Genomic DNA, 114,751 nt, shown 5'->3' on the forward strand with positions numbered 1-114,751 from the left:
GGGCATTGATCCCAATGATGCCTTCGCTTCGCTGAAACTTGCAGTTACCGACCTTCAGGGCGACCCTGGACGGCTTCTGGACGAGGTGAATGCCATCGGCCTCTTCGGTGGCGAAAAGCTCGTCTGGGTCAAGGGTGCGGCCAATGAGAAGCCACTGGTCGATGCGCTTCAGGTGCTGGCTGATAATCCGCCGGAAACCAGCTTTCTCATCATCGAGGCGGGCGATCTGAAAAAGGGCACCGGCCTGCGCAAGATCGCCGAGCCGTCCAGGTCCATTGCTGCCATCCCCTGTTATGCGGATGATGCGAGATCGCTGAACACGCTGATCGACCATGAGCTTGCCGATGAAAACTTGAGAATAACGCCAGCTGCGCGCCAGCGACTGATCGAATCGCTCGGTGGCGATCGCATTGCCTCGCGCAACGAGGTGAAGAAGCTGGCGCTCTATTGCCGTGGCCGGGATGTGATCGAGGAAGACGATGTCGCCGCGATTATCGGTGATGCCAGTGCCGTGTCTGCCGACGATGCCGTCGATGCGATCCTGAGGGGCGATCGCAATGGCTTCTTCCATGCCACGCAGAAGATCATCTCGTCAAAGACGCCGATCTTCCTGGTGCTGCAAGGGTGCCTCCGCCAGTTCCAGATGCTCGACCAGATGCGGGCCGAGATGGACGAGAAGAAGCTGCAGGCCGGCCAGGTGATGCAGACGCTTGGGCGCGGCATCCATTTTCGCCGCAAGCCGGTGATTGAGCGCGCGCTGCGCACATGGCAGCCAGCGGCGATTGCCAGAGAGATGAACCGATTGCAGTCGGCCATCCTGCAGAGCCGCCAGCGCCAAAGCCTGGAGGAAAGCGTGGCACTTCTGACGCTGCTTGCCACCACACTGCAGGCGGGCAGGGGCAGCTGAGTCATTCCATCGATCGATAGGCATGAAAAAGCCTCCGCGGCAGATGCCGGGAGGCTTTTTAAAATCTCGAAGCGGCGAGCTGTTCAGTCGCCCTTGCCGGGTTCGGCGGAGAAATAGAGGTCGAGCTTGCCTTCGACGCCGTCCATCTCCTTGGCTTCCGGAAGCGGATCGCGCTTGACGGTGATGTTCGGCCAGATGGCAGCGTATTCGGCGTTGATCTTCAGCCACTTGTCGAGGCCCGGCTCGGTATCCGGCTTGATCGCCTCGGCGGGACATTCCGGCTCGCACACGCCGCAATCGATGCATTCGTCGGGATTGATGGCGAGGAAGTTTTCGCCTTCGTAGAAGCAATCCACGGGGCAGACTTCGACACAGTCGGTGTATTTGCAGCGAATGCAATTGTCGGTCACGACATACGTCATGAAGAACTCCAGAATATGCAGGCCGGGTTGGTGGCTTTCGAACACAAGCCTTCGCCCGGAATTCAGACAGGGCATTTTCGCAAGTGAGGTAATGCCTTTATGACAAGATGGCAAGGACAAAGGATGCTGAAAAAAGGCGACGACGTAGTCGTTTATTCTAATCCTCTGGGTTCTCGGCATCGGAGATGAACCTGTCCAGCGCCCGGCGTTCCTTCTTGGTCGGGCGGCCGCTGCCTGGCAGGCGCACGGCCTGCTCAAGCAGGGTCATGCGATCCTTGGGTTCGCGGGGCGGGGTCTGATCGTCATAGAGAAGTTTTGCCTCTTCGTAAGGCCCGCGGCGCTCGCCGGGTGCCTTGACGATGAGAATACGGTCCATTCGCTCGATCGCGATGTCCAGCCTGTCACCGGTTTTCACCATGTGGCTGGATTGGCGCACCGGCGCGCCGTTGACCTTGATATTGCCCGACTGGATGTAGCTCTGGGCTACCGAGCGGGATTTTGCCATACGGGCGAAGAACAGCCACTTGTCGAGGCGCTGACGCCCGGCTTCCTGTGGCTGTTCCTTAGCACCCATAGGCTTACTTCTTCAGCTGCTCCTTGAGAGCAGCGAGCTTGGCGAAAGGCGAATCCGGATCCATCGGCTTTTCCTTGCGCGGTGGCTTGGCCTCGAAACGCTGCTGACCCTGCGGCTTGCCGCCGCGATCATTGCGCTCCGGACGGTCCTTGCGCTCGGGACGATCGCCACGGTTGTTGTTGCCGCGTGCCTTGTTGTCAGGACGTCCGCCTTCGCGCTTGCGATCACCCTCACGGTTGCCGTCGCGATTGGCGTTCTGGCGGTTGCCGGGACGACCTTCGCCGCCTTCGCGACGCTCGCCTTCACCACGGTTGCCGGCATTGCGATTGCCCGGACGGCGGTTGTCGCTGCGCTGGTTGTCGTTGCGGCCACCGGGGCGCCACAAGAGAACCGGCTTCGGCTCGGCGTTTTCAGCCGCTGCCTCTTCAGACTTTGCTTCCTGAGCCGTGGCTTCCTCAGCCGTAGCTTCCTCGGACTTCGGCTCTTCAGCCTTCACCTCTGCTGGCGTTTCTGTCGCAGCTTCGGCAGAAGCTTCCTGTTCGGATGCATCGGAAGCGTCGGCATCGTCACTTGCAGCCTCTTCAGCTGGTGCCGCTTCCGTCGCGCCTACCTTCGCAGCACCACCGCTCTGGGCGGCGAGGAAGGTTGCTGCTTCTTCTGCAGAGACCTGGTCGGCGCGGTAGCCGAGACCCTTGAGGATTTCTTCCATGTCGTCCAGCGTCGCACCCAGGATCGACAGCATCGCCGTCGTGGTGGTGAAGCGGCGACCGTCATAGGCACCCTCAGGGCGCGGCTGCTGGCCTGGCTTCCACTGCAGCAGCGGACGGATGAGGTCGGCCAGACGCTCGAGAATATCGATGCGCACAGCGCGTTTGCCAAGGAAACGGAAGCCGGCGAGCTTGTAGAACATGCGCTCGAAACCGGGATCGGTCACCACAGATGTGCGGCCAGCTGCCAGAACCGGGATGAGATCGCCATAGCCCGGCTTGCCGAGACCGTCATTCTTCAGGGCCCAGAGCAGCGTCACAAGCTCGGCGGGCGCCGGCTTGAGAAGCGCTGGGAGAAAGACGTGGTAGGCGCCAAAACGGATGCCGTAACGACGCATGGAGGCGCGAGCGTCCTGATCCAGCGTCTTGACCTCATCGGCCACGTCGCGGCGGAACAGGATGCCGAGGTTTTCGACCAGCTGGAAGGCCAGACCCTTGGCGAGGCCCTGCAGATCTTCGGCGCGCGAAATATCGTCGAGCGGCTTCAGAACTGTTGCGATCTGGTGATTGACGAAGCGCTCGATGCGGGCGAGCGCGTGGTCACGCGCATTGCCGCTCAGCTGCTCGTCGGCCAGAAGGATGACGCGCGGCTTCATGATGTTGTCGCCGGCTGCCAGACGCGCCACGGGCTCACCGAGCCAGCGGACGAGACCGTCCGAGCTCATCGCCAGATCGCCATTACCACTGGCATGGAGACGGGCGGCGCGCGCCTCATACTCCAATGCGAGCGCCTTTTGCGCTGCCGCCTGGACGGCCTTGGCATCTGGACCTTCGGTTCCCGAAACCGGGGTGAACCGGAATCCCGCCAATTGACCGACATGATGTCCTTCTACGAAGACATCACCATTCACACTGATTTCAGCTTCAAGCATCGCATTCTCTCTTAGGCGCCTCATGAGCACAGATGTCCTGCGATCAACAAAGCGTTTCGTCAACCTTTCATGTAGAGCATCGGACAATCGATCTTCGATTTCCCGTGTCTTTTCTTGCCAGTGTGTCGGATCGGCAAGCCATCCTGGGCGGTTGGATACATACGTCCATGTTCTGATCTGCGCAATCCTGGCGGAGAGCGTGTCGATTTCACCATCCGTCCGGTCGGCGCGGCGCACCTGTTCGGCCATGAAATTCTCATTGACCGTACCGCGTTTGACGAGATCGAAATAGAGAGTCGAAATCAGATCGGCATGTTGTGCAGGCGCGATGCGGCGATAATCCGGCAAAGCGCAGGCTTCCCACAATCTTTCGACACGCTCCGCAGTGGTCGTGACGTCGATGATCTCCGGGTAGCGCCCGAGATATTCGAGTGCCTGCTGATCGATGGCAGGCAAGGCGCGCGACAGACCCTGCACCGTGGGTGCCGCATCGAGGCTCGCCTGGAGATTTCTGATGGACGAGAAATCGAAATTCTTTGTGCGCCATTGCAGCACTTTGACCGGATCGAACTCATGCGATTCGATCCGTTCCACCAACTCATCGTCCAGCGGATCGACGCGACCCGTCACGCCAAAGGTGCCATCACGCAGATGCCGTCCGGCACGACCGGCGATCTGGCCCATTTCAGCCGGGTTGAGATTGCGGAACTGATAGCCGTCGAACTTGCGGTCCTGGGCAAAGGCCACATGGTCGACATCGAGGTTCAGACCCATTCCGATGGCATCGGTCGCCACCAGATATTCCACGTCGCCGTTCTGGTAGAGGCCAACCTGCGCGTTGCGGGTACGGGGCGACAGCGCGCCGAGAACGACCGCAGCGCCACCGCGCTGACGGCGCACCAGTTCGGCGATCGCGTAGACTTCATCGGCCGAGAAGGCGACGATTGCCGTGCGCTGAGGCAGGCGGGTGATCTTCTTCGATCCCGCATAGAAAAGTTGCGAGAGGCGAGGGCGCTCGACCATGACGATGCCGGGCAGCAGCTTTTCGAGGATCGGCCGCATCGTGCCGGCACCCAGAAGCAGCGTTTCTTCCTTGCCGCGCAAATTCAGGATGCGGTCGGTGAAGATATGGCCGCGTTCCAGGTCGCCCGCGAGCTGGACTTCGTCGATGGCGACAAAGGCGGCATTGGTTTCGCGCGGCATCGCCTCCACGGTGCAGACGGAATATTTGGCGCGGGGTGGGGAAATCTTCTCTTCGCCGGTGATCAGCGCAACATTGTTGGCGCCCACCTTTTCCACCAGCCGCGTATAGACCTCGCGTGCCAGAAGGCGCAGCGGCAGGCCGATGACGCCACTTCCATGCGCCACCATTCTCTCGATGGCATAATGGGTCTTGCCGGTATTTGTCGGTCCAAGAACGGCCGTTACACCGCGGCCGCTCAAGATCATGGGGCGAAAATTCAACGTACTATCCGCGAAAACGACGATGCTGCTACTCTTCGGACACGGCGTGAGGGCGCCCGCATTTCAGTCTTCCCACACATGGCAATCAGCAAGGCCAAACGCAAGGACGAAAGCGGTTATCATCAGCGTCGCCCTTGAATTGACCGCCAATTCGGCACGCCAAAACCGCTTTTTTGCTGAGAAACGCCAAAGGCGCAAGATTCGGAACAGGTTGAGAACGAATCAGAGACGAATCGCTGACTCTGTCAGATTCAGTCTTTGTTCACGGCAAGATGTGGCTTCCGCTTTACCGAAAGCCACCAGATGCTGAATCAGATGATGCTAAAGGACGATGCCGGCTACAGAGGTTGTCCCGCCAGCAATCTCGGTCCATTGCGGTCCGCCGTTCCGGCAGCCTGGCCGATGAAGTAGGATTTCAATGCGGGAATCCGATCAACGAGGCCCAGCCCGAAATCGCGCGCAACGCGGATTGGCCCGAGATCATTTGAGAACAGACGGTTCAACACATCGGTGGTCACACCCATGCGCACCGTGTCGAAGCGGCGCCAGGACTGGTAGCGCTCCAGCACATTGAGTGAGCCGATATCGAGCCCGATGCGATCGGCCTCGACAACGGTCTCGGCCAGTGCCGCCACATCCTTGAAGCCGAGATTGAGGCCCTGGCCGGATATCGGGTGAATCCCGTGGGCGGCGTCGCCGGCAAGCGCAATGCGTGGCGCGACAAAAGCGCGGGCAAGCGTGAGGCCAAGCGGGAAGGCGCGGCGCGGACCAACGGGGCGGATCGGCCCAAGCTTGTGGCCGAAGCGACGCTCAAGCTCTTCTTCGAAGATGAGATCGTCGGACGCGACGAGGCTGTCGGCATCTGCCGTGCGCTCGGTCCACACCAGCGACGAGCGGTTGCCCTTGAGTGGCAGGATGGCAAAGGGACCGGAAGGCAGAAAATGTTCTTCCGCGCAGCCATTGTGCGGCCGCTCATGCTCGACAGTCGTGACGATGCCCGACTGATCGTAAGCCCAATGAACGGCCTTGATGCCGGCCATGTCGCGCAGCGCCGATTTCACGCCATCGCAAGCAACCAGCAGACGCGTTTCCAGCGAGGAGCCGTCGGAAAGCGAAATGTGATTGCTTTGCGGGCCCGCGGAAAAACCGGTGACGCTGAGCCCGTGGCGGATCTCGATACCGAGCCGCTCGCACACTCCCCGCAGAGCACCGACCATGGCGACATTCGGGACCATATGCGCAAAGGGCTGGCCTTCCGCCACGTCGCCGTCGAAGGTGAGGAAGACCGGGCGAACAGGATCTGCCGTGCGCGAATCCGTTACGATCATCTTGTTGATCGGCTGGGCTTCCGGCTCCAGTTCCTGCCAGATGCCGAAGACATCCAGCATGCGGCTTGCGGCGGCGATGATCGCGGAGGCGCGGACGTCCTTCTTCCAGACGTCTTCAGGGGCGGCCTCGATGACCTGCACGCCAAGATGCGGCGCTGCCTGCTTGATGGCGACGGCAACGCTTAAGCCCACATATCCGCCCCCGGCAATCACGACATCAAGCATTGCGTCTTCTCCTGCGCCTTGCGTTCTTGTGCATATTCTTCTGCCATTATAGACCATCCCATCACGTCTTCATACAGCCGGAGCATGCCGAAATGTCGCATCCTTCTCATTCATCAAGCCCGATGGAAAATCTTCTCGCCACGCTTGATCTTGAAAAGCTTGAAGAAAATCTTTTCCGCGGCACCAGCCCACAGGTTGGATGGCAGCGCGTCTTCGGTGGTCAGGTCATTGCGCAGGCACTGATGGCGGCACAGCGAACGGTGGATGCGGACCGTTTTATCCATTCGCTCCACGCCTATTTCATGCGGCCGGGCGATCCCCTCGTGCCGATCATCTATCAGGTCGATCGCATTCGGGACGGTGCAAGCTTCGCCACACGGCGCATCGTTGCCATCCAGCACGGTCATGCGATCTTTGCCATGTCGGCATCGTTCCAGATCGAGGAGGGCGGCTTCGATCACCAGAGCCCGATCCCGAACGTGCCGCAACCTGAAAGCCTGATGAGCGAGGCGCAGTTGCAGGAGGCGTTTCTTGCCAATGCGCCACCTGCGATCCGCAAATACTGGGAGAACAAGCGGCCGATCGAAATCCGCCCCGTCTCGCTGACGCATTACATCTCGCGCGAAAAGCTGGAGCCGAAGCAGGATATCTGGGTGCGCGCCGTCGGTGCCGTGCCGGATGACAGGCATTATCAGGCAGCGGTTCTCGCCTATCTTTCCGACATGACGCTGCTCGATACATCACTCTATGCCCACGGAACGACCATCTTCGATCCGACCATCCAGGTGGCGAGCCTCGATCACGCCATGTGGTTTCATCGCCCGTGCAAGTTGGAAGACTGGCTGCTCTACACGCAGGACAGCCCCAGTGCATCCGGTGCCCGCGGATTGACCAGAGGCAACCTCTTTACCCGCGATGGCGTGCTTATCGCCTCGATGGCGCAAGAGGGCCTGATTCGCAAACGGGCAAATGACTAAAAAACGATCATTTTTTAAAAATCGCCTATAAATTGTTCGCCTAAAGCGCGAACAATTGCCCGTTTTGCGGCCTTATCTTTTATAGTCGTTACTTTTCAATAACTTATTCCCTGCATGCCGAAACTGGCACGCCCTTTGAATATAGAGTGTCAGTCGCTGTTACTGATCTGCCAGCGGCAAGGAGAGTCGGCTCCATGCCGAGCACAAACAAAGGATGGGAAACCAGATGAAAATTGTGATGGCCATTATCAAGCCGTTCAAGCTGGATGAGGTGCGCGAGGCTCTCACCGCGCTCGGCATTCAGGGCCTGACCGTAACCGAAGTGAAGGGTTACGGACGTCAGAAGGGACATACCGAGATTTATCGCGGTACCGAATATGCGGTCAGCTTTCTTCCGAAGCTGAAGATCGAGATCGCGGTGGCGTCCGACGTGGTGGAAAAGGCAGTCGATGCAATCGCATCCGCGGCCAAGACGGGGCAGATCGGCGACGGCAAGATTTTCGTCTACTCGATTGAACAGGCAGTGCGCATCCGCACCGGCGAAACGAACACAGAAGCGCTTTGAGCTCGGCTGACAGGGGAGTCCTCAGATTATGAACTTCAAGAAAATTTCCACACTCAGCGCCTTGAGCGCCGGTGCGGCAGCCCTCCTGGCGCCGGTCATATCCTTTGCGCAGGACGCTGCTGCCCCCGCAGCAGCAGCCGTTGCCGCCGTTCCGGACAAGGGCGACACTGCCTTCATGTTCCTGTCCACCATCCTGGTCCTCTTCATGGCCGTTCCGGGTCTTGGCCTGTTCTACGGCGGTCTCGTTCGCGCCAAGAACATGCTGTCGGTTCTGATGCAGTGCACGGTCATTGCCGCCACCGTCATGATTGCCTGGGTCGTCTACGGTTACTCCTTCGCCTTCGGTGGTTCTGAAAGCCCGTTCTTCGGCGGTTTCGCCAAGCTCTTCCTCGCGGGTGTGACCAAGGACACGACCGCTGCGACCTTCTCGCAGGGCGTCGTCATTCCGGAATACATCTTCGTGATGTTCCAGATGACCTTCGCGGCCATCACGCCGGCACTGATCATCGGCGCCTTCGCGGAACGCATCAAGTTCTCGGCTTCGGTTCTCTTCTGCCTGCTTTGGGTTACCTTCGTCTACTTCCCGATTGCCCATATGGTCTGGGATGCCAAGGGTTACCTCTTCGGTCTCGGTGCCCTTGACTTCGCTGGCGGCACGGTCGTTCACATCAATGCCGGTGTTGCCGGTCTCATTGGTGCGATCATGGTCGGCAAGCGTACGGGCTACGGCAAGGACATGATGGCTCCGCACTCCATGACGCTGACCTATGTCGGCGCTGCCATGCTGTGGGTCGGCTGGTTCGGCTTCAACGCCGGCTCCAACCTGGAAGCCTCCGGCGGTGCAATGCTCGCAACCGTCAACACCTTCATCGCCACCGCTGCCGCCATTCTCTCCTGGTGCGTGGTTGAAAGCTTCACGCGTGGCAAGGCTTCCATGCTGGGTGCTGCTTCCGGCATGATCGCTGGTCTCGTTGCCATCACGCCTGCTGCCGGTATCGTCGGCCCGATGGGCGCGATCGTCATGGGCGTGATCGTTTCGCCGCTCTGCTACTTCTTCGTCTCCGTGGTGAAGAACAAGTTCGGTTACGACGACACCGCGGACGTCTTCGGCGTTCACGGCATTGGCGGCATGTTCGGCGCTCTGGCGACCGGCATCTTCGCAAGCGCCTCGCTTGGCGGCGTCGGCTATGCCGGCGAGCAGACCATGGGTGGTCAGTTGATGGTTCAGATTCAGGCCGTCGTCATCACCATCCTGTGGACGGGTATCGGCTCTGCGATCCTCTACAAGATCGTGGACATCATCGTCGGTCTGCGTGTGCCGGTCGAAGCCGAACGCGAAGGTCTCGACCTCGCATCTCACGGCGAAGCTGCCTACCACAACTAAGATCGGTCGGTGCTATTTACGCACTCGAACCTCATCATCGAAGCCCGGCGATCGTCTCGCCGGGCTTCTTTGTTTTCGGTGGGCCAGGCTTGGTAAACGAGTTTTCCCGTGGTTAATGCCACATTAACCACCATGTCGCTATTTTGCCCTGTCATCCCTGCTTCGGTCACGAAGCTCCGGAAAAACTAAGGACGACAGGTTCAACATATGGGCAGAGTGAATTCTCCGACATTCGAGGGCCGCGACAATCGCTTCGTGCTGACGGCATTCGTCGTGCGACAGATCATGGCGCTGTGTGGTTTTGCCGTTCTGGCGGCCTTGGCGCTGGGCGTGACCGCACTTGCGACCTGGAACGTGGCCGATCCGAGCCTCTCCTACGCGACCTCCAACGAGCCCACCAATCTGCTCGGACATAGCGGCGCGATCTTTGCCGATATCATGATGCAGTTTCTCGGGCTGTCGTCGCTGATTGCCATGTTGCCCATTTTGTCCTGGGCCTTCGTCTTGATTTCCGGCCGCAAACTCACCCGCATGCCGACCCGCCTGATGGCCTGGATTGGGGGCGCCTTCATTGCCTCTGCCTCGCTTGGATGTTTCCCGGCACCGCAGACCTGGCCGCTGCCCAACGGCATTGGCGGCGTGATCGGCGACATGATCCTGCGCTTTCCCGCGCTCTTCCTCGGCGCCTATCCGACCGGCACTGCTGCGACCGTTCTGGGCGCAATCCTGGCTGTGCCTGCGGCCTGGCTGATGCTGGTCGCTTCAGGTCTTCTCGGCGCATTCGATCAGGATGCAGAGGAGCCCTTCGCGCCACAGGCTGCCGTCAACAGCAAGGCCCGCAAGGTTCAGGAGATCGAAGAGGATGATGAGGATGACGGCGAGGGATTCTTCGCCAACTTCCTCGCTTTTGGCGCGCTGACCCATTACTGGTACACGACCCAGGCACGGCTTCGGCGTATCTTCGGTTTGAAGCCCAAGTCGCTCACTAACGAGTTCGAGCAGCCCTACGACTTCAACGATTACGAATTCGGCACACTGAACGAGCCGTCACGACTGAAGACCGCGATCAACCGTCTGGAGAGGGCAGAGCCTTCCTTCGAGGAACGGGCGGAAGCGCGTGCACGCCGACAGGCACCCTCCGTCAACGACGATCTCGACGAGCCGCCATTCGACGACGAAGAGAGCTTGCCGGACGGTGTTCTCTCCGGCGACGCGCCCTTTGCTCCACGCCCGGCACCGGGAAGCCCGACACGCATTACGGCACCACCGTCGCGGCCGAAGCCGAGCGAGCGGGTTGCACGCGAAGCGCAAACCTCATTCATTTCGCCAGATGGCTTCCAGGTTCCATCGATCCATCTGCTGGCCGAGCCAAAGAATGTCGTCAAGGACAACACGCTGAACGCAGATGTTCTGGAGCAGAATGCCCGGCGGCTCGAAGGCGTGCTGGAAGACTTCGGCGTCAAGGGCGAGATCATCCATGTGCGTCCTGGCCCCGTCGTGACGCTTTATGAGCTTGAACCGGCGCCCGGCATCAAGTCGTCGCGCGTCATAGGTCTGGCGGACGATATCGCCCGCTCGATGAGCGCGATTGCCGCGCGCGTCGCCGTCGTTCCTGGCCGCAATGCCATCGGTATCGAGCTTCCCAACCGCACGCGCGAAACGGTGTTCCTGCGCGAGCTTGTCGGATCTCGCGATTTTGAAAGCAGCAAGGCCAAGCTGCCGATGGCACTCGGCAAGACGATCGGTGGCGAAGCCGTGATCGCCGATCTGGCCAAGATGCCGCATCTTCTCGTGGCTGGTACTACGGGCTCTGGTAAGTCGGTCGCGATCAACACCATGATCCTTTCGCTCGTCTATCGCATGACGCCGGAACAGTGCCGCCTGATCATGATCGATCCGAAGATGCTCGAACTGTCGATCTATGACGGCATTCCGCATCTGCTCTCGCCTGTCGTCACCGATCCCAAGAAGGCCGTCGTCGCGCTGAAATGGACCGTGCGGGAGATGGAAGAGCGCTACAAGAAGATGTCGAAGATCGGTGTTCGTAACATCGATGGCTTCAACACCCGCGTTCAGCAGGCACTCGACAAGGGCGAAGTCCTGACGAGAACCGTACAGACCGGCTTTGACCGCCAGACGGGCGAGGCCATGTATGAGACGGAAGAATTCGATCTGAAGCCGCTGCCCTATATCGTCGTCATCATCGACGAAATGGCCGACCTGATGATGGTCGCGGGCAAGGATATCGAGGGTGCCGTGCAGCGTCTGGCGCAGATGGCACGTGCCGCCGGCATTCATGTCATCATGGCCACTCAGCGCCCGTCCGTTGACGTCATCACCGGCACGATCAAGGCGAACTTCCCGACGCGCATTTCCTTCCAGGTTACCTCCAAGATCGATAGCCGTACCATCCTTGGCGAGCAGGGCGCAGAGCAGCTGCTCGGCATGGGCGACATGCTCTATATGGCAGGTGGCGGGCGCATCCAGCGCGTCCACGGTCCCTTCGTTTCGGACAATGAAGTGGAAGAGATCGTATCCTACCTCAAGACCCAGGGCTCGCCCGATTATCTCGAAGCGGTCACCGAAGAGGATGAGGACGAGGATGGTGGCGGCCCTGCCGGCACCGGCAATATGGCAGAGTCCGACGACCCTTATGACCAGGCCGTCGCCGTCGTTCTGCGCGATGGCAAGGCCTCGACCTCCTACGTCCAGCGCAGGCTCGGCATCGGTTACAACCGCGCTGCGTCGCTGATCGAACGGATGGAACAGGAAGGCATTATCGGCCCTGCAAACCATGCCGGAAAGCGCGAAATTCTCGTGCCGACGGAGAATGATTAAGCCACAATCGTCTAACGCTCGACCGCCAGTTGGTCTTTGATACCAGTTGCTTGCGTGCAGGTTCGATAGCCGCAACCAGGCGTGTGCTTTCAGCGTTATAGCCGTCGCTCCATGTCATGAAGCCGCCGTGTTTTTTCGGCACATGGGATGCGATGAAGGAGAACAGAATGAAGAATACCCGCTCGGTCGTTTCCGCTCAGCATCCCGGCCTTGAGAGCAGCATGACGCGGCGAGGCGTGATGACGCTGTTTTCGGCAGCGGCAGCCTCTGTAGCGCTCTCGCCCATTGCAGCTTTAGCGCAGGGCGCAGGAGACGGCGTGACGGCGCAGAAGATCGCCAACCACTTCTCGTCGGTCAAGACGATGATGGGCGAGTTCGTTCAGTTCGGTCCGCGCGGTGAACAGACAGGCGGCAAGTTCTATATTTCGCGTCCCGGCAAGCTTCGCTTCAACTACGAAGACCCGTCGCCCATGCGCGTGATTGCGGACGGCCGCAACGTGGTCATCGGCAACATGAAGCTGAAGACCTGGGACATCTATCCGCTGTCCAAGACACCGCTCAGCCTGCTTCTTGCCGACAAGATCGACCTCAGCAATCAGAAGGTTCGCAGCGTCAAGGAAGAGTCCGATCTGATCACCATCGTTCTCGGTGACAAGAGCATCTTCGGCGATTCGACAATCACACTGATGTTCGATCCGAAAACCTTCGATCTGCGTCAGTGGACGACGACAGATGCGCAGAACAAGGACACGACCGTGATGATCTTCAACGTCCAGACGGGCGTGAACCTCGACGACAAGGTCTTCAACATCAACTACGAAGAGGTCCGCAAACGCGGTTGACCTTGAGACAGCAGAAAGCGTTTCCAGTTTTCTGCCCTCTTGTTATAAGCCTGCCTCTACAGCATCGGCCCGATGCATAGTTCAGGGTAAAGCGTCGTTTGTGCGTCCAATAGGACGGACGGCGCGTTAGCTGCATAAGACGGAGCGTGAGGCATGACTTTCTCGATAACCACCTGGAACATCAACTCGGTGCGGCTGCGCATGCCGATCGTCGAGCAGTTTCTGGTGCGTTACAAGCCAGACGTTCTGTGCCTGCAGGAGACCAAGTGCCCGAATGGCGAGTTTCCTCTGAAGCCCCTGCGGGCGCTCGGCTATGAGCACATCATCATTCATGGACAGAAGGGCTATCACGGCGTTGCCATCGCCTCGAGGCTGCCGCTGACGGAAGATCACCGTCAGGATTATTGCAAGGTCGGGGACGCCCGCCATATCTCCGCTCTGGTGCAGGTCGGCAGCCGCCGCATCCGCCTTCATAACTTCTATGTTCCGGCAGGTGGCGACGAGCCGGACCGGTCGATCAATCCGAAGTTCGGCCACAAGCTCGATTTCGTCGAGGAGATGAAGGTGCTGAGCGCCGACGCCACACCAGGAGCATCGTCAATCCTCGTTGGTGACCTCAACATAGCGCCGCTCGAAAACGACGTCTGGTCGCACAAGCAACTGCTGAAGATCGTCAGCCATACGCCTGTCGAGACAGAAGGTCTGCTGGAGGTGATGAAGCGCGGGAATTGGCTCGACCTGATGCGGCTCAACGTGCCGGAAACGGAAAAGATCTACACTTGGTGGAGCTACCGCGCCAAGGATTGGGAAGCTGCCAATCGCGGCCGCCGTCTGGACCATATCTGGTCATCGCAGGATCTTGGTCCCTCGCTCGATCGGATCGAAATCCTGAAGGAAGCGCGCGGCTGGAACAGACCCTCCGACCACGTTCCGGTGACGGCCCACTTTAAGTTCTAAGCATGCCGCGCAAAAGTGTGCAGCGGTTTTGCGATAACGACATGCGACAAAACAAGGACTTAAAGCGTAGGGAGCGAATCTGAAGGATCGCGACACGCTTTAATAGTAAAGCGGTTACAGAAACCGGTTCTGCATCGCAGCCGCACTTGTGGCAAGTGCGGCGATGTTGCCACGGATGCGCTCGGACACCACCGCGGCAACATCCGGGAATTCCTCGATCATGCGATGGAAGAGGATGCGTGTGATACGGATCACCTCTGAATCCTCGCGCGCGACCGCGGTGAACTTGCGTTCGCAGAGCGTGAAAAGCGCCAGTTCGGAAAGAAGACAGCCGCTACCGACGGTGGCCTTAACCTCTCTTTTGCCGTCACGCTCTTCGGTCCAGAGATCGAAGCGTCCATTGCAGATGACGAAGGCGCACTCGGCGGGAGAGTACTGGCGAAACAGCATGTGCCCCGCGGCAATGCGCCGCCGCTCGGCGCCGAAGGCGATCAGGCGCAGCTGGTCTTCGCTGAAGCCCTGGAACAGCGGCACCTGCGCGAAAAGCTTGATATCGTCGTTCAACGCCATGGGCTGATCCACCTGGGAAATGCAAGTCGGATGCCGCGCCGCTCAGATTTGAGGTAGCGCGGTTCAACCCGTTTTCGACCAATGCGGACTCCAAGACAAGAGCGGATCAAGAAAATCGCCCTTTAAGCGCTGCGCGTCCAAGAGGACGGAGCAAACAGCGCCCTTATGGGACGATCTTGTAGCCGCCGTTTTCGGTCACGAGAATTTCGGCATTGGAGGGGTCGCGCTCGATCTTCTGGCGAAGGCGATAGACGTGGGTTTCCAGCGTATGGGTGGTGACGCCGGAATTGTAGCCCCAGACCTCCTCCAGCAGCACGTCACGCGTCACGACAGCGCTGCCAGCGCGGTAAAGGTAACGGATGATGGCCGCTTCCTTTTCCGTCAGACGGATCTTCTTTCCATCTTCTGTCGTCAACAGCTTCTGGCTCGGCTTGAACTGGTAGGGACCGACGGTAAAGACCGCGTCTTCGCTCTGCTCATATTGGCGCAGCTGCGCGCGGACGCGGGCAAGCAGCACGGCAAAGCGGAAGGGCTTCGTCACATAGTCATTCGCACCGGCCTCAAGACCAAGGATCGTGTCGGAATCCGTGTCGTGACCGGTCAGCATGATGATGGGAGACTTGAAGCCGTTCTTGCGCATCAGCTTTACCGCTTCGCGCCCGTCCATGTCCGGCAGACCCACATCCATGATCAAGAGATCGACCTGAGTGGATTTGACCGTCTGGATGGCAGCATTGGCGTTCGCACCCGTCAGAAGCGAGAACTCTTCATAGGGAGAAAGTTGTTCGGCAAGGGTGTCGCGCAGATCGTCGTCGTCATCAACAAGAAGCAATGTACGGGCCGTCATAGAGTACCTTCGCCTTTCTCTTTTAATTTTCAAACCAATTCAGCGGTTTGCGCGCTTCGCGTCAACCCTTGTGCAGCAATAACGGCGTGCTATGACGTTCGGGTGAAGCATCTTCAAAGCAAAATCTCGTGAAAAAGAGTGATGACCAGAAAGATTGAATTCCGAACGTTACCACCCAAGCTTCTCGTCCGCCCGTCACCATTGAACCCAAGTCGAGCGATCGTTCAGCTTGGTCATTTAACGTTTCAGGCTGCGATTGGTCGCAATGGACGCTCTGTTTTCAAGCGAGAAGGTGACGGCAAAACGCCGATCGCTCAGATGCCGCTGCTCTACGGCTTCATCCGGGGCGAACGCTTCCGCGCCGTCCAGACGAGTTTGACGTTGCGTCGCGCAGTGAAGTCGATGTTGTGGTGCGATGCGCCAAGCGATCCGAACTACAATCGGCTGGTCAGAGCGCCATTCAAGCCAAGCCACGAAGACCTCTGCCGGGAAGACGGGCTCTATAATGTCTGTCTGGTGCTCAACTGGAACGTCAGATCCAGGCAGCGCAATCGCGGCTCGGCCATCTTCATGCACATGATCCGCCCGGGCTACGAGCCGACCGCCGGCTGCGTTGCACTGCACCCCAGAGACATGCGCCGTCTTCTGCCCCATCTTCGCCCGGGACAGATTATCCAGGTTCTATAAGCGCTTGCGTGAAGAGTGATGTGCCGAGAGGTCCTCAACACAGAATGGCCATCTTTGCGAAAGAAACAAAAAACCCGCCACGAGGCGGGCGGGTTTTTTGACATTCTGTAGGTGAAAAGCCTTACGCGGCTTCTTCTTCCGGTGCATCGTCTTCTTCGACGGCCTTGCCGCGCTTGGGGCCCTTGTTGAGATTGACTTCAACGAGGCGAACAGCTTCGGTTTCGGACATCTTGTTCACGGCTGCGATTTCGCGAGCCATGCGATCGAGAGCTGCTTCGTAAAGCTGACGCTCGGAGTAGGACTGCTCAGGCTGGTTCTCGGCGCGATAGAGATCGCGAACCACTTCTGCGATGGCGATCAGATCGCCGGAATTGATCTTTGCGTCATACTCCTGCGCGCGACGCGACCACATGGTCCGCTTGACGCGCGCCTTGCCCTGAACAACCTTCAGCGCACGCTCGACGAAATCCCCTTCGGACAGCTTGCGCATGCCGATGCTGACAGCCTTGGCGACAGGCACCTTGAGGCGCATCTTGTCTTTCTCGAAATCGATGACGAAAAGTTCGAGCTTCATGCCCGCGACTTCCTGTTCTTCGATTGCCGAAATGGTACCGACACCGTGAGCGGGATAAACGATCGCTTCTCCGGTTTTAAAACCGTGGCGCGCTGGAGATTTCTTCTGCTGGGTCGTCATTCGTTTTTTAAACTCCCTGTTACATACACCCGGGGGTTTCCGGGGTCGGGTCGGTCAGGCCCGGATGAGACGGGGGCAAGCCGTCAGGTGACTCCGCACTGGTCCAGCCGAGCACGCAAAAAGAAACCATCTTGCAATCCGGGGATCGACAACACAAAAGTAGGATATGTCACGGAAACCGCGTGCAATTGATGACTTGCTTTCGAGGTGTTTTAGGGCACGATAGTGCCGCGCTGTGGATCAGTTTTTCCTGTCTACCACAAAAATAGGTGGAAATCAATAATTTGCTTGCACCGTGGCGACGGAGTCACAACCTGCTTTACCGAGGCGTTAACAAAATCACCTCGGTAAACGCCTGATTACCAGCGCTGATCCATCCCGAATCGATTAAATTCTTCGCGCCCCGCCAATTTGTCGATTGCCACTTAAACTATTCATAATTCCGCGCCAATATCCGATTCGAATTTGGGAAAAATCACGATTTTTCTCCCTTTTATCGCCGAAACGCGGATATTTTTGGAAGAAAGAAGGCAAAATGGGCTACCGGAACAACCCAAAACGCGACAAACAGCTCGAAAAAGCCAAAAAACTGGCAGAGGCCACCGGCAAGCCTTTCCTCGATCCCAATACACTTTTTAGTCGTGCCAGCACGGACGACGTCGAGCACTATTCGCCTGAGATGTTGGCGCTGGCTGCAAGCCATGCCTTGAGCGAACTTTCTCATTGGAAAGCTGATCGCCCCTATATCGGCATCGCCCAGGTTGATGGGGTCGCGCCGCGTAACGTGCCGGTCTCCATCCTGACGATTGTGGGGCGCAACATGCCCTTCCTCTATGACTCCGTCATGGGCGAGGTGACCAGCAGCTATCGCAGCCTCTACCTTGCGGTTCACCCCATCATGGTGGCGGATGCCAAGGCGACCGGCGGCTACAGGCTGGCCGATCCGGAAACAGACGCGCCGCAAGACAATATCAGCCTGATCCAGCTGCACATCGCCCCTGTCGCGCCGCAAGCGGCCGAGGCGCTGAAGGAACGGCTTCGCTTCGTTCTCGCCCAGGTCCAGTCCGCCTATAGCGACTGGAAGCCGATGCTTGCCAAGCTTGATGAGGCGCTGAACGAGTTGAAAGAGCGCGGATCCTCGCGCCGCAAGGCCGATCGCGCAGAGGCCGCCGAGTTTCTCGAATGGCTGCGCAAGGACAATTTCACCTTCCTCGGCATGCGCGACTACAGCTATCCCGGCAAGGGAAGCTCCGCCAAGATCGAGCGCGGCGATGGCGTCGGTCTCGGGATGTTGAGCGATCCGGATGTGCGGGTGCTTAGGCTTGGCAAGGATGCGGTGATGACGACGCCGGAAATTCTGGCGTTTCTGGATGGTCCGGACTTCCTCATCGTCACCAAGGCCAACGTCAAGTCGCTTGTCCATCGCCGCGCCTATATGGATTATATCGGGATCAAGCGCTTCGATGCCGATGGCAATGTCGTCGGCGAGCTGCGCATTGTCGGTCTCTTCACCGCCACGGCCTATACCCGCTCGGTCCATGAAATCCCGCTTCTGCGGGCCAAGGCCTTGGAGGTCGAAGAGCATTTCGGCTTTGACCCCAACAGCCACTCGGGACGCATTCTGCACAATACGCTCGAAGCCTATCCGCGCGACGATCTCTTCCAGATCGAAACCGATCTTCTGGTCCGCTACACCGAGCAGATCATGGAGCTCGCCGACCGCCCGCGGGTGAGAGTGCTTGCCCGTATCGATCGCTTCGACCGCTTCGTCTCCGTCGTCATCTATGTGCCGCGCGAGGAGTATAATTCCTATGTGCGCGAGAAGATCGGCGATTATCTCGCACGCGTCTACGATGGCCACATCTCGGCCTATTACCCCGCTTTCCCGGAAGGCGCTCTTGCCCGCGTCCACTTCATTGTCGGGCGCAGCAACGGCAAGACGCCGCGCATCGCGCAGGACCGGCTGGAAGATGCCGTTAGCGATATCGCTGCGCGCTGGATCGATCATTTTACCGCGCTTTCAGAGCCTGGCGCTCCGCTTCTCGATGTCGATCAGGCTTATCAGGAAGCCTTTACGCCGGAAGAGGCGATCGGCGACATGCCCGATATCGTCGCGACCGCCAAGGGCGAGCCGGTCCGCATCGAGTTTTACCGGACAGCTGAGCAGGCGGAGAATATTCTGTCGCTGAAAATCTTCCACCGCGACGGCCATCTGCCGCTGTCGCGCCGCGTGCCGCTTCTCGAAAATCTCGGTTTCAGCGTCATCAGCGAACGGACGTTCGACATCGGTGTCGTCTCCGGTGAAAACACTGATCTCATTGTCCTTCACGACATGGAGCTTCGGGTCCAGCCAGGCGTCACGCTCGATCTTGCCGTCATTGGGCCAAGGCTTGAAGAGGCGTTTCTCGCCGCTTTCAATGGCACCGTCGACAATGACAATTTCAACCGCCTGATCGTTGCCGCCGGACTGACGGTGCGCGAGGTTTCCGTGCTTCGCGCCTATGCGCGCTATCTGCGCCAGACGGGCATCGTCTACTCGCAGGAGCATATTTCCGAAACACTGTTCAAATACCCGGTGATCGCACGCAGAATTTTCGATCTTTTCGCCCATGGCTTCGATCCGAAGCTTGGCGAGAAACCGCGCCTGCGCAAGCTTTCCGATCTGCACAAGGCGATCGAGGCTGATCTTTCCGGCGTACCCAATCTCGATGAGGACCGCACACTTCGCCGTTACGTCAACGCCGTCGATTCCACGCTGCGCACCAACTATTTCCAGCGCAACGAGGACGGTTCGCCAAAGGCGATGCTGGCCTTCAAGTTCGATCCGAAGCTTCTCGATGGTCTTCCCGATCCGCGCCCCTTCCGCGAAATCTTTGTGTATGGCACGGAAGTGGAAGGCGTCCATCTGCGCTTCGGAAAGGTGGCGCGTGGCGGGCTTCGCTGGTCGGATCGCGGCCAGGATTATCGCACCGAAGTGCTCGGCCTCGTCAAAGCCCAGCAGGTGAAGAACGCCGTCATCGTACCGGTCGGCGCCAAGGGTGGCTTCTATCCGAAGATGCTGCCCGTCGGTGGCAACCGCGATGAGATCTTCAATGCCGGCAAGGAGGCTTACAAGACCTATATCCGCACGCTGCTTTCCATCACCGACAATATCGTTGGCGATGATATTATTGCGCCTGCGGATACCATGCGTCTCGATGGCGACGATCCCTATTTCGTCGTCGCGGCCGACAAGGGAACGGCAACCTTCTCCGATACCGCCAACGGACTTGCGCGCGAAGCGGGCTTCTGGCTCGACGATGCTTTTGCCTCTGGTGGCTCTGCCGGTTACGACCACAAGAAGATGGGCATCACCGCCCGAGGCACCTGGGAAACCGTCAAGCGCCACTTCCGTGAAATGGATACCGATATCCAGACGACACCCTTCAAGGTGGTCGGTGTGGGCGATATGTCCGGCGACGTCTTCGGCAATGGTATGCTGCTGTCGGAAAAGATCGAACTGATCGCAGCCTTCGATCACCGCGATATCTTCATCGATCCGACGCCGGACACCGCCGTGTCTTTCGCTGAGAGAAAGCGTCTCTTCGAACTGCCGCGTTCCAGCTGGCAGGATTACGACCGCTCGACACTCTCCAAGGGCGCGATGATCATTTCGCGTGCGGAGAAATCCGTGACCCTGACGGCGGAAGCTGTTGCCGCAATCGGCATCGACAAGACGGTGGCAACACCCTTCGAGATCATGACGGCGATCCTCAAAGCCCCCGCCGATCTCCTATGGTTTGGCGGTATCGGTACCTATGTGAAGGCTGCGGTAGAAACCAATGCCGAGGTGGGGGACCGCGCCAACGATCCGATCCGCATCAACGCCACGGAAGTGCGCGCCAAGGTTATCGGCGAGGGGGCCAATCTCGGCATCACCCAGAAGGGCCGTATTGCCTATGCGCTGTCCGGCGGGCGCTGCAACTCGGATGCCATCGACAATTCCGCCGGCGTCAATTCCTCGGACGTCGAGGTCAATATCAAGATTGCGCTGGCATCCGCTGTGAATGACGGTCGCCTGACATTGCCGAAGCGCAATCAGTTGCTGGCCTCCATGACATCGGAAGTGGCGCAACTGGTGCTGCGCAACAATTACCTCCAGTCTTTGGCAATCTCGCTTGTCGAGCGCAGGGGGACCGGCAACCGCGAAGAGTTGGGCCGCCTGATGGCAGCACTGGAATCCTCCGGTCAGTTGAACCGCAAGGTGGAAACGCTGCCGAACGATGCGGAATTCAACGAACGCTATGCCGCCGGCAAGGCGTTGACCCGGCCTGAAATCGGCGTCCTGCTGTCCTATGCGAAGCTGACGCTGTTCGACACGCTGGTGGCCAGCACCCTGCCGGATGAGCCCTATCTGCAGCATCTGCTGACGGATTACTTCCCGAGCAAGATGCAGAAGACCTATGCGGGGGATATTGCAAGCCATCGCCTGCACCGCGAAATCGTCGCCACGGCGCTGGCCAACCAGGTGGTCAATCGTGGCGGTCCGGGCTTCGTGCAGAAGCTGGTGGATGCGAGCGGCCTGCTTGCTCCAGCCGTCGTCAAGGCAGCGATGATCGTCGAGGATGGTTTCGGCCTGAAGCGGCTTTGGAGCGAGATCGATGCGCTCGACGGGCAGATTTCGGGCGAGGTGCAGAACGATCTCTATGCCAGGGTCATGCAGATCTTCGGCGATGCGACGCGGCTCTATCTTCAGACGGCAGGTACCCTCACCGGCGCCATGCAGGATGAGATCGAGCGGTTGAAGAGCGCCATCAAGACGCTTTCTCCGGCAGCGGCCAAGTATCAGGAGGAGATCGGTCTTCCTGAGATCGACGGCGTTTCTCACGCGCTGATCAAGGAACTGGAGACGTTGCGCCTGCTGGTCTATGTGCCGGAAATCATGCTGATTGCCGATCAGGCCGGCACGACGCTGGCGCGCGCGGCGGAAAGCTATGCGGCCGTTTCCACCACCTTCCGCGTCGCCCGGCTTCTCGATGCCAGCCAGCGGGTCAGCCCGGCTGATCATTATGAGAACCTCGCGCTGCTGCGCAGCCAGGACCAGATCGCCTCGTCCCGCCGCCGCATCGTGGTTTCGGCGCTGACGGATTACGCAAAAGAGAAGAACCCGGTGCAAGCCTGGTACGCAGCCGATCGGGTGCGCGTCAATCGCATCGTCTCCGAACTTGCTGCACTCAGCGATAGTGGCGAGACGAATCTGGCGCGCCTCACCGTTGCCGCCGGTCTGCTTTCGGATATAGTCCAGACCAGAAGCGTCTAAGGTTCAACAGCGAAATGACCCGGCTGTAAAAGCCGGGTCGCCTGCATGCGGAAAGGCAATCCATTGAGTTCTTCTTTCCGTGTGACAGAATCGGTCGAGTCCACGGCCGATGCGCCAAAAACGGACGCTAAGGGGATCTGGGGTTGGATGCTGTTCGATTGGGCAGCGCAACCCTTCTTCACCGTCGTCACCACCTTCATCTTCGGACCTTACTTCGTCGCCCGGCTGACGGACGATCCAGTTTCGGCGCAGACGCTATGGAGCAATGTCGCGACCATCTCCTCCGTTGTCATCGCGATCTTCTCGCCGATCCTCGGATCGATTGCCGATCAGTCCGGGTCGCGAAAACCCTGGATCGCGTTTTTTGCCGTCATCAAGATCGCCTGTCTTGCGATGTTGTGGTTTGCCGCGCCCGGATCACCGGTGCTGTGGCCGGCCCTCTTCATGATCTTTGCCTCGATTGCGGCCGAGTTCTCCATCGTCTTCAACGATTCCATGATGCCTCGTCTGACGACACCTGAGAATGTCGGGCGGATTTCCAATACCGCCTGGGGGCTTGGTTATCTTGGCGGCATGATCGTACTGATCTTCATCGTGCTGTTCATGGCGGCCAGCCCACAGACGGGCCTTACCATCATCGGTCTGCCACCGCTTTTCGGTCTGAACCCGGCAACGGGAGAGGACGCCCGCATCACCGGACCGATCGCCGCGATCTGGTACTTCATCTTTATCCTGCCGATGTTCTTCTTCACGCCGGATGTGAAAAAGGGGCTGCCGCTTGGGCGGGCCGTGCGCTCGGGCCTGTCGGAGTTGAAATCGACGCTGAGGGAGTTGCGCCACCGCCCGCTCATCACGCGTTTCCTGATCGCGCGCATGCTCTATCAGGATGGCGTCAACGGGCTGCTCATCCTGGGTGGTGCGTTCGCCGCCGGCATGTTCGGCTGGGCGACAATGGAGATCGGCATCTACGGCATCATTCTCAACATCGTTGCCATTGGCGGCTGCTTTGCTGCCGGCCGGCTCGATCAGCGGCTCGGCTCGCGCACGATGATCATCATCAGTCTCGTGCTTTTGCTTCTCGCGACCCTCGGAATCATCTCGACGGAAAAAACATCGACGCTCTTCGGGTTGCTGCAATTCTCGACCGAGGGAACCCACGGTCTCTTCAGCAGCGGAGCGGAAAAGGCCTATATCGTCTACGGCGTGCTGATCGGTCTTGCCTTCGGCCCGGTGCAGGCCTCGTCACGCTCCTATCTGGCGCGCAACGTCACGATTGCCGAAGCGGGCCGCTATTTCGGCATCTATGCTCTCTCCGGTCGCGCCACCAGCTTCATGGCAACGCTGATGTTCTCCATCGCAACCTATGCGACCGGCTCCGCCCATATCGGTATGGCGACACTGATCCTCTTTTTGGGAGCCGGATTGATCCTGCTGCTCCGAGTTCCGAAGACCCTATAGCTGATCAAGCTTGGTCTGAAGGTTGCGCAGCTGCGCCTTCAGCTCGTCGATCTCCGAGGCGTCGGGCTTGCGCTGCTCCTTCGGCGTCGATGCCGGGGCGGAAAAGGGCGTGAACATCTGCATCGTCTGCTTGAAAAGTTCGGTGTTGCGCTTGATCTGCTCTTCCATCAGCTGGAAGGGAGCCGAGAAGTTCTTCGTCAGCGACGGGTCGCCGAAGGCCTTGCTCATATGTTCCTGCATATGGCTCTGCTGTTCGGAGAAGGTCTTCATCGAGTGCTCGAGAAAGGTCGGCACGACCATCTGCATCTGATCGCCGTAATAGGAGATCAACTGTCGAAGAAAGGCGGTTGGCAGAAGCGTGTTGCCGGTCTTGGCTTCCTGCTCGACGATGATCTGCGTCAGAACGGCATGGGTGATGTCTTCCGATGTCTTGGCGTCCTGAACCTTGAATTCTTCGCCGCGCTTGACCATCTTCGCCAGGTCTTCCAGCGTCACATAGGTGCTGGTCCCGGTGTTATAAAGCCGCCTGTTGGCGTATTTCTTGATAATGGTCTCGCCGCCATGTCTTCCCATCCTCGCCTCCTCGCGATGCCGGTCTTTTTTGTTTTCTTGGTGTTTTTGCTCTTCCCATTCAAAAGAGTATGCTGAAACAAAGGCGTCTGACAAATGGTTTGTGCGATGCAGCAGTCACTTTCTTGCGCAGCATTCTTGCAGCATGCGGGTGCTGCTGTGCGGGGTTCTTTCAAATCCTTTTGGCTAAATTGACTTGCGCCCCAAGCTTTGACAGTCTCGCGCCAAAATTCGGGAGAAACATCCATGCCTTCATCCTCCATTGTGATTGCGAGTGCCGCACGCACGCCGGTCGGTTCGTTCAACGGCAGCTTTGCCAATACGCCGGCGCATGAACTTGGCGCATCCGTCATCACTGCTGTTCTGGAACGGGCAGGCGTTGCCGCCGCCGACGTCGATGAGGCGATCCTGGGGCAAGTGCTGACCGCTGGCGAGGGGCAGAACCCGGCGCGTCAGGCCGCAATGAAGGCCGGCATTCCGCAGGAAGCAACCGCCTTCGGCATCAACCAGCTTTGTGGTTCCGGCCTGCGCGCCGTTGCACTCGGTGCCCAACAGATCGCCCTTGGTGACGCGTCCATTGTCGTCGCGGGCGGTCAGGAATCCATGTCGATGGCTCCCCACGCGGCGCATTTGCGCGGCGGCGTGAAGATGGGTGATTTCAAGATGGTCGATACCATGTTGAAGGATGGCCTGATCGATGCCTTTCATGGCTATCACATGGGCATCACCGCGGAGAATATCGCCCGCCAGTGGCAGTTGTCCCGTGAAGAGCAGGACGAATATGCGGTGCGTTCGCAAAACCGCGCCGAGGCGGCACAGGCGGCCGGGCGCTTTGACGATGAGATCGCGCCCTTCGTCATCAAGGGCCGCAAGGGCGATGTAACGATCGCCGCCGACGAATATATCCGGGCGGGCGCCTCGTTGGAGGCGCTGACGAAGCTTCGCCCCGCCTTCGACAAGGATGGCAGCGTCACGGCTGGCAACGCCTCCGGCCTTAACGACGGTGCCGCCGCCGTGTTGCTGATGACGGAAGAAGAGGCCGCAAAGCGCAATATCCAGCCTCTGGCGCGCATCGCCTCCTGGGCAACGGCCGGTGTCGATCCGCAGATTATGGGAACCGGCCCGATCCCCGCCTCGCGCAAGGCGCTGGCAAAGGCCGGCTGGTCGGTCGGCGATCTCGATCTGGTCGAGGCCAATGAGGCCTTTGCCGCGCAATCCTGCGCCGTGGTTCGCGATCTCGGTCTCGACCCAGAGATCGTCAACGTCAATGGCGGTGCGATTGCGATCGGCCACCCGATCGGCGCATCCGGTGCACGCGTCTTGAACACGCTCGTTTTCGAGATGAGACGGCGACAGGCCCGCAAGGGTCTCGTGACGCTTTGCATCGGCGGCGGCATGGGCATTGCCATGTGCCTCGAAGGGCTGTGATCGGCCCAAATCATTGAAATGCCACGTTGGCCCCTCTAAAGGGCTAAGCTTTGAAAGTGAGGGCCTTGAAGATGAGCCGGGTGGCATTGGTAACAGGTGGGACAAGCGGCATCGGCGCTGCGATCGCAAAAGCGTTTCATGCAGCCGGTTATAAGGTCGCGGTCAACTACGTCTTCACAGAGGACCGCGCCGAGGCTTTTCGGCGGACGACTGGAATACCCGCCTATCAATGGGATGTGCGGGATTACGATGCCTGCGTGGCCGGTGTCGCCGAGGTGGAGCGAACGCTCGGACCGATCGACATCCTCGTCAACAATGCCGGCATTACCCGCGATGCCATGTTCCACAAGATGACGCCGCAGCAGTGGCGTGAGGTGGTCGATACCAATCTCAACGGCGTCTTCAATATGACGCATCCGGTCTGGCCCGGCATGCGTGAGCGGGGCTTCGGTCGCATCATCACCATCTCGTCGATCAACGGCCAGAAAGGCCAGGCGGGTCAGGCGAATTATTCTGCGTCCAAGGCCGGCGATATCGGCTTGACTAAGGCGCTGGCGCAGGAGGGTGCCTCACGCAACATCACCGTCAACGCCATATGCCCTGGCTATATCGGCACGGAGATGGTCCGTGCCATCCCCGAAACCGTTTTGAACGAGCGCATCCTGCCGCATATTCCAGTCGGTCGATTGGGTGAGCCGGAAGAGATCGCCCGATGCGCACTGTTTCTGGCGTCGGATGAGGCAGGCTTCATCACCGGCTCGACGCTGACGGCCAATGGCGGGCAATATTTCGCCTGATCGCATCGCTTTTACCATCACGAATCCGTGATCGACGGCGTGGTGACGCGCTCGGTCCACAGACGCTCATTCGCGATGCTCTGTTAAAGATTCCGCTAAAGCAATGAAAATACGAAGCTTTTCGTCCAGTTTAGAAGCTGTCTAAACATATCACATGTCAAAAGCGCGTGGTTGTTTTTCTTGACATCGAATGTCCTGTTTTGGTTTAACAGAAAAAACAACGTGTTGCGTCACGCAGGCAATGGATCATGCTGGTTTGTAGCTGCAATTACATCACCGACAACGACATTCGCGATGTCATCAACGAGCTTCTTGATGAAGACTGTTGGCAGCTCATCGTCCCAGCGAAAGTCTATCATGCCATGCAGAAGCGTGGCCGTTGCTGTGGCTGTTTCCCGACTGTCGTCGACCTGATCATCAAAACGACGGAAGAATATCATGCACGTCGGCACTCGACTGAGGCCGAAGTTTTTGATTTTATGTCCCGCCTAAAACAATTACATGAAGACCACAGGAGAGCGGACATTGAAAGGCGACAAAAGAGTCATCGAGCAGCTTAACGAGGCACTGTTCCTCGAACTCGGTGCAGTGAACCAGTACTGGCTTCACTACCGGCTGTTGAACGACTGGGGCTACACAAAGCTCGCCAAGAAAGAGCGCGCCGAATCGATCGAAGAGATGCAGCACGCTGACAAGATCATCGATCGCATCATTTTCCTCGAAGGCCATCCGAACCTCCAGACCGTTGCACCTTTGCGCATCGGCCAGAACGTCAAGGAAGTGCTGGAAGCCGATCTCGCCGGCGAATACGACGCTCGCACGGCCTACAAGAAGTCACGCGACATCTGTCACGATGCTGGCGACTATGTCTCGATGAAGCTGTTCGAACAGCTCCTCATCGACGAAGAAGGCCACATCGACTTCCTCGAAACGCAGCTCGATCTTCTCAACAAGATCGGCGAAGCCAAGTACGGTCAGCTCAATGCCGACTCGGCCGATTCTGCGGAATCCGAGTGATCCTTTTGGCAATGAATTGAAAAAGGCGGCAGAGATGCCGCCTTTTTTTGTTCTTACGGTTTCATTGCTCTTATGGGGCCAGATGGCGGAATTGCTCGACCACCTGTTCGTAGACCGATCGTTTGAAGGGTACGATCAGCTCGGGCAGGCTTTCCATCGGCTTCCAGTCCCAGGCGTCGAACTCCGCCTCGTTGCTGCCCGGCGGCGGGTTGATCTGGATTTCGCTCTCATCGCCATCGAAGCGGAAGGCAAACCATTTCTGTGCCTGGCCGCGATATTTGCCGCGTAGTCCGATGCCGATCAGCTGTGGCGGCAAATCGTAATGGATCCAGTCACGTGCTTCGGCCAGCAGGGTGACCGTCTTCATGCCGGTTTCTTCATAGAGTTCGCGGATGGCGGCAGCGAGCGGCGCCTCGCCCTCATCTATACCGCCCTGCGGCATCTGCCAGAGCTGTGGTGAGCCATCGAACTCCGAATTGCCTTGAGAGATACGGCGCCCGGCCCAGACGAGGCCCTTATCGTTCAGAACCATGATACCGGCGCAGGGGCGGTAGGGCAGATCGTCTGCTTTGATCGACATTCTTGAACCTGGATGTTGATTGTTGGTGGAGCAGACTTACTGTTTGCCGTCTTGCGAGACAAGCGCGGAAACGCCGACGATCTCGATGCCACGCGCTGCCGCTTCGACCGACCATTTGGAGATGGCGGCAACGCTCTCATCGAAGGCAGAGGCAACACCGATGGCGGAACCGTTGCGCCGCGCAATCCGCTCCAGATCGTCCAGCTTGCGCAGGATGGCGGCGTCATTCACCTGATCGTCCAGTTGCAGATCGGCAAAGCCGATGGGCGTGGACACGGCCTTGGCGATGATGCCGGTGCGCGATTGCGCGGACGATCCGTCATCCAGAAACAGCAGGCCACGCTGGCCGACATCGCGCAGCACCGGCTCAAGCGCCTTGTTGTCCGCCATGAAGCGCGCGCCGAGATAGTTCATCACGCCGGTATAGTTGGTGATCTTCGCCATCGAGCGGTGAAGCCGTTCCAGATTGATCTTGGCTGGATCGGAAACCAGCAGAGTGTCGGGGCCTGGATCGGTGCCGGGATAGCCGAAGGGCTCGAAGGGGATCTGCAGCAGGACCTCATGGCCCTCACGACGGCCTTCCTGCATCCAGCGCTGCAGGCTGTTGCCAGTTGCGGCAAATCCAAGTGTCACTTCCGGCGGAAGCTCTTTGATCGCCTTCTGCGTGCCCGTCTGGCTAAGCCCCAGCCCGCCGACCACGATGGCGATGCGGGTGCCGCGTGCCCCGGACCAGGGCCTTGCATACTGATCCATCGGCTTCAGGCCGTCGGCGCTGATGATGGGAAGCCTGCCGAACGGGCTCTCCTCCAGCAGTTCGTCATTCGGTCGCATCGCCACACGCGGGTCCTGGCCAACCGTCTGGCCGGTCATCAGCACGGGCGCGTTGTCAGTGCGGTCTTTCGGCGAGAAGACGGAGACGACATTGCCGTCCGACATGGTGTTGCGCTGGACATTGGCGCCGGAACGTCCGCTTTGCAGGTCGACGGCACTATCCCCGTTTGTCGATGCTGCCTGATCCGGCGGCGCTCCTGCCGGTCCCAGCGCCACATCCGGTGCGGTGGAGCTTTTAGCCAGATTGCCGGCAGAAAGCGCCGTATAGAGGGATAGCCCGGCCACACCGCCGCCTGCGAGAACCGCAAGCAGCGTCAACACAGAAAAGCGCCGGACGAACCCGACGCTCTGTTTACGCTTCCGACCCATGAGCGGTTTACGCAGGTCTGATGACAATGGTGTTTCCGTGGCTGATGCGTGATTGACGTCTGACCGGACAGGGAAAGGCACCGGCCTTGGACCGGTGCCTTTGATGTCTTACTGCTTGTTGACGACTGCCTTTTCCGGGTTTGGCGGGAAGGACGCGTCGGTCTTGGTGCCATGCAGCAGGTCCAGCGCATAGTTCAGCTGGATGTCGTCCTTGGCTTCCGGCGGAACGTAAGCTGCAGAGCCCGAACCTTCTTCCGTTTCGCTCTGGCCCTGGATGTGACCGCGCAGGCTGGATTCGCCCTCGGCGCGAATACGACCCTGAAGCTCCGGCGGCAGAGGCTGCTCCACCTTGATATCCGGCGTAATGCCGGTGCCCTGGATGGATTTGCCGGACGGCGTGTAATAGAGCGCCGTCGTCAGGCGCAGAGCGCCGGTTTCGCCAAGCGGAATGATTGTCTGAACCGAACCCTTGCCGAAGGAACGCGTGCCGACAACCGTCGCACGACGCAGATCCTGCAAGGCACCTGCGACAATCTCGGACGCAGAGGCGGAGCCACCGTTGATCAGGACGATCACTGGCTTGCCGTCGGTCAGGTCGCCAGCCGTGGCGTTGAATCTCCGGGTTTCATCCGGATTGCGGCCACGGGTGGAGACCACTTCGCCACGCTCAAGGAAGGCGTCGGACACGTTGATCGCCTGGTCGAGCAGACCGCCCGGGTTCAAGCGCAGATCGAGCACGTAGCCCTTGAGCTTGTCGGCCGGAACGTCCTGCTTGATCTTCTTGATCGCCTTTTCGAGATCGTCATAGGTCTTCTCGGTAAAGGAGATGACGCGCAGATAACCGACATCTCCACCTTCGACGCGCGACTTGACGGCGCGGACTGCGATGATGTCACGCATGACGGTGATGTCGAGCGGCTTGTCGGCGCCCTGGCGGATGATGGTGAGCTTGATCGGCGTCTTGACGGCGCCGCGCATCTTCTCGACCGCGTCCTCCAGCTTCAGGCCGCGAACAGGCTGTCCGTCGATTTCGGAAATGAAGTCGCCGGCAAGAATGCCAGCCTTGGCAGCGGGCGTATCGTCCATCGGCGAGATGACCTTGACCAGCTCGTTTTCCATGGTCACTTCGATGCCGAGGCCGCCGAACTCACCCTTGGTCTGGGTGCGCATGTCGTTGGCATCTTCGGCATTCATGAAGCTCGAATGCGGATCGAGCGAGCTCAGCATGCCGTTGATGGCGTTTTCAACCAGCTTCTTGTCATCCGGCGGCGTTACATATTGCGCGCGCACCCGCTCGAAGACATCGCCGAAAATCGAGAGCTCCTTGTAGGTGGAAGGGCCTGCTGCCTGCGCCGGCAGGCTGGCAGAATAGATAACGCTCATCGCTGTGGCGCCCATGAGCCCACCGATGAGAAGAAGCGAAGCCTTACGAATCATTACGCGCCCTTCCGGTATTTTTTGCGGACCACCAGGGTTGAGAATCAACCGGCACTCCGTCTTTTCTAAATTCAATGTAAAGCGTTGGCTTGTCAGTTTCCAGCGCCAAAGCCGCCGCACTCGCCACTCTTTTTACGCCCATGGAGGCAATCGGCTCACCGGAGAAAACGAACATGCCCTGCCGCGTTCTCACATTGTCCATGCCCGTCAGTACCAAATGATAACCGTCGCCAGCGTTGAGGATGATCATGCGGCCGTAGCTGCGAAATTCTCCAGCAAAAACCACAAAGCCATCGGCTGGCGCTGTTACCAGTGCTTCCGGGCCGGTCGCCACGACGATTCCCTTGGAGAAATGCCCTGTTCCGTCGGCATCGCCGAAGCGTCTCAGCACTTCTCCGGAAACCGGCATTGCCAGCTTACCCTTCAAGCTCGAAAACGGATATGCTGGCGCAATGCGGTTTTTATCGGGCACCCCGGCCTCGGTTTGCGCCTCCAATTTGTCCCGCTCGGCAGGCGGAAGACGGGCGATTCGCTCCTCTTCCAGACGTGCCTTTTCCTTGGCATCGCGCACCGAGGAAATCTCGTTTTCAAGCGATGAGACAAGGCCCTCCAGGCTGGTCGCCTTGCTTGCAAGTTCTTCTGATCGCTTGCGTTCTGCCTCAAGATCGGCGGTCGTCTGGCTGCTCTTCTTGTCGTTTTCGGCACGCAGCAGATCTAGCCGCTTTTCCTCTTCCAGGCTTGCCGTCATCATGCCGGTCAACTGTTCACGCTCTCCAGCAATCGCCTGGCGCAGGTCAGTCAATTCTTTGAGAGCGGAGACAAGCTTGTCGGTCTCGGCGCGAATGCCGGGAACGACGGCGCCGAGCAGGATCGCGCTTCTAACGGAGGCGAGTGCATCTTCGGGAGAGACCAGAAGGGCAGGTGGCGGATTGCGGCCCATGCGCTGCAGCGCGGCCAGCACCTCCGCCAGGACACCGCGGCGCTCGCGAAGCGAGGCTTTCACATCGTCCTCGCGCACGCTCAGTTTCGCCAGACGGTCCTCGCCATCGCTGATCTTGGCTTCCAGATCCTTGCGGCGCTGTGCCGAGGCGATCAGTTCTTCCTTGATCCGGGCCGTGTCCTGATTGAGCGCTGCAATGCTCTCTTCAAGCTGCCTCGCCTTGTCTTCCGACAATCCAATGCTGTCCACCAGTTCCTGCAGATCCTGGCGGTTCTGGTCACGGCGTGTTTCCAGTTCCCGCAATTCGCTCGGTGATTCTGCCGGTGGAGTGGCAGTGGCAGTGGTCGCGGTCGGTGCGGCATCCTGAGCAGAGGCGCGCGACATGGTCAAACACGTCAGTCCGATGAAAAGCGCGACACTTGCCTTCAGTGCAAGCCGACCCGCTGGGGACACAAGCCGGAATGTGTCGCGTGCTGGACCCATGATGTTGTCTTTTACCTGCTCGATAAGATTGGCGACCATACGCTGCTTCGCCGCTTTGCGCCAATAGGTCTTGATGAGGGTGCGAGATAGACCTGCATTTGCGACAAAACCGTGTCGGGTTCAGACCCGGTGGTAAGGGTGACCGGACAGGATGGTAACGGCGCGGTAAAGCTGTTCGGAAATCAGGAAGCGGACGATCTGGTGCGGCCAGGTCAGCTTGCCAAGGCAGAGTGTGGCGGTTGCCTTCTCGCTCAGCGAAGGGTCGAGACCGTCCGCGCCGCCGATCGCAATCACCACATCGCGCTTGCCGTTGTCGCGCATGGTGGCGAAAAGCTCGGCGAAAGCGGGACTGTCCAGCGCCTTGCCGCGCTCGTCCAGAAGGATCAGTGCAGCACCGTCGGCGAGATGCTTTTCCAGCATCGCCGCTTCTTCGCGTTTGCGCGTCTCAGGGTTGGAGGCACGGCTTTCCTGTACCTCGATCATCTTGGCGAATTCCAGCCCAATCGCCGGACCTGCCTTGGCGAAGCGATCCAGATAGCGAGACGCAAGCTCTTTCTCAGGGCCGGATTTCAGCCGTCCCACTGCAAAAATTGAAATCCGCATTCACATATCAGCCTGTTCGCAACCCTGTCGGGTTGCGCTTTTAGCAGGATTGGCTGAGGATTTCCATGCGACCGAAAAAGCCTTCGGCCTAAAGCGTGTCGCGATTTCTCAGATTCGCGCTTACGCTTTATTCCCTTGCTTTATCGCATGGCGTTATCGCAAAACCGCTGCACACTTCTGCACGGCATGCTCTAACCCGCGATCAATGCAGTGTTTCTTCCTCGATGTCCGGGGTCGCCCACATCTTTTCGATGTTGTAGAACGCCCGCACTTCAGGACGGAACACGTGGATGATGACATCGCCTGCGTCGATCAGCACCCAGTCGCCGGCCTCAAGGCCTTCGACACGCGCGCCGCCGAAACCCTCATCCTTCATATCGGTGATGAGATGTTCGCAGATCGCCGTCACATGCCTGTTCGACCGCCCGGACACGACCACCATGTAGTCTGCCAGCGCCGATTTTCCGGCAATGTTCAGGGAAACGATATCTTCTGCTTTGGAGTCCTCGACACTCGCAAGGACGGTTTCCAGGGCACGACGGGCGGCATCGACGCCACTCTCCTGGCCCTTTGGGATAGCGCTGTAAGCTCTTCCCTTAGCGTGTACTGTTGTCAGAGGTTTTCCTTTCCGAAATGACAAAACAGATACTGCGCGCCGCGATTCTCGACGACGCATAATAAAAGTGGCACCATTGGATTCACTTTTCAAGATGTGGGGAGGCAAGCCAGCGCTCACACTTCATTTATGGTGCGGGCTGTTGCCGTTGCGCAAAGCCGTCGAGCTCAACGTCGAGCGCGGTCCATGGATGAAGACCCAGGCCGGTGCCTGCTTCTTCCACAAGACACCGGCATCATCCTCATCAATGCGGGCATGGCTGAAGGCCTGCGCCATGGTGGAGGAAAGATAGGCAAGCGTTGCACCCGGGCGATCAATGACGGCAATCGGAAAGGTCTCGGCGATCAGCCGCCATTTTTGCCAGTGATGAAAGGTTCTGAGATTATCCGCCCCCATGACCCAGATGAAATGGGCATGTGGGTTGCGCGCCTTTACCTTTGCCAGCGTATTGGCCGTATAGCTGACACCGAGTGTCTGCTCGAAGGCGGTGATCTTGATGCGCGGGTCGGTGACGAGATTTTCGCAGGCGGCGATACGGTCGGCAAGCGGGGCCAGTTCTGTTCGGTTCTTTAACGGATTGCCAGGCGTCACCATCCACCAGAGTTGATCGAGCCCGAGGCGCCGCATGGCAATTTCCGCCACCAGCGCATGGCCGTCATGGGGCGGATTGAAGGACCCGCCGAACAGACCGATCACCATGCCGCGCTCGGTGTGCGGCATGGTCAGGTAACGTTGGTCAAGTGCCCGATCAGCCGCCAAAAATCAAATCCGCGTCTGGCCGGTGCCATGCACGCGGTATTTGAAGGACGTCAGCTGTTCGACGCCGACGGGCCCACGCGCATGCATCTTGCCGGTGGCAATGCCGATTTCCGCTCCCATGCCGAACTCGCCACCATCGGCAAATTGTGTGGAGGCATTGTGTAGCAGAATGGCGCTGTCGATCTCGTTGAAGAAGCGGGCAACGACCTCCGCGTCTTCGGCGATTACCGCTTCTGTATGGTTTGAGGAATAGGTGCCGATATGCTGTATCGCACCGTCGATACCATCCACCAGGGTCACCGAGATGATGGCGTCGAGATATTCCGTGCGCCAGTCCTCCTCATTCGCCAGCGTCACGCCTGCAACGGCGTTTTGCACCTCATCCGAACCGCGTACTTCGCAGCCTGCCTCCAGCAGGATTTTTACCAGGGGCTCAAGGTGGGTTGCTGCCACGGCGCGATCGACCAGCAGGGTTTCGGCAGAGCCGCAAATACCGGTGCGGCGCATCTTGGCGTTCAGAACGATCTTCTTTGCCATGTCGAGGTCGGCGGATTTGTCGACATAGACGTGGCAGATGCCTTCCAGGTGCGCAAAGACGGGCACACGGGCTTCTGTCTGCACACGCCCGACCAGGCTTTTTCCGCCACGCGGCACGATGACATCGACGGTGCCACCAAGGCCGCCAAGTAGCAGGCCGACGGCGGCGCGATCGGTCACCGGCACGAGTTGGATCGCATGCTCTGGAAGGCCAGCTATCTTTAGCCCTTCCACCAGGCAGGCATGGATAGCGCGCGATGAATATTGCGAATCCGATCCGCCGCGCAGGATCACGGCGTTACCGGCCTTGAGGCACAGCGCACCGGCATCTGCCGTCACATTGGGGCGGCTCTCATAGATGACGCCAATGACGCCGAGAGGTGTGCGAACACGCTCGATCTTCAGGCCGTTGGGACGATCCCAGGCCGCGATCACCTCACCGACGGGATCGGCAAGATTGGCAATCGCCCGGATACCTTCGGAAATGCCGGCGATGCGCGACGGGTCGAGTTTCAGGCGATCGATGAAGGAGCCGGCCACGCCCGCCTGTTCCGCTGCCGCGACATCCTGTCTATTGGCATCGAGAATGCGGTCCACAGATGCATCGATGGCCGATGCCATGGCGAGAAGCGCGCGGTTCTTCTTTGCGGTCGAAGCGATGGACAACGGTCGTGAAGCAGCTTTCGCCTGAGCGCCGATATTCATCATCAGCGCATCGACAGACTGGCTTTGCTTCACGGCCTGGTCAGGCATCGACTTCATCCTTCTTTGCTTTTTTGATTTTCACGGCAGCGCCGGTCATCACCAGATCGTCGCGGTGGATCATGGCGGAGCGCCCGACATAACCGAGGATCGTTTCGATCTCGTTGGACTTGTGACCATTGATGCGGCGTGCCTCGTCGGCATCGTAGCCGGCAAGTCCGCGCGCGATCTCGCGACCTTGCGCGCCGATAATGGCAACGGCATCGCCGCGGCCGAAATTGCCCTTCACCAGTTTGACACCGGCAGGCAGCAGGCTCTTGCCCTGATGAAGCGCCTTTTCGGCACCCTCATCCACATGCATTTCGCCCGCCGGCTGAAGCTGGCCTGCGATCCAGGTCTTGCGGGCTGTCACGGGCGTGCCGGAAGGCGCAAACCACGAGGAGCGCGCGCCATTCTCGATGGCTTTCAGCGGATGCAGCGTCTTGCCCGATGCGATGATCATGGCGCAACCGGCAGCAGTGGCGATCTTGCCCGCGTCGATCTTGGTGCGCATGCCGCCACGCGACAGTTCCGACGCGGCACCTCCGGCCATGGCCTCAATTTCGGGCGTGATGTCCGCGATGGTTTCAAGAAACCTGGCGTCCGGGTCGAGATGCGGAGGGGCTGTGTAGAGGCCGTCAATGTCAGAGAGCAGAACGAGCAGATCCGCACCGGTCATGGTCGCGACGCGAGCGGCCAGCCGATCATTGTCGCCGTAGCGGATTTCGGTCGTCGCCACCGTATCGTTTTCATTGATGATCGGTGTCGCACCGATCTTCAGCAACTGGTTGATCGTCGCGCGCGCATTGAGATAGCGGCGGCGTTCTTCCGTGTCGGAAAGCGTCAGCAGGATCTGTCCCGCGACGATGTCATGCTTGGAAAGACTTTCCGACCATGCGCGTGCCAGTGCGATCTGCCCGACGGCTGCTGCTGCCTGGCTTTCCTCCAGCTTCAGCGTGCCGGTTGGAAGATTGAGAACCGTTCGGCCAAGCGCGATCGCGCCGGAAGAAACGACCTGCACATCGGCGCCGTTCTTCTTCAGCGCCGCGATATCATCGCAGATCGCGTCAAGCCAGTCCTTCTTCAGCCCCGTCTTGCGGTCCACCAGAAGCGCGGAGCCGATCTTGATGACGATGCGATGATGGCTGCCAAGCGGTTTTCTGGCAGATGTCATAGACGGTCGTCTCCGTCCTCTAGCTCTTCGATCGGCATGGAGCGGTCGGGAAGGGCGGTCTCGCCGCCTTCGCTGGCATCGACGATCACATCGCGCAGTGCGCGCAAGGCTTCCGTCATGCCGATATGGGCGGCAGCCGAAAGAAGAAGCGGAGGACGGCCACAGGCCTTTTCCAGTTCCTTGGCCTTCTTCTTCAGTTCCTTCTCGTCCAGCACGTCGATCTGCGACAGGGCGACGATCTCGCGCTTGTCGGTCAGGCCGCCGCCGTAGGCGTTCAGTTCCGCCTTGACGGTCTTGTAAGCCTGGCCAACCTTTTCTTCCTGCGCGGACACCAGATGAAGCAGCACGCGGGTGCGCTCCACATGGCCGAGGAAGCGGTCGCCGATACCCACACCTTCATGCGCGCCTTCGATCAAGCCCGGAATATCGGCCAGAATGAATTCGCGACCGTCAATCGTGGCAACGCCGAGATTGGGGTGGAGCGTGGTGAAGGGATAGTTGGCGATCTTCGGACGCGCGCGCGTTACCGTTGCCAGGAAGGTGGACTTGCCGGCATTGGGCAGACCGACGAGACCAGCATCGGCAATCAGCTTCAGGCGAAGCCAGATGGTCTTTTCTTCACCTGCGAGGCCCGGATTGGCATGCGTCGGCGCCTGATTGGTGGAGGATTTGAAATAGGCGTTACCGAAGCCGCCATTGCCGCCTGCGGCAAGGCGAAAGCGCTGGCCTTCCTTGGTCAGGTCGATGATCAGCGTCTCGTTGTCTTCTTCGAAGATCTGGGTTCCGACAGGTACCTTCAGCACCACATCCGATCCCTTGGCGCCAGTGCGGGTCTTGCCCATGCCGTGCTGGCCGATCGAGGCCTTGAAATGCTGCTGGAAACGGAAGTCGATCAGGGTGTTGAGGCCATTGACGACCTCGACCCACACGTCACCACCGCGTCCGCCATCGCCGCCATCCGGGCCGCCGAACTCGATGAACTTTTCGCGCCGGAAGGAGACGGCGCCTGCGCCGCCATCGCCGGACTTGATATAGACTTTTGCTTCATCGAGAAATTTCATCGGACTGCCGTTCTGTCAGCTTGCATGCGGTCATGGCCTTGCCATCCGCGTCAAAAAGGTTCTGTCGCCTGGAATATAGCCGCTTGCCCTGAAGGTCAAAGATTATCATGGGCAAGCGCCTATGGAACAAGGCCGGTTTGCGACAAAACCGGCCTTGTCCATCGCGTTGTACGTTACGGTCGGACGAAGCCTTCCGCCGTCAGCTCGGTGTCAATATGCGCGACCATGGTGGCACGCGCGACCGCATAGACCTCACTGCAGCCGGTAATGCGGAAGCCGAGCTTCTCCTGCACGTTGAGCGAGGCCGGGTTATCGGCGAAGACGCCCGAGTGCAAAACCTCGTTCGGCATGCGCCGGAAGAAGCGCTCGACGACGGCGCCAACGGCCTCCGTCATGTAGCCCTTGCCCCAGTAGAAGCGGTTCAGCCAGTAGCCGAGGTGCCATTGACCGTGACGGCGCTCTACCGACACCACGCCGATCAGGGTGTCATCACCGGTGGTGATGGCGAAATCCCAGTCGGGCAGGGTGCCTGACGTCCGCAGGATCAGCCATTCCAGTGCATCCTGCTTGTAGTAGGGCGCTGGAACACGGGCCAACATGCGGGTCACTTGGAAATCGGCAAGCGTGTCCGCAATCGAGCCCGCATCGGTGAGCCGCTGGGGCCGGAGCACCAGCCGTTCGGTTTCGATCGTCGGGCAAGGGCCGGGCGGCGGGGTCGTTTCGACGCTGCGAGGGCGCATCAGCTGAGCCGTACTCATCGCATGTCTCCCCAGCTTCTCAATGATACCCATGTCTTGCGATCCAGCCTGTACCATTCGACCGGGACCATGGCGCCCAACGCCAGCGATCCGACCATGCCGGAACCCTGAAGCTGAAACCCGCACTTTTGTATGACACGGCGAGAGCCGATATTTGTGACCCGGCACCGCGCATCGATCTGGTCGATCTCGCGGGTACGGAAGGCCATGTCGATCAGCGCATGGGCCGCTTCGGTGGTGTAACCCCTGTTCCAATAGGGTTCGCCAAGCCAGTAGCCCATTTCAAGGGTCTTTTCGTCTTCCTGCGGCTCCAGTCCGCAGCACCCCATGAACTCGCCATTGTCCATGCGCGTAATCGCATAGACGCACTTGCCAATCTCGCCATTTGCTGCACGGCGCACAAAATCCGCGGCGTCTTTCGCCGTGTAAGGGTGCGGCATGCGCGACACCATGGTCGCGATGTTGGCGTTGTTGGCAAGATGGGCAAGGGCGTCGATGTCTTCTTCGTGGGGTTTGCGCAAGACAAGTCTTTGCGACAACAAGACGGGGCAATCGCTCCTTGACCGTTCAGGTCTTATCCGTTCTTCGGGTGACCGTGATTGGTCGACCCTCAACAATTCAGCTTGCATGGTTCAGTCCTCCGTGGAGTTAAAGAAAAAAGGGGAGTTGGGTGGTGCCCCAACTCCCCTTTTTTGTGACTGAACCTGTTACGTCTCAGCCGGGTCATTGGGACACCGGCTGCATATGACGCTTACCGGCTTATTCTGCGGCTTCCGCTTTCGGCGCTACGGACACGAATACGCGACCATTGGCCTTCGTGCGGAAGTTAACGTTGCCTGCCGTGAGTGCAAAAAGCGTATGATCTTTGCCCATGCCGACATTGGCGTCGGGATGCCACTGCGTGCCACGCTGACGAACGATAATGTTGCCTGGAATGACGGCTTCGCCACCGAACTTCTTCACGCCAAGGCGCTTGGAGTTGGAATCGCGACCGTTACGCGAAGAACCGCCAGCTTTTTTGTGTGCCATTGGATTGCTCCTTTAAACCTAGTTTCCCGTGTCGCGCCGATTAGGCAGCAACGATGTCCGTGATACGGACGACAGTGTGATGCTGACGATGGCCGCGCGTACGCTTGGAGTTCTGACGACGACGCTTCTTGAAGGCGATGACCTTCTTGCCGCGGTTGTGCTCGACAACTTCAGCCTTGACCGTTGCGCCTGCAACGAAAGGTGCGCCGAACTTTGCATCAGCGCCAACGCCGACAACGAGAACTTCAGTGAATTCTACAGTTGCGCCTGCGTCTGCTTCCAGCTTTTCGATGGTCAGCACGTCGTTGGCGCTTACGCGGTACTGCTTACCGCCGGTCTTGATGACTGCGAACATTTTTTATCCTTTCATGTTCGTTCCGGCTCTGCGCTTTTGGCACTGGCCGTCTTTTTATCAGTCGGAGTAGCGGAAATTCGTCGAGGCAAATGCCCTTGGAAACTCTGCCGGTGGACCGCTTTTTTCAAAGCGGAGTAAACGGAAGGCGCAATACGCCATCAATTTGGCTGCGAATTACGCGAGCGAGGCCTTTATGTCAAGGTTCAAAACGGCCTAAAAACGACGGCTGCGCCTAGAAAATCAGGCCTTTTGCGCGGTTGTTGCAAACAGGTCTCGAATTTTATGTCGCAAGGGTTTATATCAGCCCCACAGCAAGGAGCAGAAATGGCCCGCATAGACAGTACCGACGATTGGCGGGATCGCCACGCGCCGACAATATCAGCGTTTGAATCGCTTGCCATTGAGGCATATGGCCACCTGCCGGAAGAATTTCGTGCGCTGACGAAAGATCTGATCATCGAGATCTCGGAGTTTCCGACCGACGATGTGTTCGAGGACATGGCGCTCGAAACGCCGTTCGACCTGCTCGGCCTTTTCGAGGGCCGCGGCATTTCGGAGCGTTTCACCATGGAAACCGGCGAGATGGTCAACCGCATCACGCTCTATCGCCGCCCGATCCTGGATTACTGGGCCGAGAACGAAGAGACGCTTGGCGACATCATCACCCACGTCCTCATCCACGAAATCGGCCATCACTTCGGCCTGTCGGACGACGACATGGAGCGGATCGAGGAAAGCGCGGACGACGCGGCGGCAGATCGCGGGTGAGTGACTTAACTTGCGTGCGCGTGTGCGACAAAGCCGCAACGCCCGCTTTTTGTCGTCCTCGCCCTTGAGGCGAGGATCCATAAGCCATTGACGCTATTGGTAAAGATGGATCCTCGGGTCAAGCCCGAGGATGACGGTAGAGGAGGCGTCGACCGTCACAACCGCTCTTACTGCTCACCCAGCTTCATATCAGGATGATAGTTCTTGCCCTCGACGGTCTTCGTCACCGCCTGGCCGCAATGCATGATGCCGGCTGCGGCGTTGAAGGCGTAGCTTGGAGAGCCTGCAAGTTCCCAGCCCTTGTTGAGCGCATCAGTGACGCGGTGACAGAATTTGGCGTCGTCCGGGCCCGTGATGAAACGATAGACCTTCATGTGTTTCCTGCCTTTCTTGCGGCGATGATCTCGGCGATGGCGACGAGGCGTTCTGCGCCGGCGACATGCAGCCGTTCGATCATCCGTCCGTTGATGTTGATGACGTTCAATCCCATAGATTCGGGCTTTGCGAAAGCCGCGATCGTCTCGCGCGCCTCTACAAGTGCCGCTTCATCCGGAGTGAAGGCGATGTTTGCCGCCTCGATCTGCGTCGGGTGGATCAGCATCTTGCCATCAAAGCCCATGTCGCGGCCCTGCTCGCATTCCATGGCGAAGGCAGCCAGATCGCGAAAATCGTTGGAAACGCTGTCGATCACATCGAGACCGTAGGCACGGGCCGCAAGCACCACCTGCATCAGCCATGGGACGAGATAGGTGCGCCCCGGTCTTGCCGGAACGCGGGTATCCTTGCGCAGATCGTTCAGTCCCACCACGAGGGCGCTAAGCCTTGCGGCTTTGGTGTGCGCGGCTTCGGCAATCGCTGCGGCATTCAGGACGCCGCGCGGTGTCTCGATCATCGCCCAGATCTGCATCTCTTCCGGAGCGTCGGCTTCGTCCAGAAGGTCGGCAAGTTCATGAATGTCGGAGGGCTGCTCGACCTTTGGCAAGAGTAAGGCTTGGGGGCCGCAGGTCAGCGCAGCCTCCACATCCTTGAGCCCGGTCTGCGTGGAAAGCGGATTGATGCGGATGATCGCTTCGCGGTTTGCAAGCGGCGTCTCGCGGAAGAAGGACAGGAGATTGCTGCGCGCCTCATCCTTCATGTCGGGAGCAACCGAATCTTCCAGGTCGAAGATCGCGCCATCGCAGTCAAGAGAGCTTAGCTTTTGGAGGGCGCGCAGGTTGATTGCAGGCACAGACAGCAGCGAACGGCGCGGGCGTGCAGTATTATCGACAAAAAATTCGGCCATGCCCCACTTGTGTCAATCTTTTGTTACATCTGCAAGGTCGATGACGGTGTGAAACCTCTTGCAAGCGTCAAGAAGAAGGCCCACATTCGTCTGGACAGAAAGGTTTGGACCATGCAGGGCATTCGTACATTCTTCATCGCAGCCTCCAGCATCGCAGTTCTGGCTCTCGCCGCGCTCTTCACCGCATCTCTGACGATCGCATTCGTCGGAACGCTTGCGGTTCTCAGCATCGCCAAGATGTTCTCCTCCCGCCTCAAGCCTGAGCCCATCCGCGTGAAGACGCAGGATCGCCGCCAGCAGAACATGCGCGTGTGGAATGACGGTCGCGGCACGATTATCGATCTCTGATCGGTTCGACTGACGCTTTGGCATTGTAATCCAATTATTGGCGGCGTACCGCAATGGCGTGCTTTGATCTTCAAAAGCGCGCCTTTTTGCTTTAATGGCCTTGGTTGAACGGCTGAGTGCCGGCCAGAATTTCGGAGTGAGAGATGGATAAGTTCACCAAGCTGACGGGTGTTGCCGCCCCCATGCCGGTCGTCAATGTCGACACGGACATGATCATTCCCAAGGACTACCTGAAGACCATCAAGCGCACCGGGCTTGGCAAGGGCCTGTTTGCCGAATCGCGCTACCTGGAAGACGGCTCGCCAAACCCCGATTTCGTGCTGAACAAGCCTGCCTATCAGAATGCGCAAATCCTGGTGGCTGGCGACAACTTCGGTTGCGGCTCCTCGCGCGAGCACGCACCCTGGGCGCTTCTCGATTTCGGCATTCGCTGCGTCATTTCCACCAGCTTCGCCGACATCTTCTACAGCAACTGTTTCAAGAACGGCATTCTGCCCATCGTTGTCAGCCCTGAAAACCTCGAAAAGCTCCTCGACGATGCTTCGCGCGGCTCCAACGCCGTGTTGACGATCGACCTGGAAAACCAGGAAATCAGCGGCCCCGATGGCGGGCGGATCACCTTCGAGATCGATGCCTTCAAGCGTCACTGCCTGCTGAACGGTCTGGATGATATCGGCCTGACGCTGGAACATGCAGGCGCAATCGATAGCTTCGAAAAGACCAACGCCTCTGCCCGGCCCTGGGCCTGATCAATCCTTCTGACTAAGCGCGGACACCTCTCCGTCGTCATCCTCGGCCTAGAGCCGAGGATCCACGTCTTTCAATAGCGCCAATGGGTTATGGATCCTCGGGTCAGGCCCGAGGATGACGAGGAGGAGAGCTTTGACCTCCAAGAGCCTTGTGTCGAAGACCCCCTCCAACCTCCAACCTCCAACCACGCAGTCGATGCCTGATACATCGTCGTGTCATGTATTTTGGAGCATGAGATGAAACTGAGATGATGTGACAGCCGGTTTGCTGCGTCACCCGTACCGAATAGGCTTTTGCTTTGCTTGAAATGCTGCGGGTCGAGCGTTAAGAAGCCCGCATCTTGCAGCCTTTCGGCGTTGCAACCCATGTTTTGACGTGCGCTTCTTTCCAAGCGCCCAAGGAGGATTTCATGACTGTGCGCTCGCTCTTCCTGTTGCCTGGCGACGGTATCGGCCCGGAGGCGATGACCGAGGTCCGTAAGCTGATCGATTACATGAACAGCGAGAAGAATGCCGGCTTCACGGTTGAGGAAGGCCTTGTTGGCGGTTGCGCTTACGACGCGCATGGCGTGGCGATTTCCGATGCGGATATGGAAAAGGCGCTGGCAGCTGACGCCATTCTGTTCGGTGCAGTCGGCGGACCGAAATGGGATGGCGTGCCTTATGAAGTTCGTCCGGAAGCGGGTCTGCTGCGCCTGCGCAAGGATCTCGAGCTTTTCGCGAACCTCCGCCCAGCGATTTGCTACCCGGCGCTGGCCTCTGCCTCGTCGCTGAAGCCAGAGCTCGTCGAAGGTCTCGATATTCTCATCGTTCGCGAACTGACGGGCGGCGTCTATTTCGGCGAGCCGAAGCAGATCATCGATCTCGGTAATGGCCAGAAGCGCGGGATCGACACGCAGATCTACGATACCTTCGAAATCGAGCGTATCGCCAGCGTCGCCTTTGAACTGGCGCGCACCCGCGGCAACCGCGTCTGCTCCATGGAAAAGCGCAACGTCATGAAGTCCGGCGTTCTGTGGAACCAGGTCGTCACCGAAACCCATGCGGCGAAGTACAAGGATGTGCAACTGGAGCATATGCTGGCCGATGCCGGTGGCATGCAGCTGGTGCGCAAGCCCAAGCAGTTCGACGTCATCGTCACCGACAATCTCTTCGGCGACATGCTCTCCGACGTCGCCGCCATGTTGACGGGCTCGCTCGGCATGCTGCCATCCGCGTCTCTCGGTGCGCCGGATGCCAAGACCGGCAAGCGCAAGGCCATGTACGAGCCAGTTCACGGTTCCGCTCCCGATATCGCCGGCCAGGGCATTGCCAACCCGATCGCAATGATCGCCTCCTTCGCCATGTGCCTGCGCTACTCCTTCAACATGGTTGATGACGCCACCAAGCTGGAAACGGCGATCGCCAATGTGCTGGAAAAGGGCATCCGCACCGCCGACATCATGGCCGCCGGCGCGCGCCAGGTCAGCACGTCGGAAATGGGCGATGCGGTTCTGGCGGAATTCAAGGCTCTGTAGATACGTCTTTATTGTTCTGTCGCGCCCGAGCTTTGCTTGGGCGCCACGACAGCATCGGCCCGAAAATCGACATCGATTTTCGGACCGATGCGTCTATTCAAAAAGGTGTTGCAAGCACGGGCGGACCTTGCGCTAACCGATCCGGTATGCGCATCGTCTCGCACCCTGTAGCAGGTGCTCGGTCCTTTCCACCGGTGCGCCCAGCACGGCTCTGAAAATATCGATCTCCGAACGGCAAAAGCCACGGCAGGCGGTTGCGGCGGCGCATATCGGACAATGGTTTTCGACGAGGATGAAGTGTCCATCCTCTTCCTGCCACCAGCTTGCCATATAGCCCTCGGCCACCCGCAAGGCTGAGAGCCGCGCGACACGCTCGTCCAGCGTAGGGGCGTCGAGAAGTGCCGCGCTGTACATCGCCGCTGTCTTGCGCTCCCGGGCTGCAATGATCGTTTCCAGCGCATCCTCACCAAGCTCGCTGCCGATCGCTTCTATGAGGGATACCGCGACGTCAGCATGACCATCTGGAAATTCGCGATGGCCGGCGCTGGTCAGGCGCCAGCTTTGACGCGGCCGCCCCCGCCCGATTGCGGGTTGCGCGATGCTTTCCACCAACCCTTCATCGGCGAGTTTGGCAAGCTGCTGGCGCGCCGCTTCGCCCGTCAGGCCAAGAACTTCGCTGAGCTCTGACGTGGCCTTCGGGCCTTCGGTCTTCAACAGAAAGAGGAGCCTGTCACGGGGAGAAGGGCGCATTTTGTCTGTCCTGCCACTTGCTTAATTTATCTGCGGGTATAATTTCCAAGATATAACTTGGATAATTCCATGCCGCCGACTTTGCAACGGCCTTTTATCGGAAATTCGATCATGTCTTCTCCCGGCGCCCCTTCGTCAACCAGTCTTTGGACCCTGTTTTCCGCCCGGCATCTGGGAGCAAGCCTGATGCTCTCAGGTGGCATCGCGCTCTATGCGATCGAGACCTATGTGACGGCCACGATCATGCCGTCTGTCGTGCGTGATATTGGTGGCCTGCCCCTCTTCGCCTGGGTGACGACGCTCTACGTCACGGCCTCTGTGCTGGGGTCGGTATTTATCGCCATCCGTCCACGTGGCCTTAGCCTCAATCGGACCTATAGTGTCGGTGCAGTCCTCTTTCTCCTTGGTTCGGCGATCTGCGCTGTGGCGCCAACCATGGAGATCGTCCTTGCCGGGCGAGCCGTGCAGGGCTTCGGGGCCGGCACGTTGGCAACGCTGGGCTATGCGTTCATCCGCTATGTCTACCCAGAATCTCTGTGGAACAAGGCGACGACGCTTTATGCTGCGATCTGGGGTATCTCGACCTTCATCGGACCGACGCTCGGTGGCTTCTTCGCCGAGGGCAGCGCATGGCGACATGCTTTCGCGATCATCGTCCCCTTCGCACTCATCATGGGACTTCTGGCGCCGTGGCTGCTGCCGGTGGGCGTGGATGACCGGACCGAGACCAAGGCGCCGCTAAAGCAGATGATCCTGCTGTCCGCTTCGCTTTTGCTGGTCAGCTTTGCGAGCACCGCCGAAGAGATTGGCGCCCGCACCTGGCTTGTGGTTTGCGCCCTCACCGCCATTGCAGCACTTCTGCTTGTCGAACGACGGGCGACGTTGCGCATTCTGCCGCGCGGCGGCACTCTTCTATCGATGCCGATCGCGCGTGTTTATGCTGCGATGTTCATGCTTCTGGCGGCCCTGACCTGCGACATTTACATCCCCTATTTCCTCCAGAACCTGCACAATGTGCCGCCGTTGATCTCGGGCTATATCGTCGCCCTTGTGGCGCTCGGCTGGACGGTAGCCGCCTTCATATGCAGCGATTTCACCGGCAGGGCGATGCGCCGCTCCATTCTTGTCGGCGCCATTCTGGAAGCTGTTTGCATCGGCATGCTGGCCGTAACGCTGGCACGGCTCAATCCCAGTGGGGACGTGCTTCTGGTCAGCGCAGCCGCTTTTCTGATCTTCGGCATGGGCTTCGGCGTTGGGCTCGGTTGGGCGCATCTCGTGACCCATATTCTGCATCTCGCCGAGCCTGATGAGAAAGACAAGGCATCCGCCGGTATCACCACCGTCCAGTCTCTCGGCAGCGCTTTTGGTGCGGCTCTTTCCGGCGTGATCGTCAACAGCACCGGGTTTGTGAGCCCCGGCGGCGTCGAGGGGGCAGCATCTGCCGCGACGTGGCTCTTCATGCTCTTTGCCCTACCAGCGGTTCTGGCAGCGTTCGCGGCCTTCTCATTGCCAGAGCCACGTTACGGAGCGCATGTGGGTGACAATGATTGATCGATGCCGGGCCTAAGTCCTCGAAGTGATTGAGGCGGCTTAATTTTTTGCTGCGTCTCCGGGCTTCGCGGAGATCGCGTGGACGGTCGGATCTTCCGGGCGTCCGATGTTCTCGCCCTTGGCAAGCAGCGGTTCGTAGCGCTTGTCGGTCAGCGTCTTGAGGAAAGCCACGATGGCATCGACGCGCTTGTCGTCGAGTGCCGGGGCGGACGTCAGTTCTTCCATGGCGATGTTGTCCGGAACCTCCGGCGCATCCCATTTCTCGCCGGTTTCCGGGTTGATCTGCCGGCTCGGCTTCTTGCTCTTGTACTTCACATAGAACAGCACGACGGTGCGCAGGTCCTTGAAGACGCCGTTGTGCATGTAAGGGCCTGTCACCGCGATATTGCGGAGCGACGGCACCTTGAACTTGCCGCGCTGTGCCGGATCGTCGCCGACGGCTGGATTTTGCGCCAGGCCGAGATCGACAGCATCCGGCTTCGACCCATTGGCTGCGCGGGCTAGTCTGTTGGCCGGGACGCCGATGTTGAAGTATTTGTGGTTGGTGAAGACGCCGTCCGAGAGGCCGTGCTCACCCTTGATCGTGTGGCAGGTGTTGCAGTTGGTGAACTGCGTGGACGACATCAGCACGCGGCCGAGTTCTTCCTGATCCGTCAGCTTTTCCTCGCCGCGCAGGAAGCGGTCATATTTCGAATCGAAGGTGGAAAGCGCATCGGATCGCTCGTAAGCGGCCAGCGCCTTGCCCATGGCGGCGAAGGCTTGCTCGTCGTTCTCGAATACGTTCGGCCCGAAATGGCTTGCAAAGGCAGTGACGTAGTCAGGATTTTCCTTCAGCCGCTTCACCACGCTCGACTTGTCGGCCATCCCCATTTCGATTGGGTTCAGCGGCGGACCGCCGGCCTGATCTTCCAGCGTGGCGGCGCGTCCATCCCAGAACTGGCCGCCAATATAGTTTCCGTCGGCGTCCTTGCCGAAGGGCGGGGAGAATTTGGCGTAAGTTGCCGTCGGCGCGTTGCGATCTCCCAGCGACTTGCCATCATCGCCAAGCGAAACCGCATGGCCTGCCTTTTCCGTATCGCGGATGTCGGTGAAGCCGTTGGCAGAGGTGTGACATGTGGAACAGGACATCGTCCGGTTCATCGACAGATTGGCGTCGTGAAACAGCGCTTCGCCGAGCTTTTCGACGGTTGGGTAGTCGGTGCCGCCATGGGCAGCTCCGCCAAGACCCATCGCTACGGGAAGGAGGATGAGTGCCGAAGCGGCAAGAAAATGAGAGAAGTGCCTGACCATGTCAGAGCCGCCGAAAATGATGAAACCGGTGGCTCTATACCATCTTCTTTACGCCGCGCACAGAAACTTTCTTCAAGGTCTCCACTTTGTCGCAGGCGCTTATTTCGACCTCAGACGTCGAAGTAATCCTCGAAGGATTCGGGGAAGCTCTGGCGCGCCACGCGCTCGTCGATCACGAGCATCGCCTCATAGGAAAGCGGATCAAAATTCTTCTCGGCGGGGAGAACTTCACGCCCGAAGAGCAGGCTGAGGCGGGCGGCATCGAGATTGCCCCGCTCGAAAGGCTCTGCGCCGAAATGGTGCCAGAGGGCATGCAGGAAGGCCGCATCGATACGATGTTCCGGCGTGCCGGGACGTGCCTTGCGCGGCAGTTGCTTGATGGGGGTGACGCCGCGCGGATTGGCGCGGCGTATGGTAAACTGGACGCCTGTGCCCGGCATGCCGGATGGAAAACCACGGTGTTTGGTCATGTCGGGCAGGTTCGCCATTTCGTCTATCCTTCAGCTCTTGCCGATCTTGTCCTGCGTCTTGGTGTCGAAATCGGACGCGTCGTGACGTTCATGTAGCTGTTCTGAGGGATCACCGGAAGCCTTGTTGACCATGCGGCCGCGTTTGACGGCAGGACGCTCGGCAATTTCATCGGCCCAGCGCTTCACATTCTTGTAGCTTGCTGCTTCCAGGAACACTTCCGCCTTCGGATAGGATTGTCCGCGCGCCAGGTTGCCATACCAGGGCCAGATGGCGATATCGGCGATCGAATATTCATCGCCTGCCATGTAGCGGTTTTCGGCCAAGTGACGATCGAGCACGTCCATCTGGCGCTTCGCCTCCATGGCAAAACGGTCGATGGCGTATTTGATGTGGATGGGCGCATAGGCGTAGAAGTGGCCGAAGCCGCCGCCGAAGAAGGGGGCAGAACCCATCTGCCAGAACAGCCAGTTCAGCGCTTCGGTGCGGGCCTTGTGCCCCTTCGGCAGGAAGGCGCCGAATTTTTCCGCGAGATAAAGCAGAATCGAACCGCTTTCGAAAACGCGCGTCGGTTCCGGTGTGGAATGATCGACCATGACCGGGATCTTCGAATTCGGATTGGCAGCAACGAAGCCGGAACCGAACTGGTCGCCATCGCCGATCTTGATCAGCCAGGCATCATATTCCGCGCCGGAATGGCCGGCGGCCAGAAGCTCTTCCAGCAGAATGCCGACCTTCTGACCGTTCGGTGTCGCCAGCGAGTAGAGCTGCAGCGGATGCTTTCCAACCGGCAGTTCTTTCTCATGGGTTGGCCCGGCAATCGGTCGGTTGATATTGGCAAACGCGCCGCCATTGCCCTTTTCCCACTGCCAGACCTCTGGCGGCTGATAGCCTGCGGGAAAGTTGTTTTCGGGAGACTTTTCGGTCATGAAGATCCGTCCTTATTCCAGATGTGGTTCCAGGTGGGGATGCTGTGTTTCAGCAATATAGGAAATGCAAAGCCGTTCCTCCACTCCCGCGACAGACGGAACACCAGCCTCCGGAAAAAGAACCTGCTAAGCCTTTGCGATCGCGTGGAAAAATGTTCCGCTGACAAGGCCGCGCCTTCCGCCGGATAGCCCGAGCGGCTTGCCGAGACCATCGGCAATTTCAGCGAAGGGCTGATCGGTGCCGGCGTCGATGACGCTGGCATAATGGAACTCGTGTCCGCGCAAAACATCGCCAGCCTGGCCGAGCGGGCCGGTCTCGGCAATCCTGGCCTGACGGTAGCCAAGGTTCATCTTTCGCTTGGCAAAGCTGGTGACGTGCGAGAGTAGCCCGGTCATGGCGTGCGTCACGCCGTTCGCGTCTTCCAGCGCTTCCCCCAGCACCATATAGCCTCCGCATTCCCCATGCACCGGCTTCGTCTGCGAAAAATGGGCAAGCGACGCCTTGAAGCGCGATGCGACGGCCAACTGTCCGGCGAAAAGCTCAGGATAACCGCCGGGCAACCAGCAGATATCGCAGGACGCGTCCGGGGCTTCATCGGCAAGCGGGGAGAAGGGCAGGATCTCGGCGCCAGCCTCCCGCCATTGCCGCTTCAGATGCGGATAGAGGAAGGTGAAGGCGGCGTCTTCGGCCAGTGCGATGCGCTGTCCGGGCGGGGCAATTCCCGCTTCGACCGACCCTTCGGCCAAATCGATGGGCGTTGCCAGGGCCAGGAGCTCATCGAGATCGATGGCACGCTCCATCGTATCGGCCAGTCTTTCGATATGGGCGTCGATCTCCGGGTGTTCGCTCGCCTGCACCAGACCGAGATGCCGTTCGGGCAGGGTCAGCGATGGATCGCGCATGACGCAGCCCGCCACGGGAAGGCCGATCTTTTCGATCGCCTCGGTGCAGAGCGTGCGGTGGCGTTCGCTGCCCGCACGGTTCAAAACGACGGCTGCCATCTTCACCGCCGGATCATAATGGGCAAAACCATGCGCCATGGCTGCCGCCGTTTGCGACTGGCCCGAGACATCGAGGACCAGGAGGACGGAGATGTGAAAGAGCCGCGCCAGATCAGCGGCCGAGCCGGTGCGGTTGTTGGAGACGGCAATACCATCGAAGAGGCCCATGGCGCTTTCGATCAGCAAGAGGTCTGCACCGTCGGCCTGTTGGGTCAGAAGATGACGCAGCAGATCCGGCTGCATCGCCCAGCTGTCCAGGTTGAGGCCGGGCGTACCGGTTGCGACCGCATGAAAGCCGGGATCGATGTAATCCGGTCCGGTCTTGATGCCGCGCACCTTGATGCCGCGGCGGGCAAAGGCGCGCAGCAGCCCGATGGTGACGCTGGTCTTGCCGGAGCCGGAGCGGGGCGCGCCGATGATGATGGCTTTTGCGGTCATGGCAGAATTCTAAACTCCGGGGCGCGCTTTTGATCGTGCAGTTGGTCTGTTGTTTACCGATGACGGCTCACGCTGCAAGGTCTATAGGACATTCATGGAAACGGATGGCAAAAACCTTCGGCGTGGCTGGACCACCGGCACCTGCGCTGCTGCAGCGACGAAGGCCGCCTGTCAGGCGCTTTTGACCGGGTCCTTCCCTGATCTTGTCGATGTCGAACTCCCCAACGGGTCTCGACCGGCCTTCGTTCTCGCAACGGAGGAAAAGGGCGACGGGTTCGCCCGCGCGGGCGTCGTCAAGGATGCCGGCGACGATCCGGATGTGACTCATGGCGCGCTGATCGAGAGCACGCTGCGCAGGACGGAGACGGGAAGCGGCATCAGCTTCAAGGCGGGCAAGGGCGTGGGGATTGTCACCCGCCCCGGTCTGCCGCTTTCGGTGGGAGAGCCCGCGATCAATCCCGTCCCGCGCCAGATGATGCTTGCTGCGATCCATGAGGTGGCAGGGACTGACGCCGATTTCGAAGTCGAAATCTCCGTGCGTGACGGGGAGACGCTGGCGGAAAAGACTTTGAATGGCCGTCTCGGCATTGTTGGCGGCCTCTCCATCCTCGGCACGACCGGTATCGTCATTCCCTTTTCCTGTTCGGCCTGGATCCACTCGATCTGGCGCGGGATCGATGTGGCACGGGCAGAAGGGCTTCCCCATCTGCTAGGCGCAACGGGCAATGCGTCGGAAAAGGCGGGGCAGGCCTTTTACGGGCTGCCCGAGACCGCGCTGATCGACATGGGCGACTTCATTGGCGGCATGCTCAAATATCTGAAGAGCCATCCTGTCCCCAGAGTGACGGTGGCGGGCGGAGTCGCCAAGATGACCAAGCTGGCGCAGGGCATGCTGGACGTCCATTCCAAGCGTGGGCTGGCGGATCTGGAAGCCTTGGCAAAACTTGCCGAAGAAGCGGGCGCGACGAGCGAACTTCTGACCGCCATCCGCCACGCCAATATGGTGGCGCATGCCTTTCAGCTGGCCGAGGCGGCCAGGATAGATCTCGGAAATATTGTGGCGCAGCAAGCCTGGGTTACGGCTGCGGCGGCGCTTGGCCGGGACGATATCGCGCTCGATATCCTGGTCTTCGATCGTGATGGCAATCTTAAAGGGCGCACAGCGCCGACGCCATCAAATCGAGCGGCCCCCATTTCCGAGGGGCCGATCGGCTAAGTCTCGTTAAGGCACGAGGCCGAAGATAACCGCTGCGACGAAGGCAAAGCAGATGCCGACGAGCGCTGTATGGATCGATGCCTGCCAGCCGCGATGCGGCGCGGTTGACGGCGTGAAATCTCTTGCTTTTCCTGCTTTGGAATAAGACATCGCACCCTCCTGTTCGTCCAAAAATCGGTACCGCCGATCTGCGGGATAGTGACACTGAGAATATCGCTATTCTCTCGTGTTCCAGTAGAGATAAATTTCCATAAGATTGGGCTTGCGGGGAAAATACTGGTCGTGACTTGCCTCCCAACAAGGTCCGATCTACCGCATTCACGATTCCTTAACGTCCGAGCGGTGTTTCGGTTCAGTGGGTAGAAGGTGGGAAAGACGCGTGGCGGATATCGATGCGATCATCATAGGGGCGGGTGTCATTGGCCTTGCGGTCGGGAGGGCGCTCGCGCTTCAGGGCCGGTCCGTTATCGTATTGGAAAAGGAAGCCGAATTCGGCAGTGCGACCTCCTCTCGTAATAGCGAGGTGATTCATGCCGGGCTCTATTATCCGCAAGGCAGCCTGAAGGCGCGGCTTTGCGTGGAGGGGCGACAGCGGCTCTATGACTATTGCGAAAGTCATGGCGTTGCGCATCGCCGGTGCGGCAAGCTGATCGTGGCGACCACAGAGAGCGAAATTCCTCTGATCGAGGACCTGCAGCGGCGAGGTCTCGACAATGGCTGCGAGGCGCTGGATCTGATCAGCGCGTCCGAGGCCCGGCGTCTCGAACCGGCACTCTCCTGCAAGGCGGCACTGTCGTCACCCATGACCGGCATTATCGATAGCCATGGCTACATGCTGGCGCTGCTTGGCGATATGGAAGATGTGGGCGGCAGCTTGGCCTACAGGGCGCCGTTCCTGCGCGCGGTCGTGGAGGAGGATGGCTTCCGGGTCTTCGTCGGCGGGAGCGAGCCGGTGGAATTGACCTGCCGGACGCTCATCAACGCGGGAGGGCTGGTTGCGCCGCAGATTGCTGGCGCCATCGATGGACTGCCGGCGGCACATGTTCCTGAAGCCTTTTATGCCAAGGGCTCCTATTTCTCGCTGAAAGGCAGAGCGCCATTTTCACGACTCATCTATCCGGCACCCCATGCCCATGGGCTTGGCGTGCATCTGACGCTCGATATTGCCGGACAGGCGCGCTTCGGTCCGGATATCGAATGGATCGACCGTATCGATTACGCCGTCGATCCGAAACGGTCAGCGGGCTTTGACGAGGCGATCCGCCGATACTGGCCAGGTCTGCCGGATGACGCGCTCCAGCCTGCCTATTCCGGTATCAGGCCCAAGATTTCCGGACCTTCAGAGCCTGCGATGGATTTCCGCATCGACGGACCGGAGCGGCATGGCGTTTCCGGCCTCGTCAATCTTTTCGGTATCGAGAGTCCGGGGCTGACGGCATCGCTGGCAATTGCGGATGAGGTGGTTTCAAGACTGGCCGAATAGCGCGTCTCAAACCGCCACGGTAGAGTGCCGTGGGTCCGTTCGGCCGACGCTTTAGTCGCCGGTATATTGGGCATCCGTGACATGCTCCATCCAGTCCACGGCCTTGCCGTCCTTCACTTCCTGGATGGCGATATGGGTCATGGCGGTTTGTGGCGATGCGCCGTGCCAGTGCTTCTCACCAGGTGAGAACCAGACGACATCGCCAGGAGCGATCTTTTCGATCGGGCCACCTTCCCGCTGCACCAGGCCCGATCCGGAGGTGACGATCAATGTCTGACCGAGCGGATGGGTATGCAAGGAGGTGCGGGCGCCGGGTTCGAACGTCACCTGCGCGCCTTGCACGCGCTCTGCATGATGCGGATTGAACAGTGGATCGATGCGGACCGTTCCGGTGAAATAGTCGGCAGGGCCTTTGCCCGATGGTTTCGTGCCAGCGCGGGTGATTTCCATGATCATGTTCCTCGTCTTGTTGAACGCTTGAAGATCAGGCGTATTTCGACAGCGCGTCCGCCATGATGGCGCTATCGACATTGCCGCCGGATGCCACGGCGATCACGGAATCGGTTTCAAGCTCATCACCATGGAAAAGGGCGGCTGCCAGTGCCACGGCACCGCCCGGTTCCACCACGATCTTCAGGCGCTGGAAGGCAAGCACCATGGCTCGCAGCGCTTCTTCTTCGGTCACGGCTATGCCAGCACCGCAAAGGCGCTTGAGGATCGGAAAGGTGATGTTGCCGGGCTGCGGCGTGATGATCGCGTCGCAGATGGAGCCACTGAGGGCTGCGTTTCTCTCGATCTTCCCTGAGGCGAGCGAGCGCGCCACATCGTCGAAATGCTCCGGTTCTGCGGTGCGAACCTTCAGGCCCGAAGCCTTGGCTTCCAAGGCAAGCGCGACACCCGATGTCAGCCCGCCGCCACCACAGCAAACCAGCACCTCTGCTTTCTCGATGCCAGCCTCCTGCGCCTGTTCGGCAATCTCCAGGCCCACCGTTCCCTGGCCGGCAATCACCAGCGGTTCGTCATAGGGGCGAATCAAGGTCAGGCCGCGTTCTTCGGACAGCGTCGCGCCGATCGCGTCACGGTCTTCATTGGCGCGATCGTAGAGCACGACCTCGGCGCCGTAGGCTTTGGTGTTTTCGATTTTGATCTTCGGTGCATCGCGCGGCATGATGATGACGGCGGGCACGCCGTGCAGGCTTGCCGCCAGTGCGACGCCCTGGGCGTGGTTGCCGGAGGAAAAGGCGATGACGCCACGCTTTCGCACCTCTGGTTCCAGTGCCGAGACCGCCGACCAGCCGCCACGAAACTTGAAAGAGCCGGTCCGCTGCAGGCATTCCGGCTTGATCAGGACCTTGCGGCCAGCAATCTCGTCAAGAAAGGGAGAAGACATCAAGGGGGTGCGGATTGCCTCGCCGTTCATACGCTGGCGGGCGGCTTCGATCATCGCAATATCGGTCATCATCGTCTCACGTCATTCCAGATGGTGCCTACCATAGGGCCAAATGCAGCGACGTGAAGCCAAAAAAATCCCCGGTCGAAGCCGGGGATTTTCGTCTCTGCCTGTTGATTAGGCCAGCGTGTAGGCCGTCTTCACCGTGGTGAAGAATTCGTTGGCGTACTTGCCCTGCTCGCGCGGGCCGAAGGAGGATGCCTTGCGGCCACCAAACGGCACGTGGAAGTCGACGCCTGCGGTCGGCAGGTTGACCATGACCATGCCGGCTTCGGCGTTGCGCTTGAAGTGCGTGGCGTGCTTCAGGCTGGTGGTGGCGATGCCGGAGGACAGGCCGAAGGGCGTGTCATTGGCAACGGCCAGAGCCTCGTCGTAATCCTTGACGCGGATGACGGAGGCGACCGGTCCGAAGATTTCCTCGCGCGAGATGCGCATGTCATTGGTGGCTTCGGTGAACAGCGTCGGCTGCAGGAAGAAGCCGGGGGTTTCGCGCTTCAGCACTTCGCCACCGAAGGCGAGCTTGGCGCCCTCCTTCTTTCCGATTTCGATATAGTCGCAATCCTGCTTCAACTGCTTTTCATCGACGACCGGTCCGACATGGGTGTCTTTCGACATCGCATTGCCGACATTGATCTTGGCCAGACGCTCGGAAAGCGCTGCCACGAACTTGTCGTGGATGCCTTCGGTGACGATGATCCGTGACGACGCGGTGCAGCGCTGTCCGGTGGAGTAGAAGCCGGAATTTGCAGCCGCTTCGACAGCAACGCCAAGGTCTGCATCATCAAGAACGACGAAGGGGTTCTTGCCGCCCATTTCCAGCTGGAACTTGCGGTTGAATGGCAGCGACGAAGCGGCAACTCGTTGGCCGGTGCCGGTGGAGCCTGTAAACGTGATGCCAGCGAGATCCGGGCTGTCGAGCATTGCCTGACCGACGACGGAACCGCGACCCATGACGAGGTTCAGAACGCCCTTCGGCAGGCCTGCGCGGTGCAGGATATCGACGATCGCCCAGGCGCAACCGGGAACGAGGTCGGCCGGCTTGAAGACGATGGTGTTGCCGTAGCAAAGCGCTGGTGCAATCTTCCAGGCCGGAATGGCAATCGGGAAGTTCCAGGGCGTGATGATGCCGATGACGCCAAGCGGTTCGCGGGTCACTTCAACGCCGATGTTCGGGCGGGCGGATGGAATGACTTCGCCTGCCAGGCGCAGTGCTTCGCCGGCAAAGAAATCGAAAATCTGGGCGGCGCGGATGGTCTCGCCGATGCCTTCGGCCAGAACCTTGCCTTCTTCGCGGGCGAGGAGCGCGCCGAGCTCTTCCTTGCGGGCGAGGATTTCATCGGCGGTCTTCTTCAGGATGGCGTGACGCTCGAGAATGCCGGAGCGCGACCAGGCCGGGAAAGCGGCCTTGGCAGCGGCAATCGCCTGCTTGGCGTCTTCAGCGGAAGCCTGTGCGTATAGGCCGACGACTTCGTTGGTGTCAGAAGGATTGATGTTCTTCGACGTTTCGGATCCGATCCATTCGCCGCCGATAAGGTTTTGGTGAATTGTCATTGGTGCACTCCCTGTAATCGCTTTAATTTTCAGTGCTCGGGCAGCGTGGGGCGAAGCCCCGCTCCTTCGCGTTGTCCGCCGCGGCAGAGCGCGCGACGAGGTCGGCGGTGACCCTATGTCATGTCATGCCATCGCGAAAGACATTCGGGCGTCTAATTGTATGATTTTTTAAGTCAGTCTTGGTGCTCGCGTTTGTTCAGTCTTTCCAGATGCAGCAATAAGCCGCTGTGGTCGATATCGGCGCCGCCATCGCCGACAAAGGCATCGAAAGCGCGGGTCACTTCTTCCGTCAGCGGCAGCGCCAGATCAAGATCCTTGGCGGTGGCAAGAACGCCGTTCAGATCCTTCAACTGGAATTTGGAGGGACCGCCGGGCACGAAGTTGCGGTTCACCATGCGCTCGCCATGCAGCTCGAGAATGCGGCTTTCGGCAAAGCCGCCACGGATGGCGTTGCGGAAACCTTCGCGTGATGCGCCACCGGCTTCGACCAGCATCATCGCTTCCGCCACCGCGCCGATGGTGATGGCGACGATCTGCTGGTTGGCGAGCTTGCACAGCTGGCCTGCACCGGATGGTCCCACATAGGTCAGGCGACCCATGGCGGAAAAGACATCGCCGAGACTTGTCACCGTTGCCTCATCGCCACCGGCCATGATTGCCAGCGTCCCGGCAGTTGCGCCAGGCACGCCGCCGGAGACCGGTGCGTCCACATGGGCAATACCAAGCGCTTTCAGCTTTTGCGAATGGTCGCGGGCGATTGGCGGGGCAATGGAACTGCTGTCGATGACGATGGCGCCTTTTTCCAGCGCCTCGGCAACACCCATGTCGAACAGCACATTGCCGACGGCATTACCATCGCTGAGCATGGTGATGACGACATCGGCCCCTTTCGCCCCGTCAGCAGGGGAAGCGGCGAGGACCGCCCCATGCTCCACCAGCGCCCGCGCTTTCTCCACACTGCGGTTCCAGACGCGCACCGTAAAGCCGGCTTTCAACAGGTTGCGGGCCATGGGCCCGCCCATCAGGCCGGTGCCGATAAAGGCGATGATGCGCGCTTGTTTGCCCGACTCCGTCATTTCAGCGAACCTCCCAGCTCGTCTTCGATATGGACCTTGATGATCTCTTCAAAATTCGTCTCGGCTGTAAAGCCCAATTCGCGGGCGCGGGTAGCCTCGAAGCCGGGTGCCCAGCCTTCGCACATGCGCATGATCATCTCATTCGGCTCGCGACGGATGAGGCTGACGGCCTTTTCGCCCGCGATCTTGCGCAGTGCCTCGATCTGCTCGCCCACCGTGGCGCTCAGTCCCGGCATGGAGAGGTTGCGGCGTGGACCAACCTTGTCGGTATCGATCGTTGCGCCGTGCAGCAGGAAGCCGACAGCCGAACGGGGCGAAGCATGCCAGTGGCGGATGGTCTCCGGCACCGGCAACACGGCTTCCTGGCCGACCAGAGGTTCACGCAAAATGTTGGAGAAGAAACCGGAGGCGGCGGCATTCGGCTTTCCGGGGCGGATGCAGATCGTCGGCAGGCGAATGCCGATGCCTTCGAAGAAACCGCGTCTCGTATAGTCGGACAGAAGCAGCTCCGAGATTGCCTTCTGCGTGCCGTAGCTGGTCAGCGGCGTGGTGTGGAAATCATCGGGGATCGGGTAAGGCAGCGGGGCGCCGAAAACGGCGATGGACGAGGTGAAGACCACCCGCGGCTTGTAGCCATCCTCACCATTGGCGATGCGGATCGCATCGAAGAGATAGCGCGTGCCATCCAGATTGATGCGATAGCCCTTGTCGAAATCGAGCTCTGCTTCGCCAGAGACGATGGCCGCGAGATGGAAGATCACGTCCGGTCTTGTGGAGACCAGCTTTTCGGCCTCGCCTGGGGCGGAAAGATCGGCGGCGCGTGCATCGACCTTACCTTTGAAGCCGGCCGGCGATTCGGGCTGAAACACATCGATTAAGGTGAATGTCTCGATGTCCCTACCGTTCAGGTTTCCTTCGCGAACGAGCCTTTCGGTCAGCTTGCGTCCTACCATTCCGGCTGCGCCGATAATCGCTACATGCATCTGGTTTCTCCTCCACCGCATTACAAAATTTGACTTGTAAGGTTGTCTGATAACCTTATATGACTGGCTTGAAAACAGTATTTTGAAAAACCGAAAAATTTAAGAGCGGAGACGCCAAAGAAGCGTCACCGCCTGGGTGGAGGCGAGGGGGCATATGCTCAAGGTTCATGCGCAATCACGCGAGGAGCTGCAGGCTTCTTTGAAGGCCGGTCTTGGCGAGGGGCTGGTTCTGACGGACGCGGCAGAAATGGTCCGCTACTGCCGCGACTGGCATGGCGATGTCTCAAGCAGTGCCGTTGCCGTCATTCGCCCACGCAATGTGGAAGACGTTGCCGCGACCGTGCGGCTCTGCGCAGAGCTTGGCCTCGCCATTGTCCCCCAGGGCGGCAATACCGGTCTCGTTCTTGGTGGCGTGCCCGATGCGCCGGATCACCAGATCGTTCTCAGCCTTGAGCGCATGAATGCGATCCGCGCCATCGATACGGATGATTTTTCCGCCGTGGTGGAGGCTGGCTGCATCCTGTCGGAATTCAAGGATGCGGTGCAGGAAAAGGGCATGTTCTTTCCGCTGTCTCTCGGCGCGCAAGGATCCTGCCGCATCGGCGGCAACGTTTCGACCAATGCCGGCGGCATCAATGTGCTGCGCTATGGGATGACGCGCGAGTTGGTGCTCGGTCTCGAAGTCGTTCTTGCGGATGGTACCATCTGGAACGGGCTGTCGACGCTTCGCAAGGACAATCGCGGCATCGATCTCAAGCAGCTTTTCATCGGCGCGGAAGGAACGCTTGGCATCATCACCGCCGTCTCGGTCAAGCTCTATCCCAACCCCGAGCATGTCGAAACCGCGCTTCTCGGATTGAACTCGCTCGATGATGCGATCAAGCTTTATCGCCGCGCGCGTCGTGAGTGCTGCGATCTGATGTCGGCTTTCGAGTTCATGCCGCCGGTCGCGTTCACGCTTGCCATGGAAGCCATTCCGGATCTGAAAATGCCGATCGCCGGCGATTATGCCGCCTATGTGCTGATGGAGATTTCAGGCTCTGGTCTGGTCGATACCAGCGATCTGATGAGCCGCTTTCTCGAAGGTGTGATGGAAGACGGGCTGGTGCTCGATGGCGTCATCGCCTCTTCGCGCGCTCAGGCGCAGTCACTCTGGATGTTCCGCGAAGGTATGAATGAAGGCCAGGCGCTGCGCGGCGCCCATATGCGCACCGATATTTCCGTGCCGCTGTCGCGTCTTGCCGAATTCGTTGCAGAAGCGGAGGCGGCACTGGCCAAGGAACTGCCGGAATGCCTGGCGGTGTCCTACGGTCATGTGGGAGACGGCAATGTGCATCTTAACGTCCTTCCGCCCAACGGCAGCACGCGTGAGGAGCGGGATCACTACATTTACAAGGCCAAGGTCATCGTCAATGCGGTGCTGGACCGTTACGCTGGCAGCATCAGTGCCGAGCACGGGATCGGCCGCTTGAAGCGCGGGGATTTCGAAAGCCGTCTCGGCCCCGTCCAGCGGGAGATGATCGAGCGGCTGAAAGCCGCCTTCGATCCGGAGCTTCGCATGAATCCCGGTTGCCAGCTTGCCCTACAAGCGGCTAGCTAGAAGAATGAAAGTGCGCCGTCCTTCGGCGTTCATGTCCACCAGGAGCCATCATGACGCTGGAGTTCAGCCAGATTCACCGCACCGATCATCTTCCTGGCCGGATCGCCGCGGAGATCGCGCGTGAGATCAATGATGGAAAGCTGAAAGCCGGCGACAAGTTGCCGACCGAGCATGCGCTGTCCAAGACGTTCGGCGTCAGCCGTTCGGTCGTGCGAGAGGCCATCGCCCAGCTTCGCAATGAGGGCGCGGTCGAAACACGTCAGGGCGTCGGGGCCTTCGTCAGCGATCCGCGTCATCGCGTATCGATCCGTATCGAGCGCTCCAAGCTGACCGATCCCGACAAATTCCGCGATCTCTTCCAGTTGCGTCTGCCGTTGGAAATCGAGGCCGCCGGTCTTGCCGCCGTCAACCGCACGCCGGAGCAGTTGAGCCGGCTGGAGGCCGCCCTCAACAATATGCGCAATGCGCCGGATTGGGACAAGGACGGTATTCCTGCCGATCTCGATTTCCATCGCACCTTGGCAGAGGCGACGCAGAACGATTATTTCTCGATGTTTCTCGGCTTTATCGCCGAGCGGATCAGCTCGGCGATAAAGGTCGCCTTTTCACGCGCAGTCTTCGGCGAAATCCTGGAAACCACCATCCAAGAGCATGTGCCAATCTATGAGGCCATTGCTGCGTCCGATGCGGCAGCCGCACGCGCCGCCATGCGCGCCCATCTGGTGGGTGCTGCAAAACGCTTGAATCTCGAGATGGAAATCTACGAATAGGCCTTTCGCGCCGGCGCGATTGGTCCTGCCCGCCACGGGCTGTGAATTTCATCGAAAATTCGGCGTCTGGCAGGCTGGACTAAGGCCTTTTCTCATACTAAGAAGATTGACGTATTCAGGTTGTCAGACATCCAGACAATATAATTGCTGTGGAGGCAGTGGTCGGATGGGCTGAAAGTGGGAGGGATCAAGCTTGGTCGAAATCAGGACTGTCGATGCTGCTGCAATTTTGCCGGAAGATCATCGGGATGCGATCCTGATCGGTCGCGTCTGGTCCAAGAGCGAAGACGGCCCATGTCCGGTCCTGTTGAAGGATGGCGTTCTCTACGATCTCTCCAGGCTTGCGCCGACCGTCTCGGAACTGCTCGAAAAGCACGATCTCGTCGAGCGTCTTTCCGACACGCTGCAGTTTGCAGCGCTCGGTGCCTTTGAAGCCTTTCTTGATGGTTCCGCCGGACAATTGCTTTCGCCAAACGATATTCAGGCCGTCAAGGCGGCCGGCGTCACCTTCGCCGACAGCATGCTGGAGCGCGTCATCGAAGAACAGGCCAAGGGCGATCCGCAGCGTGCGCAGGACATCCGCGGCCGTCTGGCTCCAGTGCTTGGCGATAGCCTCAAGGGTGTCGAGGCCGGCTCCGAAAAGGCTGCGGAGGTCAAGCGCCTGCTGCAGGAAATGGGCCTCTGGTCGCAATATCTGGAGGTCGGGATCGGCCCGGATGCGGAGATTTTCTCCAAGGCGCAACCCATGTCGTCCGTCGGCTGCGGCTCGCTGATTGGCGTTCATCCCAAGTCGCAGTGGAACAATCCTGAACCGGAAGTGGTGCTTGCCGTCACCTCCGATGGCCGCATCGTCGGCGCCGCCCTTGGCAATGACGTCAACCTGCGCGATTTCGAAGGGCGCTCCGCCCTGCTGCTGAGCAAGGCAAAGGATAACAACGCGTCCTGCTCCATCGGCCCGTTCATCCGTATTTTCGACGGCAAGTTTACACTGGACGACGTGAAGCAGGCACAGATTTCGCTGCTCGTTGAAGGCGAAGACGGGTTTACAATGACGGGCGTCAGCCCGATGCAGGCAATCAGCCGCACGCCGGAAAATCTCGTGTCGCAGCTTTTGAACCGCGATCACCAGTATCCGGATGGTGCCGTCTTCTTCCTGGGCACGATGTTTGCTCCGGTCAAGGATCGTCATGGTCCAGGTCTCGGCTTCACCCATGCCAAGGGTGACCGCGTCGAGATATCAAGCCCGCGATTGGGCAAGCTGATCAACTGGGTGGCCAGCACATCCGATTGTCCGGAATGGACCTTCGGCACGACGGCATTGATGCGCAATCTCGCAAAGCGCGGGCTTCTATAACGTCCGTCGCGGGCGAGCGATCTCGCTGACGCGACACGCATATCCACAGGCTTAAAACGTTGCGCGCGCGCCTCTTTGTGTTCGCGCCGCTTCGGATCATTCTCGGGAGGGGAAAGATGCAGAAAGTCATCAATCTTTTTTACCGCATCCTCGAGACCATTCTCGTCGCGCTTCTTGCAGGCATGGCAATCATGGTCTTCGTCAATGTGGTCATGCGCTACACCATGAATTCCGGCATCAACGTCTCGGAAGAACTGGCGCGCTATTTCTTCGTCTGGATCACCTTCATCGGTGCGGTCGTCACCTTCCGTGAAAACAGCCATATGGGCATCGAAACGCTGGTGATGTTCCTGTCGCGGCGCTGGCGCATTTTCTGCATGATCCTGTCCAACATCATCATTCTTCTATGCTCGGCGATCTTCTTCTGGGGAACGTGGAAGCAGTCCGCCATCAATGCCAGCATGCATGCGCCGGTCACCGGCCTGTCGATGATCTGGGTCTATGGTGTTGGCATGTTCACCGGCGGAATCATGTTCATCATCGCGCTCGAGCGCCTGTACCGCTTTCTGACCGGCAAGGTCCGCGAAGACGAGATTGCCGCCTTTGCCGGTGAAAATCTCACCATCGAACAGCTTTCGGAGCGCTGACACATGACACTTCTGGTTTTTGTCGGCTCGCTCCTCGGCGCCATGGCAATCGGCGTTCCCGTTGCCTTCTCGCTGATGTTCTGCGGCGTCGTGCTGATGTGGTACATGGGCATGTTCAATACGGCGATCATCGCCCAGAACATGATCTCCGGCGCCGATACCTTCACGCTGCTCGCCATTCCCTTCTTCATCCTGGCCGGTGAATTGATGAATTCCGGCGGTCTGTCGCGCCGCATCATCGACTTTGCGATTGCGCTGGTCGGCCATATTCGCGGCGGTCTCGGCATCGTTGCCATCGTTGCCGCCATCATCATGGCGTCGATCTCCGGTTCGGCGGCGGCGGATACCGCCGCACTCGCGGCGATCCTCATCCCGATGATGGCGAAGGCCGGTTACGACATTCCGCGTTCCGGCGGTCTGATCGCTGCCGGCGGCATCATCGCCCCCGTCATTCCGCCGTCGATGGCCTTCATCGTCTTTGGCGTTGCGGCAAACGTGTCGATCACCCAGCTCTTCCTCGCTGGTATCGTGCCCGGCATCCTGATGGGCGCATCCTTGATCATCGCCTGGCTGATTGTCGTGCGCAAGGACAACGTCCAGCCGCTGCCGAAGACGACGGCAAAGGAACGCCTGGTCGCAACGGGCCGTGCGGGCTGGGCGCTCGGCATGCCGGTCATCATTCTCGGCGGCATCAAGGCCGGTATCATGACGCCGACGGAAGCCGCCGTCATTGCTGCGGCCTACGCACTCTTCGTCGGCATGGTCATCTACCGCGAATTGAAGCCTGCCGATCTGTGGCATGTGCTGCTTCGCGCTGCCAAGAGCACATCGATCATCATGTTCCTGGTTGCCGCAGCACTGGTTTCTGCCTGGCTGATCACCGCTGCCAATATCCCAGCGGAGGTTGCCGGCTTCATCGAACCGCTGATCGACCGTCCAATGCTCTTGATGGCCGTGATCATGGTGCTGGTCTTCATCGTCGGCACTGCGCTCGACCTGACACCCACCATCCTGATCCTGACGCCTGTCCTGATGCCGATCGTCAAGCAGGCGGGCATCGATCCGGTCTATTTCGGCGTGCTCTTCATCATCAACAATGCCATCGGCCTCATCACGCCGCCGGTCGGTGTTGTCCTCAATGTGGTTTCGGGTGTCGGGCGCATTCCGCTCGGCAAGGTGACGGTCGGCGTCTGGCCGTTCCTGGTCGCCGAAACCATCGTTCTGGCCCTTCTGGTGATCTTTCCGCAGATCGTCATGGTGCCGCTGCAATATCTGCGTTGACCGAACGACTCGGTTTGTTTCCAAGGGAGGAAAACATGAGAAAGCTACTTCTACTCACGACAGCCATCGCCTTCACCGCCGGTGCCGCCGCACCCGCTTTTGCCGAATACAACAGCCGGATGATCCGCGTGTCGAACGGCATCAACCAGGATCACCCGGTCGGCAACGGCATCAAGGCCATGCAGGCCTGCCTCGACGAGAAGACCGGCGGCAAGCTGAAGATGACCGCATTCTGGGGCGGCGCTCTCGGTGGTGACTTGCAGGCCACCCAGGCTCTGCGTTCTGGCGTTCAGGAAGCGGTCGTCACATCGTCCTCACCACTCGTCGGCCTGATTCCGGCGCTTGGCGTGTTCGACCTGCCTTTCCTTTTCTCCAACACGAAGGAAGTCGATGCCGTTCTGGACGGCGAGTTCGGCGACATGATGAATAAGAAGCTGGAAGAGCAGGGCCTCGTCAATCTGGCCTATTGGGAAAACGGCTTCCGCAATCTCTCCAACTCCAAGCGCGCGGTCGACAAGTGGGAAGACTTCTCCGGCTTGAAGGTGCGCGTGATGCAGAACAACATCTTCCTCGACACCTTCCAGAACCTTGGCGCCAATGCCACGCCGATGGCGTTTGGCGAAGTGTTCTCCGCACTTGAGACCAATGCGATCGACGCACAGGAAAACCCCTATGTGACGATCGACACCTCGAAGTTCTACGAAGTGCAGAAATTCGTCACCGAGACGAACCACGCTTACACGCCGTTCCTATTCCTCTTCTCCAAGCCGATCTTCGACAGCTACACGCCCGAAGAGCAGACCGCCCTTCGTGAATGCGCGATTGTCGGCCGCGACGAAGAGCGCAAGGTCATTCGTGCGCTGAACCAGAAGTCGCTCGACAAGATCAAGGAAGCCGGTCTCAAGGTGAACGTTCTGTCTGCGGAAGAGCAGGCGCGTATCCGCGAAAAGTCCGCGGTCGTCTACGAAAAGCACAAAGCTGAAATTGGTGCAGATATCGTTGACGGCATTCAGGCCAAGCTCAAGGAAGTTCGCGCTCAGTAATTTGCGCTAAGGTTTAAATACCGAAACGCCCGGTGACAGATCGTCGCCGGGCGTTTTTGTTTCTCAGGACATGTCAGGCGCCCGTAAAGGCCTCAAGCCGCTGCAGGCTTGTTCTGGCGGTGTTCGATCAGGTCGTCGACGACGGCGGGATCGGCGAGCGTCGAGGTGTCGCCGAGCGCGCCGAAATCGTCTTCGGCGATCTTGCGCAGGATGCGGCGCATGATCTTGCCGGAGCGGGTTTTCGGCAGGCCGGGTGCGAACTGGATCTTGTCCGGCGTTGCCACCGGGCCGATCTCATCGCGCACATGCTTGACGAGTTCGGCGCGCAGCGCTTCGTCGCCGGTCTTGCCCGCCATCAACGTCACATAGCAATAGATGCCCTGTCCCTTGATATGGTGCGGATAGCCGACCACGGCTGCCTCCGAAACCGCGCTATGCGAGACGAGCGCCGATTCCACCTCTGCGGTTCCAAGACGGTGGCCAGAGACGTTCAGCACGTCATCGACGCGGCCGGTGATCCAGTAATAGCCATCCTCGTCACGGCGGCAGCCATCACCGGTGAAGTACTTCCCCTTATAGGTGGAGAAGTAGGTCTCGATGAAGCGCTGATGGTCTCCATAGACGGTACGCGCCTGGCCCGGCCAGCTGTCGGTGATGCAAAGATTGCCGTCGGCCGGACCTTCCAGCACCTTGCCCTCAGCATCGACCAGTTCCGGCTTGACGCCGAAGAAGGGGCGGGTGGCCGAACCGGGCTTCAGATCGGTGGCACCCGGCAGCGGCGAAATCAGGATGCCGCCGGTTTCCGTCTGCCACCATGTATCGACGATCGGGCTCTTGTCCTCGCCGACGACATGATAATACCACTCCCAGGCTTCCGGGTTGATCGGCTCGCCGACCGTGCCGAGGAGGCGGATGCTAGAGCGCTGCGAGCGTTTGACGAACTCGTCGCCAGCGCCCATCAACGACCGAAGCGCGGTGGGTGCGGTGTAGAAGATATTGACCTTGTGCTTGTCGATAACTTCCCAGAAGCGTCCCTGGTCGGGGAAGTTTGGTACACCTTCGAACATCAACGTCGTGGCACAGTTGGCAAGCGGTCCGTAGACGATATAGGAGTGGCCGGTCACCCAGCCGACATCGGCCGTACACCAGTAGATGTCGCCATCCTTGTAGTCGAAGACATATTCGTGCGTCATCGACACATAGACGAGATAGCCGCCAGTCGTGTGCAGCACACCCTTCGGCTTGCCGGTGGAGCCCGATGTATAGAGAATGAAGAGCGGGTCCTCCGCTTTCATCTTCACCGGCTCGCAATGGGGTTTTACGTTTGCGGTTTCCTGGTGGTACCAGAGGTCGCGACCGGGCGCCCAGTTGGTCTTGCCGCCCGTGCGGCGCACGACCAGGACCTTGTTGACGATGACGTGCTGGCGCGCGGCGATATGGATCGCCTTGTCGGTGTTTTCCTTCAGCGGAATGGGCTTGCCGCCACGAACGCCTTCATCGCAGGTGATGACGAAGGTGGACTGGCAGTCGACGATGCGGCCGGCCAGCGCTTCGGGAGAGAAACCGCCAAAGACGACGGAATGGATGGCACCGATGCGGGCGCAGGCAAGCATCGCATAGGCCGCTTCCGGGATCATGGGCATATAGATGGTGACGCGGTCGCCCTTCTTGACGCCGTGCTTTTTCAGCACATTGGCGAGGCGGCAGACGGCGTCATAGAGCTGGTTGTAGGTGATCTTCTTGTCGATATAGGGATTGTCACCTTCCCAGATGATCGCGGTGCGTTCGCCATGCGTCTTCAGATGGCGGTCGATACAGTTGTAGGAGACGTTGGTGAGGCCGTCCTCGAACCATTTGATCGGCACCTTGCCCTTGAAGGAGGTGTTCTTGACCTTGGTATATGGCTTGAACCAGTCGATCCGCTTGCCGTGCTTGCCCCAGAATTTCTCCGGGTCTTCCACGCTGTCCTGATACCATTTCAGATAGCGGTCATTGTCGATCAGAGTGCCGGTTTTGGCCGATTTGAGAACCGGGTAGATCTTCGCAGACATGAACTCCTCCTCATGCAGATTGTCTTTTTAAGTCTGGAGACTCCTGTCCTCCAGTCATGTGTCCAATTCATAACAGGTTGGTGACATCCGGCAATTAGACAAAGGTCATTTGTTTCTCGAACAATTGCAATTCTGATGCAATCCGGTTATAGAGCGGTCATATTCCCGGAAATCAGTGGTTTCATTCCACGCCCGCGACACCGGCGCGGACGCTCAGAAGGATTGTATCTATGGCTCAAACACTGCTCATGCCGAAAGCGACGGCCGTCTGGCTCGTTGACAACACGGCGCTGTCGTTCGATCAGATTGCCACGTTCTGCAAGCTTCATCCGCTTGAGGTCAAGGCAATCGCCGATGGTGAAGCAGCGCAGGGCATCAAAGGTCTCGATCCGATCGCAACAGGTCAGCTTTCCCGCGACGAAATCCAACGCGCCGAAGGCAACCCGAACCACAAGCTGAAGCTTTCCGAGCCGAAGGTTCGTGTTCCAGAATCCAAGCGCCGTGGCCCGCGTTACACGCCGGTGTCCAAGCGTCAGGACCGTCCGAATGCCATTCTCTGGCTGGTGCGCAACCACCCGGAGCTGAAGGACGCGCAGATTTCGCGTCTCGTCGGCACCACGAAGTCGACCATCGAGCAGATCCGTGATCGCACCCACTGGAACGCCGCAAACCTGACACCGATGGACCCGGTCACGCTTGGCCTCTGTAGCCAGATCGATCTCGACCTCGAAGTCGAACGTGCATCGCGCGGTCGCCCGCTTCCCACCCAGGAAGAACTGGATGCGACCTTGCAGCCTGCAAGCACCACTGAAAAGCTCGGCTTCAACTATGATCGCGAAGAAGAAAAAGAAATCGACGCCAACGCCGTTTTCGCCAAGCTCTCCTCGCTCAAGTCTACCCGCAAGGATGAAGACGAGGACGACAACTACTAACAGTCTATCCAATAATCGCCGTTGGCCGCCTGCAAATGGCAATTTCTGTGCTTCCGGTGCTCACGTACTTTAAGTACGCTGCGCTCCGGTTCTCGAAATCACCATTTTCGTCAGACCAACAGCAATTCTAGAACAAACTGTAAGGCGTTTGGTCGGTCCTGATACTGCCCGCATCCAGAATGCACCTATTGAAGCCCCGGTTTGCGCCGGGGCTTTTTGCTTTCTGCCGTTTCAGCAAACCGCACAAAGAAAAACCTCCGCAGCGCAGGGCTGCGGAGGTCAATCTGAAATCATCACGTCTTTTTTGTCTTATGCGTGGTTCATCTGTCGCTGCGGCATGTTGATAGATGGCACACCGGTCTTTTCGTCGTCATTGACAAGGCCACTTGCTCTGAGCAGCGAGGTGAAGCGGCCACCGCGCAGGCTGAGTTCATCGAAGGTACCCTTCTCGATGATCCGGCCATTGTCCATGAACAGCACCAGATCGGCGTCGCGGACAGTCGACAGACGGTGCGCGATGATGAAGGTGGTGCGATCCTTGCGCAGCGCATCGACGGCGTCCTTGACGCGCGCTTCGGTTTCCACGTCGAGCGCACTCGTCGCTTCATCCAGAACCAGGATTGGCGCATTCTTCAAAACCGCACGGGCAATGGCGATACGCTGACGCTCACCACCGGAGAGACGGTTGCCGCGCTCACCCACCTGCGTCATGTAGCCATTTAGCCTGCTGTCGATGAAGTCGGTCGCGGCCGCCGCAGTTGCGGCCTGGACGATTTCATCGTCGGTCGCCGAATCGCGACCCAGACGGATGTTGTCACGGATCGAGCGGTTCAGAAGGCCGGCATCCTGGAACACGGTTGCAATCGAGCTTCTGAGCGACTGGCGCGTCACCGTCGAGATGTCGATGCCGTCCACAAGGATCTGGCCGGAGCTTGGGTCATAAACACGCTGCAACAGGTTGATGAGCGTGGTCTTGCCTGCACCCGTCGGACCGACGATGGCGACCGTCTCGCCGGCATTGGCGACGAAGGAGACGTCGTGCACGCCCTGCTTGGTGTTGGCAAAGCCGAAATTGACGTTGCGGAATTCGACCGTGCCTTCGACGTGACCGAGTTCGCGAGCCGAATTCGGTTCTTCACGCTCCTGGACGGAATCTTCCAGCTTGAAGAAGTCCTCGAGCTTGGCGCGGGCCTCGAAAATCTGGCTGACGAAGGCACGCATCTGGTCGAGGCGGCCGATCAGCAGGTTGGCGAAGCCGATAAAGGCAATGACGTCACCAACGCGAAGCTCGCCATTCTTCACCAGGATCGTACCGATGACGAGGATGATCATCATCGACAGCGTCGAGGCCGTGCGGTTCAGCGCGCTGGCGAAAGCCCACCAGTCGAGAACCGGGTACTGGGCGCTCAGCAGGCGCTCGGTGAAGGACTTCAGAGCCTTGGTTTCCGCTTCGATGCGGTTGTAGCTGTGCAGCACCGAGACGTTGCTGATCGAGTCGCTCACATGGGCAAAAACGGTGTGATAGTGCTCCTCGACGGAGGCCTGGCCTTCCTTCGTGCGGTTCATCACCCACTTGCCGATAAACCAGTAGAAAATACCAAGGCCCACCAGCACGAAGCTCAGGCGAACGTCCATCGAGAAGGCAGTCGGGATCAAGAGCGCTACGGCAACGAAGGTTGCCAGATGCGTGCGCATGAATTCGAGCCAGAGGCCGAATAGCGTCTCGCTGGCGCGCAACAGCGTATGCAGCGCGTTGGAGGTGCCGCGCTGATGATGCCACGACAGCGGCATGGAAATGATACGGCCGAAGGCTTCGGTCAGAAGCGAGGCGCGGCGCCCATGGGCAAGCCGGTCCGCCTCACGCGCCACGGCAACGTAAGCCACTGTATTGAAGAGGCCGAACGCACCCCAAAGAATGAGGATGTTGGTTGGAACGGACCCTGTCGACAGCGCATCGATGATCTTGCCGAACAAAACAGGCTCAGCGATGGTGATTGCCGCAAGAATAACGTTTGCAACAACGACGATCGTGACCCGCCATTTGTTGGTTGCAAGGTAGCGCAGGGCGCGCGTGTAAACTTGAAACAGTGTCAATTTCCAAATCCCGTCTTCATGTCAGTCCTGCCCTTTGGGGCGAAACCCTTACCTTCAACGACAAGGGCGATTGCGGGCTATGCAAGCAGTTGTTTTATCGCTCTTTCTACATGAATGGGCGCTTAACGCCGGGGCTTTTGAAGCGAGACTCGAAAAAAATCGCGTTCTGCACGATCTGAATATTTTGGATTGTCAAATCGGTCTATTTCGCGGAAAAGTTTTAGTGCATGACACGTTGCTTGATTACAAATTTGCCGCGTTCGAACCTGGCTGCTAAGGGGTGCGAAAGACATACCCCCTGCAAGGTTCGTGGTCTTTTTTATTGCCAGGATCTATTTTGAGATGCAGACCCTATTTACGTTCCTGGATACCCATGCAGAGCCAATGGGTCTGGATGAATTTCTCTCTTCTTTCCAGCAGGTTATAAGCCAGTATGGGTTTGACTATTATCGTATTTTCCGACGCGCCGTCCGGCGGGCCGCGGTCAAGGATGTGGTGCTGGCGCAGCAGCAGCCCGAGGGGTGGCCCGCGATTTACGACGCGAAGAAGTATAGGGAGGTCGATCCCATCGAGCGATCGCTCTGTCTGTTGCAAAAGCCGGTGAGGTGGCGGGATGCAGTGTGCCTTCTTCCGCAGGCGACGCATCGCAAACGTGCGGCGAAACTTTTTCAGGATGCGGCTCGGCATGGATTGCGGGAAGGCTATGCTTTTCCAATTCACGGACGCAACGGCATGCTGGGTGGCGTTGTCATCAGCGGCCTTGGCTGCCATCTGACGGAACGTGAATTGGCGATCTTCGATGCGGTCATGCGTGTCACGTTCTGGCGTGTTGCGGATTTGACCGGACACTCGGAAGATCTGCTGTCCTCTCCGGATCTTTCGGTGGCGCAGCTGACGCGCCGGGAGCGCGATGTACTGACGCTACTGGCGCTCGGCAACACGTCGCCGGAGATCGGCAAGGCGCTTTCGATCACCAGTCATACGGTGGATTGGTACCTCAGCGGTATCCAGCGCAAGCTCGGTGCGCGAAACCGCCAGCACGTCGTGGCGCTTGCGTTTCGCTGCGGCTTGATTGGTTGACGCATTCAGACGCGCGGACCAGAACCGGGATGATGAAAATCGTCCTTTCCAACATGCGGTTTTGCTGCTTAATTCCGCGGTGCAGCATGTTGGAGTGCTCATAAGGTTCTTGGGAGGCCGTTTTGAAGATATCGAAAATTCTCGTTGCCAATCGTTCGGAGATCGCAATCCGCGTATTTCGCGCCGCCAACGAGCTCGGTATAAAAACGGTCGCCATCTGGGCCGAAGAGGACAAGTTGTCCCTGCACCGCTTCAAGGCGGATGAAAGCTATCAGGTCGGACGTGGCCCGCATCTTGCCAAGGATATGGGTCCGATCGAGAGCTATCTGTCGATCGAGGAAGTGATCCGCGTCGCCAAGCTCTCGGGCGCTGACGCCATCCATCCAGGCTACGGCCTTCTTTCGGAAAGCCCCGAATTCGTCGACGCCTGCGATGCCGCCGGCATCACCTTCATCGGCCCGCGCCCGGCAACCATGCGTCAGCTCGGCAACAAGGTGGCCGCCCGCAATCTGGCGATTTCGGTTGGCGTGCCGGTTGTTCCGGCGACCGAGCCTCTGCCGGATGATCTTGCGCAGGTGGAACGTATGGCCGAGGAGATCGGCTACCCGGTGATGCTGAAAGCCTCCTGGGGCGGCGGCGGTCGCGGCATGCGCGCCATTCGCAAAAAGGAAGATCTGGCGCGCGAAGTCACAGAAGCCAAGCGCGAAGCCAAGGCGGCCTTCGGCAAGGACGAAGTCTATCTGGAAAAGCTGGTGGAACGCGCCCGCCACGTGGAAAGCCAGATCCTTGGCGATACGCATGGCAATGTCGTCCATCTCTTCGAGCGTGACTGCTCCATCCAGCGGCGTAACCAGAAGGTGGTCGAGCGCGCGCCAGCGCCCTATCTGTCGGAATCGCAGCGCCAGGAGCTTGCCAATTACTCGCTGAAGATCGCAGCGGCGACGAATTACATCGGCGCCGGCACGGTCGAGTATCTGATGGATGCCGATACCGGCAAGTTCTACTTCATCGAGGTCAATCCGCGCATCCAGGTGGAGCACACGGTGACCGAAGTCGTCACCGGCATCGATATCGTCAAGGCGCAGATCCACATTCTCGAGGGTGCTGCCATAGGCACGCCCGAATCCGGCGTGCCTGAGCAGAAGGATATCCGTCTCAACGGCCACGCGCTTCAGTGCCGCATCACCACGGAAGATCCCGAGCACAATTTCATTCCCGATTACGGTCGCATCACGGCCTATCGTTCGGCCTCAGGCTTCGGCATTCGCCTGGATGGCGGCACGTCCTATAGCGGCGCCGTCATCACCCGCTATTACGATCCGCTGCTCGTCAAGGTCACCGCATGGGCGCCAAAACCGGATGAGGCGATCAGCCGTATGGACCGCGCGCTGCGCGAATTCCGTATCCGCGGCGTGGCGACCAATCTCACCTTCCTGGAAGCAATCATCGGTCACGAGAGCTTCCGCACCAACACCTACACGACTCGCTTCATCGACTCGACGCCTGAGCTTTTCGCCCAGGTGAAGCGTCAGGACCGCGCCACCAAGCTTCTGACCTATCTGGCCGACGTCACCGTCAACGGTCACCCGGAAACCAAGGGTCGCGCCACGCCGTCCGACAAGGCCGTCAAGCCTGTCGTGCCCTACATCGAAGCGCCGACGCCGGACGGTACGAAGCAGTTGCTGGACAGTTTGGGGCCGAAAGGCTTTGCCGACTGGATGCGCAACGAAAAGCGCGTCCTCGTCACCGACACCACCATGCGCGATGGTCACCAGTCGCTTCTGGCAACGCGCGTTCGCACCCATGACATTGCCCGCGTGGCGAGCGTCTATGCCAAAGCACTTCCGCAGCTTCTGTCGCTGGAGTGCTGGGGCGGTGCGACCTTCGACGTCTCCATGCGCTTCCTGACCGAAGACCCATGGGAGCGTCTGGCGCTGATCCGCGAAGGCGCGCCAAACCTGCTTCTGCAGATGCTTCTGCGCGGCGCCAATGGCGTCGGCTACAAGAACTATCCCGACAACGTCGTCAAATATTTCGTCCGTCAGGCGGCAAAGGGTGGGGTCGATCTCTTCCGCGTCTTCGATTGCCTGAACTGGGTCGAAAACATGCGCGTCTCGATGGATGCGATTGCCGAAGAGAACAAGCTCTGCGAGGCTACCATCTGCTACACGGGCGACCTGCTGAATTCGGCGCGGCCGAAATACGATCTCAAATATTACACCAATCTTGCCGCTGAGCTTGAAAAGGCCGGCGCGCATATCATCGCCGTCAAGGATATGGCGGGTCTTCTGAAGCCTGCCGCCGCGAAGGTTCTGTTCAAGGCCCTGCGCGAAGCAACCGGCCTTCCGATCCATTTCCATACGCATGATACGTCGGGCATTGCTGCCGCCACCGTGCTCGCCGCAGTCGACGCGGGCGTGGATGCCGTGGATGCGGCGATGGATGCCTTCTCCGGCACCACCTCGCAGCCCTGCCTCGGTTCCATCGTCGAGGCATTGTCCGGTTCGGAACGCGACACGGGTCTCGATGCGGAGTGGATCCGCCGCATCTCCTTCTATTGGGAAGCGGTGCGCAACCAGTATGTGGCCTTCGAAAGCGATCTCAAGGGACCGGCATCCGAAGTCTATCTGCACGAAATGCCAGGCGGCCAGTTCACCAACCTCAAGGAACAGGCGCGGTCGCTCGGCCTGGAAAGCCGTTGGCATGAGGTGGCGCAGGCCTATGCCGATGCCAACAAGATGTTCGGCGATATCGTCAAGGTCACGCCATCCTCCAAGGTGGTCGGCGACATGGCACTGATGATGGTCAGCCAGGATCTGACGGTGGCCGATGTCGAAAACCCGGAAAGGGAAGTTTCCTTCCCGGACTCGGTCGTCTCCATGCTCAAGGGCGATCTCGGCCAATCGCCGGGCGGCTGGCCTGAAGCGCTGCAGAAGAAGGCCTTGAAGGGCGAGAAGCCGTATACGGTTCGTCCCGGCTCGCTTCTGGAAGATGCCGACCTCGATGCGGAGCGCAAGGCGATCGAAACCAAGCTGGAGCGTCCGGTCGATGATTTCGAGTTTGCCTCCTATCTGATGTATCCGAAGGTCTTTACCGATTTCGCGCTTGCTTCGGAAACCTACGGTCCTGTCTCGGTGCTGCCGACCCATGCTTACTTCTACGGCATGGAAGACGGCGAGGAGCTGTTTGCCGATATCGAACGCGGCAAGACCCTCGTCATCGTCAACCAGGCGTCTTCGGGCGTCGACGACAAGGGCATGGTTACCATCTTCTTCGAGATCAACGGCCAGCCGCGCCGCATCAAGGTGCCGAACCGTGCCCATGGTGCCAGTGGCTCGGCTGCGCGCCGCAAGGCAGAGCCGGGGAATGCCGCCCATGTCGGCGCGCCGATGCCGGGCGTTATCTCCCGCGTCTTTGCCAATGCCGGCCAGGAGGTGAAGGCGGGCGACGTTCTGGTTTCCATCGAAGCGATGAAGATGGAAACGGCCCTGCATGCCGAGCGAGACGGCAAAATCGCCGAAGTCCTGGTACGGCCAAGTGACCAGATCGACGCCAAGGATCTGCTGGTCGTCTACGCCGAGTAACGAAGCGACATCAAGAGTGACGACAATGCCCGCCACCGTGCGGGCATTTCCGCTTGTGGATAAGCCTTCCTGCATGTATGCGTGTTTGTGCACGATTCCACATGTTGGTGCCGAATGTCCAAAATCGACCACTTCGTCAGCGAGCGTCAGACGCTCATCTTCGCCGAGCTGCAGAGCAAGGGCCGCGTTCTTGCGCAGGATCTCGCCCAGGCTTTCGATGTTTCGGAAGACACGATCCGGCGCGATCTTCGCGATATGGCAGGGCGTGGACTTTGCGAGCGCGTCTATGGCGGGGCGCTGATATACGGTGGCAAGACGGTGCCGCTCAGCCACCGTGTCACGGATATGCAGGACCGCAAGGATGCGCTCGGCCAAGCGGCGGCGGCGTGCATCGCACCGAAAATGACGATCTTTCTCGACGCCGGCTCCACCAATCTTGCCGTTGCCCGTCACTTGCCGAAGGGCGCGGGGCTGACCGTCATCACCAATACGCCAGTGATTGCGGCAGAACTGTCCGGCCGCGCCGATCTGGAACTGATCGTGGTCGGCGGGCGGATTGATCCCGCCGTCGGTGCCGCCATCGATACAATGGCGATCTCTCAGCTGGAGGATATGCGGCCCGACCTCTGCATCCTCGGTGTCTGCGGCATGACGGCTGATGGCGGGCTCTCCGCCGACATCTATCAGGACGCGACCTTCAAGCGGCTGGCCTGCAAGGCGAGTGCCAGAACCTTGGCGGCGCTCACCACCGAGAAGCTTGGTATGGGCGCAGCCTTCCATGTGGCGGCGCTCACCCCCGATCTCACCCTTGTCCTGGAGAGCGATGCGGATGAGGCTTTCGTTCGCGATCTCAGGAGACAAAATCTCGACATTCATCTTGCCGGGCGTGACGCCCGTGCGTCATCCCATCCGCATTCACCGAAGGACCAGCCCGCATGACCGGCTCCCCCATGTCCGTCTCCACCGCCCGCACCCCCTATATGACGAAAAACCGCTTTGGCGTCTCTTTGCTGTTCCTGATGAACGGCTTCATGATGGGCTCCTGGGCGCCGATGATTCCCGAATTTGCCAAGCGCCTTTCGCTGAGCGAAGCTGAGCTCGGGCTCGTCATTCTCGTCTTCGGTCTCGGCTCGCTGTCCTGCATGCCGGTTGCCGGTTCGCAGATCGCCCGTATCGGGTCGCGCTCGGTGACGCTCTTCTGCGCCGCCATCTTTGTGCCGACACTACTTCTCATCACGCTCTCCAATACCGTCTGGGCGGGCGTCATCACCGTCTTTCTCTTCGGCGGTCTGACGGGCGCCATGGATGTGGCAATGAATGCCAATGCCGTTGCGGTGGAACGCGGTATGCGGCGCGCCATCATGTCGTCATGCCACGCCTTCTGGAGCCTTGGCGGCCTGATCGGTGCGGGTCTTGGCGGTCTGCTCATCACCAAGATCGGCATTTATGGTCATGCCGTTGCGCTCACCATCATCGCTGCAGCCCTTCTTGCAATTGCCTGGCCGCGCGTCATGATGGATCGTCCGCACCCTGAAGAAGAACGGCCGAAGGGTGGCTTGCCGCTTACACCGCTGCCCTGGATCATCGGCCTCATGGCGCTGTTTTCCATGGTGCCGGAGGGTGCGGTCCTCGATTGGGGTGCGCTCTATCTGCGCAACGAGCTTGGCGCATCGGTTGCCGTGTCGGGCTTTGCTTTCGCCGCCTTCTCGCTGACCATGGCGGTCATGCGCTTTGCGGGCGACCTGGTGCGCGAGCGACTCGGTGCCGTGCGCACGTTGCAAGTCTGCTCGGCCCTATCCATCATCGGTCTTCTGATTGCGGGTGCTGCCGGAGACGCTTTCATTGCCATTATCGGCTTTGCCATTGCCGGTATCGGCATCTCCAACATGGTGCCGATCGCTTTTTCCGCTGCCGGCAACATGCCGGGGCTGGCGCCTGGCATCGGTCTGTCTGTCGTCACCACCATGGGCTATTCCGGCATTCTGGTCGCGCCCTCGGCCATTGGCTTCATTGCCGAACATACCGGGCTTGCGACCGTGTTCCTGTTCATTCCGCTTCTGCACGTGGTCGTGCTGCTGCTCTCCAGGCTCGCTCGTCATGCCGACGGGGCTAGCGGTCACTGAGCCACGCCAATCGTTCCGTGCGTCTGGAGCGCTTCCAATCTCTAAGGAAGCGCTCTCGTTTTGGGTCGGGCGTAAGACGGGCTCGAATTTTGCCATGATTGCGGTAAAATAAAGCACGGCGCGCAAAAGTGTGAAGCGGTTTTGCGATAACGCCATGCGAACAAGAAGACCGTACAGTGTGAGAGCGAAGCGACACGCTTTAACAGTTGACTGCTTCGATGTTGACAAGGCGCCCGCCTTGATCCACCTGAATGAAGACCCTCACCGCAGTTGCAGAGACCATGATGAACGCACACGCCGATTACGATCCGAAGCCCCGCCGCGCCTCCGTTGCCGTCGATGTCGGTGGCGTGATCGTCGGTGGCGGTGCGCCGGTCGTGGTGCAATCCATGACCAATACGGACACGGCCGATATCGATGCGACGGTCCAGCAGGTTGCAGCCCTTCATCGCGCGGGCTCGGAGATCGTCCGCATCACCGTGGACCGGGATGAGAGCGCTGCCGCCGTTCCGAAAATCCGCGACCGCCTGTTGCGGCTTGGCATGGACGTGCCGCTCGTCGGTGACTTTCACTATATCGGCCACAAGCTGCTCGCCGATCATCCGGCCTGTGCCGAGGCTCTGGCGAAATACCGCATCAATCCCGGCAATGTCGGCTTCAAGGACAAGAAGGACAAGCAGTTCGGCGACATCATCGAGATGGCGATCCGCTATGACAAGCCGGTGCGCATCGGCGTCAACTGGGGTTCGCTCGATCAGGAACTGCTGACGAGCCTTATGGACAAGAACAAGGATGCCGGCTTTCCGCTGTCCGCCCGGCAGGTCACGCGCGAAGCCATCGTCCAGTCGGCGCTGATTTCCGCCGAGCTTGCCGAAGAGATCGGCCTGCCGCGCAACCGGATCATTCTCTCCGCCAAGGTCAGCCAGGTTCAGGATCTGATTGCGGTCTATTCCATGCTGTCGGAGCGCTCCGACCACGCGCTGCATCTCGGCCTCACCGAAGCCGGCATGGGTTCCAAGGGCATCGTCGCCTCGTCGGCTGCCATGGGTTATGTGCTGCAGCAGGGCATTGGCGATACGATCCGCGTGTCGCTCACACCGGAGCCGAATGGCGATCGCACCCGCGAAGTGCAGGTGGCGCAGGAACTGTTGCAGGTCATGGGCTTTCGTCAGTTCATTCCCGTGGTCGCGGCCTGTCCGGGATGCGGGCGCACGACGTCGACCGTCTTCCAGGAACTGGCGCAGAACATCCAGAACGATATTCGCAAGAACATGCCGGTCTGGCGTGAGAAATATCCAGGCGTCGAAGCGCTGAACGTTGCCGTCATGGGCTGCATCGTCAATGGTCCGGGCGAAAGCAAGCATGCCGATATCGGCATTTCGCTGCCGGGAACCGGCGAGAGCCCTTCCGCACCCGTCTTTATCGATGGTGAAAAGGCGTTGACCTTGCGCGGTCCGAACATCGCCTCGGACTTCGAGGCGCTGGTCATCGACTATATCGAAAAACGTTTTGGCCAAAAGGACGCGGCGGAGTGAGTCTCGACCGTGAAAATGCCCGAATCGCTGTGTCTTACCTCCCGAAACTCACGGAGCAATGATTTCCAATGATCAAGAAGTTTGCTGTTCTTGCGCTTGCCGCAACTTACCTTTCCGCCTGCACCACGACCGACCCCTACACGGGTGAGCAGAAGGTCTCCAACATGGCGGGCGGCGCGGGGCTTGGCGCGCTGGCCGGTGCGGTTGGCGGTCTGGCGATCGGCGGCGGCAACAAGGGCCGCAACGCGCTGATCGGTGCCGGTATCGGCGCGCTCGCCGGCGGCGCAATCGGCGGCTATATGGACAATCAGGAAGCCGAGCTTCGCCAGCAGTTGCAGGGTACCGGCGTCTCCGTCACACGCCGCGGCGACAGCATCGTGCTCAACATGCCGTCCAACATCACCTTCGCAACGGACCAGGATCAGGTGATCCCGCCATTCTACCCGACGCTGAATTCGGTCGCGATCGTTCTGAACAAGTTCAACAAGACCTATATCGACGTCAACGGCTTCACCGACTCCACCGGCAGCCTGAACCACAACCAGCTCCTGTCGCAGCGCCGCGCCGCCTCGGTTGCCAATTATCTCGCAAGCCAGGGTGTCGATCAGCGCCGCATGTCCACCATGGGCTTCGGCCCGTCGCAGCCGGTGGCATCCAACGCCACGCCGGATGGCCGCGCCCAGAACCGCCGCGTGGAAGTGTTGATCTCGCCGCTGACGCAGAACGGCTAAGACGCAATCACGCCTGTCGGATTTAGAAAAGGGCTGCTTTGGCGGCCCTTTTTGTTGTGGCTGTGGAGATAGTGGGCAAGTGTGAGAGACGCTTACGCTCTCAGCTCTTTCGCTCAGCTATAAAGCGTGCCGCTTCCACCAGGATCTCCGCCTTGTCGCCATAGGGCGCGAGCAGGTTTGCGGCATCGTGTACCTGCTCCTGAAGTTTTTCGCGTGCCCAGTCTTCGCCACGCAGTGCCACCAGCGTGCCTTTGCCGCGCGCGGCGTCCTTACCGGTGGCCTTGCCCATCGTGGCGGCGTCGGAGGTGAGATCGAGGAGATCGTCAGCAAGCTGGAAGGCGAGGCCGATCTTTTCGCCGAAGCGGCGCAGCGTCTGGCGGTGAGAGGCATCGTTTCCGGCAATGATCGCACCGGCCTCACAGGCAAAGCGCAGCAGCGCACCGGTCTTCATCGCCTGCAAAGTCACGATGCCCTGTTCGTCCGGTGCCTGTTTTTCTGCCGCCAGATCGAGCGCCTGACCGCCTGCCATGCCGCCAATGCCTGCGGCGCGTGCCAGTGCGAGCACGAGGGCTGTCTTTTGATCGCCTGTCAGCGGCGTTTCCGGGCTTGCGATGATGTCGAAGGCAAGGGTGAGCAGGCTATCGCCCGCAAGGATCGCGGTCGCCTCGTCGAACTTTTTGTGCACTGTCGGCTGGCCGCGACGCAGGTCGTCGTCATCCATGGCGGGAAGATCATCATGCACCAGCGAATAGCAGTGGAGGCATTCCAGTGCGGCGCCCACACGCTGGGCCGCAGCCTCATTGCCGCCGAGCAGCTGTGCCGTCTCAATGACGAGGAAGGGCCGCAGGCGCTTGCCGCCGTTCAGCACGCCGTGGCGCATGGCGTCCAGCAGGTTTGCGGGCCGTGCGATTTCGTCGTCACCGACTGCGCCTGTCAGAAGCTCTGCCAGCAGTTTTTCCGTGCTCGCCGCGTTATCGCGCAGCCTGTTTTCGAATGTCATTGCGCTGCTTCCTTCCATCTCGCGGCTGTTTCGCATGGGGGAAAAGGGCTGGCAAATGTTTTGTTGAAGGGGTGCGGAACTTCACCATCGTGAGTAGCCTTGATGGTGCGAGCGGAATATGAAAGGCTTGATCTGAACCAGCGGGGACGGGATGTGAGCAGTACGCCGGAAAGCGAAAGGGAGTACGAGGCGCTTCCCGACGAGGAGAGCAGGCCGAAGTTGGATATCAAGAACCTCGCCAAACGCGTCGGCATGTTCGTGCTGGCGCTGTTGATCCTGCCCTATCTGCTGATCCCTCTCTATGCGCTTCCCTTCATTCGTCCCGTCTCGACGCTGATGCTTGCCGATCTGGTGACCTTCCAGGGCTACGATCGGCAATGGGTGCCGCTTGAAGATATTTCTCCCCGCCTCATCCAGTCGGTAATGATGTCGGAAGACGGCCAGTTCTGTTTTCACCATGGCGTGGACTGGAACCAGATGCAGGATGTCGTCAACGACGCGCTGGAAGGCGAGGCGACACGTGGCGCCAGCACCATTCCGATGCAGACGGCCAAGAACCTATTTCTGTGGAACGGGCGATCCCTGATCCGCAAGGGTATGGAGCTTCCGCTTGCGCTCGTTTCCGACTTCGTCTGGTCGAAAAAGCGGATGATGGAGATCTATCTCAATATCGCAGAATGGGGCCCGGGCATTTACGGCATCGAGGCTGCAGCGCAATACCATTTCAAGGTGCCAGCCTCCAAGCTCACCTCTCGCCAGGCTGCACTTCTGGCCGTGTCCTTGCCAAACCCGATCGATCGCAATGCCAGCAAGCCCGGTCGCGGCATGCAGCGTCTTGCGGGGTTGATCGAGCGCCGGGCCAGAGGCTCCGGCGCTTATGTGGGCTGCGTGCTGGACTGACCTGCTTCAGCCCTTCGTGAAGATGTAATCCGTTTCCTGCCGCAGCGTTTCGCCGGGGCGAAGGATCGCCTTGGGGAAGCCCTCGTGATTGACGGCGTCCGGCCAGATCTGGGTTTCCAGGCAGAAGCCGGCAAAGGGGCCGTAGTGGCGGCCATCGTGGCCCGGAACGGCGGTGTTCAGCTTGAAGCCGGAATAGAACTGCACGCCGGGTTCCGTGGTGTGGACTTCCAGCGAAATGCCGGAGGCCGGAGCGCGAACATGCGCCACCTTGCGCTTGGCGACACGCTCTGCGGACAGGCAGAAATTGTGGTCGTAAAGCACCTGTTCGCCCTTGTCGTCCTTCAGGCTCATCGGCGTCGGCTGGCGCAGATCGAACACCGTTCCAGAGACAGGGCGAATTTCGCCGGTCGGGATCTGGCGCTCATCGGTCGGCAGATAGTGATCGGCGGCTATTTCGATCTCGTGGTCGAGCGCGGTTTCGGCGCCGTCGAGATTGAAATAGGAATGCTGGCAGACGTTGGCGATGGTCGGCAGATCGGTCGTCGTTTCATAGAGAACCGAAAGAACGCCGCCTTCGCGGATGGTGTAGGTTGCCGTCATCGTGCAGTTGCCGGGATAGCCGGCGCGACCATTCGGATCGATGATCTGCAGAATGACATGGCTTGGCCCGTGCTCCATGATCAGCCAGTTGCGCTTGCCCGTGCCGTCGCTGCCGCCATGAAGATGGCTGACGCCCTTTTCGTTGAGCTCCAGCTGATAGTCCTTGCCGTCGATCGAGAATGTGCCGCCACCGATGCGGTTGGCATTTCGGCCAGGCGTCGCACCAAAGTAGGAGGAGTATTTTGGGTAGTCGTCAAAGGCGTCGAAGCCGAGCACCAGCGGCGGCTGATGACCGTCAAGGCGCAGATCCTGGATGACCGCACCCCAGGTCATCACCTTGGCGGTCAGGCCGTCGGCGGAAATCGTCACCCGCTCGACCTTTTCGCCAGTGGCCGTAATGCCGAAATTCTCCCGTGCGCCTGCTTCGCTCATCCCGAATTCTCCCTGTCGCTTGCGATTTGCGCCGGACGTTGCGTCATTTTGGCGTCTGGCGCAACGCCGGCATGTCAAATTCTTGGAGGCTCCTGATCAACGGGTCGTCGTGCCGATCTCGGCCAGTTCGTAAGGTGTGGTCTGGTAGATCTCGTTGATCCAGTTGCCGAAGAACAGATGGGCGTGGCTGCGCCAACGGTTGAGCGGGGTTAGCGCCGGGTCGTTATGCGGGAAGTAGTCATGCGGCAGCTTGATCGGCACGCCGGAATTCACGTCGCGGAAATATTCGTCTCCCAGCGAGGTGGAGTCATATTCCACGTGGTTGAACATATAGAGACGCTTGCCGCGCTTCTCATGCACCAGGCACACGCCCATCTCCTCGGACTCCATCAGGATTTCGAGGTCGGGATGCTTCTCGATATCGGCGCGGCGCACCTCCGTCCAGCGGGACACCGGCACCTGGAAGTCGTCGGAGAAGCCGTTGAGGTAGATGGAGGCCGGGCAGAGGTTGCGGTGACGATAAACGCCGAAGGCCTTCTCCTTCAATTCGTGCTTCGGCACGCCATGAAAATGGTAGATCGCCGCCATCGCACCCCAGCAGACATTCAGCGTCGAATGCACATTGGTCTCCGTCCAGTCGAAGATCTTCTTCATCTCTTCCCAGTAGGTCACGTCCTCATAAGCAAGCGTCTCGACTGGAGCACCGGTGATGATGAAGCCGTCGAACTTGCGGTGACGCACCTCTTCCCACGTCTCGTAGAAGGAGAGCAGGTGTTCTTCCGGCGTGTTCTTGGCGCGGTGTCCGCCGATGCGCACCAGCGACAGTTCCACCTGCAGTGGCGAGGCGCCGACAAGGCGGGCCATCTGGATTTCGGTCTTGATCTTGTTCGGCATGAGGTTCAGGAGCCCGATCTGGAGCGGGCGGATATCCTGACGGATCGCCATGGTCTCGGTCATCACCCGCACGCCCTCATTCACGAGGGTTTCGAAGGCGGGCAGCGTATCGGGAATCTTGATGGGCATCGCGAACTCTCACGTCCAAAACAAAAAACCGGCAGCGAAATCGCAACCGGTCCTCGGAAATTGCCTGTTTCCTCGACCCTTTAGCGACTTCTTTAAAGTGGCTGCAAGCCGGTCGGCAAATCACCACTGGGGGCTGTCATAATCCCGTCCGGCCGAAAAATCAATATCGCCGCCCTCTGCAGCGTTTCCGCCTTTCCTTGGGACAAGGTTTCGCGATAAGGCAGGGCATGAGATCGGATCACTTCACCATTCTGCTGGGCGGCGATATCGCGGTAACGGATCGCCTGCAAAAGGCGGTTGCCGGATCGCGCGTGATTGCCGCCGATAGCGGTATGAAACATGCCAGGCCGCTCGCTCTCACCCCTGAGCTGTGGGTGGGCGATTTCGATTCCGCCGATGCGGCGCTTGTCGACGAATGGCCGGATGTGCCGCAACAGCCATTTCCAGCTGCCAAGGGCGAGACGGATGGCGAGATTGCCGTTTCCGAGGCTTTGGCGCGGGGCGCGAAGCGTCTCACGCTGGTCGGCGCGCTGGCGGGCGAACGATCCGACCATGCGCAGTTTCATCTGCTCTATGCTGTGGCTCTGGCGGAACGCGGCTTCGAGGTGGTGCTGACGTCTGGTGAGGAAGAAGCTTTTCCGCTGCTTGCCGGCGATTTGGCGCTCGATCTGCCTCGGGGCTCGCTGTTTTCGGTTGCCGGTTTTACAGCCCTTTCGGGTCTCGATATCGAGAACGCCCGTTATCCCCTCAACGATTTTGCGCTTGCCTTCGGCTCGTCGCGCACTATGTCCAACGTGGCTGAGGGCGAAATTCGCCTTCGCCTCAAAAGCGGCAAGGCGATCGTGCTTGCCCGTCCCTACGATCTGACCGGAGCCTGATGCCTTGGCACCCCCCATTCTGAAACTCGACGATATCAAGCTGACCTTTGGCGTGACGCCACTTCTGGATGGCGCCAACCTGCAGGTGGAGCCGGGCGATCGTATCTGCCTCGTCGGTCGAAACGGGTCGGGCAAGTCGACGCTGATGAAGATCGCCGCCGGTCTCGTCGAAGCGCAGTCGGGCGAGGTCTTTCGTCATCCGTCCGCGACGATCCGCTATCTGGAGCAGGCGCCGGATTTCGGCGCCTACGACACCGTACAGGCCTATGCCGAATCCGGCCTTGGACCGGGCGACGATCCCTATCGGGTCAGCTATCTGCTGGAACATTTGGGTCTGACCGGCCAGGAAAATCCGTCGAGCCTTTCCGGTGGCGAAGCGCGTCGTGCCGCACTTGCCCGTGTCATGGCGCCGGAGCCCGACATCCTGATGCTGGACGAGCCGACCAACCATCTGGATCTTCCGACCATCGAATGGCTGGAAAGCGAATTGCAGCAGACGCGAAGCGCGCTCGTCCTCATCTCGCACGACCGCCGCTTCCTCGAGAAGGTGTCGACCGCCACCGTCTGGCTTGATCGCGGCCAGTCGCGTCGTCTCAGCCGTGGCTTTGGCTACTTCGAGGAATGGCGCGACAAGGTGCTGGAAGAGGAAGAGCTGGAGCAGCACAAGCTCGGCAAGGCGATCGAGCGCGAAGAGCACTGGATGCGCTACGGCGTGACGGCACGCCGCAAGCGCAACATGCGCCGCGTGGGAGAACTGCGTGACATGCGTGCGGCCTATCGCGGCCACAAGGGTCCGCAGGGCTCCGTGCAGGCAACGGCCGTGGAAGCGCGCGAATCCGGCAAGCTGGTGATCGAGGCCGAGGCCATCACCAAGTCCTATGGCGATCGCACCATCATCGCGCCCTTTTCGCTGCGCGTGCATCGCGGCGATTGCATCGGTCTCGTCGGGCCGAATGGCGCGGGCAAGACCACGCTTCTCAAGATGCTGACCGGTGAGTTGGCGCCTGACAGCGGCACGGTGAAACTCGGCACCAATCTGGAAATCGCCACACTCGACCAGAAGCGTGAGGACCTCAATCCCAACGATACGCTGGCGCATTACCTGACCGATGGTCGCGGCGAGAGCCTGCTGGTCAATGGCGAGCAGAAGCATGTGACCGGCTATATGAAGGACTTTCTGTTCCAGCCGGAACAGGCCCGCACGCCAATCCGCAATCTGTCTGGTGGTGAGCGCGCGCGTCTCATTCTGGCGCGGATCCTGGCAAGACCGACAAACCTACTGATCCTTGATGAGCCGACGAACGATCTCGATATCGAGACCCTCGATCTGCTTCAGGAAATCGTCGCTGGCTTTTCCGGCACCGTCATTCTCGTCAGCCACGACCGTGACTTCCTCGACCGCACGGTGACCTCAACGATCGCGCCTGCCAACCCGGATGCGCCGGACGGCCGCTGGATCGAATATGCCGGCGGCTATTCGGACATGATGGCGCAGCGCAAGGGCGCGGCCGAAGACAAGAAGCGTTCGGAAAAGCAGGAAAAGGCGAAGGCCTCTGCAAGTACAGCGACCAGTGCCGAGCCTTCCAAGGCCAAGGGCAAGCTCTCCTTCAAGCAGAAGTTCGCGCTGGAAAACCTGCCGAAGGAAATGGAAAAGCTGCAGGGCGAGATCGCCAAGCGCGAAGAGCGCATGGCCGATCCGCAGCTCTTTGCCAAGGACCCGGCTGCTTTCAACAAGCTGGCGGACGAGATGGCGAAGCTTCGCGAAAAGCTGGACGCCATGGAGGAGGAATGGCTTGAGCTTGAGATGCTGCGCGAAGAGATGGAAGGCTAGCCCACACCATCTTTGACAGCTCATCAAATATGCGGTTCTCTATCCAAAACGGAGGAGCCCCACCATGCGCATGATCTTCGTCAATCTGCCGGTGAAGAATATCGAGACATCGAAAGCCTTCTTCACCGCGCTCGGCTTCAGCTTCAATCCGGAATATTCCGATGAGCGAACGCTGTGCATGATCGTCGAAAAGAACATCTTCGTCATGCTGCTTCAGGAAGAACGCTTCCGCGATTTCATCAATGGCGAGATCGCCGATGCCAATCGCGGCACGGAGGTGCTGACCTGCCTTTCGGCGTCCAGTCGCGAGGAGATCGACAGCATGCTGAAAACAGCGCTGTCTTCCGGTGGGCGCGAGTGGAAACCGGTGCAGGATCACGGCTTCATGTATGCCGCAAGCTTTCAGGATCCCGATGGCCATGTCTGGGAACTGGTTTACATGACGGAGCAGGCATAGGCGCGCGGCGTCACGTCTTGCCAATAACCGATTGTGTCATTACATCTTTTCTCGCTCTAACGGGGTGCTTTGTCGAAAAGACAAGGCTGAGAGGCGTTCGCCAACCCGAAGAACCTGATCCGGTTAACACCGGCGGAGGGATTAGACGGCTTCCATCCAGACGCCTATTCCCGTAACCCATTCGAGAAGGTGTCTGATGTATCGTCGTTTTCTGCTGTCCGGCCTCGTCGCCGTATCCTTCCTCCTGCCAAGCCTTGGCGCTGCGCAGGATAAAAAGGTTCTCACCGTCTACACCTATGAAAGCTTCGTCTCCGAATGGGGTCCCGGTCCCAAGGTGAAGGCGGCGTTCGAGAAGACCTGCGATTGCACCGTCAGTTTCGTCGGCGTCGCCGATGGTGTGGCGCTGCTCAATCGCCTGAAGCTGGAAGGTACAAGCTCCAACGCGGATGTCGTGGTCGGTCTCGATACCAACCTCATTGCCGAAGCCAAGGACACCGGGCTCTTCGAAGCATCGGGCATCGACGCCTCCGCAGCAAAGGTGCCGGGCGGCTTCAAGGACGATGTCTTCGTTCCCTATGATTACGGCCACTTTGCCGTCGTCTACGACACCCAGACGCTGAAGAACCCGCCAAAAAGCCTGAAGGAACTGGTCGAGGGCGACCCGTCGCAGAAGATCGCCATTCAGGATCCGCGGACATCGACGCCGGGTCTCGGCTTGCTGCTCTGGGTCAAGTCGGTCTATGGCGACAAGGCGCCGGAAGCCTGGGCGAAGCTCAAGGATCGCGTGCTGACGGTGACGCCGGGCTGGTCGGAGTCCTACGGACTCTTTACCAAGGGCGAAGTGCCGATGGTGCTTTCCTATACCACATCGCCCGCCTATCACATGGTGGCCGAGCACAGCGAGCGCTATCAGGCTGCAAGCTTCGAGGAAGGCCATTACATTCAGATCGAAGTCGCCGGTTTGTTGAAGAACGCGCCGGAGAAGGAGCTTGGCAAGACGTTCCTTTCCTTCATCCTGACGCCAGGCTTCCAGGATGCCATTCCGGAAAACAACTGGATGATGCCGGTCACCGCCACGTCGCAGCCGCTGCCGGATGCCTTCAACAAGCTGGTCCAGCCGACCAAGACCTTCCTGATGTCGCCGGAAGAGGTGGCGAAGAACCGCAAGGCCTGGATCGATGAGTGGCTGACCGCGATGAGCGTGAAGTAATCTCACGCGACCCCGCCCGTGATTGCGCGCAGCGACAGAAGACGGTTCCTGATCAGTGGCATGGCGGCTTTTTCCGCCGTGTTGCTCTTCATCGGCCTTGCGGTCGTAGCGCTTCTTTCCTTCGATACACAGGCGGCGTCGAACGCCCTCTTCGATACTTATACACTGCGCATTCTCCGCTTCACGCTCTGGCAGGCGACGCTCTCCACCGTTCTTTCGGTGGCGCTCGGTCCACCGGTCGCACTGGCGCTGGCACGCCAGAGGGATTTTCCCGGCCGTATCTGGATCATCCGGCTGATGGCGGTGCCGATGGGTCTGCCCGTGATCGTCGGCGCGCTTGGGCTGATTGCCATCTGGGGCAGGCAGGGGCTGCTCAACGCAGCACTTCTCTCTGCGGGCGCAGAGCAGCCTTTCAGCATCTACGGCCTTTCCGGCATTCTCATTGCCCATGTCTTCTTCAACCTGCCGCTTGCCGTGCGCTTCTTCCTGGCGGGGCTGGAAAGAATGCCCGGCGAATATTGGCGCATGAGTGCCGTGCTCGGCATGAATTCTCTCTCCACGTTCTGCTTCATCGAATGGCCGGTGGTACGGCGGCTCGTACCGGGTGTAGCGGGCCTGATCTTCATGCTCTGCGCCACGAGCTTCACGCTTGTCCTGCTGCTCGGCGGCGGTCCGGCTGCGACGACCGTTGAGGTGGCGATCTATCAGGCGCTCCGCTTCGATTTCGATCCGCCACGCGCCATAGCACTCTCGCTCATGCAGATTGCGATGACCGGCCTGCTTCTCATCTTGCTCTCGTTTCTGCCGGGTGCGGAAGCGGAGGGTCAGACGCACGGCCAGACGGTTCGTCGTTTCGATGCCGCTCGCCCGTTGGCGCGTCTTTGGGATGGGCTTGTCATTGTTCTTGCGATGCTGCTGGTCGGGTCGCCGCTCGTCGCCGTCGCGGCCTCCGGATTGACTGCGGATCTGTGGCGTCTTTTGAGCGCCGAGATATTTCGGCGCGCAGCCATCACCAGCCTGTCGATCGCACTTTTCTCGGCAACGCTCTCGGTTCTGGTCTCCGTGGCGCTCATCCGGGCGCGCCAGGTGGTTGCGGACGACAATGCACCGTCGTGGGGTGCAAGGCTTATCGCGGCGACTTTTGGTGGCGGCGCTTCGATGGTGCTTCTGGTGCCACCCGTCGTGCTGGGCAGTGGCTGGTTTCTGCTGTTGCGCCCCTTTGGCGATGTGTCCCTCTTCGCGCCATTCCTCGTGGCGCTCATCAACATGCTGATGGCCTTGCCCTTTGCCATGCGCGTTCTCGAACCCGCCTTCACGACCCATCAGGCAAGAACCGAAAAACTGGTCTCAAGCCTAGGTCTCACAGGCTTTTCCCGTTTTCGCCTTGTCGATCTTCCGGTCCTGTGGCGCGCCTTCGCCATGGCCTTTTCCTTTGCCATGGCACTGTCGCTTGGCGATCTCGGAGCCGTGGCCCTTTTCGGCTCGGAACGCTTCGTGACCTTGCCGTGGCTCGTCTACAGCAATATGGGCAGCTACCGGACCAATGATGCGGCGGGCTATGCCTTCATCCTAGGCGTCATTTGCCTCATCCTCGCAGCAGGTGGCGTGTCGCGCCAATCCGAGAGAGCGAAAGCAGCGACATGAAGAGTGATCAGGCAAAGGTTACGCTGGAACAGGTCTCGCTGCAGCTTGGACAGCAGCACTTCTGCTTCGACACGTCCTTCGAGGAAGCGAAGGTGACCGCGGTCGTCGGTCCTTCCGGTTCGGGCAAGTCGACGCTTCTCAACCTCGTCGCAGGTTTTGAAAAGCCGACAGGTGGTCGCGTGCTGATCGGGGCCGAAGACATGGGTGGACGCGATCCGGCGGAAAGGCCGATCTCGCTGATCTTCCAGGACAACAACCTCTTCGCCCATCTCGACATCGCCACCAATATCGGCCTCGGGATCAACCCATCGCTTCGCCTTACACAGGAAGACAAGGCAAGGATTGCGTCAGCTCTTGAACGGGTGGGGCTTGCGGGTTTCGAAAAGCGGCTGCCCTCCAGCATGTCCGGTGGTGAACGCCAGCGTGCAGCACTTGCGCGTGCACTGGTTCGTCAGCGCGCGGTCATGCTGCTGGACGAACCCTTTGCAGCGCTGGATCCCGGCTTGCGCGCCGGAATGGCGGGGCTGTTGAAAGAGCTGCAATCGGAGAACGGCAACACGGTTCTCCTCGTCACCCATCACCCGGACGATATTCGCCGTCTTGCTGACGCGGTGGTTTTTCTGTCGGATGGCAAGATCCTGTTTCAGGGCGCGACGGAGGCCTTCTTTTCCGCCACAGACATTCCCGAGGTCGGAGCCTTCCTCCAGAAGTAGTGCGGGGACGTGCCACAATTTGGACGCGGCGCAATGTCAATCCTGCAAATAGACAGTGAAGGTGCGTATTTTTTGCACTTGCCAATCAGGCTCAACTATTTGAGACATATATAGAGAACGTCTTTTGTCAGGGTCTTTCCGCAGCATAGATCGTTTTTGGGATCGTTTTGGATGTTCAGGCATTCTGGTGCCTGTGGGGTTTAAGCTGATATTCTGGTCTGCATATAACGGATGATCAGGAACGTTTGGAGCGGACTGGCAGGATGATGACGCGTGTGAAGGCCGTAAATGGCCGCTCCGGTCACGATATGGAAAAGCGGTCGATATCGCGGCGAGGCATCATAAGCCTCGGGGCTGCGGCATTGATGCTGTCCTCATGCCAGTCGCTGTTCAGCCCTGCCTATCAGTCCTCGCTGAAGCCTTCCGACAATCCGCAGACAGTCGAAGAGGTGCAGAAGAACGATCCGCGTGCACAGATGGGTGCGCGTGAGCATCCGCGCATCGTCGCAAGCTATGGCGGCGAATATCACGACGAGAAGACCGAGCGTCTGGTCGCCCGCATCACCGGCGCGTTGACGGCAGTGTCGGAAAATCCTCAGCAGTCCTATCGCATCACCATTTTGAATTCGCCGGCCATCAATGCTTTCGCGCTGCCGGGCGGCTATCTTTACGTCACGCGCGGTCTTCTGGCGCTTGCCAATGACGCCTCGGAAGTGGCGGCGGTGCTGTCGCATGAAATGGGCCACGTCACAGCCAATCACGGCATCGAGCGTCAACGCCGCGAAGAAGCGGAAGTGATTGCCAGCCGCGTCGTGGCGGAGGTTCTGTCCAGCGATCTCGCCGGCAAGCAGGCGCTTGCACGCGGCAAGCTTCGTCTTGCGGCATTCTCGCGCCAGCAGGAATTGCAGGCGGACGTGATCGGCGTGCGGATGCTGGGTGAGGCGGGCTACGATCCTTACGCCTCGCCACGCTTCCTTGATTCCATGGCGGCCTATGCGCGCTTTACCTCGGCCGATCCCGATAGCGATCAGAGTCTCGACTTCCTCTCGAGCCACCCGAATACGCCGCAGCGTATCGAACTGGCCAAGCGCCATGCGCGCGCCTTCGGTCAGGAAGGCCAGGTCGGCGACAAGGGCCGCGACTGGTTCCTCACCGGCATCGATGGATTGCTCTACGGCGACAGCCCGCAGGAGGGTTATGTCCGCGGCAACACCTTCCTGCATGGCAATCTCGGCATTCGTTTCGATGTGCCGGAAGGCTTCCAGATCGACAACAAGGTCGAGGCGGTTTTGGCAACTGGCCCGGGTGATATGGCAATCCGCTTCGATGGCGTTGCCGATCCGAAGCAGACCAGCCTGCCCAATTACCTGACGAGCGGCTGGGTGGCCGGCCTGTTGCCGGACACGGTGCGGGAAATACAGGTCAACGGTCTGCCCGCTGCAACAGCGCGCGCCAGCGCCGACAAGTGGGATTTCGATGTCACCGTCATTCGTGTCGGCGACCAGATTTTCCGTTTCCTGACTGCCGTGCCGAAGGGCAGCGCGCAGCTGGAGACGGTGGCGAACCTCCTGCGCTCCAGCTTCCGCAAGATGACGCCTGCGGAAATCTCTGCACTGAAGCCGCTTCGCGTGCGTGTCGTTACCGTCAAGCCGGGCGAAACGGTCGCCTCGCTTGCCGCACGGATGATGGGCACGGATCGCAAGCTGGAACTCTTCCGCGTCTTAAATGCGCTGAGCACCACCGCCGCGATAGAGCCGGGGCAGCGGGTCAAGATCATTTCGGAATAAGCAGGGCGCTGTCCGGCAACGCCCTCATTTACCCACTTCCGTTCAAACCATCGGAACGTCGAACACTTCGCCCGGGCGCATCGGGCGGAAGTTTTCACGCGCGACGTTTTTATCCTTCATGGCCGCTTCGAGCGCGATGATCGGTGCATCGATCGCTTCATCGGTCAGTTGCACCGTGCCCCAATGGTGGCCGCAGGCATAAGTGGCGTTGCAGATCTTCATGCCTTCCACAGCCTCCGCCGGATTTTGGTGCTGGCCCTTCATGAACCAGCGCGGCTCATAGGCACCGAAGGGCAGGTTGGCGAGGCGGAAGCTGCCATGCTTCTTGGCGGCAGCGTGGTAGTTCAGCCCGCTGTGAAAGCCGGTATCGCCGATATGGTAGATCTTGCCGCCGGGCGTCTCGATGACGAAGGCGGCCCAGAGCGCCATGCGCCTGTCGTTCAACCCGCGTGCGGACCAGTGGTGGCAGGGCTCGAAATGGACTTTGACGTCGGGGCTGACGGCAATCGCATCGCCCCAGTCTCCCACCGAAATCTTCGCTGCCTGCACCTTGGTGTGGATGATCGCGTCGTTACCGAGCGGCGTGACGAAAAGCGGCTTGTGCTCGACATGCAGCCTATGCAGCGTGTCGAGATCGAGATGGTCATAATGATTATGGGTGACGAGAACGAGATCGATCGGCGGCAGGTCCTCGAAGCGGATGCCGGGCGGGTTGACGCGCTTTGGTCCTACAAAGCTGAACGGACTTGTGCGCTCCGACCATACCGGATCGACCAGAATATTCAGCCCCGCCGTCTGAATGAGGAACGAAGCGTGGCCAACAAAGGTGACGCGCAGATCTTTTCCTTCGACGCGGGCATCTGGTTTCGCGGTCGGATAGGGGCTTGGATAGTTCTCCGGCCACTGAGCTCTCTGGCCGTTGAAGCGCCATTTCATCAGGTCGCTAAAACCATTCGGCTGCTCCCCATTGGGATTGAAGAACCGCGTGCCGTCGAAATGATCGGAGGCAGGGCCCTTGTAATAAGCGCTGGCATAGGAACGGCTGGCAAAAATGCCGCCGCTTGCAAGCAGCAGGCCACCAATGGCGGAGAGGCGAAAGAAGTTTCGACGGTTCATAATATTAGCTATAGGAAGCGCACCGATAAACAACAAGCGTCTGACCCGTAGAAGAAGCGCCTTGAAGGCGACAAATTGACGGCGCTTCGGCCAAAACTGCGGACTTGCCTTGACTTTGGCGCGCATTTCCTGTTTATCCCGCCGCATCAGCTGGCAGTTTCAAGACTCCAAGCCGCCGACCGGGACCCGTCAAGGTATAAAGAGATCCCGGAGGTCAACACCCGACAGCGCGACGCGCCCTCGGGTGCTTTTTGGCTTTGCCCATTTCCGGGCGTCTTGTTTTTGCCAGCAAAAGCACCGACGTTTCGGGAAACCGAAACGAAGAAGGATGAAACGATGTTTGAAAACCTCCAGGACCGCCTTGGCTCCATTTTGAATGGACTGACCGGCCGTGGCTCGCTTTCGGAAGCCGATGTTTCCGCAGCGCTGCGTGAGGTTCGCCGTGCGCTTCTGGAAGCGGACGTGGCGCTGGAAGTCGTTCGTACCTTCACCGAAAAGGTGCGTGAAAAGGCGGTTGGCGCCTCGGTTCTGAAATCCATCAAGCCCGGCCAGATGGTCGTCAAGATCGTCCATGACGAGCTAGTCGAAATGCTGGGTTCGGAAGGTGTTTCGGTCGATCTGCATGCGCCGGCACCCGTCGTCATCATGATGGTGGGTCTGCAGGGTTCGGGTAAGACCACCACCACCGGCAAGATTGCCAAGCGTCTGACGGATCGCGAGAAGAAGAAGGTGCTGATGGCATCTCTCGACACGCGCCGCCCCGCCGCCCAGGAACAGCTGCGCCAGCTCGGCGTGCAGACCGGCATCGACACGCTGCCGATCGTTGCCGGCCAGTCGCCGACCGATATCGCCTCGCGCGCGGTCCAGGCGGCCAAGCTTGGCGGCCATGATGTCGTGATTCTCGATACCGCCGGCCGTACCCACATCGACGAGCCGTTGATGCTGGAAATGGCTGACATCAAGAAGAAGGCCAATCCGCACGAAATCCTGCTGGTTGCCGACAGCCTGACCGGTCAGGACGCCGTCAATCTGGCGCGCAATTTCGATGAACGTGTCGGCATTACCGGCCTCGTTCTGACCCGTATGGACGGCGATGGCCGCGGCGGTGCAGCGCTTTCCATGCGTGCCGTCACCGGCAAGCCGATCAAGCTCATCGGTACCGGCGAGCGGATGAACGAACTGGATGAGTTTCATCCACGCCGTATCGCAGACCGCATTCTCGGCATGGGCGATATCGTTTCGCTGGTCGAAAAGGCTGCAGAGAATATCGATGCGGAAAAAGCCCGCGCCATGGCCGAGAAGATGGCCAAGGGCAAGTTCGACCTCAACGATCTGGCCGACCAGCTGCGCCAAATGCAGAAGATGGGCGGCATGGGCGGCATCATGGGTCTGATGCCCGGCATGGCGGGCATGAAGGACAAGATGGCGTCTGCCGGTTTGAACGACAAGATGTTCGACCGTCAGCTGGCGATCATCTCCTCGATGACCAAGGCCGAGCGCGCCAATCCTGATATTCTCAAACACAGCCGCAAGAAGCGCATTGCTGCCGGTTCCGGCACGGATGCTGCCGAAATCAACAAGTTGCTCAAGATGCATCGCGGCATGGCCGACATGATGAAAGCCATGGGCGGCAAGGGCAAGGGCGGCATCATGAAGCAGATGATGGGCGGTCTGGCCGGCAAGATGGGTCTCGGCGGCATGGGCGGCATGCCTGATCTCGCCAATATGGACCCCAAGCAGCTTGAAGCGCTGCAGAAGCAGGCGGAAGCCGCAGGTCTTGGCAAGCCGGGCGCTCTGCCTCCGGGTCTTGGCGGCCTTCCAGGCGGATTGCCTGGTCTCGGTGGCAGCAAGCTGCCGGGTCTCGGCGGTCTTCCGGGCCTTCCCGGTTTTGGCAAGAAGAAGTGAGGCCATCGGTGACCACGACAGACGTCAAAGAAAAACTCGCTGAATACCGCCAGTCCATCGACAATGTCGATGCCGCACTGGTGCACATGCTGGCTGAACGCTTCCGCTGTACCAAGGCGGTGGGCGTATTGAAGGCCACCTACGATTTGCCGCCGGCAGACCCGGCGCGCGAAGAATACCAGATCGAACGCCTGCGCCGCCTGGCCAAGGATGCCAATCTGGATCCGGATTTCGCCGAGAAGTTCTTGAACTTCATCATCAAGGAAGTCATCCGGCATCATGAAGCAATTGCCGCTGAACACAACGGCACAGAAAAGACCGCCTGACCGGCGGGCAAGCCATTATAAGGAGAACTCACATGGCACTGAAAATTCGTCTCGCACGCGGTGGTTCCAAGAAGCGCCCGTACTACCAGATCGTTGTTGCTGACGCCCGCAGCCCGCGCGACGGCCGCTTCCTCGAGAAGGTCGGTTCCTGGAACCCGATGCTTCCGAAGGACAACGCCGACCGCATCCAGATCAATGGCGACCTCGTCAAGGAATGGATCGCAAAGGGTGCACAGCCGACCGACCGCGTTCTGCGCTTCCTCGCAGAAGCCGGCATTGCGACGCGCGACGCGCGCAGCAACCCTGAAAAGGCGAAGCCAGGCAAGAAGGCTCTTGAGCGCGTTGCCGAGAAGAAGCAGAAGGCTGAAGACGCCGCTGCTGCTGCCGCTGAAGCTGCTGCTGCAGAATAAGTTCGGTTTATCCCGATTGACGACGGGTGGTGCGGTTTCCGCGCCGCCCGTTTTCATGTTTAATCCCCATGGGCTTGGCGAGAGATCAGCCAGGCACTAAAAGATACGCGCAAAACGCGATAACGGACGGTTCAATGGCAAAGCTGGAAAACCCCATTCTCATGGCCAAGATTGGCGCAGCTCAAGGCTTGCGCGGCGAGGTGCGGGTCAGCTCCTATACCGACGATCCCATGGCGCTTGGCGATTACGGCAATCTCGTTGCCGCCGATGGGCGCGTGTTTGAAATTCTCGAAGTGCGCCAAGGCAAGAATGTCGTCATCGTGCGCTTCCGTGGCATCAATGACCGCAATGCCGCTGAAGCGCTGAACGGGCTTGAGCTGTTTGTCGATCGCGACAATTTGCCTGACGAGGATCTGGACGAGGACGAGTTCTTCTACACCGACCTCGAAGGTCTCGACGTGGTCGATGCCGAAGGCAAGAGCTATGGTTCGGTCAGTGCCGTCTATGATTTCGGCGCAGGCGATCTGCTTGAGTTGAAGGGTGCGGGACGTCGCCCGGCGCTTATCCCCTTTACCGAGGCTGCCGTTCTCGAAATCGATCTGGAAGGTGGAAAGATCCTGATCGATCCCTTTGCCGCCGGACTGATCGACAATCCGGAAGACGGCAAGGACGATCCCGAGCATCCGATTTTCGGCAAGGGCAAGAAGTAAGTCGATGAGCTTCAAGGCGACCGTGCTGACGCTCTACCCGGAAATGTTTCCGGGGCATCTGTCCTATTCTTTGGCTGGCAAGGCGCTGGAGCGCGGCCAGTGGCAGATGGAGCCGGTGCAGATCCGCGACTTTGCCACCGACAAGCATCGCAGTGTCGATGACACCCCGGCAGGTGGCGGTGCCGGCATGGTGCTGAAACCCGATGTGCTGGCAGCGGCCATCGATGCGGTGTCGGAGGGTGACGCCCGTCCGCGGCTGTTGATGAGCCCGCGCGGCAAACCGCTGACGCAGGAGCGTGTCCGCGAATTGGCCGCCGGAGAAGGCGTCATCATTGTCTGCGGTCGCTTCGAAGGCGTGGACCAGCGGGTGATTGACGCGCGTGGCCTCGAAGAGGTTTGTATCGGCGACTATATTCTTTCGGGCGGCGAGCCTGCGGCACTAACGCTGCTCGATGCGGTGGTGCGCATTCTCCCTGGTGTCATGGGCAACGATCTGTCCGGCGTGCATGAAAGTTTCGAAGGCGGGCTTTTGGAGCATCCGCATTACACGAGGCCACAGGTATGGGAAGGGCGCGATATCCCCGCGGTCCTCACCTCCGGCAATCACAAGCTGATCGACACATGGCGGCACGAGCAGGCGCTTTCCCTGACGAAGGAGCGCCGACCCGACCTTCTTGCCGGCACTCAGGCCGTGAAGAAATAATAGCCCGTCAGCAAGAGCCCGACCGTGATCACCAATGCGCGGATGATCCACTGCGGAACGCGGCGGGCAAGATAGACGCCGCAGTAGCCGCCAAGCGCAGACGCCGGGATCATGATCAGCGCCGCGTGCCAGGCGACGACACCACCGCCGACGAAGACGATAATGGCAACGGCAGCGATGACGACAGCCAGCAGGTTCTTTAGCGCGTTCAGATGATGATAGGTGCCGCCTGCCGTCAGCCCCAGTACCGCCAGCATCATGATGCCCATGCCGGCACCGAAGAACCCGCCATAGATCGAGGTGAAGAACTGGCCGATCAGGCTCGCGACATTGCTTTTAGGATGCTCTTCACTCGAGCGCGGACGAAGCCAGGGACCGGCGGCAAAGAGCGCCGTTGCGGCAAGCAGCAGCCACGGCACCAGTTGGCGGAAGGACGGGTTGTCGAGCGACAGCAACAGCAGTGCGCCGCCGGTTGAACCGAGGATGGAGAGGACCGCGAGCAGGACGGCACCCTTCCAGTGGGCACGGATTTCCGGCCAGTAGGCGATCACCGAGGTGACGTAGCCCGGAAACTGAACGATGGAGGAGGTGGCATTGGCCGAGATCGGTGCGATACCCGCTACCGTCATGGCGCCGAAGGTCAGGAAGGTGCCGCCGCCAGCAATGGCATTGACGGCGCCGGACAGAAAGCCGCTGGCGAACAAGAGTAGAATGATTGCAATGGACATGGCCCCTCCCGGCGTTCCATCTCCCATATAAGCAGATGTGCTTTCCGACAATCAGGTGGCGGCCGACAAAATATTGTCACGAAAGGGATGACAAAGCGGTGATCTTCCTGTATTGGCCCGCGTGGAACTGGGCTTATGCCCATTAACCGCAAGCAAAGAATGGCGAACCCGCTCCTGCCGCAAGGCATAATTCCAAGGACAGGATCCAAGGAATGATCTCGTTGAGCGCTCTGGCTGTTTCAGAAGAACTCAGAGGTTAACATGACCAACATTATCGCACAGCTGGAAGCCGAACAGGCCGCCAAGATCGAAGCAAAGCGCAAGCTTCCTGAATTTTCTCCTGGTGACACCGTTCGCGTCAACGTACGCGTTACCGAAGGTAACCGTACCCGCGTACAGGCTTACGAAGGCGTCGTTATCGCTCGCTCCGGCGGCGGTCTCAACGAGAACTTCACTGTTCGCAAGATCTCCTACGGCGAAGGCGTAGAGCGCGTATTCCCGGTTTACTCTCCGCTGGTTGAAGGCGTTGAGATCGTTCGCCGTGGTAAGGTTCGCCGCGCGAAGCTCTACTACCTGCGCGACCGTCGCGGCAAGTCCGCTCGTATCGTTGAAGACACCGGCGTTCGCGCTCGCAAGCTCAACGACGCCGAGCGTCAGGCTGCTGCCGAGGAAAAGGCACGTATCGAAGCTGAAAAGGTTGCAGCAGCACAGGCTCTGGCCGCCGAAAAGGCAGCAGCAGAAGCCGCTGAAGCCAAGGCAGCTGAAGAGGCTGCAGCAGCAAAGGCTGCTGAAGGTGCAGCTGAATAAGCTTTCCCTTTTGGGATTTTTGAAAAGGCGGTCTTTGGGCCGCCTTTTTTGTTATCTGGCTTTGCTGTGTGCCGCGCAACGGGCGTGCTATTGCGAGGTGGTTTGAAAGACGGGTGGCATTCTAACGACCACCGCTTTCTTGAAACGCATATCTCTTGCGCGGCGGGTTTAAAGCGTGTCAATTTCCGCCATTGTTTTCAGGAGACCGCCATTGTTCAGACGCTCGTTTTTCATCGCCATCGCCGCCACACTGCTATCGCCGGTTCTCGCATCGGCCGCTGATCTGCCGGATCTGAAGGGTCGCGAAATCGTCGTGGTGACGGAGAATGCCTATCCGCCGCTGCAATTCGTCGATCCGAAGACGGGCAAGCCGATCGGTTGGGAATATGATGCGATGAACGAGATCGCCAAACGGCTGAATGCCAAGGTCGAGTATCAGAATGCATCCTGGGACGCGATGATCCCGGCTGTCTCCGCCGGGCAGTACGACATCGGCATGACCGGCATCAGCATCAAGGAAGAGCGCAAGGAAAAGGTGGATTTCTCCGATCCTTACATGCGCTCGGAAATGTTCATGCTGGTGCGTGCAGACGAGACCCGCTTCACCGATCCCAAGAGCTTTGCGGCTTTTGAGAAGGGGCTGATCGGCGCGCAGGCTGGCACAACGCCTTTCTACACGGCCGTTTACGATATTCTCGATGGCAATGAGCAGAATCCGCGCGTCAAGCTGATGGAAACCTTCGGTGTCACCGTGCAGGCGCTGCGCACCGGCGATGTCGACCTGGTGCTGACCGATGGCGTTGCCGGCAAGGGCTATGTCGATTCGTCGAACGGCACGCTGAAGCTGATCGGTGGACCGCTCGGCGGCGACGATTTCGGCTTCATCTTCAAGAAGGGCTCCGATCTCGTTGCACCCGTCAACGCCGCAATTGCTGCCTTGAAAGCCGATGGCACCTTTGCCGCGCTCGATAAGAAGTGGTTCCTGGACTACAAGCTTGGCGAATAAGCGAATGTCCATCTCCCTGACGCGGGGCATTCCGGCGTGAACCGTCCGCATTCGAAGCATGCGACGGATGACTTTCCCTGGTGGCTGGTGTCGCTCATCGGTATCGGCGCCATTCTTGCCGTGGTGATTGCCGTCAATGGCGTCTATGCCCAGGTCTTCACCACCGTCATCAATGGCATGGGCATGACGATCTTCGTCACGCTGGTGGCCTTCTTTCTCGCCTGCCTCTGGGGTCTGTTGATCGCCCTTCTCGGCATGGCCGATCATATTGTCCTGCGGCAGATTGCGCGTTTCTACATCGAGACGATGCGCGGCATTCCGATCCTGGTGGTGCTGTTCTACATCGCCTTTGCCGGCGCGCCGCTGCTGGTCGATTTCGTCAATTGGCTGATGACGCCGCTGATTGCTGCGGGTTGGATCGAGCCCGTCATCGTGCGCGACTTTTCACTGATGTGGCGCGCGATTCTGGCGCTGACGCTCTGCTACGGAGCATTCCTCGCCGAAATCTTTCGGGCGGGCATCGAGGCTGTCGATCAAGGTCAGATCGAGGCTGCCAAGGCGTTGGGGCTCAGCCGCTACCAGCGCTTTCGCCTGGTCGTCTTTCCGCAGGCGGTGCGGACGATCTTTCCGCCGCTCTCCAATGATTTCGTTTCGATGGTGAAGGATAGCTCGCTGGTGTCGGTGCTGGGTGTCGCGGATATCACGCAGCTCGGCAAGGTCTATGCGGCAGGCTCTTTCCGCTTCTTCGAGACCTATTCCATTGTCGCTTACGTCTATCTGATCCTGACGCTCGGACTGTCGCTGATCCTGCGGCGCATCGAAAAAGGGATGCGCCGCAAGCAGGGGCGTTGAGAGCCTCAGGCCTTCACATTCGGCTGTGAGGTGATCTGCCTGGCGATCATTCGTCCGGCGATGATCACGAGCACACCGGCAATCGCGAGGCAGGCCGAGAGGAAGAACATCGGGGCAATCGTGCTTCCCGTTTCATCCCTGATCCAGGGAACGACATTCTGGGCAACGAAGCCGCCGAGATTGCCGACCGAGTTGATGGCGGCCAGACCGGCTGCAGCGCCCGCACCCTTCAGGAAGCGACCGGGAAGGCTCCAGAACACCGGCTGTCCGGCAAAGATGCCCGCTGCGGCGATGCAGAGGAATGCGAACTGCGCGACCGGCGATGTCATCAGAGCAGACATCAGTAGGCAGAAGGCGCCAACGAAGGCAGGCACCACGATATAGGTGATCTTCTTCTCGGAGCGATCGGCAGCCGACGGCACCAGATAGAGGGCAACGGCAACGATCAGCCACGGGATGATGTTGATGAAGCCATTCGCGGTGTTCGACACGCCGAAGCTTTTGACGATGGTCGGCAGCCAGTAGCTAAGACCATAGGCGGCGAGCGGAAATCCGACATAGCAGAGCGACATGAAAAGGACGCGCGGATTGATCAGCGCGCGGAAACCGTCCTCTGCATGTTCGTCCATGCCGGAATTCTCCGAAGCGATGCGCTTGTTCAGCCAGTCCTTCTCGTCCTGCGACAGAAACGCAGCCGTTTCCGGCTTGTCGTCGAGATAGAAGATGGTGACGATACCAGCAATCACGGCCGGAATGCCGGTTGCGAGGAAAACCCACTCCCAGCCTGCATAGCCCCAGAGACCGTCCAGATCGAGCAGCATGCCGCCAAGCGGTGCGCCGATGGCATTGGCAAGTGCCGAGAAAATCATGAAGAGGCCGACCATACGGCCGCGATAATCGCGCGGGAACCACAGCGTCAGGAGATAGAGGACACCGGGGAAGAAGCCGGCCTCGCAGACACCGAGAAGGAAGCGCAGGATGTAGAACATCGTCGGGCTGGAAGTGTAGGCGAGCGCAATCGTCACAAGCCCCCAGGAAATGATGATGCGGGCAAACCAGAGCCTTGCGCCGAAGCGATTGAGCAGCAGATTGCTTGGCACTTCGAAGATGAAGTAACCGATGAAGAACAGTGACGCGCCAAGGCCGTAGGCATATTCGCTGAGGCCCAGATCGCCGACCATCTGCAGTTTGGCGAAGCTGACATTCTGGCGGTCGATATAGGCGATGAGATAGAGAAGCCCGAGAAAGGGCATCAGTCGCCAGGTGATTTTTGAAATAAGTGCTTTTTCAGATACCAAGATGTATCCCTCCCTGTCGGCGGCACGCCGAGGTGCTGCCCGATTTGACGAGACCGGTTCTCACGCGGCTTTCACGGCATCGTGAAAAAGCGGTCCCATTGCCGTGCTAACGCTTAACGCGAGAATTCTATCCCGCACACAACGCCCGGCGTTTCTTTTTGCATTGCACAAAAAGAGAATCCTTAAATACCGGTCGGGTCGTTTTCAATCACAAAGCGCCATGTTGCTGTTGAAAAGCCGATCTGCTATGAGAGAGGCATGGGATCGAAATTCGGATGTCTCGCGCCAAACATTTTCGTGCTGCAGGATCACAAGCGTCTGCCGGCACGATTTTTCGCGCGTATTTCCGGCGCGTTCAATGGTCGACTTACGTCCGCCTGATGGCCTGAAAAGGCTGTCGGCCTTTACTCGACGTCCCCACTTTCCTTTTTGATATTCGAATGGATAAAGCCATGAGCGCTCCGCGTACTCTGTATGATAAAATCTGGGATGATCACGTCGTCAACCGCGATCCCGATGGAACCTGTCTTCTCTATATCGACCGTCACCTGGTCCACGAGGTGACGTCACCGCAGGCTTTCGAGGGTCTGCGTCTGGCCGGTCGCCCGGTTCATTCGCCCACCCGCACGCTGGCCGTCGTCGACCATAACGTTCCGACCACCGCCGACCGTCTGGAAGGCATCAAGAATGAAGAAAGCCGCATCCAGGTGGAAGCGCTGGCGCAGAACGCCAAGGAATTCGGCCTCGAATATTATTCCGAGCGCGACAAGCGCCAGGGCATCGTTCACATTGTTGGACCGGAGCAGGGCTTCACCCTGCCGGGCATGACGATCGTTTGCGGGGATAGCCACACCTCCACCCATGGCGCTTTCGGTGCCTTGGCGCATGGTATCGGCACGTCCGAAGTCGAGCACGTGCTGGCAACCCAGACGCTGATCCAGAAGAAGGCCAAGAACATGCTGGTGCGTGTGGACGGCAAGATCCCGGACGGTGTGACCGCCAAGGACATCATCCTTGCCATCATCGGCGAGATCGGTACCGCCGGCGGCACGGGCCATGTCATCGAGTTTGCCGGCGAGGCGATCCGCTCGCTGTCGATTGAAGGCCGCATGACCGTCTGCAACATGACGATCGAGGGTGGCGCACGCGCTGGCTTGATCGCACCGGACGAGACGACCTTCGACTACATCAAGGACAAGCCGCGTGCGCCGCAGGGCGAGACGCTGGAGCAGGCGATTGCCTATTGGAAGACGCTGAAATCGGATGAGGGTGCCCATTACGACAAGGTCGTCATTCTGGACGCCGCCAGCCTGCCGCCGATCGTCTCTTGGGGCTCGTCTCCGGAAGATGTCGTTTCGGTTCAGGGCATCGTGCCGAACCCTGACGACATTGCCGATGAGAACAAGCGCAATTCCAAGTGGCGTGCGCTCGACTATATGGGCCTGAAGCCCGGCACCAAGATGACCGATATCGCCATCGACCGCGTCTTCATCGGCTCCTGCACCAATGGCCGCATCGAGGATCTGCGCGCTGCCGCCAAGATCGTCGAAGGTCGCAAGGTCGCACCGACCGTTTCGGCGATGATCGTTCCGGGCTCGGGTCTCGTCAAGGAACAGGCGGAGAAGGAAGGGCTGGACAAGATCTTCCTCGAGGCTGGTTTCGAATGGCGCGAGCCTGGCTGCTCCATGTGCCTGGCGATGAATGACGACCGTCTGGCGCCGGGCGAGCGTTGCGCGTCTACCTCCAACCGCAACTTCGAAGGCCGTCAGGGTTACAAGAGCCGCACGCATCTGGTCTCGCCCGCCATGGCGGCAGCCGCCGCGGTTGCCGGCCATTTCGTCGATGTGCGTGAGTGGCAGTAAGTATTGCTTGCTATGAAGAGTTCCGCACCCCTGGATCGCTCCGGGGGTGTTTTGTTTTCAGCTTACAGGCGCAAAGGCTTTTGCCGTAGCCAGACTGGTAATTGCCCTGCAATTCCGCCATATAAGGGCGAATGCGCCCGCACGAGGCGCGCATCTCCAATGGGTGTAGGGACATGACGCAGACGGTCGAATTCGCAAAGATGAACGGGCTTGGCAACAAGATCCTGGTTGTCGACATGCGCGGCCGCAAAGACATGGTCTCGCCGCAAGCGGCCATCGCGCTCAATGCCGATCCGGACACCGCTTTCGACCAGATCATGGCGATTCATGATCCGCGTCTTGCGGGCACCGATGCCTATATCGACATTCTCAACTGCGATGGCACCAAGGCGCAGGCCTGCGGCAACGGCACGCGCTGCGTTGTGCAGGCACTTGCCGCCGAGACCGGGAAGAAGGCCTTCACCTTTCAGACGGTCGCCGGCATCCTGAACGCCAGCGAGCATGAGGATGGGATGATTTCCGTCGATATGGGTCTGCCGCGTTTCCGCTGGAGCGATATTCCGCTGTCGGAAGAGTTTCACGATACCAGCCGCATCGAATTGCAGATCGGACCCATCGACGATCCCGTGCTGCATTCGCCATCGGTCATGTCCATGGGCAACCCGCATGCTGTCTTCTGGGTGGATCGCGATCCGATGGACTTCGATCTGGAGCGGATCGGGCCACTGCTCGAGAACCATCCGATGTTTCCGGAAAAGGCCAATATCACGCTGGCGCAGGTCATCTCCGACAGCCGGCTTCGCACCCGTACTTTCGAACGCGGCGCGGGCCTTACACTTGCCTGCGGATCGGCCGCTTGCGCTGCCGCCGTCTCGGGCGCTCGGACCGGACGCACCGGTCGTCGTGTGGAGATCGACGTGGCATCCAGCCCCGTTCGCATTCCGCTCATCATCGAATGGCGCGAGGACAACCACGTCATCATGACCGGTCCTGCCGAGTGGGAATGGGCCGGGCATGTCGATCCCGTCACCGGCGCATGGACGCGGGACTTGGCGAACCAAGAGGTGGGGACGCGAGAGGCGGGCGAGAAGCAGGGCGTCTTATGAGCGGTGTCGAGGTCATAACCTTCGGCTGCCGCCTCAATACCTATGAATCGGAAGTGATGCGGGCTGAGGCCGAAAAGGCGGGGCTCAACAATGCCGTCCTGGTCAATACCTGCGCGGTTACGGGTGAAGCCGTACGCCAGGCGCGTCAGGCGATCCGCCGAGCGCGGCGCGACAATCCGCATGCGCGCATCATCGTCACCGGTTGCGCTGCCCAGACCGAGAAGCAGACCTTTGCCGACATGCCGGAAGTCGATGCCGTTCTAGGCAATGAGGAGAAGCTGAAAAGCACCTCCTATCGTGCACTGCCGGATTTCGGCGTCTCGGCGGAAGAGAAGCTGCGCGTCAACGACATCATGAGCGTCAAGGCCACCGCGCCGCAGATGGTCAAGCACATCGATGGGCATGTGCGCGCCTTCATTCAGGTGCAGAATGGCTGCGATCACCGCTGCACCTTCTGCATCATCCCCTATGGACGCGGCAATTCCCGCTCCGTGCCGATGGGTGCGGTGGTGGACCAGGCCCGCAAACTGACCGAAGGCGGTTATCGCGAAATCGTCCTGACCGGCGTGGATGCCACGAGCTACGGCGCGGATCTGCCGGGCGAACCATCGCTCGGTTATCTGGCGAAAACGCTATTGAAGCAGGTGCCGGATATTCTGCGGCTCAGGCTTTCCTCCATCGACAGCATCGAGGCGGATCGTCACCTGATGGACCTGATTGCCGACGAGCCACGCTTCATGCCGCATCTGCATCTGTCGCTGCAGCATGGCGACGACATGATCCTGAAGCGGATGAAGCGCCGACATCTGCGTGACGATGCCATCCGCTTCTGTCGCGAAGTGCGCGCGCTACGCCCTGATATCGCTTTCGGTGCGGACATGATCGCCGGCTTTCCGACAGAGACCGATGAGATGGCGGAGAATGCCGCCACCCTTGCGGAAGAGTGCGGCATTTCCAGCCTGCATGTCTTTCCCTATAGCCCGCGCCCCGGCACGCCTGCCGCAAGAATGCCGCAGCTCGACCGCGCTTTGGTGAAGGAACGGGCGGCAAAGCTGCGCGCGCGTGGGGAAACGCTGCGCATCGCCCACCTCGAAAACATGGTGGGCAGCGAACAGACGATCCTCGTCGAAAATAACGGTTTTGCCCATACCGACAACTTTACTCTGGTGGCGGCACCCGATCTTGCGCCCCGCACTCTTGCGCGGGTTGCCATTACCGGTCACAACGGTAAGCACTTGAATATGCAATATCTGGCAGCGCAAGCGGCCTGAAGAATCTAGAGACGGAACAGTCATGGCCCTCGGCTTCATCAAAAAAGTCTTTTCGTTCGGCAAGGACAAGGCCGAGACGGATAAGCTGGAAAGCGAAGAGGCCGTTTCTCGCCAGGAGGAGCGCAGCGCCTTCGAAGAGGCGCTGAACGAGGCGGAAGCTCACACGCTGCCCGCCGAAGACCCTGTTCCCGATGTGGAAATGAAAACCGCTGCAGGACCTGCTTCCGACGAGGTCGAGCAGGTGGCTGACGTTGCCGATGCCGATCTCGGCGACGATCAGGATGAGGAGGATGCGCCGCTTCTGCCAGGGCCTGAACTGGTTGGCGATATCGGCATGGTGCCGCTCTCCCTGCTGGAGGCCGAAGCGGCCGCTGAAGACAGCGTCAATGGTGATGCGCGGGACACGTCGCTTGCCGATGCGCCTCTCGACGAGCATGCGCTGGATGATATTCTGGACGAAGCGGAGGCCGCCAGCGGCATTCCGCCTGCTGCACTGTCTCCTGCCGTTCCGGCTAGCCTTCCAAAGGGCTTTGCGTCGGCTGCCGATCGCGTCGAGCCGGTCGAGGCCGCACCTGAACTGAAGCTTACCTGGTTTCAGCGCCTGCGTGCTGGTCTTGCGCGCACATCCTCACAACTGACAAACCAGATTTCGGCACTCTTCACCAAGCGCAAGCTCGATGAAGACACACTGGATGAGCTGGAAGATCTGCTGATCCAGTCCGACCTCGGCGTCGAGACCGCCATGCGCATTACCGGCGCGCTATCATCGGAGCGCTACGGCAAGGATGTCAGCGGCGAGGATGTCGCCAAGATCATGGCAAGCGAGATCACCAAGGTTCTTTTGCCTGTCGCCAAGCCGCTGGAACTCGATCTGTCGCACAAGCCGCATGTCATTCTGGTGGTTGGCGTCAATGGTACCGGCAAGACCACCACCATCGGCAAGCTTGCGGCAAAACTCTCCGGCTCCGGCCTGAAGGTGATGCTGGCGGCTGGCGATACATTCCGCGCGGCTGCCATCGAGCAGTTGAAGATCTGGGCGGATCGCACCGGATCCGACTTCCTCGGCACCAAGCTTGGCGCCGATGCCGCAGGGCTTGCCTATGATGCCTATGAACAGGCGCGGGCGAAAAAGAGCGACGTGCTGATTATCGATACGGCGGGCCGTCTGCAGAACAAGACCGAGCTCATGGCCGAGCTGGAAAAGATCGTACGCGTGCTGGCCAAGCTCGATCCGGAGGCGCCGCATACCGTTCTTCAGACGCTGGATGCGACGACGGGTCAGAACGCCATGAACCAAGTCGAGATTTTCCGCAATGTTGCGGGCGTCTCGGGCCTGATTATGACAAAGTTGGATGGCACGGCGCGCGGCGGTATCCTCGTTGCGATCGCTGCCAAGCATAAGTTGCCGGTCTATTTCATCGGCGTGGGCGAAGGCGTGGATGATCTGGAGCCGTTCGAAGCAGAAGATTTCGCCAAGGCGATTGCGGGAGTTTGAGTATGGATGTGGAGAGCAATCAGCGCGAAAGCGAAAAGATGGTGCGGGAAATCAGCCCGCTCCTGAAGTTCGCTTTAGAACTCGGACCGCTCGTCGTCTTCTTCTTTGCCAACTCCAAGGGCGACTGGCTGGCGGAAAAGCTTCCCGTGTTGCATGAATTCGGCGGTCCGATCTTCATCGCCACCGGCCTCTTCATGATCGCCACCGCACTCGCGCTCACCGTCTCCTGGATTCTTACCAGAACTCTGCCGATGATGCCGCTGATCTCCGGCCTTGTGGTTCTCGTCTTCGGTGCGCTGACGCTCTATTTGCAGAACGATACCTTCATCAAGATGAAGCCGACCATCGTCAACACGCTCTTCGGCGTCATTCTGCTGGGTGGGTTGTTCTTCGGCCAGTCCTTGCTTGGCTACGTGTTCAACTCCGCCTTCAAGCTGACGGATGAGGGCTGGCGCAAGCTGACGCTCCGCTGGGGCATCTTCTTCCTTTTTCTTGCAGTGCTGAACGAAGTCGTCTGGCGCAACTTCTCCACCGATACCTGGGTTGCCTTCAAGGTATGGGGCACCATGCCGATCACCATCATCTTCACCATGGCGCAGATGCCGCTCGTCATGCGCCACTCGGTCGAATCGCTGAACAAGGACGACAAATGACCACGACGGTTGTGCCTGCCGACCGCTTGTCTCCGGTCAAGTGGTATTGGGTGGCTGTGGGGCTGTTGCTAGCGCAGATCGTCATTCTCTACATGATGGGCCGCGTTCCAATCTGCGAATGTGGCTATGTGAAGCTGTTCGAGCCGGGGGTGAACACGCCCGGTAACTCACAGCACATCGCCGACTGGTACACGCCGTCCCATATCATCCACGGCTTCCTGTTCTACGGGTTTGCCTGGCTTCTCTTCCGCAGCAAGCCCTTGTCGTTTCGGCTGTCTCTTGCCGTTCTGGTGGAGGCTGCGTGGGAGCTTCTGGAAAACTCCCCGATCATCATCGATCGCTACCGCACCGCCACCATGGCGCTCGGCTATAGCGGCGACAGCATTCTGAATTCCGCGATGGACACGGTCTTCATGGTCGTGGGCTTCTTCTTTGCCGCACGCGTGCCGGTGTGGCTGACCGTTCTGATCGCGATCTTCTTTGAAATTTTCACCGGCTGGTTGATCCGCGACAACCTCACCTTGAATGTGCTGATGCTGGTCTGGCCGGTGGACGCCATCAAGGAATGGCAAAATGCGCTTCCCGGCGCCTGATCTGACGTCATTCTGTATTGAGGCGGAGGCTTTGTTAAGAAAGGTCCATTAGAACTGCGGACCTCTCTCTTTCCATGCGCGAAGGCCGACGTCTTGCAGGATAATTTTGCCTATCTGCTGCCTTTCATTATGGTTACATTCGGGTCGGTCTTCCTCGGCTTGCAGGTCATGGGCTTTCGCGCCGGTCGCTACTGGGGTCTCGGCTACATTCTGGGTGCTGTCGGCTTTGCCCTGCCTATGGTTCTGCCGGAGAGTTTTGATCTTGTCGGGGCACTACTGGCCAATTTCGTCTTCCTTGCCGCCTTTGTCCTTTATGGTCACGCTCTTCTCATCCAGTTTGGAGCGCCGACCTATGTGACGATGCGGCTCGGTGCTGCCGCCGTGGCCTATCTTGCCGTCTGCTTCTTCATCCTGGTTCAGCCAAACCTGCGAAACGAGCTTGCGACATCGGATCTGACGCTTGCGCTCATTCTTGCCCCGTCCATTTTTCTCGTTCGTCGCAAGACGCGAAACCTGATGGACAAGGTTCTGCTGGCCGCTGCCTCGCTGGTGGTCGCAGAGACGCTGGCAAGGGTCGGCATATTCCTGTGGTTTACGACCGGCGCCTCGCCGGAAAGCGTAGGTGCCTATTTTACCTCGGATTATTCCTATCTGGCGCAGTTCACCGCCAGCATCTGCGGCTTCCTCATGGCGCTTTCGGTGCTTGGTAGTGCGATAGCCGATGTTATCGAACAGCACCGGCTGGAAGCAGACCACGATCCGCTCACCGGGCTTCTTAATCGGAGGGGTTTCGATCTTTCCGCTCCGGACTTCCGGTTGACGCCACTGCCTTCAGGCGCAGTTCTGATTTGCGATATCGACCACTTCAAGTCGGTCAATGACCGCTTCGGTCATGCCACCGGCGATCGGGTGATCATCGCGCTCGCGTCGCTCTTGAAGGAGATGCTTCCCGCCAGTGCCAAGGTTGCGCGTTTTGGCGGAGAGGAATTCGTCGCCTATGTTCCAGACATGTCGGCCTCGCAGCTTGCGATACTGGCCAATATGGCGCGCAGTGCCTTTGCCGCCCGCAACTGGTCCGAAGGGCCGTTTCCGGTTCACATCACCAGCAGCTTCGGTGTATCCGCCATCGCGCTTGGCGACCACTCCATCCATGATGCGATTTCGCGCGCCGATGGCTTCCTTTACAGGGCGAAGGAAGCGGGTCGAAATCAGGTGGTCCAGGAAGGAATTGCGCTTCTGGGTGTCACGCCTGCGGCAAGCCTCAAAGTGGTTGCCAGCTGACGACTATCACCGCTGCCATCAATCTCCGGCAGCAGCACTTTCGATTGCCGGGATCAGTTCACGCTCATAGGTCGTCACGTCGATCGGGCCGACCTTCTTGTAGAGGATCGTGCCATCCGGACCGACGAGATAGGTTTCCGGAATGCCATAGACACCCCAGTCGATCGCCGCCCTGCCATTTGGATCGATGCCGATGGCGGCATAGGGATTGCCGAGTTCGCCAAGAAAGCGCACGGCGTTGTCGGCCTTGTCCTTGTAATTGATGCCGACAATGTTGAGGCGCCTGTCCTTCGACAACTCCTTCAGCATCGGGTGCTCCTGCCTGCAGGGCACGCACCAGGAGGCAAAGACGTTGACCAGCGTCAGCTTGCCGGTAATGGCCGCATCGGTGAGCGCCGGTAGATTGGAGCCCTCCAGTGGCGGCAGCGCCAGCGCAGGCGCCTTCGTGCCGATCAGTGCCGAGGGAATGGCGCTGACATCGAGGCCGTTGACGTCCTGCTCATAGAGCATCTTGGCCGAAATCGCGGCGAAGCCACCAAAGACCAGCAGCGGCAGGAGTGCGAGCACGTAGCGCGAGCGCCCGCGCGATGTGGGAGGAGGAGGCGCTTTCGTGTCGCTCATGTCGAGGATGCCTCGGTTTTGGCCGGACGGGAACGGCGGCGGATGCCGAGCGCTTCCAGCTCCTTCAGCTCGCGCTTGCGGGCGCGTCCGTCGAGCCACACCCAGGCGATCAATCCAAAGACGATCAGCCCGGTCAGCGCGTAGGACATGCCGATGTAAAAGGCGTGAGTCATGGTGTCAGGCTCCTCTTCCGGCAGCACGCGCGGCAAGGCGTCGTTGCGCGGCGATGCGCCGGCGCATGATCTCGTTGCGCATGGCGGCAAGATGAAGCGTGAAGAACAGCAGGGTGAAGCCGACAGCCATGGTCAGCAGCGGCCAGAGGAATTCCGGATCGATGGCCGGGCCATCCATGCGCATCACGCTTGCCGGCTGGTGCAGCGTATTCCACCATTCGACGGAAAACTTGATGATCGGGATGTTGACGAAGCCGACGAGGATCAGAACCGCACTGACGCGCGCCGCCTTTGACGGGTCGTCCATCGCCTTGTTGAAGGCAATCAGGCCGAGATACATCAGAAACAGAATGAAGACGGAGGTCAGGCGCGCATCCCACACCCACCATGTGCCCCACATGGGCTTGCCCCAGAGCGAGCCGGTGATCAGCGCAATCAACGTAAAGGCAGCACCAATCGGCGCTGCAGATTTATGGCTGACATCGGCCAGCGGATGGCGCCAGACCAGCGTGCCGATGGCAGAGAGCGCCATGACGGTGTAGCACATCATCGAAAGCCAGGCGGCGGGCACATGCACATACATGATGCGCACCGTATTGCCCTGCTGGTAATCGCCGTCCGTCGAGAAGGCGAGATAGAGGCCAGCCACCAGACAAAGGGCGGATAGCCCCGCAAGCCACGGCAAGAGGCGTGACGACAGCGCCAGAAACCGTGTGGGATTGGCGAGATCGCTGAATTTGGTGATGGCTAGGCTCGTATTGGTCATGGCATCTTTCTGGCCGCGGGCAAGGCCCTTTTACAATGCAGACGAAGCCGCGGCAATTGATCCTTGTCAATCGGCGGAATTGCGCAATGCCAAAGCTGCGAAGAACGGACCGACCACCGATGAAAAGAGCGTGATGGCAATCAGGATCAGGAAGGGCGGCATGAAGGGGGCCGGATCTTCCACCGCGGCATAAGACGCGCTGACGCCGAAGATCAGTACGGGAATGGCAAGCGGCAGAACGAGGATCGACACCAGCAGACCACCGCGTGGCAGTGCTACGGCAACCGCCGCGCCCACTGCGCCGATGAAGGTGAGGGCCGGCGTCCCGACAAGCAGTGTCAGCATGACGGCGCCGATGGCGACTTCGCCCATATTCATGAACAGGCCGAGAAGTGGCGATGCGACGACCAACGGCAGACCGGTCGCGGTCCAGTGCGCCAGGCATTTGACCAAAACCGTCAGCACCAGCGGATTTTCATGCATCAGGATCAGATCGAGAGAACCGTCGTCTCGCTCTGCCTGAAACAGGCGGTCGAGGCCGAGAAGGGCTGCGAGCAGCGCGCCGATCCAGACGATGGCAGGTCCAATGCGGGAGAGGAGGTTGAGGTCCGGTCCGACACCGAAGGGAATGACGGCGACGACGGTCATGAAGAAGAGAACGCCGATCAGCGCGCCGCCGCCGGCGCGGATGGAGAGTTTGAGATCGCGGAGGAAGAGAGCGGTCATCGTGGCGTGCTCCCGCGTACTGGAGTTCCGCACGGAGGGTTTGGTTGCTCATCCCGCTCTGCCCTGCCGGGCATCTCCCCCTCAAGGGGGGAGATCGGCAAGAGGCGGGCTCTCCACTCCATCTTCAAGAGATGAGATTGGCGAGACCGTGCCATGGTTCGATCTCCCCCCTTGAGGGGGAGATGCCCGGCAGGGCAGAGGGGGGTACTGTCTGCGACGAAGGTGGTAACGAAAGAGCCCATCAATATACCTCCTCCACCCCAGCAAACCCCGTCATCCGCAATTCCTTAGCCTCCTCCAACCCCAGCGGCTGATGGGTTGCGGCAATCACCATTCCGCCCTTGACAAGATGCGCCTTCACCAATCCGGTAAACATCCGATCCGCTTCCGCATCCAGCGCCGCCGTCGGCTCATCCAGAATCCAGATCGGCTTCCACGCCACCAGCAGCTTCGCCATGGCGAATCGCCGCTGCTGCCCCGCGGAGAGATAACCGAAGGGCAGGTGGGTGATGCCGGCAAGCCCGACGATGTCGGCTGCCTCTTCGATCGATACAGACGGCGTGCCGTTGAAATCACCGAGAAAGCGTTTCCAGAAGGACAGGTTCTCGTAGACCGTCAGCTCCTGCTTCATGGCGTTGCGGTGGCCAAGATAGTGGCTGACTTCAGCGGGGCGTGTGCCCTTTTCTATTCCTTCGCCGGCTATCTTTATGGTGCCCGCCTCGGCAGGCAGAAGCCCCGCAAGGACGCGCAGAAGCGTGGATTTGCCCGATCCGTTGGGGCCCGTGAGAAGGAGAGCGTCGCCATCCGTTAACTGGAGAGAAACGTTCATGAATATGAAATCTTCGCCCCGTCTGACGCCAAGATTTTCCGCTGTCAGATGCACTGCTGCGCCTCGTTTAAGAATTTCATCATCTCGATCAAAAAAAATCGAAATTAGCCGTTGGTTGGTCTGGCACGTTTTAGCGAAATTATCTATATGGGTCTCAACCACGCCAGCGGCCGGCGTGAACATCACCTAGCGCCGGACCTGAATGTTGCGGAAGCAATTTTCTCGTGCGGACAGCGGAAATGGTCGTACCCGCATCCTGATGTGCATGATAGTGCATAGGTGTCCGCACGCGCGTGTTGGCTATCAGAATGAACGGGGTTTATAACCGTGGCAAAATCTCTCGACAGTTTCAATTGTCGTTCCGTTCTTACCGTCGACGGTAAGGATTATGTCTATTACAGCCTGCCGAAAGCGGAAGCGAACGGCCTTAAGGGCGTCGCCAATCTCCCCTATTCGATGAAGGTTCTGCTGGAGAACCTGCTGCGCAACGAAGACGGCCGTTCGGTTCGCAAGTCCGATATCGAGGCTGTTGCCGAGTGGCTGAACAACAAGGGTCTGAAGGAAGCGGAAATCGCTTACCGTCCTGCCCGCGTTCTGATGCAGGACTTCACCGGCGTTCCTGCCGTCGTTGACCTTGCAGCCATGCGTGATGGCATCAAGGCGCTCGGTGGCGATCCTGAAAAGATCAACCCGCTCGTGCCCGTCGACCTCGTCATCGACCACTCTGTCATCGTCGACGAATTCGGCAATGCCAACGCCTTTGCCCGCAACGTCGAACTGGAATATGAGCGCAACGGCGAGCGTTACCGCTTCCTCAAGTGGGGCCAGCAGGCGTTTAAGAACTTCCGCGTCGTTCCTCCTGGCACCGGCATCTGTCACCAGGTGAACTTCGAATATCTCGGCCAGACCGTCTGGACGAAGGATGAGGATGGCGAGACGATCGCTTATCCGGATACCTGCGTCGGCACCGACAGCCACACGACCATGATCAACGGTCTTGGCGTTCTGGGCTGGGGCGTTGGCGGTATCGAAGCCGAAGCGGCCATGCTCGGCCAGCCGGTTTCCATGCTTCTGCCGGAAGTCATCGGCTTCAAGCTGACGGGCACGCTGAGAGAAGGCGTCACCGCAACCGACCTCGTTCTGACCGTCGTGCAGATGCTGCGTAAGAAGGGCGTCGTTTCCAAGTTCGTCGAATTCTTCGGACCTGGCCTCGATACGCTGCCGGTTGCAGACCGTGCGACCATCGGCAACATGGGCCCGGAATATGGCGCGACCTGCGGCTTCTTCCCGGTCGATACCGCAACCGTCGGCTATCTCGACATGTCCGGCCGTGCGAAGGATCGTATCGCACTCGTCGAAGCCTACTCCAAGGCGCAGGGCATGTGGCGCGACAATGACGGCTCGCAGCTCGTCTTCACCGACACGCTCGAACTCGAACTCGGCGACGTCGTGCCATCCATGGCCGGCCCCAAGCGTCCTGAAGGCCGCCTGCCGCTCGAAACCATTGCACCCAACTTCGCAACGGCTCTCGAAAACGACTACAAGAAGCCAGGCCAGCTCAACACCCGTTACGCGGTCGAGGGCGAAAGCTACGATCTCGG

Annotated in this window: 106 protein-coding genes and 2 riboswitches (2 of these 108 only partly in view); of the genes, 58 read left to right on the top strand and 48 right to left on the bottom strand. The window is 59.5% G+C overall.

The genetic code is table 11. The annotated features are described in order from the left end of the window. Nucleotides 1-907, top strand: the 3' portion of a protein-coding gene (gene holA / locus ACTJKV_RS19685; protein ID WP_274103503.1) for a DNA polymerase III subunit delta. The gene continues 131 nt to the left of window position 1, outside the view; 907 of the gene's 1,038 nt are visible here — the last part of the coding sequence; the start codon falls outside the window, past its left edge; its stop codon occupies nt 905-907. Between the two features lie 83 nt (nt 908-990). On the opposite strand, the gene fdxA is transcribed toward holA, so the two are convergent. From fdxA to ACTJKV_RS19705, 4 genes are all read right to left on the bottom strand, one after another. Continuing rightward, nucleotides 991-1,329 (bottom strand): ferredoxin FdxA, encoded by a 339-nt coding sequence (gene fdxA, locus ACTJKV_RS19690; protein WP_062444698.1) that lies wholly within the window; start codon nt 1,327-1,329, stop codon nt 991-993. 157 nt (nt 1,330-1,486) lie between these two features. Further along, the gene (locus ACTJKV_RS19695) at nt 1,487-1,903 is read right to left on the bottom strand and encodes an RNA-binding S4 domain-containing protein (RefSeq protein ID WP_274103500.1); all 417 of its coding nucleotides are present in this window, start codon (nt 1,901-1,903) and stop codon (nt 1,487-1,489) included. 4 nt (nt 1,904-1,907) lie between these two features. Then, nucleotides 1,908-4,991, bottom strand: a complete 3,084-nt coding sequence (locus ACTJKV_RS19700) for a helicase-related protein (RefSeq protein ID WP_274103618.1) — start codon at nt 4,989-4,991, stop codon at nt 1,908-1,910. Between the two features lie 353 nt (nt 4,992-5,344). Then, the gene (locus tag ACTJKV_RS19705; RefSeq protein WP_153312591.1) at nt 5,345-6,559 is read right to left on the bottom strand and encodes a ubiquinone biosynthesis hydroxylase; all 1,215 of its coding nucleotides are present in this window, start codon (nt 6,557-6,559) and stop codon (nt 5,345-5,347) included. A 92-nt stretch (nt 6,560-6,651) separates the two neighbouring features. On the opposite strand from ACTJKV_RS19705, the gene tesB reads away from it, so the two are divergent. The 6 genes from tesB to ACTJKV_RS19735 all read left to right on the top strand — a co-directional run bounded on the left by tesB (nt 6,652) and on the right by ACTJKV_RS19735 (nt 14,122). Continuing rightward, nucleotides 6,652-7,536 carry an acyl-CoA thioesterase II gene (gene tesB / locus ACTJKV_RS19710; RefSeq protein WP_062424735.1) on the top strand — a complete coding sequence of 295 codons (885 nt, stop codon included), beginning with the start codon at nt 6,652-6,654 and terminating at the stop codon, nt 7,534-7,536. A 214-nt stretch (nt 7,537-7,750) separates the two neighbouring features. Next, nucleotides 7,751-8,101 (top strand): P-II family nitrogen regulator, encoded by a 351-nt coding sequence (locus ACTJKV_RS19715; protein WP_062424736.1) that lies wholly within the window; start codon nt 7,751-7,753, stop codon nt 8,099-8,101. 28 nt (nt 8,102-8,129) lie between these two features. Beyond that, nucleotides 8,130-9,485 (top strand): ammonium transporter, encoded by a 1,356-nt coding sequence (locus ACTJKV_RS19720; RefSeq protein WP_112519351.1) that lies wholly within the window; start codon nt 8,130-8,132, stop codon nt 9,483-9,485. A gap of 207 nt (nt 9,486-9,692) precedes the next feature. Next, entirely contained in the window at nt 9,693-12,323 is a 2,631-nt protein-coding gene (locus ACTJKV_RS19725) for a DNA translocase FtsK (RefSeq protein WP_112519352.1), read from the top strand. Nucleotides 12,324-12,439: 116 nt separating this feature from the next. Further along, entirely contained in the window at nt 12,440-13,165 is a 726-nt protein-coding gene (locus ACTJKV_RS19730) for an outer membrane lipoprotein carrier protein LolA (RefSeq protein WP_062424738.1), read from the top strand. 153 nt (nt 13,166-13,318) lie between these two features. Then, the gene (locus tag ACTJKV_RS19735) at nt 13,319-14,122 is read left to right on the top strand and encodes an exodeoxyribonuclease III (protein ID WP_274103495.1); all 804 of its coding nucleotides are present in this window, start codon (nt 13,319-13,321) and stop codon (nt 14,120-14,122) included. Between the two features lie 114 nt (nt 14,123-14,236). On the opposite strand, the gene ACTJKV_RS19740 is transcribed toward ACTJKV_RS19735, so the two are convergent. Both ACTJKV_RS19740 and ACTJKV_RS19745 read right to left on the bottom strand, forming a co-directional pair. Beyond that, nucleotides 14,237-14,692, bottom strand: a complete 456-nt coding sequence (locus ACTJKV_RS19740) for a cyclic nucleotide-binding domain-containing protein (RefSeq protein ID WP_062444501.1) — start codon at nt 14,690-14,692, stop codon at nt 14,237-14,239. Between the two features lie 163 nt (nt 14,693-14,855). Continuing rightward, nucleotides 14,856-15,539, bottom strand: a complete 684-nt coding sequence (locus tag ACTJKV_RS19745) for a response regulator transcription factor (RefSeq protein ID WP_062424741.1) — start codon at nt 15,537-15,539, stop codon at nt 14,856-14,858. A 141-nt stretch (nt 15,540-15,680) separates the two neighbouring features. Between ACTJKV_RS19745 and ACTJKV_RS19750 the strand changes: the two genes are divergently transcribed. Beyond that, nucleotides 15,681-16,226, top strand: a complete 546-nt coding sequence (locus ACTJKV_RS19750) for a L,D-transpeptidase family protein (RefSeq protein ID WP_440599361.1) — start codon at nt 15,681-15,683, stop codon at nt 16,224-16,226. 121 nt (nt 16,227-16,347) lie between these two features. Here ACTJKV_RS19750 and ACTJKV_RS19755 read toward each other — a convergent pair whose 3' ends face one another. After that, nucleotides 16,348-16,920 (bottom strand): CarD family transcriptional regulator, encoded by a 573-nt coding sequence (locus tag ACTJKV_RS19755; protein WP_027673546.1) that lies wholly within the window; start codon nt 16,918-16,920, stop codon nt 16,348-16,350. A gap of 535 nt (nt 16,921-17,455) precedes the next feature. On the opposite strand from ACTJKV_RS19755, the gene ACTJKV_RS19760 reads away from it, so the two are divergent. After that, nucleotides 17,456-22,219 (top strand): NAD-glutamate dehydrogenase, encoded by a 4,764-nt coding sequence (locus ACTJKV_RS19760; protein ID WP_440599362.1) that lies wholly within the window; start codon nt 17,456-17,458, stop codon nt 22,217-22,219. A 147-nt stretch (nt 22,220-22,366) separates the two neighbouring features. After that, nucleotides 22,367-23,677 (top strand): MFS transporter, encoded by a 1,311-nt coding sequence (locus ACTJKV_RS19765; protein WP_440599363.1) that lies wholly within the window; start codon nt 22,367-22,369, stop codon nt 23,675-23,677. Here the strand turns inward: ACTJKV_RS19765 and phaR are convergent. Further along, a complete protein-coding gene (phaR, locus tag ACTJKV_RS19770) occupies nt 23,672-24,250 on the bottom strand; it encodes a polyhydroxyalkanoate synthesis repressor PhaR (protein ID WP_274103488.1) in 579 nt (192 codons plus the stop codon). The genes ACTJKV_RS19765 and phaR overlap by 6 nt on opposite strands. Nucleotides 24,251-24,493: 243 nt before the next feature. Here phaR and ACTJKV_RS19775 point away from each other — a divergent pair, with 243 nt between their 5' ends. From ACTJKV_RS19775 to bfr, 4 genes are all read left to right on the top strand, one after another. Continuing rightward, nucleotides 24,494-25,675, top strand: coding sequence for an acetyl-CoA C-acetyltransferase (locus ACTJKV_RS19775; protein WP_274103487.1), 1,182 nt, complete (start codon nt 24,494-24,496; stop codon nt 25,673-25,675). 71 nt (nt 25,676-25,746) lie between these two features. Then, nucleotides 25,747-26,472, top strand: a complete 726-nt coding sequence (gene phbB / locus ACTJKV_RS19780; RefSeq protein ID WP_113259573.1) for an acetoacetyl-CoA reductase — start codon at nt 25,747-25,749, stop codon at nt 26,470-26,472. 248 nt (nt 26,473-26,720) lie between these two features. Then, a complete protein-coding gene (locus ACTJKV_RS19785) occupies nt 26,721-27,032 on the top strand; it encodes a (2Fe-2S)-binding protein (protein ID WP_082447437.1) in 312 nt (103 codons plus the stop codon). Beyond that, nucleotides 26,998-27,489, top strand: coding sequence for a bacterioferritin (bfr, locus tag ACTJKV_RS19790; protein WP_027673553.1), 492 nt, complete (start codon nt 26,998-27,000; stop codon nt 27,487-27,489). The genes ACTJKV_RS19785 and bfr overlap by 35 nt, the downstream gene beginning before the upstream one ends. 70 nt (nt 27,490-27,559) lie before the next feature. Here the strand turns inward: bfr and ACTJKV_RS19795 are convergent, their stop codons facing one another. From ACTJKV_RS19795 to rplU, 14 genes are all read right to left on the bottom strand, one after another. Continuing rightward, nucleotides 27,560-28,069, bottom strand: coding sequence for an RNA pyrophosphohydrolase (locus ACTJKV_RS19795; RefSeq protein WP_112519360.1), 510 nt, complete (start codon nt 28,067-28,069; stop codon nt 27,560-27,562). 36 nt (nt 28,070-28,105) lie between these two features. After that, entirely contained in the window at nt 28,106-29,296 is a 1,191-nt protein-coding gene (locus ACTJKV_RS19800) for a divergent polysaccharide deacetylase family protein (RefSeq protein WP_274103484.1), read from the bottom strand. A gap of 81 nt (nt 29,297-29,377) precedes the next feature. Then, complete coding sequence (locus ACTJKV_RS19805; protein ID WP_274103483.1) at nt 29,378-30,706, bottom strand: S41 family peptidase; 1,329 nt, start codon at nt 30,704-30,706, stop codon at nt 29,378-29,380. Further along, nucleotides 30,696-32,030, bottom strand: a complete 1,335-nt coding sequence (locus tag ACTJKV_RS19810) for a murein hydrolase activator EnvC family protein (protein WP_440599387.1) — start codon at nt 32,028-32,030, stop codon at nt 30,696-30,698. The genes ACTJKV_RS19805 and ACTJKV_RS19810 overlap by 11 nt, the downstream gene beginning before the upstream one ends. A gap of 219 nt (nt 32,031-32,249) precedes the next feature. Further along, nucleotides 32,250-32,732, bottom strand: a complete 483-nt coding sequence (rlmH, locus tag ACTJKV_RS19815) for a 23S rRNA (pseudouridine(1915)-N(3))-methyltransferase RlmH (RefSeq protein ID WP_112359182.1) — start codon at nt 32,730-32,732, stop codon at nt 32,250-32,252. Between the two features lie 202 nt (nt 32,733-32,934). Next, nucleotides 32,935-33,408, bottom strand: a complete 474-nt coding sequence (gene rsfS / locus ACTJKV_RS19820) for a ribosome silencing factor (protein WP_062444487.1) — start codon at nt 33,406-33,408, stop codon at nt 32,935-32,937. A gap of 63 nt (nt 33,409-33,471) precedes the next feature. Next, entirely contained in the window at nt 33,472-34,068 is a 597-nt protein-coding gene (locus ACTJKV_RS19825) for a nicotinate-nucleotide adenylyltransferase (RefSeq protein WP_274103613.1), read from the bottom strand. A gap of 42 nt (nt 34,069-34,110) precedes the next feature. Further along, entirely contained in the window at nt 34,111-35,397 is a 1,287-nt protein-coding gene (locus tag ACTJKV_RS19830) for a glutamate-5-semialdehyde dehydrogenase (protein ID WP_274103482.1), read from the bottom strand. Next, nucleotides 35,390-36,559: a glutamate 5-kinase gene (gene proB / locus ACTJKV_RS19835; RefSeq protein ID WP_274103480.1), complete on the bottom strand. Its 1,170-nt coding sequence runs from the start codon at nt 36,557-36,559 to the stop codon at nt 35,390-35,392. The genes ACTJKV_RS19830 and proB overlap by 8 nt, the downstream gene beginning before the upstream one ends. After that, complete coding sequence (gene obgE / locus ACTJKV_RS19840; protein ID WP_062424758.1) at nt 36,556-37,620, bottom strand: GTPase ObgE; 1,065 nt, start codon at nt 37,618-37,620, stop codon at nt 36,556-36,558. The genes proB and obgE overlap by 4 nt, the downstream gene beginning before the upstream one ends. 173 nt (nt 37,621-37,793) lie before the next feature. Then, complete coding sequence (locus ACTJKV_RS19845; RefSeq protein ID WP_062444481.1) at nt 37,794-38,378, bottom strand: GNAT family N-acetyltransferase; 585 nt, start codon at nt 38,376-38,378, stop codon at nt 37,794-37,796. Beyond that, entirely contained in the window at nt 38,375-39,007 is a 633-nt protein-coding gene (locus ACTJKV_RS19850) for a GNAT family N-acetyltransferase (RefSeq protein ID WP_062424760.1), read from the bottom strand. The genes ACTJKV_RS19845 and ACTJKV_RS19850 overlap by 4 nt, the downstream gene beginning before the upstream one ends. Before the next feature lie 130 nt (nt 39,008-39,137). Then, a complete protein-coding gene (rpmA, locus tag ACTJKV_RS19855; protein WP_062424761.1) occupies nt 39,138-39,407 on the bottom strand; it encodes a 50S ribosomal protein L27 in 270 nt (89 codons plus the stop codon). Between the two features lie 40 nt (nt 39,408-39,447). Further along, nucleotides 39,448-39,762, bottom strand: coding sequence for a 50S ribosomal protein L21 (gene rplU, locus ACTJKV_RS19860; protein WP_062424762.1), 315 nt, complete (start codon nt 39,760-39,762; stop codon nt 39,448-39,450). A gap of 324 nt (nt 39,763-40,086) precedes the next feature. On the opposite strand from rplU, the gene ACTJKV_RS19865 reads away from it, so the two are divergent. Next, on the top strand, nt 40,087-40,530 hold the full coding sequence (locus ACTJKV_RS19865) for a metallopeptidase family protein (protein ID WP_062424763.1): 444 nt from the start codon (nt 40,087-40,089) through the stop codon (nt 40,528-40,530). A gap of 167 nt (nt 40,531-40,697) precedes the next feature. Here ACTJKV_RS19865 and ACTJKV_RS19870 read toward each other — a convergent pair whose 3' ends face one another. Both ACTJKV_RS19870 and ACTJKV_RS19875 read right to left on the bottom strand, forming a co-directional pair. Then, on the bottom strand, nt 40,698-40,904 hold the full coding sequence (locus ACTJKV_RS19870) for a DUF1737 domain-containing protein (RefSeq protein ID WP_274103477.1): 207 nt from the start codon (nt 40,902-40,904) through the stop codon (nt 40,698-40,700). Then, nucleotides 40,901-41,812: an HpcH/HpaI aldolase/citrate lyase family protein gene (locus ACTJKV_RS19875; protein ID WP_274103475.1), complete on the bottom strand. Its 912-nt coding sequence runs from the start codon at nt 41,810-41,812 to the stop codon at nt 40,901-40,903. Before ACTJKV_RS19875 ends, ACTJKV_RS19870 begins: the two co-directional genes overlap by 4 nt. A gap of 111 nt (nt 41,813-41,923) precedes the next feature. Between ACTJKV_RS19875 and ACTJKV_RS19880 the strand changes: the two genes are divergently transcribed. The 3 genes from ACTJKV_RS19880 to leuB all read left to right on the top strand — a co-directional run bounded on the left by ACTJKV_RS19880 (nt 41,924) and on the right by leuB (nt 44,426). Next, nucleotides 41,924-42,160, top strand: coding sequence for a hypothetical protein (locus ACTJKV_RS19880; RefSeq protein WP_062424811.1), 237 nt, complete (start codon nt 41,924-41,926; stop codon nt 42,158-42,160). A 143-nt stretch (nt 42,161-42,303) separates the two neighbouring features. Then, nucleotides 42,304-42,909 (top strand): 3-isopropylmalate dehydratase small subunit, encoded by a 606-nt coding sequence (gene leuD / locus ACTJKV_RS19885; protein WP_062424766.1) that lies wholly within the window; start codon nt 42,304-42,306, stop codon nt 42,907-42,909. 410 nt (nt 42,910-43,319) lie between these two features. Then, entirely contained in the window at nt 43,320-44,426 is a 1,107-nt protein-coding gene (gene leuB, locus ACTJKV_RS19890; protein WP_062444474.1) for a 3-isopropylmalate dehydrogenase, read from the top strand. 132 nt (nt 44,427-44,558) lie between these two features. On the opposite strand, the gene ACTJKV_RS19895 is transcribed toward leuB, so the two are convergent. After that, nucleotides 44,559-45,176: a helix-turn-helix transcriptional regulator gene (locus tag ACTJKV_RS19895; protein WP_274103472.1), complete on the bottom strand. Its 618-nt coding sequence runs from the start codon at nt 45,174-45,176 to the stop codon at nt 44,559-44,561. A 111-nt stretch (nt 45,177-45,287) separates the two neighbouring features. Here ACTJKV_RS19895 and ACTJKV_RS19900 point away from each other — a divergent pair, with 111 nt between their 5' ends. Continuing rightward, nucleotides 45,288-46,727 carry an MFS transporter gene (locus ACTJKV_RS19900; RefSeq protein WP_274103471.1) on the top strand — a complete coding sequence of 480 codons (1,440 nt, stop codon included), beginning with the start codon at nt 45,288-45,290 and terminating at the stop codon, nt 46,725-46,727. A 39-nt stretch (nt 46,728-46,766) separates the two neighbouring features. On the opposite strand, the gene ACTJKV_RS19905 is transcribed toward ACTJKV_RS19900, so the two are convergent. The 4 genes from ACTJKV_RS19905 to ACTJKV_RS19920 all read right to left on the bottom strand — a co-directional run bounded on the left by ACTJKV_RS19905 (nt 46,767) and on the right by ACTJKV_RS19920 (nt 50,854). Beyond that, nucleotides 46,767-48,017 (bottom strand): cytochrome-c peroxidase, encoded by a 1,251-nt coding sequence (locus ACTJKV_RS19905; protein WP_274103470.1) that lies wholly within the window; start codon nt 48,015-48,017, stop codon nt 46,767-46,769. A gap of 110 nt (nt 48,018-48,127) precedes the next feature. Next, nucleotides 48,128-48,505 (bottom strand): hypothetical protein, encoded by a 378-nt coding sequence (locus tag ACTJKV_RS19910; protein WP_062444471.1) that lies wholly within the window; start codon nt 48,503-48,505, stop codon nt 48,128-48,130. Nucleotides 48,506-48,517: 12 nt separating this feature from the next. Next, a complete protein-coding gene (gene yghU / locus ACTJKV_RS19915; RefSeq protein ID WP_274103468.1) occupies nt 48,518-49,414 on the bottom strand; it encodes a glutathione-dependent disulfide-bond oxidoreductase in 897 nt (298 codons plus the stop codon). A 126-nt stretch (nt 49,415-49,540) separates the two neighbouring features. Continuing rightward, entirely contained in the window at nt 49,541-50,854 is a 1,314-nt protein-coding gene (locus ACTJKV_RS19920) for a cobyrinate a,c-diamide synthase (protein WP_274103466.1), read from the bottom strand. A 94-nt stretch (nt 50,855-50,948) separates the two neighbouring features. On the opposite strand from ACTJKV_RS19920, the gene ACTJKV_RS19925 reads away from it, so the two are divergent. Then, complete coding sequence (locus ACTJKV_RS19925) at nt 50,949-52,070, top strand: cobalt-precorrin-5B (C(1))-methyltransferase (protein WP_440599364.1); 1,122 nt, start codon at nt 50,949-50,951, stop codon at nt 52,068-52,070. 6 nt (nt 52,071-52,076) lie between these two features. On the opposite strand, the gene ACTJKV_RS19930 is transcribed toward ACTJKV_RS19925, so the two are convergent. Continuing rightward, on the bottom strand, nt 52,077-52,220 hold the full coding sequence (locus ACTJKV_RS19930; protein WP_165457044.1) for a hypothetical protein: 144 nt from the start codon (nt 52,218-52,220) through the stop codon (nt 52,077-52,079). Between the two features lie 229 nt (nt 52,221-52,449). On the opposite strand from ACTJKV_RS19930, the gene ACTJKV_RS19935 reads away from it, so the two are divergent. Further along, nucleotides 52,450-53,553 carry an NAD(P)/FAD-dependent oxidoreductase gene (locus ACTJKV_RS19935; RefSeq protein WP_274103464.1) on the top strand — a complete coding sequence of 368 codons (1,104 nt, stop codon included), beginning with the start codon at nt 52,450-52,452 and terminating at the stop codon, nt 53,551-53,553. Between the two features lie 51 nt (nt 53,554-53,604). Here the strand turns inward: ACTJKV_RS19935 and ACTJKV_RS19940 are convergent, their stop codons facing one another. The 5 genes from ACTJKV_RS19940 to denD form a co-directional block, all read right to left on the bottom strand. Next, nucleotides 53,605-54,003, bottom strand: coding sequence for a (R)-mandelonitrile lyase (locus tag ACTJKV_RS19940; RefSeq protein ID WP_274103463.1), 399 nt, complete (start codon nt 54,001-54,003; stop codon nt 53,605-53,607). A 34-nt stretch (nt 54,004-54,037) separates the two neighbouring features. Then, nucleotides 54,038-55,012: a threonine ammonia-lyase gene (locus ACTJKV_RS19945; RefSeq protein ID WP_274103462.1), complete on the bottom strand. Its 975-nt coding sequence runs from the start codon at nt 55,010-55,012 to the stop codon at nt 54,038-54,040. Between the two features lie 108 nt (nt 55,013-55,120). Continuing rightward, the gene (locus ACTJKV_RS19950; protein ID WP_062424776.1) at nt 55,121-56,554 is read right to left on the bottom strand and encodes an aldehyde dehydrogenase family protein; all 1,434 of its coding nucleotides are present in this window, start codon (nt 56,552-56,554) and stop codon (nt 55,121-55,123) included. Nucleotides 56,555-56,727: 173 nt separating this feature from the next. Continuing rightward, nucleotides 56,728-57,630, bottom strand: coding sequence for an NAD(P)-dependent oxidoreductase (locus ACTJKV_RS19955; protein ID WP_274103461.1), 903 nt, complete (start codon nt 57,628-57,630; stop codon nt 56,728-56,730). After that, nucleotides 57,627-58,613, bottom strand: a complete 987-nt coding sequence (gene denD, locus ACTJKV_RS19960; RefSeq protein ID WP_274103460.1) for a D-erythronate dehydrogenase — start codon at nt 58,611-58,613, stop codon at nt 57,627-57,629. Before denD ends, ACTJKV_RS19955 begins: the two co-directional genes overlap by 4 nt. 154 nt (nt 58,614-58,767) lie before the next feature. Between denD and ACTJKV_RS19965 the strand changes: the two genes are divergently transcribed. From ACTJKV_RS19965 to ACTJKV_RS19990, 6 genes are all read left to right on the top strand, one after another. Beyond that, complete coding sequence (locus tag ACTJKV_RS19965) at nt 58,768-60,213, top strand: FAD-binding oxidoreductase (RefSeq protein WP_274103459.1); 1,446 nt, start codon at nt 58,768-58,770, stop codon at nt 60,211-60,213. A 50-nt stretch (nt 60,214-60,263) separates the two neighbouring features. Continuing rightward, nucleotides 60,264-60,983 carry a FadR/GntR family transcriptional regulator gene (locus tag ACTJKV_RS19970; protein ID WP_062424780.1) on the top strand — a complete coding sequence of 240 codons (720 nt, stop codon included), beginning with the start codon at nt 60,264-60,266 and terminating at the stop codon, nt 60,981-60,983. Between the two features lie 193 nt (nt 60,984-61,176). Continuing rightward, nucleotides 61,177-62,337: a fumarylacetoacetate hydrolase family protein gene (locus ACTJKV_RS19975; protein ID WP_274103458.1), complete on the top strand. Its 1,161-nt coding sequence runs from the start codon at nt 61,177-61,179 to the stop codon at nt 62,335-62,337. A gap of 116 nt (nt 62,338-62,453) precedes the next feature. Next, complete coding sequence (locus tag ACTJKV_RS19980) at nt 62,454-62,984, top strand: TRAP transporter small permease (RefSeq protein WP_062424782.1); 531 nt, start codon at nt 62,454-62,456, stop codon at nt 62,982-62,984. A gap of 3 nt (nt 62,985-62,987) precedes the next feature. Beyond that, nucleotides 62,988-64,265 (top strand): TRAP transporter large permease, encoded by a 1,278-nt coding sequence (locus ACTJKV_RS19985; protein WP_274103456.1) that lies wholly within the window; start codon nt 62,988-62,990, stop codon nt 64,263-64,265. Nucleotides 64,266-64,300: 35 nt separating this feature from the next. Further along, a complete protein-coding gene (locus tag ACTJKV_RS19990; protein WP_274103455.1) occupies nt 64,301-65,308 on the top strand; it encodes a TRAP transporter substrate-binding protein in 1,008 nt (335 codons plus the stop codon). 92 nt (nt 65,309-65,400) lie between these two features. On the opposite strand, the gene acs is transcribed toward ACTJKV_RS19990, so the two are convergent. Further along, entirely contained in the window at nt 65,401-67,359 is a 1,959-nt protein-coding gene (gene acs / locus ACTJKV_RS19995) for an acetate--CoA ligase (RefSeq protein ID WP_113180752.1), read from the bottom strand. Nucleotides 67,360-67,589: 230 nt separating this feature from the next. On the opposite strand from acs, the gene ACTJKV_RS20000 reads away from it, so the two are divergent. Continuing rightward, complete coding sequence (locus tag ACTJKV_RS20000; protein ID WP_274103454.1) at nt 67,590-68,291, top strand: DUF1013 domain-containing protein; 702 nt, start codon at nt 67,590-67,592, stop codon at nt 68,289-68,291. Nucleotides 68,292-68,600: 309 nt separating this feature from the next. On the opposite strand, the gene ACTJKV_RS20005 is transcribed toward ACTJKV_RS20000, so the two are convergent. Then, complete coding sequence (locus ACTJKV_RS20005) at nt 68,601-70,385, bottom strand: glucan ABC transporter ATP-binding protein/ permease (protein WP_062424787.1); 1,785 nt, start codon at nt 70,383-70,385, stop codon at nt 68,601-68,603. A 309-nt stretch (nt 70,386-70,694) separates the two neighbouring features. Here ACTJKV_RS20005 and ACTJKV_RS20010 point away from each other — a divergent pair, with 309 nt between their 5' ends. The 6 genes from ACTJKV_RS20010 to ACTJKV_RS20035 all read left to right on the top strand — a co-directional run bounded on the left by ACTJKV_RS20010 (nt 70,695) and on the right by ACTJKV_RS20035 (nt 79,438). Continuing rightward, nucleotides 70,695-71,465 carry a LuxR family transcriptional regulator gene (locus ACTJKV_RS20010; RefSeq protein ID WP_112954521.1) on the top strand — a complete coding sequence of 257 codons (771 nt, stop codon included), beginning with the start codon at nt 70,695-70,697 and terminating at the stop codon, nt 71,463-71,465. Nucleotides 71,466-71,587: 122 nt separating this feature from the next. Beyond that, the gene (pyc, locus tag ACTJKV_RS20015) at nt 71,588-75,049 is read left to right on the top strand and encodes a pyruvate carboxylase (RefSeq protein ID WP_274103453.1); all 3,462 of its coding nucleotides are present in this window, start codon (nt 71,588-71,590) and stop codon (nt 75,047-75,049) included. A 114-nt stretch (nt 75,050-75,163) separates the two neighbouring features. Further along, nucleotides 75,164-75,988 carry a DeoR/GlpR family DNA-binding transcription regulator gene (locus ACTJKV_RS20020; protein WP_062424790.1) on the top strand — a complete coding sequence of 275 codons (825 nt, stop codon included), beginning with the start codon at nt 75,164-75,166 and terminating at the stop codon, nt 75,986-75,988. Continuing rightward, entirely contained in the window at nt 75,985-77,172 is a 1,188-nt protein-coding gene (locus ACTJKV_RS20025) for an MFS transporter (protein ID WP_062424791.1), read from the top strand. The genes ACTJKV_RS20020 and ACTJKV_RS20025 overlap by 4 nt, the downstream gene beginning before the upstream one ends. A 284-nt stretch (nt 77,173-77,456) precedes the next feature. After that, nucleotides 77,457-78,707 carry a flavodoxin-dependent (E)-4-hydroxy-3-methylbut-2-enyl-diphosphate synthase gene (gene ispG, locus ACTJKV_RS20030; protein WP_062424814.1) on the top strand — a complete coding sequence of 417 codons (1,251 nt, stop codon included), beginning with the start codon at nt 77,457-77,459 and terminating at the stop codon, nt 78,705-78,707. Between the two features lie 68 nt (nt 78,708-78,775). Then, nucleotides 78,776-79,438 carry an OmpA family protein gene (locus ACTJKV_RS20035; RefSeq protein ID WP_062424792.1) on the top strand — a complete coding sequence of 221 codons (663 nt, stop codon included), beginning with the start codon at nt 78,776-78,778 and terminating at the stop codon, nt 79,436-79,438. Between the two features lie 100 nt (nt 79,439-79,538). Here the strand turns inward: ACTJKV_RS20035 and ACTJKV_RS20040 are convergent, their stop codons facing one another. Then, complete coding sequence (locus tag ACTJKV_RS20040) at nt 79,539-80,438, bottom strand: polyprenyl synthetase family protein (RefSeq protein ID WP_438371327.1); 900 nt, start codon at nt 80,436-80,438, stop codon at nt 79,539-79,541. 252 nt (nt 80,439-80,690) lie between these two features. On the opposite strand from ACTJKV_RS20040, the gene mtgA reads away from it, so the two are divergent. Next, nucleotides 80,691-81,338 carry a monofunctional biosynthetic peptidoglycan transglycosylase gene (gene mtgA, locus ACTJKV_RS20045; RefSeq protein ID WP_236769768.1) on the top strand — a complete coding sequence of 216 codons (648 nt, stop codon included), beginning with the start codon at nt 80,691-80,693 and terminating at the stop codon, nt 81,336-81,338. A gap of 6 nt (nt 81,339-81,344) precedes the next feature. Here mtgA and ACTJKV_RS20050 read toward each other — a convergent pair whose 3' ends face one another. After that, a complete protein-coding gene (locus ACTJKV_RS20050; protein ID WP_274103448.1) occupies nt 81,345-82,370 on the bottom strand; it encodes an aldose epimerase family protein in 1,026 nt (341 codons plus the stop codon). 96 nt (nt 82,371-82,466) lie between these two features. After that, nucleotides 82,467-83,393: a homoserine O-acetyltransferase MetA gene (metA, locus tag ACTJKV_RS20055; protein WP_062424953.1), complete on the bottom strand. Its 927-nt coding sequence runs from the start codon at nt 83,391-83,393 to the stop codon at nt 82,467-82,469. A gap of 60 nt (nt 83,394-83,453) precedes the next feature. Continuing rightward, nucleotides 83,454-83,530: riboswitch (SAM riboswitch) on the bottom strand. A 90-nt stretch (nt 83,531-83,620) separates the two neighbouring features. Here metA and ACTJKV_RS20060 point away from each other — a divergent pair. The 7 genes from ACTJKV_RS20060 to ACTJKV_RS20090 all read left to right on the top strand — a co-directional run bounded on the left by ACTJKV_RS20060 (nt 83,621) and on the right by ACTJKV_RS20090 (nt 91,913). After that, entirely contained in the window at nt 83,621-84,271 is a 651-nt protein-coding gene (locus tag ACTJKV_RS20060) for a thiamine diphosphokinase (protein ID WP_274103446.1), read from the top strand. 4 nt (nt 84,272-84,275) lie between these two features. After that, nucleotides 84,276-86,102: an ABC-F family ATP-binding cassette domain-containing protein gene (locus tag ACTJKV_RS20065; protein ID WP_313057854.1), complete on the top strand. Its 1,827-nt coding sequence runs from the start codon at nt 84,276-84,278 to the stop codon at nt 86,100-86,102. 64 nt (nt 86,103-86,166) lie between these two features. Then, nucleotides 86,167-86,559: a VOC family protein gene (locus ACTJKV_RS20070; RefSeq protein ID WP_062424950.1), complete on the top strand. Its 393-nt coding sequence runs from the start codon at nt 86,167-86,169 to the stop codon at nt 86,557-86,559. A gap of 50 nt (nt 86,560-86,609) precedes the next feature. Beyond that, nucleotides 86,610-86,717: riboswitch (TPP riboswitch) on the top strand. Between the two features lie 38 nt (nt 86,718-86,755). Further along, nucleotides 86,756-87,769: a thiamine ABC transporter substrate binding subunit gene (thiB, locus tag ACTJKV_RS20075; protein WP_274103444.1), complete on the top strand. Its 1,014-nt coding sequence runs from the start codon at nt 86,756-86,758 to the stop codon at nt 87,767-87,769. A gap of 18 nt (nt 87,770-87,787) precedes the next feature. Next, on the top strand, nt 87,788-89,413 hold the full coding sequence (gene thiP / locus ACTJKV_RS20080) for a thiamine/thiamine pyrophosphate ABC transporter permease ThiP (RefSeq protein WP_274103443.1): 1,626 nt from the start codon (nt 87,788-87,790) through the stop codon (nt 89,411-89,413). Beyond that, nucleotides 89,410-90,126, top strand: a complete 717-nt coding sequence (locus ACTJKV_RS20085; protein ID WP_113267458.1) for a thiamine ABC transporter ATP-binding protein — start codon at nt 89,410-89,412, stop codon at nt 90,124-90,126. Before thiP ends, ACTJKV_RS20085 begins: the two co-directional genes overlap by 4 nt. Nucleotides 90,127-90,434: 308 nt before the next feature. Continuing rightward, nucleotides 90,435-91,913 (top strand): M48 family metalloprotease, encoded by a 1,479-nt coding sequence (locus ACTJKV_RS20090; RefSeq protein ID WP_062424969.1) that lies wholly within the window; start codon nt 90,435-90,437, stop codon nt 91,911-91,913. 42 nt (nt 91,914-91,955) lie between these two features. Here the strand turns inward: ACTJKV_RS20090 and ACTJKV_RS20095 are convergent, their stop codons facing one another. Continuing rightward, complete coding sequence (locus tag ACTJKV_RS20095) at nt 91,956-93,029, bottom strand: MBL fold metallo-hydrolase (RefSeq protein ID WP_274103610.1); 1,074 nt, start codon at nt 93,027-93,029, stop codon at nt 91,956-91,958. 336 nt (nt 93,030-93,365) lie between these two features. On the opposite strand from ACTJKV_RS20095, the gene ffh reads away from it, so the two are divergent. The 5 genes from ffh (at nt 93,366) to trmD (ending at nt 97,083) form a co-directional block, all read left to right on the top strand. Then, nucleotides 93,366-94,934, top strand: coding sequence for a signal recognition particle protein (ffh, locus tag ACTJKV_RS20100; protein ID WP_062424946.1), 1,569 nt, complete (start codon nt 93,366-93,368; stop codon nt 94,932-94,934). Between the two features lie 8 nt (nt 94,935-94,942). Then, on the top strand, nt 94,943-95,260 hold the full coding sequence (locus ACTJKV_RS20105) for a chorismate mutase (RefSeq protein ID WP_062444677.1): 318 nt from the start codon (nt 94,943-94,945) through the stop codon (nt 95,258-95,260). Between the two features lie 32 nt (nt 95,261-95,292). Then, nucleotides 95,293-95,670, top strand: coding sequence for a 30S ribosomal protein S16 (rpsP, locus tag ACTJKV_RS20110; RefSeq protein WP_062424945.1), 378 nt, complete (start codon nt 95,293-95,295; stop codon nt 95,668-95,670). Between the two features lie 134 nt (nt 95,671-95,804). Continuing rightward, nucleotides 95,805-96,380 (top strand): ribosome maturation factor RimM, encoded by a 576-nt coding sequence (gene rimM / locus ACTJKV_RS20115; protein ID WP_062424944.1) that lies wholly within the window; start codon nt 95,805-95,807, stop codon nt 96,378-96,380. Between the two features lie 4 nt (nt 96,381-96,384). Beyond that, nucleotides 96,385-97,083, top strand: coding sequence for a tRNA (guanosine(37)-N1)-methyltransferase TrmD (trmD, locus tag ACTJKV_RS20120; RefSeq protein ID WP_113180737.1), 699 nt, complete (start codon nt 96,385-96,387; stop codon nt 97,081-97,083). On the opposite strand, the gene ACTJKV_RS20125 is transcribed toward trmD, so the two are convergent. Continuing rightward, on the bottom strand, nt 97,065-97,811 hold the full coding sequence (locus tag ACTJKV_RS20125; RefSeq protein ID WP_112954539.1) for a sulfite exporter TauE/SafE family protein: 747 nt from the start codon (nt 97,809-97,811) through the stop codon (nt 97,065-97,067). The two genes, trmD and ACTJKV_RS20125, sit on opposite strands and share 19 nt — an antisense overlap. 261 nt (nt 97,812-98,072) lie before the next feature. Between ACTJKV_RS20125 and rplS the strand changes: the two genes are divergently transcribed. From rplS to ACTJKV_RS20140, 3 genes are all read left to right on the top strand, one after another. Further along, the gene (gene rplS / locus ACTJKV_RS20130) at nt 98,073-98,618 is read left to right on the top strand and encodes a 50S ribosomal protein L19 (RefSeq protein WP_027673599.1); all 546 of its coding nucleotides are present in this window, start codon (nt 98,073-98,075) and stop codon (nt 98,616-98,618) included. A gap of 211 nt (nt 98,619-98,829) precedes the next feature. Continuing rightward, nucleotides 98,830-99,624: a transporter substrate-binding domain-containing protein gene (locus tag ACTJKV_RS20135; RefSeq protein WP_440599365.1), complete on the top strand. Its 795-nt coding sequence runs from the start codon at nt 98,830-98,832 to the stop codon at nt 99,622-99,624. Nucleotides 99,625-99,660: 36 nt separating this feature from the next. Beyond that, complete coding sequence (locus ACTJKV_RS20140; RefSeq protein WP_440599366.1) at nt 99,661-100,476, top strand: amino acid ABC transporter permease; 816 nt, start codon at nt 99,661-99,663, stop codon at nt 100,474-100,476. Between the two features lie 5 nt (nt 100,477-100,481). Here ACTJKV_RS20140 and ACTJKV_RS20145 read toward each other — a convergent pair whose 3' ends face one another. After that, on the bottom strand, nt 100,482-101,774 hold the full coding sequence (locus tag ACTJKV_RS20145) for an MFS transporter (protein WP_113326744.1): 1,293 nt from the start codon (nt 101,772-101,774) through the stop codon (nt 100,482-100,484). 452 nt (nt 101,775-102,226) lie between these two features. Between ACTJKV_RS20145 and leuC the strand changes: the two genes are divergently transcribed. The 7 genes from leuC (at nt 102,227) to ACTJKV_RS20180 (ending at nt 110,035) form a co-directional block, all read left to right on the top strand. After that, the gene (leuC, locus tag ACTJKV_RS20150) at nt 102,227-103,636 is read left to right on the top strand and encodes a 3-isopropylmalate dehydratase large subunit (RefSeq protein WP_440599367.1); all 1,410 of its coding nucleotides are present in this window, start codon (nt 102,227-102,229) and stop codon (nt 103,634-103,636) included. 173 nt (nt 103,637-103,809) lie between these two features. Beyond that, nucleotides 103,810-104,742: a diaminopimelate epimerase gene (gene dapF, locus ACTJKV_RS20155; RefSeq protein ID WP_335321919.1), complete on the top strand. Its 933-nt coding sequence runs from the start codon at nt 103,810-103,812 to the stop codon at nt 104,740-104,742. After that, nucleotides 104,739-106,013 carry a tRNA (N(6)-L-threonylcarbamoyladenosine(37)-C(2))-methylthiotransferase MtaB gene (gene mtaB / locus ACTJKV_RS20160; protein WP_335321920.1) on the top strand — a complete coding sequence of 425 codons (1,275 nt, stop codon included), beginning with the start codon at nt 104,739-104,741 and terminating at the stop codon, nt 106,011-106,013. The genes dapF and mtaB overlap by 4 nt, the downstream gene beginning before the upstream one ends. Nucleotides 106,014-106,035: 22 nt before the next feature. Beyond that, a complete protein-coding gene (ftsY, locus tag ACTJKV_RS20165; RefSeq protein ID WP_440599368.1) occupies nt 106,036-107,508 on the top strand; it encodes a signal recognition particle-docking protein FtsY in 1,473 nt (490 codons plus the stop codon). 2 nt (nt 107,509-107,510) lie between these two features. Beyond that, a complete protein-coding gene (locus ACTJKV_RS20170; protein WP_274103432.1) occupies nt 107,511-108,161 on the top strand; it encodes a septation protein A in 651 nt (216 codons plus the stop codon). Continuing rightward, nucleotides 108,158-108,754, top strand: coding sequence for a DUF2585 domain-containing protein (locus ACTJKV_RS20175; RefSeq protein ID WP_274103431.1), 597 nt, complete (start codon nt 108,158-108,160; stop codon nt 108,752-108,754). The genes ACTJKV_RS20170 and ACTJKV_RS20175 overlap by 4 nt, the downstream gene beginning before the upstream one ends. A 93-nt stretch (nt 108,755-108,847) precedes the next feature. After that, nucleotides 108,848-110,035: a GGDEF domain-containing protein gene (locus ACTJKV_RS20180; protein WP_274103430.1), complete on the top strand. Its 1,188-nt coding sequence runs from the start codon at nt 108,848-108,850 to the stop codon at nt 110,033-110,035. An 18-nt stretch (nt 110,036-110,053) separates the two neighbouring features. Here the strand turns inward: ACTJKV_RS20180 and ACTJKV_RS20185 are convergent, their stop codons facing one another. The 5 genes from ACTJKV_RS20185 to ccmA all read right to left on the bottom strand — a co-directional run bounded on the left by ACTJKV_RS20185 (nt 110,054) and on the right by ccmA (nt 113,204). Next, nucleotides 110,054-110,656 (bottom strand): DsbE family thiol:disulfide interchange protein, encoded by a 603-nt coding sequence (locus ACTJKV_RS20185; RefSeq protein ID WP_274103429.1) that lies wholly within the window; start codon nt 110,654-110,656, stop codon nt 110,054-110,056. Beyond that, nucleotides 110,653-110,829 carry a heme exporter protein CcmD gene (gene ccmD, locus ACTJKV_RS20190; RefSeq protein WP_113178176.1) on the bottom strand — a complete coding sequence of 59 codons (177 nt, stop codon included), beginning with the start codon at nt 110,827-110,829 and terminating at the stop codon, nt 110,653-110,655. The genes ACTJKV_RS20185 and ccmD overlap by 4 nt, the downstream gene beginning before the upstream one ends. Nucleotides 110,830-110,833: 4 nt before the next feature. Further along, nucleotides 110,834-111,595 carry a heme ABC transporter permease gene (locus ACTJKV_RS20195; protein WP_274103428.1) on the bottom strand — a complete coding sequence of 254 codons (762 nt, stop codon included), beginning with the start codon at nt 111,593-111,595 and terminating at the stop codon, nt 110,834-110,836. A gap of 66 nt (nt 111,596-111,661) precedes the next feature. After that, the gene (ccmB, locus tag ACTJKV_RS20200; protein WP_062597385.1) at nt 111,662-112,321 is read right to left on the bottom strand and encodes a heme exporter protein CcmB; all 660 of its coding nucleotides are present in this window, start codon (nt 112,319-112,321) and stop codon (nt 111,662-111,664) included. Nucleotides 112,322-112,562: 241 nt separating this feature from the next. After that, on the bottom strand, nt 112,563-113,204 hold the full coding sequence (gene ccmA, locus ACTJKV_RS20205; protein ID WP_274103608.1) for a heme ABC exporter ATP-binding protein CcmA: 642 nt from the start codon (nt 113,202-113,204) through the stop codon (nt 112,563-112,565). Nucleotides 113,205-113,477: 273 nt separating this feature from the next. Here ccmA and acnA point away from each other — a divergent pair, with 273 nt between their 5' ends. Beyond that, nucleotides 113,478-114,751: the start of an aconitate hydratase AcnA gene (gene acnA, locus ACTJKV_RS20210; RefSeq protein WP_274103427.1), read on the top strand. Its footprint extends 1,420 nt past the window's final position; only the first 1,274 of its 2,694 coding nucleotides appear in the window; the start codon lies at nt 113,478-113,480; the stop codon falls past the right edge of the window.

Origin of the sequence: Agrobacterium sp. 22117, assembly GCF_052045735.1 — a bacterium.
Classification (GTDB): domain Bacteria; phylum Pseudomonadota; class Alphaproteobacteria; order Rhizobiales; family Rhizobiaceae; genus Agrobacterium; species Agrobacterium cavarae.

Coding starts and splice junctions, on each gene's coding strand:
- ACTJKV_RS19880 (WP_062424811.1), top strand. CDS start 41,924: ATGCAGGGCATTCGTACATTCTTCATCGCAGCCTCCAGCATCGCAGTT.
- fdxA (WP_062444698.1), bottom strand. CDS start 1,329: ATGACGTATGTCGTGACCGACAATTGCATTCGCTGCAAATACACCGAC.
- ACTJKV_RS19695 (WP_274103500.1), bottom strand. CDS start 1,903: ATGGGTGCTAAGGAACAGCCACAGGAAGCCGGGCGTCAGCGCCTCGAC.
- ACTJKV_RS19970 (WP_062424780.1), top strand. CDS start 60,264: ATGACGCTGGAGTTCAGCCAGATTCACCGCACCGATCATCTTCCTGGC.
- ACTJKV_RS19920 (WP_274103466.1), bottom strand. CDS start 50,854: ATGACCGCAAAAGCCATCATCATCGGCGCGCCCCGCTCCGGCTCCGGC.
- ACTJKV_RS20195 (WP_274103428.1), bottom strand. CDS start 111,595: ATGACCAATACGAGCCTAGCCATCACCAAATTCAGCGATCTCGCCAAT.
- dapF (WP_335321919.1), top strand. CDS start 103,810: ATGACGCAGACGGTCGAATTCGCAAAGATGAACGGGCTTGGCAACAAG.
- ACTJKV_RS20170 (WP_274103432.1), top strand. CDS start 107,511: ATGGATGTGGAGAGCAATCAGCGCGAAAGCGAAAAGATGGTGCGGGAA.
- ACTJKV_RS19980 (WP_062424782.1), top strand. CDS start 62,454: ATGCAGAAAGTCATCAATCTTTTTTACCGCATCCTCGAGACCATTCTC.
- ACTJKV_RS20185 (WP_274103429.1), bottom strand. CDS start 110,656: ATGAGCGACACGAAAGCGCCTCCTCCTCCCACATCGCGCGGGCGCTCG.
- ACTJKV_RS20040 (WP_438371327.1), bottom strand. CDS start 80,438: ATGACATTCGAAAACAGGCTGCGCGATAACGCGGCGAGCACGGAAAAA.
- ffh (WP_062424946.1), top strand. CDS start 93,366: ATGTTTGAAAACCTCCAGGACCGCCTTGGCTCCATTTTGAATGGACTG.
- ACTJKV_RS19760 (WP_440599362.1), top strand. CDS start 17,456: ATGGGCTACCGGAACAACCCAAAACGCGACAAACAGCTCGAAAAAGCC.
- ACTJKV_RS19865 (WP_062424763.1), top strand. CDS start 40,087: ATGGCCCGCATAGACAGTACCGACGATTGGCGGGATCGCCACGCGCCG.
- rpsP (WP_062424945.1), top strand. CDS start 95,293: ATGGCACTGAAAATTCGTCTCGCACGCGGTGGTTCCAAGAAGCGCCCG.
- leuC (WP_440599367.1), top strand. CDS start 102,227: ATGAGCGCTCCGCGTACTCTGTATGATAAAATCTGGGATGATCACGTC.
- rlmH (WP_112359182.1), bottom strand. CDS start 32,732: ATGCGGATTTCAATTTTTGCAGTGGGACGGCTGAAATCCGGCCCTGAG.
- rplU (WP_062424762.1), bottom strand. CDS start 39,762: ATGTTCGCAGTCATCAAGACCGGCGGTAAGCAGTACCGCGTAAGCGCC.
- ACTJKV_RS20175 (WP_274103431.1), top strand. CDS start 108,158: ATGACCACGACGGTTGTGCCTGCCGACCGCTTGTCTCCGGTCAAGTGG.
- ACTJKV_RS19895 (WP_274103472.1), bottom strand. CDS start 45,176: ATGCGCCCTTCTCCCCGTGACAGGCTCCTCTTTCTGTTGAAGACCGAA.
- ACTJKV_RS20000 (WP_274103454.1), top strand. CDS start 67,590: ATGGCTCAAACACTGCTCATGCCGAAAGCGACGGCCGTCTGGCTCGTT.
- ACTJKV_RS19940 (WP_274103463.1), bottom strand. CDS start 54,003: ATGGAAATCACCCGCGCTGGCACGAAACCATCGGGCAAAGGCCCTGCC.
- obgE (WP_062424758.1), bottom strand. CDS start 37,620: ATGAAATTTCTCGATGAAGCAAAAGTCTATATCAAGTCCGGCGATGGC.
- ACTJKV_RS19875 (WP_274103475.1), bottom strand. CDS start 41,812: ATGGCCGAATTTTTTGTCGATAATACTGCACGCCCGCGCCGTTCGCTG.
- ACTJKV_RS19990 (WP_274103455.1), top strand. CDS start 64,301: ATGAGAAAGCTACTTCTACTCACGACAGCCATCGCCTTCACCGCCGGT.
- ACTJKV_RS19925 (WP_440599364.1), top strand. CDS start 50,949: ATGGAAACGGATGGCAAAAACCTTCGGCGTGGCTGGACCACCGGCACC.
- ACTJKV_RS19720 (WP_112519351.1), top strand. CDS start 8,130: ATGAACTTCAAGAAAATTTCCACACTCAGCGCCTTGAGCGCCGGTGCG.
- ACTJKV_RS20060 (WP_274103446.1), top strand. CDS start 83,621: ATGAGATCGGATCACTTCACCATTCTGCTGGGCGGCGATATCGCGGTA.
- ACTJKV_RS19810 (WP_440599387.1), bottom strand. CDS start 32,030: ATGTCGCGCGCCTCTGCTCAGGATGCCGCACCGACCGCGACCACTGCC.
- ACTJKV_RS19735 (WP_274103495.1), top strand. CDS start 13,319: ATGACTTTCTCGATAACCACCTGGAACATCAACTCGGTGCGGCTGCGC.
- ACTJKV_RS19765 (WP_440599363.1), top strand. CDS start 22,367: ATGCTGTTCGATTGGGCAGCGCAACCCTTCTTCACCGTCGTCACCACC.
- ACTJKV_RS19795 (WP_112519360.1), bottom strand. CDS start 28,069: ATGTCGATCAAAGCAGACGATCTGCCCTACCGCCCCTGCGCCGGTATC.
- rplS (WP_027673599.1), top strand. CDS start 98,073: ATGACCAACATTATCGCACAGCTGGAAGCCGAACAGGCCGCCAAGATC.
- ACTJKV_RS19845 (WP_062444481.1), bottom strand. CDS start 38,378: ATGAGTACGGCTCAGCTGATGCGCCCTCGCAGCGTCGAAACGACCCCG.
- ACTJKV_RS19700 (WP_274103618.1), bottom strand. CDS start 4,991: ATGATCTTGAGCGGCCGCGGTGTAACGGCCGTTCTTGGACCGACAAAT.
- mtaB (WP_335321920.1), top strand. CDS start 104,739: ATGAGCGGTGTCGAGGTCATAACCTTCGGCTGCCGCCTCAATACCTAT.
- ACTJKV_RS19715 (WP_062424736.1), top strand. CDS start 7,751: ATGGGAAACCAGATGAAAATTGTGATGGCCATTATCAAGCCGTTCAAG.
- acs (WP_113180752.1), bottom strand. CDS start 67,359: ATGTCTGCGAAGATCTACCCGGTTCTCAAATCGGCCAAAACCGGCACT.
- ACTJKV_RS20085 (WP_113267458.1), top strand. CDS start 89,410: ATGAAGAGTGATCAGGCAAAGGTTACGCTGGAACAGGTCTCGCTGCAG.
- yghU (WP_274103468.1), bottom strand. CDS start 49,414: ATGACCGAAAAGTCTCCCGAAAACAACTTTCCCGCAGGCTATCAGCCG.
- ACTJKV_RS19985 (WP_274103456.1), top strand. CDS start 62,988: ATGACACTTCTGGTTTTTGTCGGCTCGCTCCTCGGCGCCATGGCAATC.
- ACTJKV_RS19730 (WP_062424738.1), top strand. CDS start 12,440: ATGAAGCCGCCGTGTTTTTTCGGCACATGGGATGCGATGAAGGAGAAC.
- ACTJKV_RS19830 (WP_274103482.1), bottom strand. CDS start 35,397: ATGCCTGACCAGGCCGTGAAGCAAAGCCAGTCTGTCGATGCGCTGATG.
- ACTJKV_RS19785 (WP_082447437.1), top strand. CDS start 26,721: ATGCTGGTTTGTAGCTGCAATTACATCACCGACAACGACATTCGCGAT.
- ccmB (WP_062597385.1), bottom strand. CDS start 112,321: ATGACCGCTCTCTTCCTCCGCGATCTCAAACTCTCCATCCGCGCCGGC.
- ACTJKV_RS19740 (WP_062444501.1), bottom strand. CDS start 14,692: ATGGCGTTGAACGACGATATCAAGCTTTTCGCGCAGGTGCCGCTGTTC.
- ftsY (WP_440599368.1), top strand. CDS start 106,036: ATGGCCCTCGGCTTCATCAAAAAAGTCTTTTCGTTCGGCAAGGACAAG.
- trmD (WP_113180737.1), top strand. CDS start 96,385: ATGAGCTTCAAGGCGACCGTGCTGACGCTCTACCCGGAAATGTTTCCG.
- mtgA (WP_236769768.1), top strand. CDS start 80,691: ATGTTCGTGCTGGCGCTGTTGATCCTGCCCTATCTGCTGATCCCTCTC.
- ACTJKV_RS19930 (WP_165457044.1), bottom strand. CDS start 52,220: ATGTCTTATTCCAAAGCAGGAAAAGCAAGAGATTTCACGCCGTCAACC.
- ACTJKV_RS19755 (WP_027673546.1), bottom strand. CDS start 16,920: ATGACGACCCAGCAGAAGAAATCTCCAGCGCGCCACGGTTTTAAAACC.
- ccmD (WP_113178176.1), bottom strand. CDS start 110,829: ATGACTCACGCCTTTTACATCGGCATGTCCTACGCGCTGACCGGGCTG.
- proB (WP_274103480.1), bottom strand. CDS start 36,559: ATGACATCTGCCAGAAAACCGCTTGGCAGCCATCATCGCATCGTCATC.
- ACTJKV_RS19850 (WP_062424760.1), bottom strand. CDS start 39,007: ATGCAAGCTGAATTGTTGAGGGTCGACCAATCACGGTCACCCGAAGAA.
- leuD (WP_062424766.1), top strand. CDS start 42,304: ATGGATAAGTTCACCAAGCTGACGGGTGTTGCCGCCCCCATGCCGGTC.
- ACTJKV_RS20090 (WP_062424969.1), top strand. CDS start 90,435: ATGGAAAAGCGGTCGATATCGCGGCGAGGCATCATAAGCCTCGGGGCT.
- ACTJKV_RS19705 (WP_153312591.1), bottom strand. CDS start 6,559: ATGCTTGATGTCGTGATTGCCGGGGGCGGATATGTGGGCTTAAGCGTT.
- ACTJKV_RS20025 (WP_062424791.1), top strand. CDS start 75,985: ATGACCGGCTCCCCCATGTCCGTCTCCACCGCCCGCACCCCCTATATG.
- ACTJKV_RS19805 (WP_274103483.1), bottom strand. CDS start 30,706: ATGATTCGTAAGGCTTCGCTTCTTCTCATCGGTGGGCTCATGGGCGCC.
- ACTJKV_RS19945 (WP_274103462.1), bottom strand. CDS start 55,012: ATGACCGATATTGCGATGATCGAAGCCGCCCGCCAGCGTATGAACGGC.
- ACTJKV_RS20095 (WP_274103610.1), bottom strand. CDS start 93,029: ATGAACCGTCGAAACTTCTTTCGCCTCTCCGCCATTGGTGGCCTGCTG.
- denD (WP_274103460.1), bottom strand. CDS start 58,613: ATGCATGTAGCGATTATCGGCGCAGCCGGAATGGTAGGACGCAAGCTG.
- ACTJKV_RS19870 (WP_274103477.1), bottom strand. CDS start 40,904: ATGAAGGTCTATCGTTTCATCACGGGCCCGGACGACGCCAAATTCTGT.
- phbB (WP_113259573.1), top strand. CDS start 25,747: ATGAGCCGGGTGGCATTGGTAACAGGTGGGACAAGCGGCATCGGCGCT.
- ACTJKV_RS19725 (WP_112519352.1), top strand. CDS start 9,693: ATGGGCAGAGTGAATTCTCCGACATTCGAGGGCCGCGACAATCGCTTC.
- ACTJKV_RS19750 (WP_440599361.1), top strand. CDS start 15,681: ATGACCAGAAAGATTGAATTCCGAACGTTACCACCCAAGCTTCTCGTC.
- tesB (WP_062424735.1), top strand. CDS start 6,652: ATGTCGCATCCTTCTCATTCATCAAGCCCGATGGAAAATCTTCTCGCC.
- ACTJKV_RS19745 (WP_062424741.1), bottom strand. CDS start 15,539: ATGACGGCCCGTACATTGCTTCTTGTTGATGACGACGACGATCTGCGC.
- ACTJKV_RS19775 (WP_274103487.1), top strand. CDS start 24,494: ATGCCTTCATCCTCCATTGTGATTGCGAGTGCCGCACGCACGCCGGTC.
- ACTJKV_RS20125 (WP_112954539.1), bottom strand. CDS start 97,811: ATGTCCATTGCAATCATTCTACTCTTGTTCGCCAGCGGCTTTCTGTCC.
- ispG (WP_062424814.1), top strand. CDS start 77,457: ATGAACGCACACGCCGATTACGATCCGAAGCCCCGCCGCGCCTCCGTT.
- ACTJKV_RS20070 (WP_062424950.1), top strand. CDS start 86,167: ATGCGCATGATCTTCGTCAATCTGCCGGTGAAGAATATCGAGACATCG.
- ACTJKV_RS20050 (WP_274103448.1), bottom strand. CDS start 82,370: ATGAGCGAAGCAGGCGCACGGGAGAATTTCGGCATTACGGCCACTGGC.
- ACTJKV_RS19965 (WP_274103459.1), top strand. CDS start 58,768: ATGCTCAAGGTTCATGCGCAATCACGCGAGGAGCTGCAGGCTTCTTTG.
- ACTJKV_RS19955 (WP_274103461.1), bottom strand. CDS start 57,630: ATGACGGAGTCGGGCAAACAAGCGCGCATCATCGCCTTTATCGGCACC.
- ACTJKV_RS20020 (WP_062424790.1), top strand. CDS start 75,164: ATGTCCAAAATCGACCACTTCGTCAGCGAGCGTCAGACGCTCATCTTC.
- metA (WP_062424953.1), bottom strand. CDS start 83,393: ATGCCCATCAAGATTCCCGATACGCTGCCCGCCTTCGAAACCCTCGTG.
- rsfS (WP_062444487.1), bottom strand. CDS start 33,408: ATGCGTCGTCGAGAATCGCGGCGCGCAGTATCTGTTTTGTCATTTCGG.
- phaR (WP_274103488.1), bottom strand. CDS start 24,250: ATGGGAAGACATGGCGGCGAGACCATTATCAAGAAATACGCCAACAGG.
- leuB (WP_062444474.1), top strand. CDS start 43,320: ATGACTGTGCGCTCGCTCTTCCTGTTGCCTGGCGACGGTATCGGCCCG.
- ACTJKV_RS20035 (WP_062424792.1), top strand. CDS start 78,776: ATGATCAAGAAGTTTGCTGTTCTTGCGCTTGCCGCAACTTACCTTTCC.
- thiB (WP_274103444.1), top strand. CDS start 86,756: ATGTATCGTCGTTTTCTGCTGTCCGGCCTCGTCGCCGTATCCTTCCTC.
- rimM (WP_062424944.1), top strand. CDS start 95,805: ATGGCAAAGCTGGAAAACCCCATTCTCATGGCCAAGATTGGCGCAGCT.
- ACTJKV_RS19825 (WP_274103613.1), bottom strand. CDS start 34,068: ATGCCGCACACCGAGCGCGGCATGGTGATCGGTCTGTTCGGCGGGTCC.
- ACTJKV_RS19905 (WP_274103470.1), bottom strand. CDS start 48,017: ATGGTCAGGCACTTCTCTCATTTTCTTGCCGCTTCGGCACTCATCCTC.
- ACTJKV_RS19910 (WP_062444471.1), bottom strand. CDS start 48,505: ATGGCGAACCTGCCCGACATGACCAAACACCGTGGTTTTCCATCCGGC.
- rpmA (WP_062424761.1), bottom strand. CDS start 39,407: ATGGCACACAAAAAAGCTGGCGGTTCTTCGCGTAACGGTCGCGATTCC.
- ACTJKV_RS19900 (WP_274103471.1), top strand. CDS start 45,288: ATGTCTTCTCCCGGCGCCCCTTCGTCAACCAGTCTTTGGACCCTGTTT.
- ACTJKV_RS19950 (WP_062424776.1), bottom strand. CDS start 56,554: ATGACAATTCACCAAAACCTTATCGGCGGCGAATGGATCGGATCCGAA.